The sequence below is a fragment of the Streptomyces sp. WMMB 322 genome (assembly GCF_900090145.1).
Classification (GTDB): domain Bacteria; phylum Actinomycetota; class Actinomycetes; order Streptomycetales; family Streptomycetaceae; genus Streptomyces.
Window position 1 is genome coordinate 138,924 of the sequence record NZ_FMHI01000003.1, and the last position, 115,343, is coordinate 254,266.

Sequence of the window (115,343 nt, forward strand, 5' to 3'; positions counted from 1 at the left end):
TACGGCACCCATCTTGCCGCACAAGGGCCCGCACCCCGAAACGGGGCGCAATGATGCACAGCCCTGCGGTTGCCGCCATACGCGAGTGCCGAGGCCGTCATGGGCGGTACCGGCTCACATCCGGTGAACGCCGCCGTCGTCCGGATTCTTCCTGCGGACCGCCAGCACGGCCATCGCGCCGAGCACCACGAGGCCGACCGCCGTGCCGGCCATCAGCACGGTGCCGCTCGCACCGGTCTCGGCGAGATCGCCTCCCGCGGCCCCGCCGGCCGCGGTCCCGCCGCCCACCGTGGCAGTCCGCAGCTGTGAGGCCCCCTCGGCGTCCGTTCCGGCCGCCGCGACGGGCACCGAGCTCTTGGTGGCGCAGTCCAGCACACCCGTGAAGTACCTCGTCGTGCCGTGCAGTCCCTTGAACGGAATCCGGTACGGCTGGTCCTCCCCCACCGGCACCCTGAACGTCCGGCTGCTCGCCTCCGCGACCGCGTGCTCGCGGCCGGCGAGCCGGAAGCGGAACGAGCGCTCACCGGCGTTGGTGACGGTGAAGTTCACGCCCTCCCGGGCACAGCTCTTCTCCGCCCGCACGGCGGGTATCGCTCCGCCCTTGGACCACTTGACCGTTGCGCTCGCGGAGACCGCCGACCGGCTGGACCCGGCGAGGATCTGTGCCTGGCTCGCGACATGACCGCCCACGCCCGTGAACGCACGCCCGACCGGCACCTTCGTAGCGGCCTGCACCGTCAGCGAGCCCTCACCGCTCCGCCGCTCCTCCGGCACTTCGAGGTACAGCTTTGCGCCGTCCCGCACCGAGGTCACCGGCTTGCCGTCGCGGCCCACGACCCGGGCGCCCGGCGAGCCGGAGCCGGGCGTCTGCGCGACCGTGACTCCGGGCGCTCCGGTACGCACCATGAAGGGACCGAGCCGGCTGCCGCTGCGCCGGGCCAGGCTCTCGGGGACGAGGGAGAGCGACGCCTCGGGCTCCGCCATCCGCCGGGCCGACCGCTCCAGGTGATCGGCCAGCTTCGCGGCGGCGGGATCGACCGCGTCGATGCGGACGCCGCCGCTCTTGCCGGAGCCATCCACCCGGCCGTCCGTGAAGCGCCATATCGCCACCTGTGTGCCCGCGGCCGCACTCTCCGGCGAAAGCTTCCCCGCGCGGGACTTCTTCGCGAGGGCCCCCAGGTCGTCCACCTGCGGGTAGGAGTGCCTGAGTATCCAGAGGATCTTTCCGGCGTCGGGGTTGTCGTGCAGCGACGTACGGCCCCAGTCCGTCTCGCCGTAACGCGCGTGCTGCTGCGTGGGGTTGTCCACGTCGAGGCCGTAGGTCTGCAGCCTGCCGCCTCCGTCGACGGCCATCTCGAAAAGGCCGGCACCGGTGGTCAGCTTCTCGCCGTCCTCGTGGACGACTGCCTGGCCGTAGGTCTTCAGCCCTTCCAGAGTCGCTGTGGCACCACCCTGCCGTGACGGCTCGTCGCCGGTCGCCGCGGCGGCCGGAGCAGCCGTGGCCGTCACTCCTGCAGCAAGCAGAGCGGCGGTCAGCAGCGCGACGGCTGAACCTCGCACCGCACGTGCGGCCTTGTGCCCGCCCACGACGGTCACGACTCCGCGCACGAACCTCATGAATTTCCCCTCCGGGCGGCACAGACACGACAGTTGAGCGGTCACCGCAGTGACCGGATGGTCGCGTCGTGCTGTCCCGCCACACGCACTGAAACCCCGTCAGCCACGCGGGGGATCGTAGGGAGCGGATGGCCCCCGGTCCCCGCGGATCCGGCCGTTCAAGCGTTCCGACTCGCAATCGTTATCTGAGAATCCGGCGGACCGGGACGATCAAGGCCCGGCCGACTGACCTGGAACATTGGGCTCCGCTACGCCCGCGGCAGGCTCCGGAACGCCGGGCAGGGACTCGTCGCCCGCGGCGCTCCCGCCGTTGCCGGTGAGCCCCCGCCGGGCCGGTGAGACCCGCACGAAGGCCGATGTGCCGCGCGAGAGATCGTGACCGACCGAGGAGGCGGAGAGCTCCGCGGAGACGTAGTGCTGCCCGTCGCGCGCGGACTCCTGGATGCGGAACTGGCCGGTCACGATGACCGGTTCACCGACCATCACCGAGGACGCCACGTTCTCGGCCAGTCCCCTGCGGGCCCAGACCGTGTAGAAGCTCGTACCGGCGTCGGACCAGACGCGCTCCTGCGGGTCGAATCGCCGGACCGTGCTGGCGAGCCTGAACCGGGCCAGCGGCACGCCCGACGCCGTCGTCCTGAACTCGACCCGCGTCGCGACGTTCCCCACGACCGTCACATGCGTCTCGTTCATACGCCCCCTCTTCAGAGCCTTCCGCGCCGGCATGACTGCGTTCCGGCAACTGGTCGCCCCCGGCGCTCGTCCCGCCGGGCTGGATCCAGCTTGCACCGATCATGGAAACCACGGAAAAAACAGCTCTGAGCTGGGGAATACCCCAGAGTTGTGGACAACAGGGTCACCCACACAAGGTGTCAACCGGCTCTGGAGGACGGTGCCGGAACTCGTGCGGCGACCCACCGGGCCCCGGCCCCGCCCCGCTACAGCGTCGCGCCGTCGCCCGCGGCGATGACGTACTGCTCGCGCACCTCCCGGTAGCGCAGCAGCTCCGCGGCGACGGGTTCCAGCACATGCACCTGACCGCACCCCGTCACCAGCCGCCTCAGCCGCCACTCCTCACGCCTGCCGTGCTCGGCCGCGGGACCGCGGGCGGCGAACCTGCATCCCCACGACAGGAGCGAACCGGCGAGCACGCCTCCGAGGAGGAGCGCGACGCCCACCCACTGTGCGACGAGATCCACTCCCAGCATGATGCCCGCCAGACACCCCGCGCCCGCCAACTGGGCCAGCAGCAGGATGAGTTGCGCCACGAGCGCGAGGTTCCACCAGAACGGGCGGCGGGGCGCCGCCGGGCCCGCCGCCTCCGGTGCCCCCGCCTCCGCGTACTCGGCCTTCCTGTTTCCGGACGCCCCGCCGTGGGACCTCCAGCCGTCCGGCTCCGTCCCCTCGCGCAGCATCTCGTCCAGCGCCTCGGGCAGTCCGGCGGCGCCACGCCAGGCGGCGTCCCGCACCGACCTCCGCCAGGTCTCGGGCAGCCCGGACGCTGCCTGGTCGACCACCGTGCGCACCGCGTGGGCGACGACGGGCCGCGCCACCCGGTGCGGGGCACCACCGCCCGCCGGCGCCCCGGGCACGGCCGAGGTGTCCTCGTCGACCCCGTACTGCTCGAGCACCTCGCCGGGCACGTCGAGGTGCTCGTCACCGTGCGGCTCACCGGCTGCGCCGCGGGAGTCGACGCCGGAGGCGCCGCCCGGAGCCTCAACGGAGACGTCGCCGCCCCCGGCCGCGGACTCCGCGGCGGGGCCGGTGCTCCCCGCCGCCGCGAGCTCCGCGGCCTTCTTGCGGGAGCGGCGCGCCTCGCAGCGGTACCGCAGCTGCGCCCACGGGGTTCCGCAGGCACGCTCGGCACGCCGCAGCCACGCCCGTTCAGCGGCCTGTCCTGCGACCACCGCACCTGCCGCGCGGGCGAGTTGGTCGGAGAAGACCTCCCGCACGTCCTCCGTGAGGCCCGCCGGGGAGTTCGCCGCAGTCACAGGTCCCGTCGTCTCGTACGACGGCCTCAGCCGCTGCACCACGACGTCCAGGTCGGCGCTCAGCCGCAGCGAGGCGGCCCTGCGCTCGGCCACGAAAGCGGCGAGTTCCTTGCGGAGTTCGTCGATCCCCTCCCCGGCCAGCGCCGATGCCGCCAGAACGCGCGCGCCCGGCTCGCCGTGCTCACCGAGGGCCATGCCGTCCTCGTCCAGAAGCCGCCGCAGATCGTTGAGGACGGCGCCCGTCGCGTCGCCGGGCAGCCGGTCGGTCTGGTTCAGGACGATGAACGTGACCTCGGCGTATCCGGCCAGGGGGCGCAGGTAGCGCTCGTGCAGCACGGCGTCCGCGTACTTCTCGGGGTCGACCACCCACACGACCGCGTCGACGAGCCGCAGCAGCCGCTCCACTTGTTCCCGGTGACCCTCCGCCGCCGAGTCGTGATCGGGGAGGTCGATGAGGACGAGCCCTTCGAGTTCGCTGCGCGCCCCCTCGTCGATCCGCCCTCTCCAGTCGGACTCCGGGCGCATCAGGCGGCGCGTGGACGGCGGGATGCCGAGACGGTCCAGGAGTCCGTCGGCGGGGCCCGCTCCGGGCACCTCCCAGGAACAGGCGACGGGGGTGGCCGTCGTCGGCCGGCGCATGCCGGCCTGCGACAGACGCGTTCCGGCGAGGGCGTTGAAGACGGACGACTTGCCGCTTCCCGTGGCCCCCGCGATCGCTACGGTGGTGTATCTGCGGGAGAGCCGCTCGCGTGCGTCGGCGGCGTCGAGTACGCGGTCGGCCTCTGCGAGCAGCTGCCTGGGAAGGCGCGTTCTCGACAGGTCGACAAGTCTCCGCAGTGCCGTCATACGGCGGCCCAGTTCGCTCTGCTCGCCCGACGCCCGGCTCTCGTACACCTCGCGGGGGTGCGTGTCCCTCATCGGCCAGCCCGTCACAGCCTGGTCCGGCACTTTCAGGGAAGACTCCCGGGCCCCGGCGGCAGCGCCCGTGTCCTCACCACCGCGTCCTGCGGAGCTCCGTCCGCCCGCCAGGTCCTCCTGCGTTTCCGGCTCGGGTTCCGCCCCCCACAGCGCGGCCCTCGACCGTCCCTGGCGCTCGCCGGGGGCCGCCGCCCCGCGGGCCCGGCGGGCGATCAGCCCGTCGTCCCAGGCCCGCTCCTCGCCCGCGCCCGCGGCCTCGTTGCCCTCGCCCGCTTCGCCGGAGCCGTGCGGCCCGGCGGCCGGGGCGGGTTCCGTGGCCTGTTCGGCGCCGTGTCCCGGACCGCGCTCCGGGGCGTGGGACGCGGGAGCGACCTGTTCCTCATCGCACGTGCCGTCGGCCCGGACATCCGCTGTGGACACTTCGGTCACCTCTCCGTCTGCGACTGCGAGAACTTCCGTGCTTCGGACCCCGACCGCGCCGCCGCCTCCGCCTTGCGCAGCACCGACAGCGCGGCGATGAGCTCGACCTGCGGTTCCGGCCCGGCCTCGAGCGCGTCCAGCGGTGCCAGACGCGTGTCGCGCTCCCCGTACAGCGCCCTCTCGACGTACGTCGCCAGCAGCCGGATGCCGCACTCGCGCAGACGCCGGGCGCTCGGCTCCCCGAACGCGCCCGCGAGGCTGCGGTACGCGCCGGCGGCCTGGCCTCCGCCCACGAGCGCCGTGGCAAGCATCGCCGCGGCCTCCTCCGCGTCGCGCCCGAATCCGTGGTCCACGGCGCGCGCTTCCTCCTCGCACAGTTCCTCCAGGCAGCGGCGCCAGCGCCGTACGAGCAGGTTCATCCGGCCCCGTCCGTCGGCGGCGTCCTGACCGGCCCCCCTGCCCCGTACCGCCTGTCCGGTGGCGATGGCCGTGATCTCGGCGCCGGGTGTGGCCGGGTCCTGGCGCCACGCGTCGGCCACGCGTTCGTCGGCCGCTGCGACGGAGGAGGCGAGGAGCGTGGTCAGCGCCGTCTCGAAGGCGTCCAGCACCTCCTCGGCGCGGCTGTCGACGGGAAATCCGCGCCAGATCGCGGCAGCGTCGCCGGCGAGGAGTTCACCGACCGCGATGTTCCGGCGCACCCGCACTCTGGCTTCCTCGTAGGCCTCGTCGATGTGCCCGGTCAGCCGCATCGCGGCGGCGTGCTGCGCGGCCGAGGCGTTCGCCAGCGACGCGACGCGCGAGCGCAGCGAAGCGAGTGCCCCCGCCGCGGTCCGGCGCCCCGCCACTGCGCGCGCCGCCGGGTCGAGGGCCCGCTGCGTCAGCCAGTTGCGCAGGCCGGCGACGGCGGTGGCCGGGAGCAGGCCCGAGCCCGCCGCGGATTCCGGCAGTTCGGGGACGGTGAAGCGCGGAACGTCCGCCAGGCCCTCGCGGATCAGCAGCGACCCGTACTGGCGTGCCACGTCGGAGGCGATCTGGTGCGGCACCCGGTCCAGGACGGTGACGAGCGTGACGTCGTACTCCCGCGCGGTGCGCAGCAGATGCCACGGCACCGCGTCCGCGTAGCGAGCGGCGGTCGTCACCAGCACCCAGATGTCGGCGGCGCAGAGAAGTTCGGCCGCGAGGTCGCGGTTGGAGGCGACGAGGGAGTCGATGTCGGGAGCGTCGAGCAGCGCGAGGCCGGGCGGGAGGGCGGTGTCGGTCTCGATGCGCAGGGGGCGCTCGGCCTCTTCCTCCGGGCCTTCGCCGGTGCCGAGCAACTCCTCGGCCGAGCAGCCCAGCACGTCGTCGTCGGGACCGGCCGCGGGCCCGTCCTGACGTGGCATCCAAACGCGGCTGAGGCGGGGCAGGACGCGCTGCCCCGCGAACCAGTGCTCGTCCTCGGGATGGCAGACGAGCACGGGCGTACGCGTCGTGGGACGCAGCACGCCCGCCTCGCTGACCCTGCGCCCCACGAGCGAGTTGACGAGTGTCGATTTTCCGGCGCCCGTGGAACCGCCGACCACCGCGAGCAGCGGCGCCTTCGGGGCACGCAGTCTGGGCATGAGGTAGTCGTCGAGCTGGGCGAGGAGTTCGTCCCGGCAGCGGCTCGCGCGGTCTGCCCCGGGGAGCGGCAACGGAAAGCGTGCGGCGGCGACGCCCTCGCGGAGCGCCGACAGTGCGTCGAGCAGTTCAGGCCGTACGTTCAAGATCGCCACATGGGCAGAATGCCCAAATTTGATTCCTTTTTGAAGCGTATCCACGGTTCTGCGCGGCAAAAACAATCGGTTTCGGGCGCGAAGGGAGCCATTCGCACCATGTGACCCACAGGTCGAGCCCGTCCCGACCGGCGCAGCCATAACGACTGAGCAACACCCGTGCGGCTCACAGCGAAAACCGCTGCACGAATCGCACCAGCCTGCGATTATCGGGAGCGCTTCACCGAACCTCCACAAGGTGTCGCGGACGTGAAGCACGCAGCGCCAGCCACGGGGGCCCCTATCCTTGACCGGGCCACGGTCGCCCTGAGGCACGCCCACCCTCCGCGACCGACAGACCGGCCCCCGTAGCTCAGTGGATAGAGCAGGCGCCTTCTAAGCGCTTGGCCGCAGGTTCGAGTCCTGCCGGGGGCGCACGCGAACGCCGTCCTCTACGCACGTAGAGGACGGCTTTTCACTGGTCATGTGCGGTGGCGGGCACCCGTCGACGGGCTCCGGCAGATCAGACCCGCCGCGGCCGGGGACCGGAGCGCGGGCACGGGTCGTCAGCGCGTGACCGCCTCGCCGCCCCGGTTTCCGGCCGGTGTGCTACTCGCGGGCCAGCCAGTCCAGCGCCACCGCGGCGGTCCAGGACTGGTTGGCGCTGCCCAACTGCTCACCGGTGAACGGCTCGTAGTACTCCCCGAAGGCCAGATCGCCCAGCTGGCGCAGCGACTCGGCGCGGAAGGACTCGGCCAGAGAGCCGGCGCCGTGCCGGGACAGCGCCCAGCACATCAGCCAGGTCATCACCGACCACTGCGGGCCGCGCCAGTAGGAGCGGGGTTTGAAGTCGGCGCTGTGAGGGGCGGTGGAGGGCGGGACGGCGTACCGCAGCCGGGGGTGACCGCACCACTGCTCACCTGTGATGAGGTCGAGTTGGCGGCGCGTCACCTCGTCGTCCCCGCCGCTGATCAGGGGGGCGAAGCCGGCGATGGTCCGGGCGTCCACCCACTCGTCCGTCGCGACGTTGTGGTCCCGGGCGAGCCCGGTGCCGGGGGAGACGGAAGACAGCACGCCCGTGCGGAACCTGGCGGCCAGCGACCGCAGTTCGGCCGCGTCGTCGCCGCGGCCGAGTCCGTCGCCGAGTTCGGCGAGGACGTCGCTGGCCACCGCCATGATGGCGGACATGAACACATCGGTCATGCGGAAGTCGGTGACCTCGCGCACCTTCTCGTCGTCGTAGTCGACCTCCCGCATCTGCCGTACCAGCCACAAATAGCGCTGGTACTCGGCGTCCGTCGGGCGTTGGCCGGCGTCGGCGATGTGTGCGAGGTCGTGACGGCGCAGCACCGGCGTCTCTCCCGTGGGCCGGATCGCGGAGTACGCGGCGTCCCAGCGGGGGGAGTTGTCCATGCCGGACTCCCAGCCGTGGTGGATCTCCAGCAGCCCGCGCTGCCCGGGGTCGCGCACCCGGGCGAGCCAGCGGTGCCAGGCAAGCCACTGGTCGAAGGTACGGGCCACGAACGCCTCGGCCTGCTCGCGGGCGGCTCCGCCGAGCCGCCGCCCGGCCTGGAGCACCCGCTGGACGGCGATGGCGTGCACCGGGGGCTGGCAGATGCCCGAGGTCTCGATATCCGTCGGTGCTGCGGCGGCCCTGCGGCTGTCCCAGACGTCCGGTCCGGGGAAGTAGTCGGTGCCGGGGGCGAACACGATGTGCGGGACCATGCCGGTGGACCACTGGGCGGCCAGCAACGTCTCGAGTTCGGCGACGGCCCGTGGGACGGAGACCGTGGCCAGGCCGATGGAGACGAACGCGGCGTCCCAGCTCCACTGATGGGGATAGAGCTTGGGGGCCGCTGTGGTGAGCGTCCCGGTGTCGTTGGCGCGCAGCACGTAGGCGGCGTGAGCGGCCAGGCGGGGTCCGGATTCGGTCGGGGCAGCCACGTCAGGCGTCCTCCAGCAGTAGTGAGCTCTCGGGGTCGTACGCGCGCAGGTGCGCGGGGGGCAGGGTCAGGAACACCCGCGAGCCCGGTTCGGCGCGGAAGGTGGCGGGGGCCTGGACCTTCACCTCGTGTCCGGCCAGCCGGACGGTGAGCAGGACTGCGGAGCCGGTCGGCTCGACGACCTCGACGTCGGCGGGAAGCGCACCGCCCGTCCCCGGGTCGGCGGTGATGCCGATGTTCTCGGCGCGCACGCCCATCAGCACCGGTCGGCCGGCGAAGGACGCGAGGTGGCCCGGGGCGGGCCAGCTCATCTCGCCGAGCGTCAGCCGGGACGTCGCGCCCGCGTCGGGCGGGCCGTCCGCCACCCGGACCGGGAGGAAGTTCATCGGGGGTGCGCCGAGGAACCCGCCCACGAAGCTGTCGGACGGCCGGTCGTAGACGTCGATGGGGCTGCCCAGCTGGGCGATGCGGCCCTCGCGCATCACCGCCACCCGGTCGCCGAGTGAGAGGGCCTCGGCCTGGTCGTGGGTGACGTAGACGGTGGTGGTGCCTATCTGCTGCACGATCCGCTTGAACTCGGACCGGAACTGGAGGCGGAGCAGGGCGTCGAGGTTGGAGAGCGGTTCGTCCATGAGCAGCACGTCGGCGTCGACGACGATGGCGCGGGCCACCGCGACTCGCTGGCGCTGCCCGCCGGAGAGCTGGGAGGGGTAGCGGTCCAGGTAGTCGCCGAGGTTCAGCAGTTCGGCGGCGCGGGCCACCCGCTTCGCGATCTCCGCCTTGGGCACCTTGGCGATCGCGAGGCCGAAGCCGATGTTCTGCCGGACCCGCATGTGCGGAAATATGGCGTAGGACTGGAAGACCATCGAGATGTTGCGCCGGCGGGCGGGCACCTGGGTCACGTCCCTGCCGCCGATGCTGATGGTGCCGGCGTCCGGGCTCTCCAGTCCGGCGATCATGCGCAGCAGGGTGGTCTTTCCACAACCGCTCGGACCGACCAGGACCAGCAGCTCGCCGTCGGCGACGTCGAGGGTGACGTCGTCGGTGGCCGGCCGGCTGGTGCCGGGGTAGGTCTTCCGGATGCCGCGCAGGTGTATGTCGGTCATGTCGTTCCTTAACGGAGGGTCGTGCCCCACATGTTCAGCAGGTACCGGCGCATCAGCGCGATGAACAGCAGCGCGGGGATGACGAGGGCGAAGCCGCCGGCGTACCGGTACGTGAGAGGTGAGTTGTTGAGCGCACTGAGCACCTGGGCGGGCAGTGTGCGGCGGTCGAGGGTGAGGATGGAGGCGCCGAGGACCTCGTTCCAGGAGGTGACGAACGTGAACAGCGCCGCCGCCGCGATGCCGGGCAGGGCCTGCGGCAGCACCACGCGGGAGAAGGCCGCGAGCGGTGAGGCCCCGAAGACGGTCGCCGCCTCTTCGTGGTCGCGGGGCACCGCCACGAAGACCGAGGTGGTGATCAGCACGGTGGTGGGCAGCGCCAGAGCGGTGTGCAGCAGCGTCACGGCATAAGTCGAGTCGTACAGCCCGGTGTTGAGGAACATCTGCGCCAGCGGGACGGAGAGCACGACGATCGGCAGCGCCCGGGTCAGCAGCATGAACAGCTGGTACGCGTCGCGCCCCCTGAAGGCGTAGCGGGCCAGGGCGTAGCCGGCCGGGACGCCCAGCACCAGGGACAGCACCAGCGAGGCCAGACCGACCTGGAGGGAGTTCGTCAGACCGGCCACCACGCCGGTGGAGTTGAGGAACGCCTCCATCGTGGTCGTCGACAGGTCGGTGGGCAGCAGCGAGAGCGGGAACGCGTCGAGCGTCTCGGGGGTCGAGAACGCGGCCAGCGTGATCAGGTAGAGCGGTGCCGTCATCGCCAGCGAGACGACGACGCAGGCGACGTGCAGGGCGACCCGGGGACGGCGCCGCGGCGGTCCCGGCCCGTCCGTGGTCGGCGGCCCGGCGGCGGACCGGGTGGCTTCGGCTTCGGAGTGCTGGAGTGTCATCGGGCGCTCCCCCCGGGAGTACGGTCGCGCAACGCCCGCAGGTAGACCACCGCAGTCACCATGGACATCGCCAGGACCACCAGGGCGATGGCCGCGGCCACGTCCGCGTTCTGGAGCGAGGTGTACCAGTGGTAGGTCTCGCCCACGAGCAGCGGGAAGTTGTCGCCGGTCAAGGCCTGCGCCACGGCGAAGGTCTGGAAGGCGAGGATGGTGCGCAGGATCAGGGCGACCTGGAGGCTGGGGCGCAGCTGCGGCAGCAGCACGTGGCGCAGCCGCTGCCAGTAGCTCGCACCGAACACCTCGGCGGCCTCCTCGTAGTCCCTCGGGATGCCCTGCATCCCGGCCACCACGATGACCAGTACCAGTGAGGTGGCGCGCCAGACCTCGGCGACCAGGATGCACAGGAAGACGGTCAGCGGGTGCTGGTAGGAGAGCCAGGAATAGGTCGGCAGCCCCAGGTCGTGCAGCACCGAGTTGAGGTAGCCGCGGTCGCTGAAGATCGACAGCCAGACCAGGCCGGCCGCCAGGTCGCTGATCGCCAGCGGGATGACCCATGTGTAGAACCACAGCTGGGAGAACCGGGGCCGGGCACGCAGCATCAGGGCCATGGAGATGGCGAAGGCGAACTGGAGCGGGATCACCACGGTGATCAGCAGCACGGTGTTGCGCACCGACGGCCAGAACTGCGAGTCGCCGGTCATCGTCCGCAGGTTGTCCAGGGTGAACCCGTCCGGCCCGTGCACCGCCTGGCCGATGCCGACGATGAGGGGCCAGACGAACAGCGCGAGCATGAACAGGGTGGAGGGGGCAAGCAGGGAGGCCACCGCTCCGCGTGGGCGTCCCGCGCCGCGGCGGCGCTTCAGGAGCGTCGTGGCCACCTCACGCCACCCGGCAGGTCTTGCCCTCGGCAGCCTCGTCCGGTGCCCAGCACTCCGCCTTCACCTCTGCGAGCAGGCTGTTGAGCTTCTTGGCCTGGGCGTCGAGGACCGGCTGGATCGGCTTGTCCTTCAAGCAGATCTGGGTGAAGCACTCCTTGAAGGCCTCGGATATCTCGCCGTCCTTCGCGCCCACGCCGACGGGCGGCAGGGCGGTGATGGCGTCCTCGGCGTCCTGCTGGCGGGAGAAGGCGTCGGCGCCCAGGGCGATGGCGGCCGGAAGACCGGTGGGCATCCTGCCGCCGACAGTGGGGGCGAATCCGTTCTTCTTCAGCACGTCGCCCTGCGCGCCGGGGGTGCACAGCGCTTTGATCACCTTGCGGGCGTCGTCCTGCCGCGGCGCGCCCTTCAGGATGCCGAGGCCGGCCACCACCAGCATGAAGCCCAGGCCCTTGGGTCCGCGCGGTGCCGGCACCATCTGCCACTCGTCCGGGTTCTTCGCCGGCGCGCCGAGCAGCCGTGCGAGGTGGTCCCAGGCGACCAGCACCTCACCGCGTGCCAACGGCTCCTGCATGTATGCGTAGTTGGTCGACGCCGGGGCCGAGACCGACCACAGGTCCTTCATGTACTTCCATGCCTGCACCGCGTCCGGGCTGCGGAACGGCACGACCTGGCCGCCGGTGAAGCTGGGCAGCAGGAAGCCCTGGAAGAACCGGTGGTACAGCCCGTTCGGCCCGGCCGGCATGCCGAAGATCGGCCGTCCGGCGCCGCGCTTGCCGGCGGTCATCCAGTCGAGGAACTGGTCGTAGGTGAGGTTCTGCACGTCGGCGCCCTCGGGCAGCCACTGCAGCGCCTTCTTGTTGACGGCGAGCACGTACGAGGTCTGCATCCACGGGACGTACTTCGGCTTGGAGCCGCCGAACGCCGCGATGTCGGTGAGCCGTTGCGGGATGCGGGCCCCCGACAGCTCGCCGAGCAGATCGTCGGTGTCGGTCAACTGGTCGGCGTACGGGGCGAGATCGCCGTGGAGCCCGCCGATCAGGCTGACGGACAGCTTCTTGGCCTTGAGCTGGGCGGTGAGGGTGGTCGCGAAGTCGCCCGCCTCGACCGCGGTGAAGGCGACCGGGGTGCCCTTGACCCGGTTCTTGAGGATCGCCTTGAAGCGCTGCTTCTCCTCGACCGGACTGAACTGGGTGGACAGGAAGCTCAGGGCCCCGTTGCCGGCCCCGGTGGTGGACGCCCCGCCGCAAGCCGAGAGCAGGGCGGCGGCAGCGCCGCCGAGACCGGCGCCGAGCACAGAGCGCCGGGAGGTGTGGACAGCCATCGTCGGCCTCCATGGTTGGCTGGGAAGGTGAGAAGCGCATAACGTAAAATGCACTTACGTAAATCGAGGTTGCGTTAGTAACACCTGCGGGCCACGGGCTCGTCAAGAGGGGGGACGAGATTGGATACTCCGCAAGAAGACGAAACGGGACAGAGTGCTCCATATCGAGCATCCGCTGCAACCTCCGGCAAGCTTCTGTCCGTTATCAGGCTGGGCGACGGCTGGACCCGTCAGCAGCTGCTCGAGACCACCGGCATGTCCCGGCCGACTCTGCTCGCGCGGCTCGCCCCCCTCGCTGCCGCCGGACTGATCTACGAGACCGGAGCCCGCGCCGCACCCCGCGGCCGCCCGGCCCAGCTCATCCGGTTCGACGACCGTCACCTGCGGATCCTCACCGTCGATGTCGGCCACACCCGGGCGCGGGTGAGCGTCACCGACGTCTACGGCGGTGAACTGCGGTCCCGGCAACTGCCGGTGGACATGTACGAGGCGGATGCCGACACAACTCTGGGACCGCTGCTCGACCTTGCCGCGGAGTTGCTGGACGCCGGCGCCCCGGAGGAACGGCTGGTCGGCGTCGGCATGGGCCTGCCCGCGCCGATCGACCCCGCCACCGGGCTGCCGAAGCGTGCCTGGATCATCCCGAAGTGGAGCGGTCACCCCGTCAGGGAGCGCATCCAGGAGCGGTGGAACGTCCCGGTGCTGCTGGAGAACGACGCACGGGCACTGGCCCTGGGCGAGTCGACCGTCCACGACGCGGGCACCCTGCTGGCGGTGAAGTGGTCCAACGGCATCGGCGCCGGCCTCGTGGTGGACGGCCGGCTGCACAGCGGCGAGGACGGGGCGGCCGGCGACATCGGGCACATCAGGATCCCCTCGTCACGGCAGCCGGACTGCCGCTGCGGGCTGCAGGGCTGCCTGGCCGCGTACGCCTCCGGGCACGCCCTGCTGCGCGAACTCGGCCTGCCCGGCCTGGACGAGATCGTGCGGCGGAACGAGGCCGGCGACGCCGGGGTGGGCAAGGCACTGGAGGCCGCCGGCGGTCATGTCGGTGACGTGCTGGCCATGTTGATCTCCATGCTCAACCCCAAGGTGCTGGTGCTCGGCGGCGTGATCGGCCGGATAGCCACCGTGGTCGACGCGGTCGGCCACCAGGTGCGCACCACCGCCCTGAGTCACAGCACCGCCGGCCTGACCGTCGTGCCCGGAACACTGGGCGAGCAGGCCGTCCCTGTCGGCCTGGCCCGCCTGGTCGCCGACCACGTGCTGGACCCGGCGCTGGTCGACGCCTCGCTCGAGGCAGGTGCGTGATCCGGCGCCGGGGCGGGCTCGTACGCAACGGGCCGACCGGGCCGGTGTGTCGCACCGCGGCGTGCCCCGAGCAGCGTCACACAGGGCGCCGGCCGCATGAGGGCTCCGTGCCGGCGCGGACCGAAGCCGTCTCTGTACGCATACCCTCGCGCACTCGCCGGGCCCGAGGCGGACCGGAACGCAAGCGGAGCACTCGTCAACGCACCGGAAGCGCCTCTACCACCACACGCTCACCCGGAATCGCCCATTCCCTGACCCGGTGCTCATGCGGGCCGGAAGACCATTCGCGGAAGCGGCGGAAGAGCATCGGCACGCCCCGGGCACCTGGCAGGTCCGAGCTGTCCATGGCCTGCATGTGCACATGCGGCTGTGTGGAGTTGCCGGAGTTGCCGCAGTTCGCGATGTGCTGGCCCTCCTGCACCTCGTCGCCCGCGGACACTCGGATCGAACCGGTCTGGAAGTGCGTCAGCGCGACGTAGGTGCCGGTCCCCCGCAGCGAGATGATCACGTAGTTCCCGGCGACCGCCCCTACGCCCCGGCGGAGCCGCGCCCCTTGGCCCAGCGCGTACGGCACCAGCGCCAGCTGCGAGCGCCGCCCCTCGTGATCGTGCTCGCCGTCGTGCACATGGACCACGGTGCCGTTCCCGGGAGCCAGGATCGGCTGCCCGAAGGCGAAGAAGAGCTCGGGCGGTTCGGTGGCGAGGAAGGTGCGCCAGCTGCGGCTGCCCGCCGAGCGGTGACGCTCGTCCACCCCGACGAAGTCGATGGCGTAGCGCCCGCCGAACATGTCGGTCCCATGGCTCGGAACCCGCCGGGCGGGGCTGTTCTCAACGCGCCACCTTCCCGTGAAGGGCAGCGAGACCTCGACTCCCCCGGCCCGCGGACCTTGTGACGGAGACTCATCGCCCATCGCATCATCATATGTGAGCGCCGCCGCGCCCGGAGCGGTCACGCCGATCGCGACGGTACGGGCGACGCAGGGCCTGCGGGAGGAGTCGCCGCCCCTCGCCCCCACGTCGTCACCGGCCGGCCCGCCTGCGCGCGGCCGGCCTCGTAACCGGAAGCCGGGCTACGCCCTTCCCGCGACCGTCCTCGTCGCCGGTTCCGCCACCCTTCCTACCGGAGCTCACCGGGGCCGGACCTCTTCGGCCCGCGAGTGCCGCACCCGTCCACTCCTCCCGCACGCCCCGGCGGGCGACACCCGCACAGATCAACCGGCCGGGCGCCGCCAGGACTTCTGTGCCTAGATGGAGACAGGACGTCTGCCGCAGGTCACCGGCCCCCGAGCGGGCGTGCGGCCACGGACCACGACGCAGGGCAGGACGGGATGGGTGCGCATGAGTGAGAGCACGAAAGCCGCCCTGGCGGCGGGCCTCGCCGCCGGCTACGTACTCGGACGCGGCCGCAAGGCGAAGCTCGCGATGGCTGTCGCCGCGTACCTGGCGAGCAAGAAGATGCACGCCAAGCCGCAGGAACTCCTCACGGCGGGAGCGGAACGGCTCGGCGACTCGGGTCAGCTCTCCCAGCTCGTCGAGCAACTGCGCGGTGAGGTGCTGACGGTGGGACGCGAGGCGCTCAGGTCGGTTGCCGACCGGCGGCTGGGCAGCTTCGCCGACGCGCTCGCCGACCGGACGAAGTCGCTGAACGAGGTGATGGAGGCCGCGCGGGGCGAAGAGGAGGGGCCGCAGGGCGAGGAAGAGGGGGGGAAGCGGGAGACGGGCGCCCAGGAGGAGGAAGGCAAGGAAGACAAGGAAGTAGAGGAAGGGGAGGCAGAGGAGGCGGCGCAGGCGGGCCGGCAGCGCCGCGCACCGCGTACGGGGGAAGGCCGCACGAGACCCCGCAGGCCACGTCGCGAACCCGAAGGGCAGCAGGCGCCGGCGAAGAAGACGACGAAGAAGAAGGCGCCCCCCAGGAAGGCGGCCGAGAAGTCCGCCCGGAGTAGTGCCGAGCCGTCCCGACGCCGGAGGTAGAAGCACATGCCTGTGAAAGACAAGCAGGACAGCGGCGGGCACTCCGACGGGTCGGGGATCGACCGGGTGCGCGAAGAGCTCTCCAAGTACCTGATGGCGAAGGCCAACAGCCTGGTCAGCTCGGCCGGCAAGAAGACCGGCGAGCTCGCGGAGAAGGCCGTCCCGGGAGGGGACGGCGGCGGCCTGGCCGAGCCGGTGGCGAAGGTGCTCAAGGGCGAGGAGTCACCGGCGAAGGCGCTCGGCGGGCAGGTCACCGAGGCAGCGAAGGAGAAGACCGCGGGCAAGGTGAAGGAGCTCTTCGGAGGCGGTGGCAAGGCCGGGGAGAAGAAGGTCACCAACATCATCGAGACCCTCGACGTGGGCCTGCCGCTGCGCCGTGTGTACGACCACTGGACCGAGTTCGAGGAGTTCAGCGGCTTCATGAAGGGCGTGGTCGAGGCGTCGCGTTCGGAGGACGAGGCCACCGTCTCCGACTGGACGCTCAAGGTGGGGCCGTCGAAACGCAGTTGGCAGGCCACGGTGCTGGAGCAGGTGCCCGACAAGCGCATCGTGTGGGAGACCAAGGGCGAGACGAAGACGCACGGGGCCGTCTCGTTCCACGAACTGGCTCCCAGCCTCACCCGCATCGTGGTCGTCGTCGAATACACCCCCGGCGGCTTCCTCGAGAAGACGGGCAACCTGTGGCGTGCCCAGGGCCGCAGGCTGCGCCTCGACCTCAAGCACTTCCAGCGGTACGTGACGCTGGGCGTCCAGGAGGTGCCCGAGGGCTGGCGCGGCGAGATCCGCGAGGGCGAACTCGTGCGCAGCCACGAGGACGCGCTCGCCGCGGAGGAGAAAGAGGAGGGGGAAGAGGGCGAGGCGGAGGACCGCGAAGAGGCGGAGGACCGCGAGGACGGGGAAGAAGAGGGGGACGAGGAAGAGGGCGAGTACGAGGACGAGGACTTCGAGGACGAAGACTTCGAGGACGAGGAGGACGAAGAGGGCCGGTAGCCGCCGCCCCGGAAACCCCTCCGGCCCCCCGACGCCCCGGCACGGGGGCGAAGGAGGGCCGGAGGCCGGACGGGCCGTTGCCCCGCGGCGGCACCGGCTTGGGGGGCCGCCCCTGCGGCTCCCCGGTGAAACGCACGGGGCCGGGGGCGGGGCCGGGCCGCTGCCGCGAGGTCAGGAGTTCACGGCCACGTCCGCACCGGGGTCCGTCGTGTCGGTGATCTCGTACACCGCGCTGAACTCGGAAGTGGTGGCGCTCGTCGGGCAGCCGAAGCCGCCCTCGACCTTCACGGGGACCTCGGCGGCGTCGAACGTGAGCGTCGACGGCGATCCGTTGGCCCACTCGCCGGTTGCGGTGGCCGCGCCGTCGGGTGCGGCGGTCACGGTGCACTCGGCCAGGCCGCTCGTCTTCAGCACGAACCCGCCTGCGGGCATGGTGAGTCCGGCGGTGCTGGGATCGCCGTGCTGCATGGAAACGGTCCAGTCGCCGCTCGTCGTCACGGACGCCTCGACGCCGGGCAGGCTCGCCGTGCAGGAGTCGTACGTCGGCGCACTCACGGCGGACTCGACCGGTCCGGCGTCGTTGTGGTTGCCGGGGGCCGCCGGGATCGTGCCCGACGCCTCGGAGACGGTGCAGGTCACGGTGACCGAGCCCGCGGTGAACGAGGCGTCGCCGGAGAGTCCGGCGGTGTACTCGTCACCGGCGGGCGTGACGGTGGTCGAACCTGCTGACGCCCTGTCACCGGCCTGCGCGGGTGTGTCCGGCAGGCCGGTGACGGCGGCGTTCGCGTTCGCCGAGCCGGCGAGCAGGAGCGCGGCGGCGGCCGTGGCGGCGGTGACCGCGATACGTAAGGACGGGCTGTGCAGGGAACGGGTGCTCATCCTGGGCTCCTTCACTGCATTCATGGGGGTGGTGCAGGGGGATGCGATGGCACTCGTGCGCTCAGTCCTGCCCCGGCCTCCGCGCCGTGCTGCCGCGGGGAGGCGGGAAGGGATCGTCGTCGACTCCGAAAGCCGCCGCGAGGGACGAGTCCCGGGAGTCTTCCTTGCCGGTTGTGCCGGTTGTGCCGGATGCGCCCGGGGCCCCGGGCCTGCCGGAGGTACCGGCCGTGCCCAGGGTTCCGGACGTGCCGACGGCTGTGGCGGTGGCCCCGGTGCTGGTGGTGCCATCCGTCTTTGGAAGTCCCGGACTGCCTGCCGCTGCACGGGATCCGGGCGCCTCGGAGCGGAAGGCCGCCGGCTCGGCGGGAGCCGGTGTCCGCGTCGCGCCGCCGTCCCCGTCCGCCGGTTCGCCGTCGGGTTCGGCCGGTGACGGCCGCCAGGCGAACATCAGGGCGCCCCCGACGACGCCCAGAAGCGTCCCGATCATGAACCCGCCGAGGTTCGACATCACCAGGGCGGCGGCCGCGAGCAGGACGGTGATGATGCCCGCGAGGCTCCGGTACTGGGGTGTGAACCAGCCGCTGAGCCCCAGCACGACCATGACGGCGGCCATGACGACCGAGGGGATGCCGGCCGTCCCTTCGTGGAGCATGACCTTCATCGGCGCCAGGGGGAGCACGCCGATCTCCACACCCGACAGGACGGTGAACAGGCCGCCCCAGAAGGGCCGTCCACGGCGCCAGCCGCGCCACTTGCGCCAGATCAGAAGCATTCCTTGGTGCCCTTGTTCACTTTCATGCTCAGGTTGTTGAGTGTGAACTTGCCTGCGTTGGTCGCCCAGGCAGTCTGCTGCAGCTTGGTGATGCGGACGTCGTCGGCCTGCTGTCCGAACAGGTCCTGAAGTCCCTGCCCGCCCTTGGGGCCCTTGTCGAGGGTGGAGGCGTCGCGTCCGATCTCGATCTTGTTGAAGGACGCGTTGCCGGAGAGCTGCGTGGCGTCGACGAAGAGGTCGCTGGCCTGGACCGGCTTGCTGCCCGTGCCCGCGGTGAGGTTCAGCGAAATGCTGCCTATGACGGGCAGGTCCGTGACGACCGACTGGCACAGGTCGTTCATCTTCGCCGTCTTGATGGCGGTGACCGCGACGGGTATCAGCTTGCCCCTCGCGTTGCGGTCCACGCTGCCGTACTGCGCGAAGCCTTCTCCGTCCAGGCTGGACGCGGACACCTTGAACTGCTGTCCCGAAACGGCGAACGACGCGGCGAGCGCCCCGTTGGCCAGTGCGATCGCGAGCGCGGCGGTAGCGGCGAAGCCCGGCACGCACAGGACGGCGAATCTCCGCCAGCTCGTGCGTCCCGTCAGCTTTCTGCCGTGCGCATCCTTCATGGTGTGTCCCCTTGTGAATGACTGGCGTGGTGACCTTTGCGTGGGGGATGTGAAGCACGTGCGTGGTGCGAGGGGGGATCGCACAGAAGGAGACCCTGCTGTGCGGAAGAGTTACTGGCGAGTCAGGTTATGGACACCCGGCGCGCACGGCAAGGTTTCGCGCAGTCAAGTTTCCGCCGAACCGTGGTTCTTGGGTGACCGCCGGGTTCCCCACGTCGCACGGCAGCCACGGATCCGGCCGTCCGCATGCCCTGAGCTGGACGGCACGAGCCGGGGTTACCGGGAGTAGGCACGCGCTTTCCGGCACGTGCACACCACGCCGCGGCACCGGACGTGCCCGGAGGGAGTCGGAGGAGTGCGCAACGGTGTCCGAAAACAGTCCCACCACAGGTAAGTTGGGGCGCAGGGAGAGCCCGGACGACACCTTCTTGCCGCGGCTTCCGCGGGCGACGTACGATGAATGCGCTTTCAATCCAGCGGCCCCACGGCCTGAACCAGGCAGGAGAGCACGGTCGCGTGAATGCCCCCACCGTGTACGACGTCGCCGGGCAAGCAGGCGTCTCGATCGCGACGGTCTCGCGAGTCTACCGGGCACCGGAGTCGGTGCGCGCCGGTACGCGGGAGAAGGTCCTCGCCGCAGCCCGGGAGCTCGGCTACGTACCGAGCGGCAACGCCCGGGGCCTGGCCAGCCGCAACACGCGCGTGCTCGGCCTGTGCTTCCCCGACTACGCGGACCCGGACGCCGAGGATCCGGACGCGGACCTGGGTGACGACGCCGAGCTGATGCTCTACTCCGACGAGATAATCCGCGGCATGGAGCGGGCGGCCCGGCGCCACGGCTACGCCCTGCTCATCGCGGCCTCCCTCGCCGAGGGCCCCAAGAGCCTGGTCGCCGACGTCGCGGGGCGCGTGGACGGCTTCGCGGTGCTGGCCCGGACCGTCCCGACGGAGGAACTCGAGGTCATCTCGCGGCGGCTGCCCGTCGTGATGCTCGCGGGTCCGCGCGAGGACGCACCGCTGGATCACCTGGACCATGTCGAAGTGGCCAACTTCGACGGCGAACTCGCCCTCACCAGGCACCTCATCGCCGATCACGGCCTCACCCGGATCGCCTTCGCCGGCAGCACGGAGTACTCCCCCGACGTCGAGGCCCGCTTCAGGGGCTTCCAGGCGGCACATCTCGAGGCCGGGCTGCCCGTCCCCGACGGCCCCGACGTACGGTCCGACCTGACGCAGGCGGAGGGCGAGCACGCCGCGGCGCAGCTGCTCGACCGCGGGGGCGAGCTGCCGCAGGCGGTGGTGTTCGCCAACGACCAGATGGCGGTCGGCGCGCTCTCGGAGCTGCGCCGCCGCGGCGTGCGCGTCCCGGAGGACCTGGCGGTGGCCGGCTTCGACGGGATTCCCCTCGGGCGCCTGGTGACGCCGGCGCTGACGACCGTGCGGCAGCCGATGCGGCGGATCGGCGAGGAAGCGGTGGAACTGCTGGTCGCGAGGCTCGAGGACCGCACGCGGGAGCCGGTGTCGCAGGTGCTGCCGGTCTCGGTGGTCCGCCGGTCGAGCTGTGGATGCCCGCCCCGGAAGACCTCTCCGGCCCCCGTCGGCACCCCGTGAACACTTCCGTTACACAGTCGTAATCTTCCCGGCCCTTGCACGGCCGGACCTTCACTCACAGAGTATGTATGCGCTTACAGCCGGGCTTCCGGGCCCGGCCGTCCGGCCCGTCACTTCAGGCCACGTCAAGGCGCCACCGCCGCTCCGTGAACGAGGAGGAGATCCTCCATGCAGCCTCTACCCCGCATCGCCGCCGCCACCGCGGCAACGACCGCCCTCGCGCTGCTGCTCTCCGCCTGCGGCAGCGGCGACGAGAAGCAGAGCTCCGCCAAGGACAAGCAGACCCTCACCGTCTGGGGCATGGGTGAGGAGGGCAAGCACCTTGCCGCGATCGGCAAGGAGTTCAACAAGAAGCACCCCAACATCACCGTCAAGGTCACCCCCGTCGGCTGGGACGTCGTGCACCAGAAGCTCAAGTCCGGCGTCGCCGCCGGGGAGCTCCCCGACATGTCCCAGATGGGCAGCACCATGCTGGGCGAGTTCATCGAGCTGGGCGCCCTGGACCCGGTGGACGAGAAGACGTTCAAGAAGGACGACTTCTTCCCCGCCGCCTGGAACGGCGGCGTGAAGGACGGCAAGACCTACGGAGTCCCCTGGTACGTCGACACCCGCGCGCTCTACTACCGCACGGACCTGGCCGACAAGGCAGGCATCGACGAGCCGCCGGCCACCTGGAAGGACCAGATGGCCCTCGCCCAGGCCTACAAGGACAAGGCCGGCACCAAGTGGGGCACGTACAACCAGCCCGCCAACACCGGCGCCTGGCAGACCTGGCTCCCGTTCCTCTACTCCGCCGGCGGCGACCTGCTCGACAGCTCCGGCAAGCCCGCCCTGGACTCCCCCGAGTCCGTGAAGGCGCTGGAGGAGTACGCCTCCTATTACGACAAGGGCCTGTCCCGCAAGAGCTCCCCGCCCGACTACGACGTGGTCAAGGACTTCGGCTCCGGGGACGCCCCGATGTTCATCTCCGGTCCCTGGATCGTGCAGGTCATCAAGGACCAGCAGCCGCAGCTGAAGGGCAAGTACGCCACCGCCCCGCTGCCGGCGGACGAGTCGAGCACCTCATGGGTGGGCGGCGCCAGCCTCGTGACCTTCAAGGACAGCAAGCACAAGGCTGCCGCGAAGGAGTTCACGAAGTACCTGACCGGCGCGAAGCAGCAGGCCGCCTGGTACGAGCGGGCCCAGTCGCTGCCCGCCAACACCGCTGCCTGGGACGAGCCGGCGCTGAAGAACGCACCCGAGCAGCTCGCCGCCTTCGAGAAGCAGCTCAAGACGGCGAAGACCGTCCCGCCGCTCGCTCAGTGGGAGGAGTTCGCCGCCAAGATCGACGAGGGCGTGGCGCGCGTCTCGCAGAAGGGCGAGTCCCCGAAGAAGGCAGCTGCCTGGATGCAGAAGGCCACCGAGGGCCTGGTGGGCTGACTCGATGACGACCACGACCCCATCCCGGCGGGGGGCCCCGGACCGCACCTCGAAGGTGCGGCCCGGGGCCGGGGCCGGAGTCCTCACGGGCCGGAAGCGGGGACCGGGTCCCCGCCGGGACCGGCTCAGCGTGCAGAACGGCCCGGCGTGGCTGTTCTCCACGCCCTTCCTCCTGCTGTTCCTGACGTTCATGGCCGTGCCGATCGTCGCGACGTTCGTCATGAGCTTCACCGAATTCGAACTGCGGAACGTCGCGGACCCCTTCTCCGCCGAGTTCATCGGCCTGGAGAACTACACGCGCCTCTTCGAGGACGAGAAGTTCCTGACGTCGCTGTTCAACACGTTCTACTTCGTTCTCCTGGGCGTGCCGCTCACCGTCGGCGCCGGGCTGTTCGCGGCGGTGCTGCTCAACCGTGGCGTCGGCCGCATACGGACCGTCTTCCGCGTCGGCTTCTACGCGCCCGTCGTCACCAGCATCGTCGCGGTGGCCGTCGTGTGGCGCTTCGTCCTGGACCCGGCGGACGGCCTCATCGCCGGGCTCGCCTCCGAAGTCGGCCTGCGCTCACCGGACTTCCTCGGCTCGAACGTGCTCGCCATGCCGTCCCTCATCGTGATGGCGGTCTGGCGCAACCTCGGCAACGCGATGGTCCTCTTCCTCGCCGGACTCCAGGGCATCCCCACTGAGGTGCGGGAGGCGGCGCGGCTGGACGGAGCCGGCGTGTGGCAGGAGTTCCGCAGCATCACGGTGCCGCTGCTGCGCCCCACGATGCTGTACGTCAGTGTCATGACGACCATCGGCTTCCTCAACGTCTTCGAGGAGCCGTTCGTGTTGACCGAGGGCGGCCCGGACAACTCGACGCTGACCGTCTCGCTGAACATGTACAAGGAGGGCTTCAGCTACTTCCACATGGGTTACGCGAGTTCCATGGCGTACGTGCTGTTCACCGTCATTCTCGCCGTCACCCTGCTCCAGCTCCGCCTGCTGAAGGACAAGACGAAATGACCGCGCCCGCCCTGCCGACCGAAAAGCCGGCGCCCCGCCTGCACAAGGGCGAGGCCCCGCGCCGCAGGCTCCTCCTGGCCGTGCTGTGGGCCGGGATGATCGTGATGGTCGCGCCGTTCCTGTGGATGGCGCTGTCCGCCTTCAAGTCGGAGAAGGACCTGGGCGCGACGCCCACGGTGTGGATCCCGGAGGACTGGACGCTGATCCACTTCGAGAAGCTGGTCAAGCTGCTCGACATCGGTTCCCACTTCTTCAACTCCACGCTGGTCGCCGTCCTCGTCACGGCCTGCAACCTGGTCTTCTGCTCGATGCTCGGCTACGCCCTGGCGAAGCTGAAGTTCGGGGGGAAGCGGCCCATGTTCGCGGTGGTGATGTGCGCGCTGATGGTGCCCGGCAACCTGATGCTGATGCCGATGTTCGTGATGGTCAGCAAGATGGGCCTGGTCGACTCCTACGCGGCGCTGATCCTGCCGTTCGCGGCCGGCGCCTTCGGCGTCTTCCTCATGCGCCAGTTCATGACGGCCATTCCGGACGAGCTGCTGGAAGCGGCCCGCATCGACGGCGCCGGCGAGTGGTTCATCTTCTGGCGGATCGCGATGCCGCTGGTCAAGCCCGCGCTGGCGACGCTCGCCATCTTCACGTTCCTCCAGTCCTGGAACAACTTCCTGTGGCCGCTGGTGGCCACCAACGACCCCGGGAAGTACACGCTTCCGGTGGCCCTGGCCACCTTCGCCATCGACCCCACGAAGACCAACGGCTCCAACGGGGTGCTCATGGCGGGCGCGTTCCTCGTCGTGCTGCCGGTGCTGCTGGTCTTCATCCTGTTGCAGCGCTACTTCACGCAGGGCATCGCCACCGCGGGCCTGAAGTAGGCCCGTACGACCGCAAGCAGGCCCGTACGACCGACCGTCGGAAGACAGCACCACAGCACGGCAGCACCACAGCACGGCAGCACCACAGCACCGCAGACCGCAGACCGCAGACCGCAGACCGCAGACCGCAGCACCGTCCGTCACACGCGAGCGAGCACCACGGCAGTGCACCGCTTCGGCGCACCCGTGTATGCGCATCCATCGAGAGGTGACCCCCGACATGACCGAGAAGAACGCCGCTCGCGTCGACTGGGAGCAGCGCATCGGCCTGCCCAGCGACAAGCCGCTGACCGGAACCGCCGGCCTCCCGGCGCCGTCGCGGCTGCGTTCCGAGGACGGCACCGGCCATGTGCTGCTCGACTGGCAGCCCGTGGAGGGCGCGCTGGGGTATCTCGTACACCGCGCGGACACCGTGGACGGCCCGTACGAACCGCTCGACCACCGCGGCGGCGACGTGCTGGCCGTGCCCGCGCCTCCGTACGCGGACTCGCTCGTCCAGCCCGGACAGGGCTACTGGTACAAGGTCGCCACCTGGACGGACGCCGGTGCCGGCCCGCTCACCGCCGAGCCCGTCCGCGGCTGCCCCAGGGCGCCCGGAACGAAGCCGCCCACCGTCACCGTGAGCGTCGACGCCGCCGCCGCGCCCGTGCCGCTGCCGCCCGTGTGGAACCGGATGATCGGCGCCGAGCACCTGTCGATGCTGCTGTGGGACGAGCCGGGCCCCGGCGGCGCGGACGTCGCGCGGGAGTACGCGGACGCGCTCGGCATCGTCCGGGACGAGCTGGGTGTGCGTACGGTGCGGGCGCACGGCACGTTCCTGCCCGAGTGCGTGAGCGTGCGCGAGGACGGGTCCTTCGACTTCTCCGGCCTCGACGAGGTCTACGACCGCTTCCTGGCGACCGGGCTCAAACCCGTCGTCGAACTCTCCTTCATGCCGGCGGAGCTGGCGCTCGACCCCGAGTACACGATCTTCGAGTACAAGGGCATCGCCTCCGTGCCGCGCAGCTGGGACCGGTGGGGCGGACTGTGCCGGGAGCTGACGGTGCACCTGCGGGAGCGCTACGGCGCGGACGAGGTCGCCACCTGGGAGTTCGAGGTCTGGAACGAGGCGAACCTGGAGGTGTTCTGGAACGGCACCCAGGCCCAGTACCACCTGCTGTACGAGACCGCCGCGCGCGCCGTGAAGAGCGTCGACCCGCGCATCAGGGTCGGGGGCCCGGGCTCGGCCGCCGCGAAGTGGGTGGGACCGCTCCTGGAGTACTGCCGCGAGCACGATGTGCCCATCGACTTCGTCTCGACACACACCTACGGCAACGCCCCGCTGGACTTCCGTCCCCGGACGCGCTCCTTCGCCGAGGCGACGGGACGGCCCGAGCCGGAGATCCTGTGGACGGAGTGGGGCGTGACCCCGACCCACTTCCACCGCGTCAGCGACTCCGTCTTCTCCGCACCGTTCGTGCTGCGCGGCATGAAGAGCGCTCTGGCCTCGACGGACGCACTGGCGTACTGGGTGGCCACCGACCACTTCGAGGAGCTGGGCCACCCGCCGAAGCTCTTCCACGGCGGCTTCGGGCTGCTGACCGTGGGCAATCTGCGCAAGCCGCGCTTCTGGGCGCTGCGCATGCTCTCGCAGCTCGAGGGCGGCCGCATCCCGGCGTCGGTCACCGGCGACGGCGCCGAGGCGCTGGTGGAATGCCTCGCGACGCGCACCGGCGACGCCGCGAGCGTCGACGTGCTCTGCTGGAACGGCACGCTGGACCAGACGAAGACCGACGGTGCCGCATCGCTGAACCGCAACGCACGCGTCGAGGTGAACGGACTCGCTCCCGGGGCGGGTTACGCGGTCACCGTGCGCCGCGTGGACGAGAAGCACTCCAACATCAAGGCCGTGTGGGACGCCGTCGACGGCGGCCACAGAAACTGGCCCGACGAGCGGCAGTGGGCCCAACTCCGCGCCGCCGACGAGCTGTTCGAGGAAAGCGGCGGCACCGTGACCGCCGACGGCGACGGCTCGCTCTCCCTCACCCTCGACCTCCCGATGCCCGGAATCCGGGCGCTGCGCCTCGTCAGGAGCTGAGCCCCGGCCCCCGTCCCGGCGTCCGCACGACTGCACGTCCACCGAAGACGAAGGAGTCCCACCACCATGAAACGACGGACGATCCTCACGGCAGGAGCGGGCGCCACGGCCGCGCTCGCCCTCGGCGGCGCCACGGCCACCCCGGCCTCGGCACGCAGCCGCACCACGACGGCCCTGCTGCACCGCTGGTTCCGCGACACCTACGCCTCCATCGAGGCCATGCACACGGACTTCGGCCTCGCCGCCGACAAGATCGACGTCAGTGGCGCCGAGCCGAAGCGCAGCGTGCAGACCTCGCCGACCAACATCGGCTGCGGGCTCTGGTCGACGGTCGCGGCGGCCGGCCTCGGCGTGATCAGCCGCCCCACCATGCGCAAGCGGCTGGCGGGCACCGTCTCGGCGGTGGAGAAGCTGGAGCGGGCCGAGGGCTTCTGGTTCAACTGGTACGACGCCGGTACCGGCGAGGTGCTCACCGAGTGGCCGGAGAGCGGCGACGTGGTGCGGCCGTTCCTCTCGTCCGTCGACAACGCCTGGCTCGTGACGGGACTGCGGATCGCCGCCGCGGCCGACCCCGCGCTGGCGGGGCGCGTCAAGGCGCTGCTCGCCGACGCCGACTGGTCCTTCTACTACACCCCGTACGACGAGAGCGACCCCGCACAGCACCCCGGCCAGCTCAAGGGCGGCTACTGGACGGACGACGACACCTTCACCGGTCACTGGTACGGCGCCCTCAACACCGAGCCCCGCATGGCCAGTTACCTCGGCATCGGCGACGGCAGCCTGCCGGGCGAGCACTACTGGCGCACGTTCCGCACGATGCTCCCGGAGTGGGAGCAGGAGCAGGTGCCCGAGGGCGAGTACGTCACGGTCGACGGCGTGCGCCTCTTCCGCGGGCACTACACCTACCGCGGCCGCAAGCTCATCCCCACCTGGGGCGGCTCGATGTTCGAGGCCCTGATGGTGCCGCTGTTCGTTCCCGAGGGCGACTGGGCGCCCAAGGCGTGGGGGGTGACGCACAAGCGCTTCATCCGCAGCCAGATCGAGCACGGCCTGGAGGAGGAGAAGTACGGGTACTGGGGCTTCTCCCCCGCCAACATCCCGTCGGGCGGCTACAGCGAGTACGGCGTCGACGCCATCGGCATGACGGTGGACGGCTACTTCTCCAAGGGCGTCGTCACGCCCCACGCGTCCGTCCTGGCAATGCAGTTCGAGCCGGAGGCGTCCGTGCGGAACCTGGTGAAGATCGCCCGCGACTTCGGCGCCTACCACGACGGGCTGGGCTTCCGTGACTCCGTCGACGTACGCGAGGGGACCGTCAGCGACTACATGCTGGCGCTGGACCAGGGCATGGTCGCCGCCGGCCTGGCGCAGGTGCTCAGCCCCGGTCTGCTCCAGCAGCCCTTCCGCTCGGGCGGCTTCGCCAGGAACGTCCGGCCGCTGCTGGCCAAGGAGGACTTCGGCATAGCCTGATCCCGCAGCAGCACACACGCGGCTGCCCGCCGCCCCGGAACGCCGGGGCAGCGCCGCCGGCTCATCCCCGGCGCTGTCCCGGCCCTCCCCTCCCCCGCCCGCAGCGGCGGAGCGGTCGTCCCGCTCGGCACCGCCGCGCCCGAACGTCCCAGGGAAGGATTCCGTTGACCCCGCCCCCGCATCCCCCTGAACAGCACGTGCGCCCCAACATCGTGCTGTTCATGACGGACGACCACGCCGTCCCCGCCATCGGCGCGTACGGCAGCGAGATCAACCGGACGCCCGCGGTGGACCGGCTGGCCGCCGAGGGCATGCGCTTCGACAACACCTTCTGCACCAACGCGATCTGCTCGCCGGCCCGGGCGACGCTGCTGACGGGCACCTACAGCCACGTCAACGGGATGACGTCCCTCGAGGGGCCGGACCACACCTTCGACGCGACGCAGCCGAGCTTTCCCGAGATGCTCCGCGAGGCCGGCTACCGGACAGCCATCGTCGGCAAGTGGCATCTGGGCCACGGCGGGCGCAGCGATCCCCGCGGCTTCGACCACTGGGAGATCCTTCCCGGGCACGGCGTCTACAACGATCCGACGTTCGTGACCGCCGACGGCGAGCGCACCTACCCGGGCTACGTCACCGACGTCATCACCGACCTTGCGCTGAACTGGCTCGACGGGCAGGAGCGGGACCGCCCCTTCGCGCTGCTCGTCCAGCACAAGGCGCCCCACCGTCACTTCGAGCCGGCCGAACGCCACAGGAACCTCTACGCCGGGGAGGACATCCCCGCTCCCGCGACCCTCCACGACGACCTGAGCGAGCGGGCCTCCGCGGCCGCCGAGGCCCGCCTGCGGATGGCCGACCTCGTGCCCGAGGACCTCAAGGAGGCGGTGCCGGAAGGACTTTCGGAGGCCGAGGAGCGCGAGTGGCGCTATCAGCGGTACATCAAGGACTACCTGCGGGTCGTCGCGGCGCTCGACGAGAACGTCGGCCGCGTCCTGCACTACCTGGCGGTCTCGGGCCTCGCCGGGAACACCGTGGTCGCCTACACCTCCGACCACGGCTTCTTCCTCGGTGAACACGGCTGGTTCGACAAGCGGTTCATGTACGACCCGTCGATGCGCATCCCGCTCGTGATGCGCTGGCCCGGCGTGGTCGCGCCGGGCTCCGTCAACGACGACCTCGTGGCGAACGTGGACTTCGCGCCGACGCTGCTGGACCTCGCGGGAGTCGAGCCCCCGGAGCGCATGCAGGGCCGCAGCCTCGTACCGCTGCTGCGCGGCGAGACGCCGGACGACTGGCGCAGCGGTGTCTACTACCGCTACTACATGCACCTCGACCACGACCACAACGTGCAGGCCTGCTACGGCATCCGGACCCGCACGCACAAGCTGATCCACTACCCGGGGCACGGTTCGGGCGCCTCGGGCGCCTCAGCGGAGCGGCGCGAGCCGGAGTGGGAACTCTTCGACCTCGTCCGCGACCCGGACGAACTGCACAACCGCTACGGCGACCCCGAATACGCGGCCGTCGCCGAGGAGTTGACCGAGCAGCTCGCGCGTCTTCAGCGCAGCTACGGTGACACGCCAGCGGGTGCGCTCCCGGCGCGGGAGTGAACTTTGGGCGCAGGGAGGGCACTTCGGTGACGGACACGACGGAAGCGGGAGCACCGGACACGGACGCTGCGGACAGAGGCACACCGCAAACGGACGCCACCAGTGCCGGCACCACGAGCGCCGGCACGACGGCGAAGCGGGCGCCGCGGGCCTGCTGCACGCCCTCCCGCCCGGCCTCCACACGCCGGCGTCCCACCCCGCTGCCGCGCGCCGGCGGCGTGCGGGACCCGCTGGGCGGCTGGCGTCCGCTGTCCGGCGGCACATTCCTGATGGGCTGCGAGAACGCCCCGTACCCCGCCGACGGCGAAGACCCCGTGCGTGAGGTGACGCTCCCTCCGCTGCTGATGGCGGCGACCGCTGTCACCGTCGCCGAGTTCGCGGACTTCACGGCGGAGACGGGCCACCGCACGGACGCCGAACGCTTCGGCTGGTCCTTCGTCTTCGGTGGCTTCCTGCCCGACGACTTCCCGCCCACGCGCGCCGCCGCCGCGGCGCCCTGGTGGCGGCAGGTGCACGGAGCCGACTGGCGGCACCCGGAGGGCCCGCAGTCGGACGTGGAGGGCCGCGAGGACCACCCCGTGGTGCACGTGTCGCACAACGACGCGCTCGCGTACTGCTCCTGGGCGGGCGCGCGCCTGCCCACCGAGGCGGAGTGGGAGTACGGAGCGCGCGGCGGGCTGAGCGGCATGCCGTACCCGTGGGGCGAGGAGCGCGACCCGGGCGGTGAGCACAGGATGAACATCTGGCGCGGCTCCTTCCCCGACCGCAACACGGCGGCGGACGGTTACGCCGGCACCTGTCCCGTCGACGCGTTCCCGCCCAACGGGTACGGGCTGTTCAACATGACGGGCAACGTCTGGGAGTGGTGCGCCGGCGCCTTCGCCCACGGCTCGGACGCCCGTGCCCTGCGCGGCGGTTCGCACCTGTGCCACGAGTCGTACTGCCTGCGCTACCGCACCTCCGCGCGCATGGGGAACACACCGGACTCCTCTTCCGGGAACACCGGCTTCCGTGTGGCGCTCTGACGGGCGTCGGTCCTGCGCTCCGCTCCGCCCGTGGGCGGACGGCGGTGAGCCGTCAGGTATCAGATGGGGTCGGGGGTCAGTTGTCAGCCGGCGGAATGTTGTGGTTGACGCGGAAGACGTTGTCCGGGTCGTACGCGGCCTTGACCGCCCTGAGCGTGGCGTAGTCCCCCGCCGTGTAGGCGCTGCGCAGAGCCTCCGGCGCGGTGTCCTCGACGCCGAGGAAGTTGGCGCACGAACCGCCGGTGCCCCATGGGGCCATCTTCCGGTGCAGGCAGTCGCGGGAGGCACGGTTCTCCGCCCCCGCGTCGACTCCGGTGAACAGGGAGAACGCGGCGTCGCGGCCGCCCACCGCGTTGGGTGCCGCCGGGCTGCGGGCGTACGCGCCACCGAAGTGCCGCACCTCCACGACGTACGGCGCGTCCGCGTCCGGGCCGGCCGTCGCCACGAGGGTCTCGACCGCGCCGACGTCCAGTTCGCGCAGCAGCAGGTTCCGGTCGTAGGCGACGTAGGGCGCGTCGGTGGGCTCGTGGTGGATCGACCCGACGTGCACATACGGCATGTCCCGGACGGTGTCCAGCAGTCGGGGCCCGAGGCCGCGCAGCGGGCGGACCAGCCGTTCGCCGTCCGCGGGAGCGCCCGAGTAGGCGATGCGGACATGGGTGACGAAGCGGCCACGCAGCGGCTCGGGCGCACCCGGCAGGTCCGGGTAGCGCATCAGCAGTACCGAGGAGGCCATTTCCTCGGGAGCCGTGCGCGTCCAGGCGGCGTACGCGTGCAGCACCTCGGCGGTCGCCTCTGCCGGGAAGTAGAGCCCGCCGCCGTACAGCCTCGCGACGGGGAAGAGACCGATCTCCATCGCGACGACGATCCCGAAGTTGTCCTTGCCGCCGCGCAGTGCCCAGAACAGGTCCGGGTCGCCGTCACCGGTCACCCGGCGCAGCCGGCCGTCGGCCGTGGCCACGTCGAGCCGGCGCACATGGTCGGCGGCGTACCCGTAGCGGCGGCCGAGCAGACCCGCCCCGCCACCCAGGGTGTATCCGACGGCACCGACTGAGGGGCTCGAACCGTTGAGCGGGGCAAGGCCGTGGCAGGTGCTCGCAGCGAGCACGTCGCGCCAGCGCGCCCCCGCCTCGATCCACGCGGTGCGGCCTACGGGGTCGACGCGTACGCCCGTCATACGCCGCGTGTTGACCAGCACGGCGTCCCCGTCCGCACCGGCCGAGGGACCGTGACCGGTCGCCAGTACGCCTACGGCCCCGCCCGGTGCCGACGTGGCCGCCCTGACCGCGGCCGCCGCGTCCTCCGCGCACACCGCGCCGACCACGCACGCGGGCCGGTGCTCAACGGCTCGGTTGAGCCCCGCCCGTTCGGCGTCGTAGCCCGCGTCGCCGGCCCTGAAGACCGGTCCCGTGAAGATGCTCATGCGGCCAACGTAGGAGCTGCCACCGGGAACTTCTTGAATGAATCGGACATCCTCGGGCCCTGCGTTCCCGGGCACGGCGCACCGGCGGGTCCCGCGCGGCACCTGCGCGGCACCCACGCGCGAAAAGAGCCCGAACCGCTTCGTGCACACGTCTTGTATGCGCTTCCTGTAAGCGCATACAGTCCCGGCGCACCGGACGCCGGAACGCCTCGGCCCCTCACGACCTCACGGAGGCCTCGTCATGACGTCGCACCTCTCGACTCCGCGCCGCCGCACCGTACTCGGCGGGGCCGGGGCGATCGCCGCCGGCAGCCTGAACGCCGCACCTGCCGCCGCTGCCGGCCCCGCGGCTGCCGGCGCACGGCAGGAGAAGCAGAAGGCGAAGGAGCCGTCCGTCACCTACGAGCGCAAGCAGCTGCTGATCGACGGCGAGCCCGTGCTCGTACTGGCAGGCGAGATCCACTACTTCCGCCTGGAGCGCTCCGACTGGCAGTCCCGCCTCGACCTCGCCAAGGAGGCCGGGCTCAACACCATCGCCACCTACATCCCCTGGATGTGGCACGAGACGGCGGACGGTTCGATCGACGTGACGGGCAGGACCCGCAAGGAGCGCGACCTGGGGGCCTTCCTGGACCTGTGCACCGACAACGGCTTCCACGTCATCGCCCGGCCCGGGCCGTTCACCATGGCGGAGCTCAAGGGCGAGGGCATTCCGCTGCGCGTACGCAAGGAGCACCCGGAGATCGTCCCCAAGGGCTGGGACGGCCAGAAGGACACCGCTCAGACCATCGACTACCTGGCGCCCGCCTATCTCAAGGAGGTGCGGCGCTGGTACGACGCGGTGATCCCGGTGATAGCCGAGCGCAGGCACCGCAAGGGCAAGAAGGGCGTCATCGCCTGCCAACTCGACAACGAGATCGGCATGCTGCCGTGGGTCAGCAACCATCCCGCCCTCACGGACGGCACGCTCAAGGCGTTCAACTCCTGGCTCGATGAGACCTACGGCTCGAAGCTCGGCGAGCGCTACCCCTTCGCGGACAAGCCCGCCGACGAGCGCGACAAGGCCATCCGCGCCCCCAAGGACGCCTACGCGCCCGCCCTCATGCACGACCTCGGCGCCTTCACACGCGGCCGGTTCGCGCGCTACGTCCGCGCACTGCGCAAGGCCGCCGAGGACAACGGGCTCAAGGGCATCCCGTTCCTCATCAACATCCACGGCACGTCGGACGGCGGCGCGAAGAAGTTCCCCATCGGCATCAGCCAGTTGATGGAGACCTGGTCGGGCGAGCCGGGGATCTTCGCCGGGTCGGACTTCTACCTCGGCGGGCTCACCGTCAAGAACGTCACCGACCTCTACCTCATCAACGCACTCACCGAGTCGGTCCAGGACGCCGACCAGCCGCTGAGCGCCCTGGAGTTCGACGCGGGCCACGCCGACTACGGCAACAACCTGGACAACCAGGAGGACGCCGAGAGCGGCGACCTGAAGACGCGGCTCTGCGTGGCGCAGGGCGTAAAGATGATCAACTACTACCTGTTCGCGGGCGGGTTCAACCCGAAGCTGGACAAGCCCGCCGGGGACGGCAACGACCGCATCGGCATCACCGGCGAGCGCCACGGATTCTCGGCGCCCGTCGATCCGGAGGGCCGGCGCAACCTCAGCTACGAACCGCTGAAGAAGACCGTCCACGCGGTCGGCGGTCTCGCCGGCGTCCTCGCCGGCATGGTGCCCGAGTACGACGACGTGGCCCTGGGCTTCGTCCCCGACCACTACCTGACGGAGTACCACCCTCCGGGGCGTGCGAGCGTCGACGCGATCCTCTCCGACATCGAGGAGATCCGCGGCTTCGGCCCGCGCGGCGCCCTCTCCCGGGCCATGCTGCTCGGCGGCTTCCGCTACCGGGCCCTCGACCTCCAGTCGGGGCGGCTCGATCCGGAACGTACGCCCGTACTGGCGCTCGCGACCGGCAGGAACCTCGCGACGAAGGTGCAGCGCGAACTCGTCCGGTATCTCCGGGCGGGCGGGAAGCTGCTGCTGTCCGGCCGGGTGCCGGAGGAGGACATGGCAGGCAGGGCCAGTACGGAACTGCGCGATGCGCTGGGCCTGAAGGCCGGCAGGACGCTCACCGACGCCGACCGGTTCTGGCTGTCGGTCACATCGCACGGGTGGGCCGCACCGCGTGCCGAAATCCGCGTGGGCAAGGCCCAGTTGTGCACCCCGAGCAAGGGCGCGACGGTGCTGCGCGAGGTCTCCACGGGCAAGGGCTGCGGCTTCGACGTCCCCGTCGGCAAGGGACGGGCCGTCGTGATCACGACGGATTACCGCTGCGATCTGGACTTCTGGCGCCGTGCCCTCAAGGCGCTGGGGGCGAGCCCGGCCATCACCCACAGCGCAGTCGACCCGGGTCTCTTCCTGCTGACCACGCGCACCGTCGACGGCGGGGACGGCGCAGCCGGGCGCCTTCTGCACGCGCTGAACGTCACGTCGGGGCTGGACCAGGAGTTCACGGTCTCCGAGAAGGGCAGGGCTCTCTTCGGGGGCGAGAGGCTGCGCGTCCGGGGGCGCAGCGGCGCCATGCTGCCGCTCGGGATGAAGGCGGGCGGCGGGCGGATCGCATACGCCACGGCCGAGATCACCGGTGTGGAGAGGGGGAGGCTGACCTTCCGCGCGGTGAGCGGTGCGGACTCCGTCGTCGCCGTCGACGGCAGCGCCAGGTGCGAGGGCGCGAAGTCCTCCCGTGAGGGCGGGCACACGGTTCTGCGCGTCCAGCGGCCGGAGTTCACCGTGCACCTCGGCTGAGTACCCGTCACCCGGCCCGGCGTCCGGGTGACCCCGCCCCGCCCACCGGCGTGGCAGCCCGGCCCGCCCGCGCCCGGTCCCCATGGTTCCACCATGGATCGCACCTCTTCGGGCGCTCGGCGCCGCGGACGTTGGGCGGGGAGGCCGACCGGTGAGCACAGCAGCTGACGACCGGAAGGTACGGAGTCCGGGCACCGAGCCGCCGGCGACCAGCCGGCGGCTCAGCTTCGGCAAGAGGCTGCTGAACTATCTGAGCACCACCGATCACAAGGTGATCGGGAACATGTATCTGGCCACGTCCTTCGCGTTCTTCCTCGTGGCCGGCCTGATGGCGATGATGATGCGGGCCGAACTGGCCGGGCCCGGCCTGCAGATCTTCTCGGCCCAGCAGTACAACGAGCTGTTCACCACGCACGGCACGATCATGATGCTGCTCTTCGCGACGCCCACGTTCACCGGGTTCGCCAACGTCATCATGCCGTTGCAGATCGGCGCGCCGGATGTGGCCTTCCCCCGGCTGAACGCCTTCACGTACTGGGTGTTCCTCTTCGGCGGGCTGATGGTCCTCAGCGGATTCCTCACACCTGATGGTTCCGCGGCCTTCGGCTGGTTCGCCTACGCGCCGCTCAACAGCTCGACGTTCTCACCCGGTTCGGGCGGCGACCTGTGGACGATGGGGCTCGTGGTGGCGGGGCTGAGCACGATCCTCGGCTCGGTCAACTTCATCACCACCGTCATCTGCCTGCGCGCCCCGGGCATGACCATCTTCCGGATGCCGCTGTTCACCTGGAACGTGCTGTTCACCTCGATCCTGGCGCTGCTGGCCTTCCCGGTGCTCACCGCGGCGCTGCTCGCCCTGGAGGCGGACCGCAAGTTCGGGTCGCACATCTTCGACGCGGCCAACGGCGGGGCGATCCTGTGGCAGCACCTGTTCTGGTTCTTCGGGCATCCCGAGGTCTACATCGTGGCGCTGCCGTTCTTCGGCGTCGTCACGGAGATCATTCCCGTCTTCAGCCGCAAGCCGGTGTTCGGGTACATCGGTCTGATCGCGGCGACGTGCGCCATCACCGGTCTGTCGGCCACGGTCTGGGCGCACCACATGTTCGCGACGGGCGCGGTGCTGCTGCCGTTCTTCTCGCTGATGTCGTTCCTGATCGCGGTGCCCACGGGCGTGAAGTTCTTCAACTGGATCGGCACGATGTGGCGCGGGTCGCTGTCGTTCGAGACGCCGATGCTGTGGTCCGTCGGCTTCCTCGTGACGTTCCTGCTGGGCGGGATGACGGGGGTCCTCATCGCCTCGCCGCCGCTGGACTTCCACCTCACCGACAGCTATTTCATCGTCGCGCACCTGCACTACGTGCTCTTCGGCACGATCGTCTTCGCCACGTTCGCCGGCTTCTACTTCTGGTGGCCGAAGATGACCGGGAAGATGCTGGACGAACGCCTGGGGAAGATCCACTTCTGGACTCTCTTCATCGGCTTCCAGGGCACGTTCCTCGTCCAGCACTGGCTGGGCGAGGAGGGGATGCCCCGCCGGTACGCCGACTACCTGGCGGCCGACGGCTTCACGACGCTCAACACCGTCTCGTCCGCCAGTTCCTTCCTCCTCGGCCTCTCCACGCTCTTCTTCCTCTACAACGTGTGGCACACCTCCAGATACGGCGCGCGCGTCACCGAGGACGACCCATGGGGCTGGGGGCGCTCCCTGGAGTGGGCGACGTCGTGCCCGCCGCCCCGGCACAACTTCGAGGCGCTGCCGCGCATCCGCTCCGAGTCGCCGGCCTTCGATCTCCACCATCCGGGGACGGCACGGCCGCTGTCCGGACCGCGGGCGTCGCAGGAGGCCCCGCGATGAAGGTCGAGGCGCTGATCTTCACAGGCGTGGCCGCGTTCTTCGCCGTCGTCTCGGCCTGCTACATCCCCTTCTCCGAGGACGCCGCCGGGAACACGGCTCTGCTGGTCTCCTTCCTGATGTCCGCACTGATCGCCGTCTTCCTGTGGGTGCAGTACGCCCGGAACGTCGGAGGCCCGCAAGGACGCAAGGACGCGGACGTCCACGAGGGCGCCGGGCCGCTCGCGTTCTTCTCGCCGCGCAGCTACTACCCGGTCTTCACGGCCCTGGGCACGGCGGTGGCCGGGCTCGGGGTGATCTTCGGCCTGTGGCTCTTCCTCATCGGGATCGGGATCACCGCCCCCGGCGTCGCCGGATTCGTCTTCCAGCACAACGACCGCTGACCCGCCCGTACCAGGAGAGAGGAGGACGGCGGATGCTCCCGCAGCGCAGGAAGGTGGAACCCGGCGCCAGGGCGGGCCGTGCCGCGAGGAGCGGCTTCAAGTACCTCGACGACCGGCTGCCGGCCGGCGAGGGCGGCTCGCTCGTGCGCAAGGCGTTCCCCGACCACTGGTCGTTCCTGCTGGGCGAACTCGCGCTCTACAGCCTGATCCTGCTCCTGCTGACGGGCGTCTTCCTCACCTTCTTCTTCCACCCCGGTGAGATGGAGATCCGCTACACCGGCTCGTACGCGCCGCTGCGGGGGCAGTTGGTCTCCGAGGCGTACGACTCGACGCTGCGGCTCAGCTTCGACGTGCGCGGCGGTCTGCTGATCCGTCAGGTGCACCACTGGGCGGCGCTGGTGTTCGTCGCCGCCATCGGCGTCCACATGTTGCGGGTGTTCTTCACCGGTGCCTTCCGCAAGCCGCGTGAGATCAACTGGGTCGTCGGGGTCACCCTGTTCGTGCTGGCGGTGGCGGAGGGCTTCTGCGGCTACTCCCTCCCCGACGACCTGCTCTCCGGCACGGGGCTGCGGGTCGTGCAGAGCCTGCTGCTGTCGATCCCCGTCGTCGGCACGTACCTGAGCTTCTTCCTCTTCGGCGGCGAGTACCCGGGCACGGAGATCATCCCGCGGCTGTACACGGTGCACATCCTGCTGATCCCGGCCCTCATCGTCGCCCTGGTCGTGCTCCACCTGATCCTGGTCGTCTACCTCAAGCACACGCACTGGGGCGGGCCGGGCAGGACGGACAAGAACGTCGTGGGGCAGCCGATGTTCCCCCAGTTCGCCGCCAAGTCCACCGGCCTTCAGCTGATCGTCTTCGGCGTGATGTTCGTGCTGGGAGGCGTCGTCCAGATCAACCCGGTCTGGAACTACGGCCCTTACCGCACCGACCAGGTCAGCACCGGCTCCCAGCCCGACTGGTACGTGGGCTTCCTCGAAGGCTCGCTGCGTCTGATGCCGCCGTTCGAGACGACCGTGTGGGGTCACACCTTCATGTGGAACATCCTCGTCCCCACGGTGATCCTCCCCGCGCTGATCTTCCTGGGCATCTACCTCTATCCCTTCCTGGAGAGGTGGCTGACCGGGGACGACAGGGAACACCACGTGTGCGACCGGCCGCGGGAGCGCCCCGCCCGCACCGCGCTCGGCGTCGCCGGCATCACCTTCTACGCCGTACTGCTGCTGGCCGGGGGCAACGACGTGATCGCCGCGGTCTTCCCCCTCTCCCTGAACGGTCTGACCTGGACCTTCCGCACAGCACTCGTGGTGGCCCCGGTGATCGCCTTCATGGTCACCAGGCGGCTGTGCCTGGCGCTGCGCGCACACGACCTCGAACGCGTGCGGGAGGGCGTCGAGACGGGCGAGGTGCGGCAGACCGTCGAGGGCGGGATGCAGCCGGAGCACCGTCCGCTCCCCGCCGCCGAGCGCTACACGCTGCTGATGCGGGAGGTGCCCCGTCCCCTCGAGCGTGCACCGGGACGCGCGGACGGGCACGGGGCCGACGGACACGGGGCCGACGGGCACGGGGCCGACGGGCACGGGGCGGACGGGCGCGATGCCGGACGGGTCGAGCGGCTGCGCGTCGCGCTGAGCCGCTGGTACCTCGGGGACCGCGTCGAATGACGGACCGCCACGGGCACCGGCCCGGCGGGGCGGCCTGCGCGCCGGCCGTCCGCGGCGCGGCACGCAGCTCTCAGACCAGCCCTTCGCGGACCGCCGTCGAGTAGGGGCCGCGGCCGACGTCGTCGGGGCGCCCCAGCACGTGCAGCGTGAAGTCCGGGTCGCGGCAGTCTGTCAGCAGCGTCAGGCCGGGGACCGCGCTGAGGACGGGGGCGAGGGAGCGGCCGGTGCGGTGGTGTTCGGGCGCGGGGTGGTTCCAGTGCACGGTGACGAGGGTGCCGCCGGGTTCGAGGGCCTCGACGGTGCGGTTGAGCACGTCGCGCAGCGTCCGGTCGTCGAAGTAGTAGAGGAGCTCGGAGAGCACTATGAGCTCGAATCTTCCATCGGGCCACTCGTCGGGCACGGCCAGCCGCCGCACCTGCACGTGCGGCAGGTGCCGGGTCCGGGCGGCGGTGCGCTCGGCCGCCGCGGCCACACGGTCGGTGGCCAGGAGGCTGTCGCAGCGTTCGGCGAGTGCCGTGGTGAGGAGGCCGACCGAGCAGCCGGGCTCGAAGGCGCTGCGGTAGCGGCGCTGCGGCAGCGCGGCGAGCGTGTGGTCGTACTTCCGCTGCACGTACCACTGCCCGGAGAGGCTCCAGGGGTCGGCCGAGTCGCTGTAGAGCTGCTCGAAGTACGCGGCGGGAGTGTTCATCGCGGGACCACCTCGCGTGCTCGGCCGGAACTGTCCGTCCCCCCGGCAGACGCACGGCGGGTTCTCCCCAGAGCTTCGCATCGCGTGATTAAAGGTGCATCTCGGACCGGTACGGGCAGTGGACCGTCCGGGTCAGGAGGCCGCCTTCCCGGTCCGCGTCCCGCCGAGGGCACGGATGAGCTCCTGCCGGTTCATCCGGGAGCGCCCCCGGAGGCCCCGGTCGGTGGCGCGCTCGTACAGGTCCCGCCTGCTCAGCTCGGACAGCCGCCGCGCGCCGCCGCTCCCGCCGCCGGCGGCGGACCGCCCCTTCCGCGGGGCCTTCCCCGCGTCCTTCCGCGCGCCGTGTCCCGAGCGTGTCCGCGCCCCCTTCCCCGGGCGCTCCCGCGGACCCTTCCGCGAACCGGCCCGGTCGACGCTGCGACGCAGGGCGTCCTCCAGGTCGACCACGTTGGTGGCCTCGGGCGGTTCCTCCCCGGCGGCGACCTCCTTGCCGTCGCGCTTGGCCTCGACGAGCCGGCGCACCCTCTTCTCGTAGGTGTCCTCGTAGTCCTCGGGACTCCAGTCGACCGACATCGCGTCGATGAGCTGCTTCGCGCTCTGCAGCTCCCGGCTTCCGGCCTGCTTCCGTGCGGGCAGCCGGGGAAGCTCACGCTCCGGGTCGCGCACCTCGTCCGCCCAGTGCAGGGTGTGCAGTTCGAGCACGTCGTCGCCGGCGCGCAGCGCGACGAGGTACTCCCTGGCGTGCATCACGAAGGTCGCGACGCCGGCCTTGCCGGATTCGGCGAGGGCGGTGCGCAGCAGCCGGTAGACGTTGGAGTACTCGTCGCTCCTCGGCGCCAGGTAGTACGTGCGGCTGAAGAAGGCCGGCTCCACCTCGTCCAGGTCGACGAATCCGCTGACCTCGATCACCTGCGACCTGCCCGGCGCGATCTCGTCGAGCTCCTCCGGCTCGACGACGACGTACTCCCCGTCCCCGAGGTCGTAGCCCTTGACGATGTCGTCGTAGTCGACGCGCTTGCCCGTGCGTTCGTTCACGCGCCGGTTGCGCACCCGGTCGCCCGTGCCGCGCTCGAGCTGACGGAAGTGGACCGTGTGGTCCTCCACGGCGGCGAACAGCTGCACGGGAACGGTCACCAGACCGAAGGTGATCACTCCGCTCCAAATCGGGCGGGCCATGTCGCGGCCCTCCTTCCGTACGTACGCGACCCCGTCTTCCCGGTCACTCGCCGGGGCGGGTACCCCGTGGGCACGGTTCACGCCGTCGCGGCCCGAGCCGTCCTGCCTCGCACCGTGTGCCCGTGCCGCACCGCGTGCCCGTACCGCACCGCGTGCCCGTGCCGCACCGTGTGCCCGTGCCGCACCGTGTGCCCGTGCCGCGCCGTGTGCCCGTGCCGCGCCGCGCCACGATCCGCGCCCCGGCTCTGGTGCCCGGGGCCGCCTCCGTACGGTCTCCGCCCGGGTTCCCGCTGCCCCGCGCTCAGTGGTGGAAGGCCGTCGCCTCCGAGACGGGGCGCCCCAGCGGGCCGCTCTGGTTCCGCAGTTCCGGCAGCAGCGACGTCAGGTCGTCCAGGAACTGGTCGGAGAGGTCCGCGGTGAAGCCGTTGCGGCACACGATCCGCAGTACGGACAGGTCCTCCCGGTTCGGCGGGAAGTTGTAGGCGGGCACCAGCCAGCCCCGCTCGCGCAGCCGCCGCGAGACGTCGAAGACGTCGAAGTTCGTCACGCCGGGCGCCGTGGTGAAGGCGAAGACCGGAAGCTCGCCGCCGTCGGTCAGCAGCCGGAAGTCTCCCGTCTCCCCGATGCGGGCGGCCAGCGACCGTGCCACGTCACGGGCCGTCTGCTGTACGGCGGTGAAGCCCCCGTGTCCCAGCCGCAGGAACGTGTAGTACTGCGCGGCGACCTGAGCGCCGGGCCGGGAGAAGTTGAGCGCGAAGGTGGGCATGTCGCCGCCGAGGTAGTTCACGCGGAAGACCAGGTCCTCCGGCAGCGCTTCCTGCGAGCGCCACAGGGCCCAGCCGACACCGGGGTAGACCAGCCCGTACTTGTGCCCCGAGGTGTTGACAGAGGCGACCCGCGGCAGCCGGAAGTCCCACAGCAGCTCCGGGTCGAGGAAGGGCGCGATCATCGCGCCGGACGCTCCGTCCACGTGCACCGGTACGTCGGTGCCCGTGCGCTCCTGGAGTTCGTCGAGCGCCCGGCACAGCTCCGCGACCGGCTCGTACGACCCGTCGAAGGTGGAACCGAGGACGGCCACGACGCCGATGGTGTTCTCGTCGCACAGCTGCGCCGCGGCCTGCGGGTCGAGGTGGAACCGCTCGCCCTCCATGGGGACCTGACGGGCCTCCACTTCCCAGAAGTTGCAGAACTTCTCCCAGCACACCTGCACGTTGGAGCCCATCACCAGATTCGGCCTGGCCGCGCCGGGATAGCGGTCGCCCACGCGCCGGGTCCAGCGGCGCTTGAGCGCCAGGCCGGTGAGCATGCACGCCTCGCTGGAGCCGGTCGTGGAGCATCCGACGGCCGCGGCCGGGTCGGGGGCGTTCCACAGGTCGGCGAGGATCGCCACGCAGCGCCGCTCCAGCTCGGCCGTGCGCGGGTACTCGTCCTTGTCGACCATGTTCTTGTCGCGGCACAGGGCCATCAGCGCGCCTGCCTGCGGCTCCATCCACGTCGTCACGAAAGTCGCCAGATTCAGACGGGAGTTGCCGTCCAGCATCAGCTCGTCGTGCACGAGCTGACGGGCCGCCTCGGGTGCCATGGGTCCGTCGGGCAGCCGGTGGCGGGGCGGTTCCGTCGCCATTCCGCTGACGGGGTCGGCCTCGCCGTAGAAGGGGTTGACGGAGACCGCGCGGGGTTCCGCGGGCGACCGTCCCCCGCCGCCGGTGCCGCGACCGGAGTCGGCTGGGCGGTTGCCGTTACGGCCCTTGTGCAGCGACATCTCTCAGCGCCTCCCGGGCGGCCGTCGCGGATGGCCTCTGCCGCGAACCTACGGGCACCGGGCGCCCGGGGCGCGCCGGGCTGGGCCGGCCGGGGCTGCGGGTGCGTGTACGGACTCGGCCCCGCTCAGGGCTTGAGCGCCAGCCCCGCCCAGAGCCCGACCTCCGCGTCCGCGACGTCCTGCTCGCCGCCGATGCACGCGCCCGGGTGCCGGTACGGGCGCCAGCGGTGCGGCACCACGATGCCGGGCTCGACGAGTTCGAGACCGTCGAAGAAGCGGGCGAACTCCTCCCGGCTGCGCGTCCGCGCCCGCGCCACGCGGTCCGTGTAGACCTGCCCGGCCGCGCCTGCCTCGGGTGCGAGGTCGCTGGTGCCGTGGGTGAGCACGAGAGCGGAACCGGCGGGCAGAGCGGCGGCGAAGCGCCGCACGGCGCCGTAGGCGACCCGGTCGTCGGGCACGAAGTGCAGCAGCGCCAGCACGCTCAGCGCGACCGGACGCGTCAGGTCCAGGACCCGTCCCAGCTCCGGCGACCCGAGGACGGAGTCGGGATCGGTGAGATCGCCCTCCAGACAGGCGGTGCGCCCCTCCGGCGAACTGCTCATCAGTGCGCGGGCGTGTGCCAGCACGAGCGGGTCGTTGTCGACGTACACGACGCGGGCACACGGATCGTCCTCCTGGACGATCTGATGGAGGTTCGGCTCGGCCGGTATGCCCGCCCCGATGTCGAGGAACTGTGCGAACCCCAGCTCCTCCGAGAGCACGCGGGCCACGCGGTGCATGAACGCCCTGTTGGTGCGGGCGGCGGTGCGCACGCCGGGCCAGGCCGCGAGCACCTGGTCGCCGGCCTCGCGGTCCGCCTCGTAGTTGGTCTTGCCGCCCAGGTAGTAGTCGTAGACGCGGGCCATGTGCGGCCGGTCCATCATCAGGTCCCCGGGAACCCCGGAACCGGGCGTGCTCTCGTCCCCCATGCACGGGCCTCCCGTCGGCGCCAGCGGGATCTCCCGCGTCCGGGGGTTCTCCCCACCACGCCTCTGCGTCACACCCGGTCACGCACCGCAGCCGGCAACGGACGGCCGGCCGGGCCGTTCGGCTTTCCGTTCCCGGCGTCACCCGCTTCCTCCGACGCCACCGGGGCAGTCCGCGCCGGGGTACCCCACAGGCCACAACGCAGCCCCATTCGATCGGCATTGACCTAATATGTGCCCTTCGCGCCGAAATTGATCAGAGCCCTCCCGGAGGTGCACATGTCCGTACGCGGCCCCTCGATCACCGAGCGCGGTCCCGGTCTCGGAGAACGCGGCCCCGGACCGGTGCATGTGACGCTGTCCGTCAACGGGGCCGAGCGTCCGATGGAGATCGAACCGCGGGTCAGCCTGCTCGACGCACTGCGCGAGCACCTCGGCCTGACCGGCTCCAAGAAGGGCTGCGACCAGGGCGCCTGCGGCGCCTGCACGGTCTGGGTGGACGGGCGCCGCGTGCTGGCGTGCCTCACCCTCGCGCTCACCTGCGAAGGACGCGAGGTCACCACCATCGAGGGACTGGCCGGACCGGACGGCCGACTGCACCCCATGCAGCGGGCGTTCATCGCCGAGGACGCCTTCCAGTGCGGCTACTGCACCCCCGGCCAGATCATGTCCGCCGTGGCACTGACGGCCGAGGGCCACACAGGAGACGACGAGATCGGGGAATGGATGAGCGGCAACCTCTGCCGCTGCGCCGCCTACCCCCACATCCGGGCCGCGGTCCGCGCCGTCCGCGACGGCAACTGAGCACCACAGAAACGGAGTACGTCCCGTGCGGCTCATCACCTACTCCCGCGCCGCCGACGCCGCCGCCGCGATCGCGGCCGTCAGCGCCGACCCCACCAGCGACTTCCTCGCCGGCGGCACCACCGAGGTCGACCTCCTCCGGCAGAACGTGCTCACACCCCGCCGGCTCGTCGACATCAACGGCCTGCCGCTCACCGGCATCGACGAGGCGCCGGACGGCGGGCTGCGCATCGGCGCCCTCGCCCGCATGAGCGAGGTGGCGGCCTCCCCGCTCGTACGGGAGCGGTACCCCGTCGTCGCCCAGGCGCTGGAGGCGGGAGCGTCGCCGCAGCTGCGCAACATGGCCTCCATGGGCGGCAACCTCCTCCAGCGGGTGCGCTGCCCCTATTACCGCGACGCCGTCTCGCCCTGCAACAGGCGCGAGCCCGGCTCCGGATGCTCCGCGGTCGAGGGCTTCAGCCGCGGCCACGCGGTGCTCGGCACGAGCGAACAGTGCATCGCCGCCCACCCCTCCGACGTGGCCGTGGCGCTCGCCGCCCTGGACGCACGCGTGCACACGCTGGGCAGACGCGGCGAACTGGCATACGGCATCGACGACTTCTTCCTGACGCCGGGACACACCCCGCACCGCGAGCACCCGCTGGAGCACGGCGAGCTGATCACCGCGATCGAGTTGCCGTCCGCGCCGATCGGCCGGCGCTCGGTGTATCTGAAGGTCCGCGACCGGGCGAGCTACGAGTTCGCGCTGGTCTCCGCCGCCTGCGCACTGTCCCTTGTGGACGGCACGATCGCCGACGTCCGCCTCGCGCTGGGCGGCGTGGCGACCAAGCCGTGGCGTGCCCACCGCGCCGAAGGCGTGCTGCTCGGGGCGCCCGCCCACAGGGACAGCTTCGCCGAGGCGGCACGCATGGAGCTGTCCGACGCCCGCACCACCGCCGACAACGCCTTCAAGACCGAACTCGCGCAGCGCGTGATCGTACGCGCCCTGGAAACGCTCACGGTGAACGGGAGGACCTCATGACCACGGCGATCGGGCAGCCGCTCGAACGCGTCGACGGCCGCCCCAAGGTCACCGGCTCGGCGCGCTACCCCACCGAGATCCCCGCGCCCGGCACGGCACACGCCTGCGTCGTCGGAGCAGGCGTGGCCGCCGGCCGCGTCAGGTCCATCGACACCTCGGCCGCGCTGGAGGAGCCCGGTGTGCTCGCGGTGCTCACGCACGAGAACCTGCCGAGGATCGCCACCCAGCCGCCGCTCGTCCCGTCCCTCTTCGGCGGTCCCGCTCCCGGCGAGACCTTCTTCCCCATGCAGGACGATGTCGTGCACTACCGCGGCCAGCACATCGCCCTCGTCGTCGCCGACACCCATGAGCGCGCCCAGCACGCGGCCGCGCTGCTGCGCGTCGAGTACGACGAGTCCGAGCCCCTCACCACCATCGCGCAGGGCCGCGATCAGGCGTACGAGGCAGAGTCGGTCTTCGCGGGCTTCCTTCCCGGCCGGACGTCGCGCGGCGACATCGGGGCGGGGCTGGAGAAGGCAGACATCGTGGTGGAGGGGACGTTCACCTGCGCCGCCAACAACCACAATCCGCTGGAGACCTCGGGCACCACCGCGGTGTGGGACGGCGACGAGCTGCTCCTCCACGACGGCACCCAGGGCGTCAACTCCACCCAGCTCACCGTGGGCGCACTGCTGGGCGTCCCGCTGTCGAAGATCCGCGTGATCAGCCACTACGTCGGCGGGAGCTTCGGCTCGAAAGCCATGGTCTGGCACCACCCCACGCTCGCGGCGATGGCGGCGCGGGCGGTCGGACGCCCCGTCAAGCTGTCCCTCACCCGCGAGCAGATGTTCACCTCCTGCGGCCACCGCGAGGAGCAGGAGCAGCACATCACCCTCGGCGCCACCGACGACGGCCGGCTCACCGCACTGCGCCACCACAAGCTCTCCCCCACCTCGCATTTCGACGACTGGGCGGAGCCGTCCCTCAACTCGGCAGCGCAGATGTACGCCTGCCCCAACCACGAGGGCGTCTACCGGCTCATCCGCGCCAACACCATGACGCCCACCTTCATGCGGGGCCCCGGCGACACCTCCGGCATGTTCGCCCTCGAATGCGCCATGGACGAACTCGCGGAGAGGACCGGCCTCGATCCGATCGAGCTGCGGCTGCGCAACTTCGCCGACGTGGACCCGGCCTCCGGGAACCCCTGGTCCAGCAACGGCCTCAAGAAGTGCTACGAGCGGGGAGCCCACAGCTTCGGCTGGTACGACCGTGACCCCGGCACCCCCCGGCGCGAGGGCGACTGGCTCATCGGCACGGGCATGGCGGCCGCCGGCTACCCGGCGCCGCCTCCCGGTTCGCCGCAGCGCGCCAGGGCCCGCATCTACGCCGACGGCAGCGTCGTCGTGCAGGCCGCGACACCCGAGTTCGGCACCGGCGTCGCGACCGTGATGGCGCAGGTCGCCGCCGACGCCCTCGGCGTCCCCGTGGAGCGCTGCCGGTTCGAGACGGGCGACACCGACTACCCCGGGATCGCCGCGGCGGTCGGCTCGGCGGGCGCCGGCATGATCAGCGCCGCCGTCCACGCCGCCGCGACGGCGCTGCGCGACCAGCTCATCGGGGAGGCCGTCGCGGACAGGGGCTCACCGCTGCACGGGGCCGACCCCGCCGGCGTCGTCGTCGCCGACGGAACCATGAGCGCGGGCACGTCCCGCGAGCAGTACACGGAGATGCTGCTGCGCAACCACCGCCCCGACGCCGAGGCTTCGGGCACGTGGAACCCACCGGGCATGGACACCCCCTACGGGATGCTCACCTTCGGCGCGCAGTTCGCGGAGGTCGCCGTGGACCCCGAGCTGGGGCTGGTGCGCGTGAGGCGCATGACCGGTGCCTTCGCGCCGGGCCGGGTGCTCAACTCCCGTACGGTGCGCAGCCAGCTGATGGGCGGAATGCTCTGGGGGCTGGGGCAGGCGCTTCTGGAGTCCAACCGGATGGACCCCCGTACGGGCCGCTGGGAGAACAACAGCCTCGGCGAGTATCTGGTCGCGGTGAACGCCGACGCTCCCGAGGTCACTGTCGAACTGGTCGACGTCGAGGACCGGATCGTCAATCCGCTCGGCGTGAAGGGCGTCGGCGAGATCGGGCAGGTCGGGGCGAACGCCGCCATCGCCAACGCGGTTCACCACGCGACGGGCCGCCGCATCCGCAAGATGCCGATCACGATCGAGGACATCATCCGTTGAATCCGCCGGACTCCGCTGACCCGGCCGGCCCACCGCGGCGCCGCCGGCGCGGCGTCGTGACCATCAGCACCGCCGTGGCGACGACGGCCACGGCCTGGGAGACCAGCGCGACCAACTTGTCCCGGCTCCACGACGGTTCGTACATGTCGGGGAACGGGCCCAGCTCCCCCACGTCGGCGTACCGGTAGATCAGCAGCAGGGCGAGCCCCCCGGCGGCGACGGCGAAGGCGAAGAAGTCCGCGGGAAGCCGCCGCCACGCCAGCAGCAGCAGTGCCGCCAGCGCCCCCAGCGCGGCCTCGAGCCGGAAGAGGTCACCCTGGCTGACGGCCGCGACGACCGCGTCGTAGGCGGGTGCGAGATCCGCGTGCACATAGGCGTTGAGGGCGAGCCCGGCCGCGGCCAGCACCCTGGCGAGGGCCCGGAGGAAGCGGTGCGAGGCGCGCGGCGGGCGCCTGTGGTCAGTGGCCACCACCACCGCCCTCCCTGGACTTCCCGGCCGGGACGGTGGCCGCTCGTTCGGGCGCGGGCCCGGCGCCGCCGAGGAGGAGCAGCGAGGCGGCGGCCCCGGCGGCCGCCGCCCTCCTGACGCCGTTTCTCATCTCGGGCCTCCTCTGCGCGGACCGTCCTCCTCACTAGAGCCCAGGCGTTCCGGGGCCGCCATTCCGCGCGGTCCGTTCTATGTACGCCCCCGCCCGCTCCCTCGCACGGCCCGCTGCCATCTTCTGCACTTAGGTAAGCCTTGCTTAAGCAGATCGGCGCACACCGCCACCGTCGTCCGCACATCCGCCCGTCAGCCCACCGGGAGTCCACATGTCCGCTCTCGCCCGAAACCGAACTCTCATAGCGGGTGCGGCAGTGCCTTTGCTGGCCGCCGCCGCACTGACCGGCTGCGCGGAGAAGTCGAAGGCAGGCGGGCACGGCGGGGTACGGGTCACCGCCGACGACTCGGCGTGCAAGGTCTCGGACGACACCTTCCCCGCGGGGCACCTGAAGCTCCACGTGGAGAACAAGGGCAGCAAGGTCACCGAGGTCTACGTCTACGCACCCGGCGACCGCATCGTCACCGAGCGGGAGAACATCGGCCCCGGCACCAAGGCCGAGATCACCACCGAGGTCGAGCCCGGCAAGTACGAGATCGCCTGCAAGCCCGGTATGAAGGGCGACGGCATCCGCCAGAAGGTGACGGCCGGCGGGAAGGGAGCGAAGGCCGAGCGCAACCCGAAGCTCGACTCCGCCGTCTCCGAGTACCGCAGGTACGTGCAGAAGCAGGCCGACGAAACGATCCCCGCCGCGCAGAAGTTCGCGGACGCGGTCGAGGACGGAGACGTCGAGGGCGCCAAGAAGGAGTATGCGGTCTCCCGCATCGGCTGGGAGCGCACCGAGCCGGTGGCGGAGTCCTTCGGCGACATCGACCCGAAGGTCGACGTGCGCGAGGACGGCCTCGAGGAGGGCCAGAAGTGGACGGGCTGGCACAGGCTCGAGAAGTCCCCCTGGGAGAAGAAGAAGATCTCGGCGGAGGACAAGAAGCTCGCCGGCCGCCTGATGAAGGACCTGAAGGACTGGCGGAAGCGCGTCGGCAAGGCCGAGATCACCCCCACGAGCATGGCCAACGGCGCCAAGGAACTCCTCGACGAGGTGGCCACCGGAAAGGTCACCGGCGAGGAGGAGCGCTACAGCCACACGGACCTGGTCGACTTCCAGGCGAACGTCGAGGGCGCCGAGAAAGCGTACGAACTGCTCAGGCCGGTGACCGCCAAGAAGGACGCGCAACTGGCGAAGGACCTGGACAAGCAGTTCGAGGCGATCGGGAAGCTGCTGGACGAGCACCGCGAGGGCGACGGGTTCGTCTCGTACGACAAGGTCGGCAAGAGCGAACGCAAGAAGCTCTCGGACGGTGTGAACGCGCTGGCCGAACCGCTTTCGCGGCTCGCCGCCACCGTCGTGGCGTGAGGGGCGGACAGTGACAGCTGAAGCGGAACACTCCGGCGACGCGAAGTCCCGCCGTGACACCGGGGACCGGCACGGCGGACAGAGCCTGGAACAGAACGGGGAACAGGCCCGCGAACAGGCCGGGGAGCAGACCCGCGAGCAGTCCGGGGAACGGCCGGGCTCCGGCGGTGCTGAGCGGCGCAGGGCGCACCCGGGGCGCCGCGCGCTGCTCGGCTGGGGCGGCGCCGGCCTGGCCGTCGGCGCGGCCACGGCGGGAGGCACGGCTGCGGCGCTGGGCTACGGGAGCGGCGCCGAGTCCGTCGCCGCGGACTCCGCCGGTGCCGTGCCCTTCCACGGTGAGCACCAGGCGGGCATCGCCACCCCGGTGCAGGACCGGCTGCACTTCGCCGCCTTCGACGTCGTCACCGACGACCGCGCCGCGCTGATCGACCTGCTCCAGAAGTGGACGCGGGCGGCGGCCCGGATGACGGCGGGCGAGACGGTCGGCACGGGTGCGGTCGGCGGGCCGGCCCAGGCACCGCCCGACGACACGGGCGAGGCGCTGGGCCTCAAGCCCTCACGGCTCACGCTCACATTCGGCGTCGGCCCGTCCCCCTTCGAGAACGACAAGGGCGAGGACCGCTTCGGCATCAAGAAGAAGCGGCCGGCCGCCCTGCCGGACCTGCCCCACTTCCCCGGCGACGCCCTGGACGAGAAGCGCAGCGGCGGCGACCTGTGCGTGCAGGCCTGCGCGGACGACCCGCAGGTCGCGGTCCACGCCATCCGCAATCTGGCACGCATCGGCTTCGGCAAGGTGTCGGTGCGCTGGTCGCAGCTCGGCTTCGGCAAGACCTCCTCCACGACACCGTCCGCGCAGACGCCGCGCAACCTCTTCGGCTTCAAGGACGGCACCCGCAACATCTCCGGCGACGACACGGCGGCGCTGAAGCGTCATGTGTGGGCGGGGAAGAAGGACGGCGCCGAGTGGATGGCGGGCGGCTCCTACCTCGTGGCGCGCCGTATCCGCATGAACATCGAGATCTGGGACCGTACTCCGCTGGCCGAGCAGGAGATGATCATCGGCCGCAGCAAGGGGGAGGGCGCCCCGGCGGGCCGCCGCCACGAGCGCGACCCGGTGAAGCTGTCGGCCATGCCTCCCGCGTCGCACGTGAAGCTGGCGCACCCGGAGTCCAACGACGGCATCCGTATCCTGCGCCGCGGCTACAACTTCACCGACGGCACGGACGGGCTGGGCCGGCTGGAGGCGGGGCTGTTCTTCATCGCCTACCAGCGGGACGTACGGCAGAGCTTCATTCCCTTGCAGCTCCAGCTCGCGCGGAAGGACATCGACCTCAACGAGTACATCCAGCACGTGGGTTCAGCGGTGTTCGCGGTACCGCCCGGTGTCCGTGACTCCGGCGACTGGTGGGCCCGGCAGCTCTTCTCCTGACCCCGCACCCGGAAGGATGACGGCGTGTTCGGCAATTACTTGATCGGCCTGCGCGAGGGGCTCGAAGCCAGCCTCGTCGTGTGCATCCTCGTCGCGTACCTCGTCAAGACCGACAACCGTGCGAAGCTGCCGCCCGTCTGGGCCGGGGTGGGCATCGCCGTCGCGGTCAGCCTGGCCTTCGGCGCGGGTCTCCAATTCGGCACGCAGGAACTGACGTTCACCGCTCAGGAAGCGATCGGCGGCTCGCTCTCCATCGCCGCGGTGGCCCTGGTGACGTGGATGGTCTTCTGGATGCGGCGGACCGCCCGGCATCTGAAGGCGGAGCTGGAGGGCAAGCTCGACGCGGCTCTCGCCATGGGCAGGGGCGCCCTGGTGGCGACGGCGTTCCTCGCCGTCGGGCGCGAGGGCATCGAGACGTCCCTGTTCGTGTGGAGGTCGGTGGACGCCGCCGGTGACGGCGTCCGTCCGCTGGTGGGCGCACTGCTGGGCATCGTCACCGCGATCGTGATGGGCTGGCTGTTCTACCGGGGAGCCCTTCGGATCAACCTGGCCCGGTTCTTCACATGGACGGGCGGCCTGCTGATCGTCGTGGCGGCGGGCGTCCTCGCCTACGGGGTGCACGACCTTCAGGAGGCGCGGTTCCTCGGCGGCCTGGAGAACAAGGCGTTCGACGTCAGCTCCGCGGTGCCCGTCGACAGTTGGTACGGCATCCTGCTCAAGGGCACGGTCAACTTCCAGCCGGACCCGACCGTCGTCCAGGCATGGGTGTGGGTGCTCTACACGGTTCCCGTCCTCTTCCTGTTCCTGCGCCGCCCCAAGCCGCCGCGGCAACAGGGGTCCGGAGGCTCCGGGGAACGCGCCACGGAAGAATCCGGCCAACAGACGCCGGTGCGCTGACTGTTCGCGGCACCTCCGGGGCCGACCGTTCACGAGGCCGTGCGACCGCCGGCACCCGCAGCGCCCACGTGCCCTCACTGCAGGGGGACTTGCACCGGCGCGGCTCCCCGCCTTCGCAGTCCGCGCGGGGAGCCCGTACACACGGGCCCCCGCGCCGCACCCGAACCTGAACCCCCCGCCCGCCTTGCCTGCCCCGCCCGGCCCGGCCCGCATGCCGAAGCCTCGTCCGAGGGCGCCGGTTCGCCACCGGTGCCGCCCCCTCCCCGGCGGCGAACCGCGGGCCGCCGCATACCCGGCGGTCCGATCCGGATTGCCGACGCCTTCCCGGGGAATGACGTCACCGCCACGACCGATTCTTCGATCTTCACAAATGCGGAACGAGGCGGCTTTGGCGGGTTTCAGTGGTATTGACAAGTGAAACCTCAAGGCCACCTCAAAATGTCTTCTCCAAATCGGTCATAAGTACAGAAGCACGCCCCACTCGGGCGGTTGAACGGCTCGTGGACCATTGACCACGGCCGTTGCGGCATGGAACTCTACGGCCGTCGGGCGACAACCGTGAAGCCGAAGCGGGGGCTTTGTCGAAATGCACACTCGAATTGTGATCGGCGACGAAAGACGTCTTTACTCGGAAGCCATCGCGGCGACACTCAATCTTGTCCAGGATTTCGAAGTGGTCGCGACCGTGAACAGCCGCGACGAAATAGTTCCCACTGTTCTGCGCAAGCTTCCCATGGTGACCGTGCTGGGCACCAACACCACCGCACGTAATGGTCGTTGCCTGACCGACGAGTTGCGGGCGGCCATCCCCCGGTGCCGGATCGCCGTCATAGGCACCACTCCCGGCTCCCCCGCCAAAAGGCAGGAGGCAGCCGCACCGGGATTACTGAGTGTCGTGCCCGACAACGCGGCCCTGCCGCAACTGGTGAATGCCATACGTGGACTCGTGGTGAACAACACGGGTGTTCCCGCGGGCGCTCCCGCCAATTCCGGCGGAACACCTCAGCATGCCGGAAGCCCGATGGACGCGGCTCTTATCCGCCAGCCCGGGTGCAGCGGCAGATCACTCAGCACCAGGGAAAAGGAAGTCCTCCGGCTCACCGCGGGCGGAGCCCCCGTACGGGAAATCGCCGCGGAACTCTTCCTCTCCCCCGGCACGGTACGGAACGTCACTTCCAGCGCCATCAAGAAGCTGGGCGGCAGGAACCGTTTCGACGCCGCGTGCATCGCGAGCAAGCGCGGCTGGCTCTGAACTTCCGGGCGGCCGGGCCGTGCAGCTTTCCGGCCGGGCCGTCCGGATTCCAACCGTCAACCGTCAACCAGGCATCAACCGTGACCAAGCGCACCCTTGACATCACCGTGCGCACCGACATTACTGGTTCTCTGCGCCATCAGTGGACAACGATGTCAAGTATTCCCGGGGAGCGGCCTCGTGCGCCAGAGTCAGGCACGCAGCGGACGAAGCGGCCGCGGCAGACGGACCAGACCCGGCAGACCCCGCCGCAGACCCCGCAGACCCGGCGGTCCCGGCAGAGCCTGCGCGGCGCTGATGGTGACGGCGCTGCTGATGGTGACCGGACAGGGGGCTGCGTCGGCCGCCCCACCCCGGCAGCCGCACGCACCGGGCGGCCCGGCGGAGGTGTTCCGCTCCTCCTTCGAGCCGGAGGACCCCGCGCCCGACTGGAACGACAGCGTCGAGACGACGCCCGACGGCGAGCAGAAGACCCGCGGCGTCCACAACGACTCCGCTCCCGGCACGCCCGGCATGAGCAGCCACCCGGGCACCGGACCCGACGACACCCCGACCTCGAAGAACGGCGCGGGCTTCAGCGGCGGGCACTCCCTTCGCTACGCGGGCGACCACTCCGGGAACGGCCGCGGCTACTCCTACAACCGCGTCTTCGACGTCGACGTCCCTGTCCGGGCCCGCACTTCGCTCTCGTACAAGATCTTCCCGGAACTTCCGGAGACCGACCTCGCCTATCCCGCCACGCACGCGTCCCTCGACCTCGCCTTCACCGACGGCACCTATCTGAGCGACCTGGGTGCCAGGGACCAGCACGGCAACCCGCTGACTCCGCAGGGCCAGGCGTCCGCGAAGACGATGTCCGCGAACCAGTGGAACAACCGGGAGTCGCGGATCGGCGCCGTCGCGGCGGGCAAGACCGTCGACCGGATCCTCGTCGCCTACGACTCCCCCAAGGGCGGCAGCGGCTTCCGCGGCTGGGTGGACGACGTCTCGATCGCGCCGAAGGCACCTGACAAGCGCCTCGCGCACCCCTCCGACTACGCCGAGACCACTCGCGGCACCAACTCCAGCGGCAGCTTCTCCCGCGGCAACACCTTCCCCGCCACGGCGCTCCCCGGCGGCTTCAACTTCTGGACCCCGGTGACCGATGCGGGCTCCACGGACTGGCTCTACGAGTACGCGCGCAAGAACAACGAGGACAACCTGCCCACCCTTCAGGCCTTCAGCGCCAGTCACGAACCCAGCCCGTGGATGGGCGACCGGCAGACCTTCCAGGTCATGCCGTCCGCGGCGAAGGGCAAGCCCGACGCGTCCCGCAAGGCCCGTGCGCTGCCCTTCCGCCATGCAGAGGAGACGGCCAGACCGCACTACTACGGCGTCACATCCGAGAGCGGGCTGCGTACGCAGATCACCCCCACCGACCACGCCGCGATGATGCGCTTCACCTTCCCCGGTGACGACGCGAACCTCATCTTCGACAACGTCGACAACCGCGGCGGTCTCACACTCGACACGGCCTCCGGGAAAGACGCCACCGTCACCGGATTCTCCGACGTCAAGAGCAAGTTGTCGGCCGGCGCGACCCGCATGTTCGTCTACGCACGCTTCGACTCCCCCGTGACGGACGGCGGGAAGCTGGAGGGCGGCGGCGGCAAGGACGTCACGGGCTATCTGCGCTTCGGCGCCGGCCCGGACCGTACCGTCACGATGCGCATCGCCACGTCCCTCATCAGCGTCGCCCAGGCGAAGGCCAGCCTGGAACGCGAGATCCCGGCGGACGCGTCCTTCGGCGAGGTGCGGCGGCGTGCGCAGGCCGAGTGGGACGATCTGCTCGGCCGCATCGAGGTGGAGGGCGCGAGCCGCGACCGGCTCACCACGCTCTACTCCAGCCTGTACCGCCTCTACCTGTATCCCAACTCGGGTGCGGAGCAGATCGGTTCGCGCAAGCGCTACGCCAGCCCCTTCTCGGAGCCCACGGGCGAGGACACCCCGACGCACACGGGCTCGAAGATCGTCGACCTCGGGGACTCCCCGGGGAACCGAGGGGATGTCTACGTCAACAACGGCTTCTGGGACACCTACCGGACGACCTGGCCCGCCTACTCCTTCCTCACGCCGGAGCGCGCGGGACGGATGGTCGACGGGTTCGTGCAGCAGTACAAGGACGGCGGCTGGATATCGCGCTGGTCCTCGCCGGGTTACGCGGACCTGATGACCGGCACCAGCTCGGACGTCGCCTTCGCCGACGCCTACGGCAAGGGCGTGAAGTTCGACGCGGAGGCCGCGTACGAGGCGGCGGTCAAGAACGCCACGGTCGCGCCGCCGCGTTCGGGCGTGGGACGCAAGGGCATGGCCACCTCCCCCTTCACCGGCTACACCAGCACCGCGACCGGCGAGGGCATGTCCTGGGCGCTGGAGGGATACCTCAACGACTTCGGCATCGCGCGCATGGGCGAGGCGCTGTACCGCAAGACCCACAAGGCGCGCTACAAGGCCGAGTCGGAATACTTCCTCGGCCGGGCCCGCAACTACGTCAAGCACTTCGACGACCGGGTCGGCTTCTTCCAGGGCAAGGACGCAGACGGCGACTGGCGCCTGCCGCCCGGGGAGTTCGACCCGCGCGTGTGGGGCCACGACTACACCGAGACCAACGCGTGGAGCTTCGCGTTCACCGCTCCCCAGGACACCAGGGGCCTGGCCAACCTGTACGGCGGGCGAGCGGGCCTGGCGAAGAAGCTCGACAAGTACTTCGCCACGCCCGAGACCGCGTCGAAGGAGTTCGCAGGCTCCTACGGCGACGTCATCCACGAGATGACGGAGGCCCGCGACGTACGCATGGGGATGTACGGGCACAGCAACCAGCCCTCCCACCACATCGCCTACACCTACGACGCCGCCGGGCAGCCCTGGAAGACCCAGGAGAAGGTCCGGGACGTGCTCTCACGCCTCTACCTGGGCAGCGAGATCGGCCAGGGCTACCCCGGCGACGAGGACAACGGCGAGATGTCGGCGTGGTACGTCTTCAGCGCACTCGGCTTCTACCCGCTGGTGATGGGATCGCCCGAATACGCGGTCGGCTCGCCGCTGTTCACCAAGGCCACCGTCCACCTCGAGAACGGGCGTGAACTGGTGGTGAAGGCGCCCCGCAACAGCGAGCGCAACATCTACGTGCAGGGGCTGCGCGTCAACGGCAAGGCGTGGCACTCCACTTCGCTGCCGCACAAGCTGCTGGCCCGGGGCGGCACCCTCGAATTCGACATGGGCCCGAAGCCCTCCAGGTGGGGCACCGGCGAGAAGAACGCACCGTCCTCCATCACCGAGGACGGCAAGGTGCCCTCGCCGCCCGCTGACGTGACCGTGCCCGCGAAGGACAAGCCGCTGCTGGACGACACCTCCGCCACCAGGGCCGTCTTCTCCGGTGCCGCGATGGAGGTCAAGCCGGGCTCCCGTGACAAGCCGGTGAGGTCCTACACGCTGACCTCGGCGGACAGCGCCGACGCCCCGGAGGGGTGGGTTCTGCAGGGCTCCGGGGACGGCAGGAAGTGGAAGGCGGTGGACCGCCGCCGTGGCGAGTCCTTCGCCTGGGACAGACAGACCCGCGTCTTCGAGATCGCCCGTCCCGGCGCGTACCGGCACTACAGGCTCGTGCCCGCCGGGGGCCCGGCGGCGCTGTCGGAGATCGAACTGCTCGGCTGAACCGTCCCGGGTCCGGGGCGCCGTCTGCCCGGGCGACGTCTGCCCGCGCCGGTGCCCGCACCCCGCCGGGCGGAAGAGGCATGGCGGGCCCGCATCGGGGGACCCGGCGCCGATGATGTGCCTGGGCCTGCCGCAGTCCGTGCGCGCCTGCCTCTTCGACCTGGACGGCGTGCTGACCAGGACGGCCGTTGTGCACGCGGCCGCCTGGAAGGAGATGTTCGACGACTTCCTGCGCGGCCGCGAGGGGGAGGGCTTCCGGCCCTTCAGTGCCGGCGACTACGACACATACGTCGACGGCCGGCCGCGCGCCGACGGCGTGCGCACCTTTCTCGCCTCCCGCGGCATCGAACTTCCCGAGGGCGGAAGCGACGACCCGCCGGGCCGGGAGAGCGTGCAGGGCCTGGGCCGCCGCAAGAACGACCTGCTGCTGGAGAAGATCCGCGAGCAGGGCGTCGAGGTGTACCCCGGCTCGGTCCGCTACGTGGAGGAGGTACGGAAGGCGGGACTGCACACCGCCGTCGTCTCGTCCAGCAAGAACTGCCGCGACGTCCTCGTCTCCGCCGGCATCGAGGACCTGTTCGGCGTACGGATCGACGGGCTCGTCGCCGAGAAGCGGGGGCTGCCCGGCAAGCCCGCCCCCGACACCTTCCTCGCGGCGGCCCGCGACCTCGGCGTGCCTGCGGCGGGATGCGCCGTCTTCGAGGACGCCCTGGCCGGGATGGAGGCCGGACGGGCGGGGAACTTCGGGTACGTCGTCGGCGTCGACCGCGTCGGCCAGGCGGCGGAGCTGCGCCGGCACGGTGCGGACGTCGTCGTGCAGGACCTCGCCGACCTCACCGCCCAAGACCGCCAGGAGGACTCCGCGTGATCACACAGCGTGCGTACGCCTGCGAACCCTGGACTCTGCGCGAGACGGGGCTGAACCTGGACCTTCTGCCGCAGAGCGAATCGGTCTTCGCGCTGTCCAACGGGCACGTCGGCTGGCGCGGCAACCTCGACGAGGGCGAACCGCACGGCCTGCCCGGCTCGTATCTCAACGGCGTCCACGAGCTTCGCCCGCTCCCGTACGCCGAGGCCGGCTACGGGTACCCGGAGTCGGGCCAGACCGTCATCAACGTCACCAACGGCAAGATCGTCCGGCTGCTCGTCGACGACGAACCCTTCGACCTGCGCTACGGGCGGCTGCGCTCCCACGAGCGGGAACTCGACCTGCGCAGCGGGCTGCTGCACCGCAGCTGCGAGTGGACCTCACCGGCCGGCAGCACCGTGCGGGTGCGCTCCACGCGGCTCGTCTCCTTCACGCAGCGCGCCATCGCCGCCGTCGCCTTCGAGGTGGAGCCGCTGGACGACGAGGTCCGGGTCGTCATCCAGTCGGAACTCGTCGCCAACGAGCAACTCCCCCACCGCCCCGGCGATCCGCGCGCCGCGGCCGCGCTCGAGTCGCCGCTGGAGCCCGAGGAGCACCTGGCCTCCGGGCACCGGCTGCGCCTGGTGCACAGCACGCGCCGCAGCGGGCTGCGCGTGGCAGCCGCGGCCGATCACGTCGTGAACGGCCCCGATTCCACACGTACTTCGAGTGAGAGCGGCCCGAACGTCAGCCGTCTCACGGTCACTTCGCTGCTTCAGCCGGGCATTCCGCTGCGGCTGGAGAAGATGGTCTCCTACGGCTGGTCGAGCGTGCGGTCGCTGCCCGCGGTGCGCGACCAGGTCGACGCGGCCCTCGCCGGGGCGCGCAGCACCGGCTGGGACGGGCTCGTCGAACAGCAGGCCTCCTACCTCGACGACTTCTGGGCACGCTCCGACGTCGAGGTCGACGGCGACGCGGAGATCCAGCAGGCCGTGCGGTTCGGCCTCTTCCACGTCCTGCAGGCCGGCGCCCGCGCCGAGCAGCGCGCCATCCCCGCGAAGGGCCTCACCGGCTCCGGCTACGACGGCCATTCCTTCTGGGACACCGAGATGTTCGTGCTGGCGCTGCTGACGTACACCTCGCCGCAGTCCGTCGCCGAGGCGCTGCGCTGGCGGTACGACACGCTGCCCGCCGCGCGGGCGCGGGCGCAGCAACTGGGCCTGCGCGGCGCCGCGTTCCCCTGGCGGACGATCGACGGATCGGAGTGCTCGGCGTACTGGCCGGCTGGCACCGCGGGCTTCCACGTGAACGCAGACATCGCCGACGCGGTGGTGCGGTACGTGACGGCCACCGGCGACGACGAGTTCGAGCGGGAGACGGGAGTGCCGATCCTGGTGGAGACCGCCCGGCTGTGGCACTCCCTCGGCCACCACGACCACCAGGGCGGCTTCCACTTCGACGGGGTCACCGGCCCCGACGAGTACAGCGCCGTCGCGGACGACAACATCTACACGAACCTGATGGCGCGGGCGAACCTGCGGGAGGCCGCGAACGCCATCGACCGGCACCCCGACCAGGCGCACGCGTTCGGCGTCGACGACGAGGAGACGGCCGCCTGGAGGGACGCCGCCGACGCCATCGTCCTCCCGTACAACCAGGACCTCGGTGTGCACGAGCAGTCGGCGGACTTCACCGGGCACCAGATGTGGGACTTCGCGAACACGCGGCCCGACCAGTACCCGCTGATGCTGCACTTCCCGTATTTCGACCTGTACCGCAAGCAGGTCGTGAAGCAGGCCGACCTGGTGCTCGCCATGTGCCGTCACGGCGAGGAGTTCGACGACGAGCACAAGGCCCGCAACTTCGAGTACTACGAGCAGCTGACGGTGCGGGACTCCTCGCTCTCCGCGTGCTGGCAGGCCGTCATGGCGGCCGAGGTGGGCCATCTGCGCCTGGCCTACGACTACTTGGGCGAGGCCGCCCTGATGGACCTGTTCGACCTGGAGAACAACACCCGGGACGGACTGCACATCGCCTCCCTCGCCGGTACCTGGACGGCGCTCGTCGCGGGGTTCGGAGGCATGCGGCACGTCGGCTGCACCCTGGAGTTCGCACCGAAGCTGCCGGAGCGCCTGACCCGTCTCGCCTTCACCGTGCAGATGCTGGGGCGGCGGCTGCGAGTCGAGATGAGCGATTCGACGGCCACGTACACGCTCGCCGAGGGTCTGCCGATGGAGATCTGCCACTACGGCGAACGCTTCACGGTGCGCAGCGGGGAGCCCCGCACGCGCGAGGTGGCGCGGGTGCCGCAGCGCCCCGAGCCGAAGCAGCCCCCGGGGCGCCGGCCCGCGAGCCGGCACTGAGCGCGCCGAGGGCCCAGGCCGTCTGCGCGTGAAGACGCCCGCCTGTGCTCGCCGTTGCCCGTCGCTGCTCACCGATGACGGGGAGCTTCGCAGGTCAGGGTCGCCGGGCTGCGGGCCGTGCCGCGATTGCGCGGACATGTCCCGCGGCAAGTTCCAGGCTGCGCGCATCTCGTGCCCCTCACGCATGTGACGGAGAACGCGGCCGATTCGGTACGCGTGAGTAGGAAAAGTCTGCGCGGAGGCTGCGAATCGGGCACCATTCGTACGCCCGCACCCGCAAGGGCCGCCTCCCGGACGGAGTCCGGGACAAGGCACCCCCCTCACAACCCTCATCGCTCAGCAGGGAGATGCACCATGCGTATCCGACTCCGGAGATGGGCGGCGGCCTGTGTCCCCCTGACTCTGTTCGCGGCGACCGCCTGCGCGGGTGCGGAGGGTTCCGAAGCGGCGTCACGAGTGGACGAGGCAGAGGTCTCCGCCACCAACGACGCATCCCGGGAGTCGGCGGGCCGGGGCTCCGGCGAGATCCCCTCGCGGGGGGACTCCGGCCCGCGCGGGGAGGCCGAGGTCGGCGAGTCGGCCGGGCCGGGCGGCCGGGGGCCGGAGGAGGGGCCCGTCGCCCCGGAGTGGCCGGAGAACGACGTGACGGGCCTGATACCTCAGGCCGGACCGCGCGCGGGCGGCGAGGGCCCCGTACTCCTGACCTACGACGCGGGCGCCGCGGACGGTTTCGCAGGAGCGGTCCGCGCGGCGGCCCGTTCATGGAACGACAGCGTGCCCGAGGTGGATCTCCGGCCCGCCGCCGCGGGCACCGAGGCGGACATCCGCATCGTCGTCTCGAAGGGCTGGCCGGGCGCCGCCCCCGAGGGGCCCCGTCTCGGCAAGGGCACCGTCACCATCGGCCGCAGGGCGCTGGCCCAGGGACACGATGCGATACGCGTCGTCTCCCACGAGTTCGGCCACATGCTCGGCCTCGAGGACAGCCAGCCCGGCCCGTGCTCCAGCCTGATGTCGGGCAAGTCGGCCGGACCGGCCTGCACCAACTCGGTTCCGGACACCGCCGAGATCCGCGAGGTGCGCCGCAACTTCAGCGCCACCGCCACCGTCGGCTGAGGGACGTGACCCCGGCTCCAGTCTTCTGAGTCGGGTCCGCGGTCACGGACTCCAGACCATCGCCTGCTGATGGACGCGCCGCCCCTCGTGGCGGATGCCGGGAACCAGCGGCGTGGCACCGTACTTGGTGAAACCCATGCGTTCGAAGAACCGCACCGCCCGGGTGTTCTCCGCCAGGGTCAGCAGGTGACACCCGGGTGAACCGCCGGCCCGCAGCCGCCGGAACCATGCGTTCATCAACCCGTCCGAAGCGCCCGTCCCACGCGCCTCCGGCACGACGTTGATGTGCAGATGCGCCGGCCAGCGCTCGTCGCTGAAGTCCGACGCGGTCAGCTCACCCCGGAGGGCGGCCCGGCCCAGGTCGAGGACGCTGCGCGCCAGGAACGCCGCCGGTCGCGGCCGAAGGGCGAGCCGGTGCTTCTTGATGGCCCTCGCGATGCGCTCGCTCTCACTGGGGAACCGCGAGGGGTCCAGGCTCCCCGCCAGATATCCGGCCGGGGCTCCGTCCACCACGGCGACGAACAGCGATTCCGGTTCCAGGTCCATGTAGGCGCGCAGGTAGATCTCCGCTTCCGACTCCTCGTGGCCCCACAGCGAAGCCGTCGCCGCGCCTGCCCCGGCTCTGCGGAACAGCTGCCGCAGTTCGGTGCGGTCGGCCTCGGCGAAGAGGCGGATCTCCGTCTCCGTCACTTCGGACGCACCCCCCTCGCACTCCTGTCGTCATCAGTGGCTCCCAGGATGCCCCGGCCGCCCGGGGAGGCGCCCCTTCCGCCGGACTCTCGTCGGCGGGGGCTTCTCCTCGGTCCCGGAAGGGCGTACTGTGGCAAGCGAGCTTGGTCGTACGCCCAAGCCGAACGACCAAGCCGTACGCCCAAGCCGCACGCCCAATCGATAACAAGCCGTTCGCCCAATGCTTAGTGGAGACCGAATGACCCCGACGTCCGCGGCACGCGGTCACGAGACACGGCAGCGGCTGCTCGACGCGGCGGCACAGCTGATCGTCGAGGACGGCTGGGGCGCGGTGACCACGCGGCGGGTGGCGGACCGCGCGGGGCTGCGGCCCGGGCTGGTGCACTACCACTTCTCCACCGTGACCGATCTGCTGATCGAAGCCGCACTGGCATCGGCGAGACGCGAGATGGCGCAGGCGACCGAGGCGATCCTGCAAGCGGACGACCCCGCGCAGGGCATGACCCGGGTGCTGGAGGCGGTGGCGGAGTACTCCTGGAACGATCCGGCGACGGTGCTGTTCAGCGAGATGCTGCTGGCCTCGACACGGCTGGAGCGGCTGCGCACTCAGCTGGCGGAGCTGATGGCCGAGTGGCGCACGAGTGTCGCCGAGTGGCTGCGCGCCTGCGGCACCACGTCGCCGGAGGGCCCTTCGGGCGAGGCGGCGGAACGCCCCGAAGACGACGCGGAGGCAACCGCGATGCTGCTGGGCGCCGCGATCGACGGACTCGTACTGCACCGGCTCATCGACCCGTCCGTCGCGCGGATTCCCGTGTCGGGTCCGCTGGCACGCCTGGCCGGGGTCGCACGCACAACCGGTTGAGGCGGTCGGCACCCACGGCGGGGTCCGCGGAAGCGGCCGGCCCGGACTCGGGGCGGCCGGGAACGCAGCGGCCGGGAACGCGGCGGCCGGCCCGGCACGAACGACAACGCCCGGCTCCATCAGCGGGCCGGGCCCGGCGAGAGGGAGGAATCAGTGGCGCACACCGGCACAGCCCGCACGGGAACCGGAGCCACGCTCCGGGGCGGGGCGCGGCTGCGAGGCCTGTCGAAGACGTACGGGGCGGGGGACACGGCCGTCGCCGCGCTCGACGGAGTCGATCTGGACCTGGACGCGGGAGAGTTGGTGGTCGTACTCGGCCCCAGCGGCTCGGGCAAGACGACGCTGCTGAACGTGCTCGGCGGCATCGAACCCGCCGACGCCGGCTCGGCGCAGGTCGCCGGAGTCGACCTGACGGGACGGCGCCCGCGCGAACTGGCCGCGTTCCGCAGGGATCACATCGGCTTCGTCTTCCAGTTCTTCAATCTGGTGCCCACCCTCACGGCCCGCGAGAACGTCGAGGTGATGGTCGAGCTGACGGGGCGGGGCGAGCGGCGCGAGGTACCCGGGCTGCTGGAGTCCGTCGGCCTCGGGGACAGGCTGGACAACTTTCCCGCGCAGCTCTCCGGTGGGCAGCAGCAGCGTGTGGCGCTCGCCCGTGCCCTCGCCACCGACCCGGATCTCCTGCTCGCGGACGAGCCCACGGGCGCCCTCGACGTGGCGACGGGCAAGTCCGTGCTGAGACTGCTCCAGCGCACCAACCGCGAGGGCCGGGGCGTGCTCATGGTGACGCACAACGCCGCCGTGGCGCGGATGGCCCACCGGGTGGTGACGATGCGCGACGGACGCGTGGAGTCGGTCGAGCGCAACTTTGACCCGGCCGACGTCGCCGACGTGGACTGGTGAGCGGCATGAACCGGATTCTTCTCGCCAAAACCCGGCGCGATCTGCGGCGCCGCCTCCCGCAGTTCGCGGCGGTCGGGGTGACCGTGATGGTCGGCGTGCTCCTCTTCGTCGCCAGCTACGACGCCTACCGCAACCTGGGTTCCAGCTACGAACACACCTATTCGCAGATGCGGTTCGCGGATCTGACGGCCTCCGGCGGTGACGCCGAGAAGGTCGCCTCGGCGGCCCGGGCCGCGGACGGCGTCGAGGCGGTGGCCACCCGCACCCAGGGCCGGCTGCCGGTGAACCTCGGCGGCGACGAACTCCTCGGCAGGGTCACGGGATTGCCCGCCGGGAAGCAGCCGCAGGTCAACAAGGTCGACGTCGTCTCGGGCCACTACCCGCGAAGCGGCGACCGCGACGGCGTGCTCGTCGAACGGCACACCGCGAAGACCTTCGGCCTCTCCCCCGGCGACACCGCCAGGGTCCACGACGGTTCACGCTGGCGGACGCTGACCGTGCGCGGTGTGGCCGACTCGCCCGAGTATCTGTGGCCGGCGCTCACGCGGCAGGAAGTCCTCAGCGATCCGCACAACTTCGCCGTGCTCTTCGCGCCCGAGGCGACCGTGCGGAAACTCACGCACGAGGCGGCCACCGCGCAGACCCTCGTGCGGATGAGCGGCGATGCCCGCGGGGACGGCACCGCCGCACGCGTCGCCGACCGGCTGCGTGCCGCGGGAGCCGCGGAGGTCCAGCCGCGAGCGGAGCAGCCGTCCGACGCCACTTTGAACGAGGACCTGAAGGGCTTCTCACAACTCTCCGTCGCCTTCCCGGTGCTGTTCCTCTCGGCGGCGGCGGTGGCCGCGTACGTCCTGATCACGCGGCTGGTGCTGGCGGAGCGCAAGGTGATCGCCACCTTCCTGGCCGCCGGAGCCCCGCGCGGCACGGTCGCACGGCACTACCTCGGTCACGGCGTGCTCGCCGGCGCGGCCGGTGCGGTACTGGGCGTGGCGCTGGGCGCGGTGGCGACGACGGCGATGACCCACGCGTACACCGCCGAACTCGGCATCCCGTACACGCTCGTCGAACGCCGCCCCGCGGTCATGCTGACGGGACTGCTCTTCGGTGTCCTGGTGGGGCTGGTGGGCGGGGCCGCGCCAGCGTGGGCGACGACGCGCACCGCACCGGCCGAGTCCATGCGTGGCGACGGCGGCACCCTGCGCCCGCCGGGCCGCTGGAGCGCGGTTCTCGTACGGGCCCGGCGACTCCCGCTGATCCTGCGGCTGGCTCTGCGCGAGCTGACACGCAGCCGGCGCCGCACGCTGGCCACGATGCTCGGCAGCGTGCTGGCCCTGGTACTGGTGCTCTCCTCGGCCGGGATGGCGACGAGCATGAAGGCCGCGCTGGACGTGCAGTTCGACACGGTGCAGCGGGAGGACGCCACCGTCATCGCCGACGCGCGGGCACCCGGCACCCGCAAGGCCCTGAGCGCCGTCCACGGGGTGAGCGCCGTCGAGCGGGTGACGACGGCGCAGGTCACAGCCGCCGCCAACGGCGAGTCCTACAGCACATCGCTCACCGGTTACCGGCCGGAGACGACGATGCACGGGTTCCGCACGCCCGGCGGAGGGGAGCGCCGGCTGCCCGCCGACGGCGGCGTACTGGCAGACAAGGCACTGGCCGCCCGCCTGCACATCGCCCCCGGCGACCGCTTCACCCTGCGTACCCCGGGCAGCGCGGGAGCCCAGGAGCGTCAGGTGCGGCTGGCCGGGCTGGTCGACGAGCCGATGGGTTCGGCGCTGTACGGCACACGGGAGACCGTCGAGGCGGCGACGGGCGCAGGACCGGGCGGTTATGCGCTGAAGTTCGACTCCGGAGCGGCGGCGCCCTCGCACGACCGCATACGCCAGGACGTCACGGCCCTCGAAGGCGTCGTCGCCTACACCGACTCACGGGCCGTCGAGCGGCAGGTCGACCGCTACATGACGCTGTTCCGGGTGTTCGTCGGGGTGATGCTGCTGCTCGGAGGGGTGCTGGCACTGACCGTCGTGTACGTGACGATGACGGTCAACATCGCCGAGCGCACCGGCGAGTTGGCGACTCTGCGCGCTGCCGGAGTGCCGTTGCGCCGCATCGCGGGGCTGCTGGCGGCGGAGAATCTCACTGCGACGGCGCTCGCCCTCCCGGTAGGGCTCGCGGCGGGCCTCGCCGCGGCGCAAGCGTCTCTCGGCTCCTTCTCGAGCGACATGTTCTCCGTGCGGCTGGAGATCGGCTGGCCCGTCACCGTGGGGGCGGCGGTCGCCGTGCTGGGCGCTTCGCTGCTCTCCCAGGTCCCCGCGCTGCGTGCGGTGCGGCGGCTGGACATCGCGCGCGTCGTCCGGGAGCGCGCCAACTGAGGGCGGCTGCGGGGCTGTCGGTGACGAAAGGCTGACAAGGGGCCACGGGGTGGAGGGGAGGCTGGGCCGTCAGGGTGTGACCCTTCTCTCCGCACATGGCCCTGAAGGTCCGGTTGTCCGGTTCGCGCCTCTCGGCATGACCTGCGGTGATAGTGGCTCCTGGCGGCTTCCTTGCTCTACGTGACCACTCGTGTCGGTTTTTGCCCACCCGGGGCAGTGTGCTTACGGTCGCCACCGCTCGACACGTTCGCCGCAGATCATGTGGCGAACTCCGCGATCGTTAGGAAACATTCGCCATGCTGTTTTCCGGTAACGGCCGTAACCGCGGGCCCGTGAAGGCCACCCGTCTCGCCGTGCTCAGCGGCGTCGCGGGGGCCGCCGTCGCCCTTCCGATGGTGACTGCGCCAAGCGCTCAGGCCGCCTCCGTCCGTACGTGGGAGAAGGTCGCCGAGTGCGAGTCCAGCGGCAACTGGCAGGCCAACACCGGCAACGGTCACTACGGCGGTCTCCAGTTCTCCAACTCCAGCTGGAAGGCGGCCGGCGGCACGAAGTACGCGCCGCGCGCCGACCAGGCCACCAAGGCGCAGCAGATCGCCACCGCCGAGAAGCTGCTGGACCGTCAGGGGCCCGGAGCCTGGGCCTGCGCCGGCGAGGCGGGGCTGACCGCGGACGGCCCCCCTGCCAAGGTCGGCAAGGGCGGCTCCGGCGGCAAGGGCTCGCAGGGCAGCGAGTCGCAGCGCCCGGCGAAGGGCAAGCCGCAGGCGGGGGGCAAGGGCAACTACACCGTGAAGGCCGGTGACACGCTCTCCTCCATCGCCGCCGCGCACGGCGTCAGCTGGAAGAAGCTGCACGAGAACAACAAGTCCGTCGTCAAGGACGTCGATGTGATCGTGCCGGGCCAGAAGCTCAAGGTCGGCTGAGTCAGCCGCCACCTGCCCCGGCAGCCGCAGCCCGCGCCCCTTCCCCCCGGGGGCGCGGGCTGCGGTGCGTCTCCCCCCTGCCGACCGGGCGCCTGCGGGCCGTTCCCGTGCCGGCGGCTCCCGTCGGCACGGGAACCGCCGAGTCCGCCGAGTCCGTCCATGTGCCGACATCCGGCAGTCGGGACGGTACCCGGCGGCCTCCCCGAAAGGCATCGAGCCGATGCCCTCACCCCCGTCGAGGGCATCGACTCGTGCCTGCACGCCTTGCGGCGCACGCTCATCGTGACACCGGAGGCCGCTGGCACACATTGCCAGAACCCGGCAATCATTACGCGCTTTTGACGTCCTGTGAGCAACCAGGTCACCCACCCGCCCCACGCGCCGGAACACGTCATCACGGGGGTCTGACATTCCACGGGCCGGAACCGCCACGCCGGTAACCGCCCGCGGACTCTTCGCCGCGGGCCAGCCCGCCTCAGAGGTCCTTGTCGGGCCAGCCCAGCAGCCGGGCGCCCATGACAGCCGCCTCCAGCGTGAACCGCTGCAAGGGCTCGCCCGGCGAATAACCGGTGAGCGTGCGGATGCGTTCCAGCCGGTACGACAGGGTGCGCACGCTCAGACCGAGCCGCCGGGCCGCCTCCGCGTTGACGTAGCCGGCCGCGGCACACTCCATCAGGGTCTCCAGCAGCGGCCGCGCTCCGCCGCGTGCCTTCGTCAGCGGCCCCAGCACGGTGCGGACGAGATCCGCCATGGCCCCGCGGTCACGCAGCAGCACCGGGAAGACGAGCAGTTCCGAGGCGTTCAACCGCACGCCTTCCAGGCCCAGTCGCTCGGCGAGTTCGAGTGCGCCCAGCGCCTCCTCGTAGCTGCTCACCACTCCCCGCGCGCCCGAGTGCTCACGCCCGACTGCGATGCGCCGCGCGGCGGGACAGCCCGTGCCCGGCTTCTCCGCCAGGCGCACGAAGTGATCCAGCACTTCGCGGTCGCCGCTCGCGGCGATGCAGACCAGCCGCCCTTCCTTCGTGGACAGCAGCACGTCCCGCGGCCCGAACCGCCCGATCAGCTCCCGCTCGATGAACCGCACCGTGCGGTGCACGTCGTCGTACTTCTCCGGGCCCACCGCCACGGCGACCGTGTGCAGCCCCGCCAGACGCAGCCCGAAGCGCTGTGCGCGCTCCGCGAGCCGGCCCATGTCGCTGCGCCCGTAGAGGAGGTCGTCGACGAACTCGCGCCGCTCGCCCTCCTCCTGGCGCACAGCGAGCCGCTGCGCACGCTCGTGACCCTCCCCCATCGCCGACACGGCGACCTCGACGGCGGCCAGCAGGGCGTCACCGGTGCGGGCACGCTCGCTCGCGCTCGCGGCGCGGGCGACTCCCGGCAGGGTGCCCCACAGATCCCGTGTCCGCCCCAGGTAGAGGCCGACCAGGTCGCGCAACGACCACCCGTCCTCGGCCGCGCGTTCGCCCAGGGCGCGGAAGGAGTCCAGTTCGTGCCGGAGCGGCCGGCGGCCGGTCTCCGAGACTTCGGCCAGCAGCTGCGGGTAGCAGCCGAGGAAGTCGCCGGTACCGTCGTCCTCGTCGCCGGCCTGCGGTCTGTTCTCGTCCACAGCTCCGCGCCTCCCCCTCGCTCCTCGTGGCACGCTCCGCCCCGCGGGCACAGCGTATGGGAGTGCAGACCCGGGGCACGGGGCGGTCCCGCCATCCCGTGCCTTCAGCCCTCCGCCGACGTTCCCGCGCAGGCAGCCGGGGCGGGGCCTGCGGTGCCGTGCCCGGGGGCCCGCGGGCCTGCCGTGGGGTGCCCGGGGCCCGCGGCGGTCCGGCTCATGAGGGTGCGGGGGCCTCCGCCCGCTCGTGGTGCAGCAGGACGACGCCGTTGCCGAACGTCCTCGTCCCGGCCAGACGCAGCGGCGTTCTGCCGCCCGCCGGGGGGAACAGCGGTCTGCCCGCGCCGAGCAGGACGGGATGGACGAAGGTGCGGTACTCGTCGATGAGGTCGTGCTGCCGGAAGGCTGCGGCAAGCTCGGCGCCGCCGACGAACATGTCGCCGCCCGGCTGGGCCTTGAGCTCCCGGATCTCCTCGGGGTCCACCTCCCGTCTGACGGTGGCGTTCGCGCCGGCCCGCTCCAGGGTTCTGGAGAAGACGACCTTGGGTGTGTCGCGCCAGATCCCGGCGAACTCCAGCATCGGGCCGGCGATTGCCGGGTCGGACTCCGCGTCCGGCCAGACCGACTCCATGAGCTCGTAGTCGACGCGACCGAGCAGGAAGACGCTCACGTCCTCGAACTGCCGGTTGATGTACTCGTGCACTTCGTCGTCGACCAGGTGCCAGTCGATCGTGTGGTCCGGCCCCTCGAAGAAGCCGTCCAGCGAGACCGACATGGACAGGATGATCCTTCTCATGGGCCTGAACTCTTCCTGGTCGTCCGGGATCAGTTCTTGTGCGGGAACGAGTGGTGCTCGTGCGAGACGGTCCAGCGTCCGTCTTCCTTGCGGAGCCCGACCGTCAGACGCAGGCGGCTGCCCGGGTCGGCCCGCAGTTCCTCTGCGGTGCCGCAGCGCAGCAGGGCGTGGGCGAAGGCCACGTCGGCGCCCGCCGTGACGTCCAGCGAGACGATCTCGAAGCAGGCGCCCCGGCGCTGCCATTCGAAGAACGGCGGCCACGTCTCGCGGTAGCGCCCGATGCCGCGTACACCGTCCTCGGGCGGCGGTACGTCGAACATCACGATGTCGTCGGCGTGACGGTCCAGCACGGCGTCCATGTCGCCCTCGTGCACCGCTTTCGCCCAGCGTCCGATCAGCTCGCGGATCTGCGTCTCGTCGTCGGCCACACCGGCTCCCCTCGACTCCCTCGCGTACGGATGCCGCTCATCGCGGTACCGGTACCGACCCGGGCGGCGCCCGTAACTCATCGGCACGCACCCGCTCCGCCACAGCGGTGGCGTGCTCGCGCGGCTGCGGCGTGGCCGCCCGGCCGCCACCGGGGCGCGGCAAGAGGGTGGGCGCTGTGGATTCCGGTGCGAACGGCGGGCTCGTTGTGCGGCTGCCGGTGGAGCTCGTACGTCCGAAGCCTGCGGAGTCGGTCCCCGACGGGCCGGGCTGGCAGCACTCCATCAAGCTCGACGGCTGGCGCGTGGCCCTCGCCGTCACCGCCGAGGGTGTACGGATCCACTCGCGAAGCAAACGCGAGGTGACCCGCCAGTTCCCCGAACTCGTCGATGCGGGCGCGCAGTTGGGGACCGGGACCGTCATCGACGGCGAGGTGGTGGTCTGGAACGAGCAGCAGCGCGCCTTCGACTTCGAGGCCCTCCAGTCGCGGGGCCTGGCGAGGCGGCCCGCTTCCTCGGCGCCCGGTGCGGTCCTCGTCGCCTTCGACCTGCTCGCCGTGCCGCACACGGATCTGCGCGCCGAGCCTCTGCGTACGCGCTGGGAGCGGCTGCGCGACGTGGTCGACGAGGCGGGCCCCGAGATCCAGCTGATCCTCGCCACGGACGACGCCGAGGAGGCCCGCGCCTGGATGCGCGACATGAGAGCCCAGGGCGTCGAGGGAGTCGTCTCCAAGCGCTGGGACTGCGCCTACCGGCCCGGAGATCCGCGGTCCGCCTGGCGGAAGGTGAGGTCGGCGGACACGGTCGACGCACGGCTCGTCGGCATCACGGGCCCGGAGCGGCGCCCTTGGGGGGCCGTCGTCGAACTGCCCGGCGGGCGCCGGGCGGTGACCACGCCGCGGCTTGCCCCGGTGACCGCGGCACAGCTGGGGCGGGCCGTCGCCGGCCGACTCGGAGCGGCGGTCGCGGACACCGAACTGGACGTGCGCTGGCGGCCGTTGACCGAACCGCTCACGGCGGAGGTGCGCGTGAGAACGGGCCGGGTCCCGCTGGTGCGGTACGTGCGGCTGCGTGCGGACGTGTGAGGGGTGCTGGCCGGCCGGCCCGTCCGGCCGCGGGCTGCGGACATCGCGGTCGGGCTCCGCTCACTTCGGCTTCGGGGCCACCGCGTCCGCGAGATCCTCGAGGGCGTCGGCGAGCAGGTCCGCGCTGCGCAGGGCCACCGACGGGGAGGGCCGGCCGGCCTCCCGCTCCCACCACCGCGAGAGCGCGTCGTGCACGGGCCCGAAGTCCGGGAGTCCCCTCTCGCGGACGGCCTTCGCCGCCTCGGGCACCGTGCTCTCCAGGGCGGAGGCGAACTCCCGTGCGCCCGGGTCGGGTTCGGCGTCCGGTCCCGGCAGGTGGGCCTCCAGCAGCATCGTGACGCGCCCCGTCGTGATCAGCGCGTCCTGCGCGTCGGCGGCGGCGCGCCGCGAGAGCCCGCCGCTGTGGCGTACGGGCTCGGCTCCCGCACGCGAGACCGTCTGCTCCCACTCCTGGCGTGCGGCCCGCGTGTCGAGCAGCGCTTCGCGGATCCTGCGGTCGGGATGTCCCGGGAGCGGCGTGCCCGTGGGACCAGAGGCGGTCACGTTCGGACGGGCGAAGCGGTCGAGCACCGCGACCGTGTAACCGCCCGTCGCCGTGAGCCAGTCGGCGAGCCGGTCCTGCAGCCTCGGTGTCTCCCACGCCGGGAAGACCGCGTAGCCCACCATGGCCACCGCGCCGCCCAGCGCCGTCAGCCAGATCCTCTCCAGCACGGTCTGCGACCACTGCGACCCGGCGATGCTCAGCAGGAAGACGACGTACGCGCCGATGCACGCGGAGGTGATGGCGTAGCCGGTGCGCATCAGCAGATACATCAGGGCGATGCTCGCGACCGCCAGCGCGGCGCTGCCCCAGGGCGGGGGATGCGCCAGCGCCGTCACCGCCCCGGCGACGGCCACTCCGACAAGCGTCCCCGCGAGCCGCGCGAAGCCCCTCTCGTACGTGCGGGAGAAGTCGGGCCGCATCACCATCACCACGGTCAGCGGCGCCCAGTAGCCGTGCTCGGGCGGCAGCGCCCTGCCCAGCAGATAGGTCGCGGCGACGGCGGAGGCGACGCGCACCCCGTGCCTGCACACCGGCGAGGACCAGCGCAGCTCGCGGCGCACCGTGCGCAGGGCGACCGGTACGAGACCGGTCAGGGTCGGCCGGCTCAAGTGCCGTGGCGCACGCGCCCGTTCGGGTGTCGCTTCGGGGTCGGCGTAGACGTCCTCGTCCTCGGAGCGGTCCGCCCGTGCCGGCATCCGCCACGTCGCGCGCGGAATCAACGGCAGGGAGCGGGTGACCTCGACGGGTTCCTGCGCGGCGTCGACGGCTTCCTCCGTGAGGGCTATGAGACGCATGGCGGCCTTGCGTGCCGGTCCGTGCAGCACCGGTCCCGCCTCGGGGACCTGGAGCACGTCGAGCGCGTCCTGCGGGATGCGCACGCGTTCGCCGCGGCGGATCGCACGGGCCGTGGCGTCCAGCACGGTCGCGGCGGCCGAGAGCAACTCCCGTACGCGCTCCCGCTCCTGCCCCACCATGGGCGCGCCCACCTCGGGATCGGCGAGGGAGGCGAGCACCGGCCTGAACCGTTCGGCAAGCCCCCGGTATCCGCCCAGTTGCCGCGGCCGGCGGCGTGCCTGGCGCGGCGTGACGGCGGCGGCGCTGCGGGCCGTCATCAGGGGCTCGGGATCGAAGGGGGCGCTGGGGTCGTGGCGCAGGCGGCGGGCGTAGTCGGCGACGGCGGCCAGCGCGTCGGCGAGCGCGTCACGCCGTTCGCCCCAACGCCGTACGGGGAGCAGCACGATCAGGGCGGCCTGCACACACCCGCCGGCCGCGATGAGCGCCGCGTGCGTGAGCGCGCCGAGGAGCGTCGTGGGGAGTGTGACGGTGACGAGCATGACGGCGACGGTCGAAGCGGCCACCACTCCGGCGGTGGGCCCCACTCCCCACGCCATGCCCGACAGGAACGCCCATACGGCGAGCAGCAGCACGAACGCCAGGGGCTCACCCACCGCGAGGAAGCCGACGAAGGTCGACAGGGCCAGGCCCGCCGCCGCCGACAACGCCAGCACGGGACGCGGCCGCCAGCTGCGCTGGAACGTGGCCACGCCGGAGGAGAACGCGCCGAACGCGGAGGAGACGGCGAGTTCGGGCGAGCCGGCCCACAGCGTGAGCCCGATGACGATCGCGACACCGAGCGCTCCCCGGAGAGCCACGAGCGGATGGAGCGCCGCCGGCTCCACCGAGAGTCCGGACCTCGCCGTCGCGCCTATCGCTCGGAGCCAGGGCAGGACCTTCATGTCGTCGAGCTTACGGGGACGCTTCCGGACCGACGCCCGAGGTCAGGGGTGTGCGCGGCACCACACGGCGGCACCGCGTCGCCGGAGGCGATGAATTCAGCCCGGCGGGCCGGTCGGCTCAGGTACACGCACCCGCGCACGCATGCCCGCGTGCGCAAACCGTCTGGGGAGGATCATGAACAGCGACGCATCACGGCCCGGAACCGGAGCAGGGTCCGCAGGGCCCGAACTCGTGGCGTTCGGCGGGGCGCTGACCGCGGTCGTCCGCGGTGTGGTGCCGCTCGCCGGGCTGCGGGACTTCTTCGACGCCTCGTTCCGGGCGCTGGGCGAGACCCTCGCCCGTCAGCAAGTCACCGTGACGGGACCGGCGTTCGGCTTCTACCGCGAGCCGCCGAAGGAGAGCGCCGACCTCGAGGTCGGGTTCGCCACGGACCGTCCCGTGCGGCCCGAGGGGGGCGTCGTCGCCGGCTCGCTCCCCGCGGCGCGGGTCGCCCGGCTCGTCCACCACGGCTCGTTCGACGATCTGGGCGCCTCGTGGGAGCGGCTCCACTCCTGGACGCACGGGCAGGGGCTGAAGCCCGGCCCGGGAATGTGGGAGGTCTACCTCACCGAGCCCTCCCCCGACATGGACCCGAGGGATCTGCGTACGGAACTCAACCTTCCCGTCACGGAGTGACCGGAAGGCGCCGCAAGCGCCGGGCCGGGCCACCATGGGCGGGTGAAGGACATCGACATCCGTCCGGTACGGCCCGGCGAGCTGGAGGCCGTCGCCCTGCTCAGGTGGCGGTGGTCCGGAGAGACGAGGCGTTCACCCGTCGCATCCCGGGACGAGTTCGTCCGGCAGTTCATGACGTGGGCGGTGCACAACGCCTCGTCGCACAGGTGCCTGGTCCTGGTCCGTGACGGGAGGATCAGCGGCATGGCCTGGCTGGCCGTCACGCAGCGGGTGCCGCACCCCGGCGCTCCGGTACGGGCGTCGGGGGACGTGCAGTGCGTGTACGTGACGCCGGAGGAGCGTGCCGGCGGGCTGGGCGGCCGGCTGCTCGACGCGGTGCTGGAGCTGGCACGCGAGTCCGGGCTGGAGCGGGTCACGGTCCACTCCAGCGACCGCGCGGTCTCCGTTTATCTTCGCGCCGGCTTCGGACAGTCCCCCAACCTGCTCCAGTCCGCCCCGGGCCTGGAACGGAGCTGAGGGCGCGAGGGCCCTCCGCGCAACACCGCGACTATCGATCGGGCCGAACGGGACGATGCCCCGGGAGCGGCGTGGGATCAATGGACAGCAGCCTTATGGACGATTGTGCGAGCGGACCGATGGCCAGGGCGAAGAGAAGCGTCCCCGCACCCACTGCACCGCCGAGCAGCCATCCGGTGGCGAGCACGGCCACCTCGATTCCGGTCCGGACGGACCGCACCGAGTGCCCGCGAGCGGCGATTCCGGTCATCAGGCCGTCACGCGGTCCCGGACCGAGGCCCGCTCCTATGCAGCAGCCGGTGCCTGTGGCGGTCGCCGCAATCGCCGCGATGAGATACCCCGAGCGGGAGGCCACTCCGTCCGGATCCGGCAGGAGATGAAGGAAGAGGTCGGCGAACGGCCCCAGCGTGACGGCGTTCGTGACGGTACCGATTCCGGGTCGTTGGCGCAGCGGTATCCACAGCAGCAACGCAAGGACGGCAGTGCCGACAACGCATGTGCCGATCGTCAGCCCGGTGCGCCGGGCAAGACCGTGGTGCAGAACGTCCCAAGGGGCATTGCCCAGGCCCGAGTCGACCTGGAGTGCGATGCCGAGCCCGTACATGCCGCACCCGGCGAACAATTGACTGAGGCGCCGCAGGGTGAGCGTCACCGGGCTCGTTTTGCCTGGGGGAGTTGCACGATGACTCCCTCGTGGGCGGCAAGCCGCAACGGGTCCAGCACGATGGAGGTCTTCGGACCAGGCAGGGTGCTCAGCAGGCGCCGGCCCGCGGCGGGCAGCCCGGGTATCCGGACGGTGGCAGGCGTCGCTGCGAAGTTGAGCGCGATGAGCAGTCGCTCTGCGCGGGTTCGGCGCTGGAATGCGAAGACCCCGTCGCTTCCGGTTTCCATTGCCTCATAGGTACCGCGGGTGAGGGGCCGGTGCCGATGGCGGATCGCCAGCAAGTCGCGGTAGAGGCTCAGCAGTGAACGCGGATCGCCGCGTTGGGCCGCTACGTTGACACCACCGGAGCCCGCGGGGGTGGGCAGCCATGGTCGGCCCGTGGTGAAACCGCAGTGCTCCGAGTCGTCCCACTGCATGGGGCTGCGCTGCGAGTCGCGGCCGTCAGGATCGGATTTGACGGTTGCGGGAACGAACGCGTCCGTCATTCCGATCTCTTCGCCGTAGTACAGAAATGGAGTGCCTCGCAGGGCAAGCAGCATCATCGCCGCCAACCGCATGCGTGCCGGGCCGTGTCCGGCGTGGTTGTAGCGGGTGGCTGCCCGCGGCAGGTCGTGGTTGGACAGCGCATAGGTGGGCCAGGCATGGGAGGGCGTTGTCGACTCCGCGACGGCGACCGTCTGCCGAAACCTGTCCGCGGACCAGGGCTGGGACCAGAACGCGAAGTTGAAGGCAAGGTGGAGTTCGTCCCCGTCGCCTGAATACGTCGCCAGTTGCCGTGGGTCGGTGATTCCAACCTCGCCGACCATCATCCGGTCGGGGCAGGCGTCGAGAACACGTCGCAGACCACGCATCACGTCATGTATCCCGGGATGGTCGAGATTGCGGGGCCGGGTGCCGGCGGGGGCCTGCGCGGCCCGGCGCATACCTGCCAGTTCGGGAGGGTTGTCACGAAGATCCGGGTCCTTCAGGATTCGATGCGGTACGTCGACACGGAACCCGTCCACACCGCGGTTCAGCCAGAACCGCATCACTTCGGCGAATGCGCTGCGAACCTGCGGGTTCCACCAGTTGAGGTCGGGCTGGTGGCGGGTGAAGGAGTGCAGGTAGTACTGCCCGGTCTGCTCGTCGAGCGTCCACGCAGACCCGGTCGCGGGAAAACAGCTCAGCCAGTTGTTCGGCGGCCCCCCGTCAGCAGAGGGCTCTGCCCAGATGTACCAGTCCCGGCGCTTCGAACCACGGCCCGATCGGGAGTCGAGAAACCAACTGTGCTGGTCGGAGGTGTGGTTGGGAACAAGGTCGGTGACGATTCGCAGGCCCCGGCGGTGTGCGGCGGCGAGAAGTTCGTCGAAGTCGGCGAGAGTTCCGAACACCGGATCGACAGCGCAGTGATCGCTTATGTCGTAGCCGAAGTCGACTCCCGGCGAGGGATAGAACGGCGACAGCCAGAGGGCGTCCACGCCCAGGCCCCAGGTTGCGTCGCTGAAGTGATCCAGATTCGCGGTGATCCCTGGCAGATCACCCACCCCGTCCCCGTCGGAGTCGGCGAAGCTGCGGGGATAGATCTGATAGAAGACCGCGTCCTGCCACCAGTACCGGTTGTCCATTACGTCGCCTCCCGTTCTGGCCGTGTGGCCGGTCCGGCGCCGGGGCCCCTCGCAAGGCGCGCCGGCACCGTCGCAGACGCTAGGAGACGGGAACGATCGGAACCAGAAGAAACCACCTCTGCTTGTATCGGCATTACCTATGGATTGCTGGTATGGAACTCCATAGATTGCTCGTATGGAGCTTCGCCAGATGCGCTACTTCCTCGCCGTTGCGGAATGCCTGCACTTCAGCCGGGCCGCCCAGCTGCTCGGCGTCTCACAAGCCACAGTGAGTGAGCAGATACGCCGCTTGGAGGACGAGTTGGGCTTTGCTCTCCTGACTCGCACAAGCCGTCATGTCGGCCTCACGCCGGCGGGTCAGGCCTTTCAGCAGGGCTGCGAGCGTGCTCTGGAACAGCTCGACAACGCCGCACTGGCAGCCGCCGACGTCGCAGCCGGACTGCTCGGCCGCCTCAGACTGGGAGCCGGGGGCGCCCCCCTCACCCGCATCGTTCCGGCGATCCTCCGCTCACTGCGCAGCCAGGCACCCGGTTTGACGGTGACGGTCTCTCAACTCAGCATCACCGCTCAGCTGGCGGCCCTGAGCCACGGCGACCTGGACGTCGGCTTTCTCCGTGCCACGGAAGCAGGCGCAGCCTTGCGAGTGGAACCGCTGATGTCCGAGAAGCTCACCGTCGTGCTCCCCGCCGACCACCGACTGGCTGAGGCCGAAGCGGTACGCCTGGACCAGCTCGCCGAGGAAACCCTGGTGATGTGGCCCCGCCTCGACGGGCACGGCTTCTACGACCAGATCATCAACCTGTGCGCCCAGCGAGGCCTCCAGCCGCGCACCGTGCTCCAGGCACCGGACACGACCACTCAGGTCGCGCTCGTGGCCGCCGGCCAGGGGATCACGATCCAACCCAGCTCCTTCAACACCCTTGGCGCAGACGTCACGATGGTCCCCATCGCACCGCCCACGCCGACGACGACTCTGCAGATCGCCTGGCGCGCATCCACCGACAGCCCCGGTCTCAGCCGCCTGGTGGAGACCGCACACCGGGTCGCACGCGAGCAGTTCGACTCCTGAGCCTGCGATCGAGCCGCCGGTGATTGGCACGACAGACCGCGGGGCCGCTTCAGACCGACGCCGCGTAGCGCCAGAAGGCCCGCATCCGCTCGGGCCGGCACGGTCCGGACAGCCGGAGCTGGGTGAGCAGGATGCTCACGGCGCCCGTGGACGGGACGATATGGGCCGCTGTTCCGCTGCCGCCGACCCAGCCGTAGCGTCCCGGCACGTTCCACGGGTCGAGATCCTCGACGTCGACCGAGGCCCCGAAGCCCCATCCCTGGCCCTCCATGAAGTGCCCGCCGGCCCGGCGTTGGGCCTCCGTCAGCCAGTTCGCGGTCATCTGCCGCACCGATCCCGGCGACAGCAGCCGGCGGCCGCCACCGCCTTGCCCGGCGCTCCCTCCGGCGGTGCCTTGGGCGGTGCCTTCGGCGAGCAGCATGCGGGCGAAGGAGTACCAGTCGTCGAGGGTCGATACGAGCCCGCCGCCGCCCGACGCGAACGCGGGCACGCTTCCCCACTGACCGTCGGGGCCGTCCACCGGCTCGACCTCGCCGGTCTGCCGTGCGGGAAGGTGGAGGGTGGTGAACCGGTCGCGGCTGCCCTCCGGTACCGCGAACCCGGTGTCCGCCATGCCGAGCGGTTCGAACAGCCGCTCCGCGAAGAACTCCGGCAGCGGTGTCCCCGACGCTCGGGCGATCAGCACGCCCAGGATGTCCGAGCAGGTGTGATACAGCCATCCCTCGCCCGGCTGGTGCAGCAGCGGAATGCGCCCCAGCGCCGCCATCCACTCATCCGGCGCGGGCACGGGCTGGGGACGCACGGGGTCGACTTTGAGATCGCGGAAGAGCCGCTTGACCACCGGCAGGGAGAAGTCGGGCGCGTAGCCGTACCCCGCGCGGAAGGTGAGCAGGTCGAGCACCGTAATGGGACGCGAGGCCGGAACCACGTCCTCCACCGGACCGGACGGGCTGCGCACCACCACCGGTGACGCCAGCTCCGGCAACCACTCGCCGACGGGGTCCTCCAGTGCGAAGCGGCCTTCCTCGACGAGCATCATGACGGCCGCCGCCGTGACCTGTTTGGTCAGCGAAGCGATCCGGAAGACGGACCTCCCTGGTGACCGGAGAGCCGCCGCGCACATCCGCATGACCGACGGCCTCCACCTCGACGCGGTCCCCGCGGACCACCATCCCCACCGCCCCCGGCGCCGAGCCCCGGCCCACGTGCTGTTCCAGGACCTCACGCAAACCCGTCATCGATTCCCTCCGCGGTCGGCAGACGACGCGAGACCCCGCCTTGTCGCGGAATCATCATCCACGACCGCGCTCCCCGAAGGGCTCCGGCCCTGCTCAAGAACGACGGCGCTACGACGACGTGGGGAAGCCCAGGTTGATCCCGCCGCTCTCGGCAGGGTCGGGCCAGCGGGTGGTGATGACCTTGCCACGGGTGTAGAAGGCGACACCGTCGTTGCCGTAGATGTGCAGGTCCCCGAAGAGGGAGTCCTTCCAGCCGCCGAAGGAATGGTGGCCGACCGGTACCGGGATGGGCACGTTGACGCCCACCATGCCCGCCTCGACCTCCAGTTGGAACCGGCGGGCCGCACCGCCGTCGCGCGTGAAGATGGCTGTGCCGTTGCCCCACCGGCTGCTGTTGATGAGGGCGATCGCCTCGTCGTAGGTCCCGGCCCGCACCACGCAGAGCACCGGCCCGAAGATCTCGTCACGGTAGGCGTCCATCTCCGGGGAGACCTTGTCGAGGAGGGAGACGCCGAGGAAGAAGCCGTTCTCGTGGCCCTCGACGGTGTGGCCGGTGCCGTCCACGACGACGTCCGCGCCCTGTTCACGCGCGCCGCCCACATAGGACGCGACCTTGTCGCGGTGCTCGCGGGTGATGAGGGGGCCCATCTCGGAGGACGGGTCGTCGCCGGGGCCGATGCGCAGCTTCCGTGCCCGGTCGGCGATCTTCGCCACGAGCTCGTCCCCGGTGTCGCCGACGGCGACGACGACGGAGACGGCCATGCAGCGCTCGCCGGCCGATCCGTAGGCCGCGTTGATGGCGTTGTCGGCGGCGAAGTCCAGGTCGGCGTCCGGCAGTACGAGCATGTGGTTCTTCGCGCCGCCCAGTGCCTGGACCCGCTTTCCGTGCGCGACGGCCTCCGACTGGATGTACTTGGCGATCGGCGTCGACCCGACGAAGCTGACAGCGGCCACGTCCGGGTGGGACAGCAGCCGGTCGACCGCGGTCTTGTCGCCGTTGACGACGTTGAGCACCCCGTCGGGCAGGCCCGCCTCGGCGGCGAGTTCGGCGAGCCGGTACGGCGCGGACGGGTCCTTCTCGCTCGGCTTCAGCACGAACGCGTTACCGCAGGCGATGGCGAGCGGGAACATCCACATCGGCACCATCGCGGGGAAGTTGAACGGCGTGATGCCCGCGACGACTCCGAGCGGCTGCCGGATGGAGGAGACGTCGACCCGCGAGGAGACCTGTGTGGACAGCTCTCCCTTCAGCTTCTCCGGGATGCCGCAGGCCAGTTCGAGGATCTCCATGCCGCGGGCCACCTCTCCGAGCGCGTCGGAGTGGACCTTGCCGTGCTCGGAGGAGATCAGTGCGGCGATCTCGTCGCGGTGGGCGTCGAGGAGTTCGCGGTACTTGAAGAGAAAGGCCGTGCGCTTGGCGAGCGAGCTCTGCGACCACTCCTCGTACGCGCGCCGTGCGGCGTCGACGGCCGAGTCCACCTCCTCGACGGAGGCGAGCGCCACCTGTGTGGGCTGCGTACCGGTGGCGGGGTCGTAGACGGGCCCGAGGTTTCCCGAGACGGACTCGACCGCCTTGCCGCCGATCCAGTGTCCGAGAGTCTTCATGTGGTGGCCTTTCTGCGGGAGTTGAGCGAAAGGGGCTTGCTCGAAGTCAGAGGTTCTGATGCCGGGAAGTTGCGTATGCCGGAGGGTTGCTTGCGAAGTCCGGTCGTGTGCGGGGCTGTTCGGCCCCGGCCCCGCCGGGGGGGCGGGCCGGGGCCGGCCGGGGCGTCACAAGTGCCGCCGCCTGGCCGCCGCGTGGCGCTCGTACTCCTCACGTGCCCGGCGCGCGGCCGGACGGTCCGAGGTCTCCGCGACGACCACGTCCCACCAGGCCGCCGCCCCCGGCGGTGCCGGTGCGGAAGGGCTGGTGTCGGTCTCGACGTACACGCAGGTCGGACGGTCGGAGGTGCGTGCCTGTGCGAGCGCGGCGCGCAGTTCGCCGACGGTCTCCGCACGGATGACGTCCATGCCGAGCGACGCGGCGTTGGCGGCCAGGTCCACGGGCAGCGGATCGCCCGTGTAGGTGCCGTCGGGTGCGCGGTACCGGTAGGCGGTGCCGAAGCGTTCGGCGCCGGTCTGCTCGGACAGGCCGCCGATGGAGGCGTATCCGTGGTTCTGCACCAGAACCACGTTGATGTTGACGCGCTCCTGCACCGCGGTGACGATCTCGCCGGGCAGCATCAGATAGGTGCCGTCGCCGACGAGCGCCCACACCGGCCTGTCCGGGGCGGCGAGACGGACGCCGATGGCGGCGGGGATCTCGTAACCCATGCAGGAGTAGCCGTACTCCAGGTGGTACTGGCGCGGTGAGCGGGCCCGCCACAGCTTGTGCAGATCGCCGGGGAGTGAGCCGGCGGCGTTGATGACGACGTCGTCGTCGCCGACGGCTGCGTCCAGGGCGCCCAGCACCTGCGTCTGCGTGGGGCGGACGCCCTCGTCCTTCGTCGCGTACGCGGACTCGACGATCCGCTCCCAACTCGCCTTGCCCTGCCCGTACTCCTCCTCGTACGCCGCCGGGACCCGGTGCCCGAGCAGCGCCCCCGTGAGCGCCTCCAGTCCGGCGCGGGCGTCGGCGACGAGCGTCGTCGCGCCCATCTTGTGCGAGTCGAAGGGGGTGATGTTGAGGTTGAGGAAGCGCACGTTGGGCTCGGCGAAGAGCGTGTTCGACGCGGTGGTGAAGTCGCTGTAGCGGGTGCCGACGCCGATCACGAGGTCCGCCGCGCGCGCCAGGTCGTCGGCGACCGCCGTTCCCGTGTGGCCCACGGCGCCCACGTCGCAGGGGTGGTCGTGGCGCAGCGAACCCTTTCCGGCCTGGGTGCTCGCGACGGGGATGCCGGTGGCGTCGGCCAGTGCGCGCAGCGCGTCCTCGGCCTCGCTGTGGTGGACGCCTCCGCCCGCGATGATCAGGGGCCGGCGGGCGGCCAGTACGGCGGTGGCGGCGGCCGCGACCTCGGCGGCCTCGGGGCCGGGCCGCCGCACGTGCCACACGCGTTCGGCGAAGAACTCCTCCGGCCAGTCGTACGCCTCGGCCTGCACGTCCTGCGGCAGCGCCAGCGTGACGGCACCGGTCTCGGCGGGGTCCGCGAGGACGCGCATGGCCTGGAGCGCCGCCGGGATCAGCGCCTCCGGCCGGTGCACGCGGTCGAAGTAGCGGGAGACGGGCCGCAGCGCGTCGTTGACGGAGACGTCGCCGGCGCTGGGCACCTCCAGTTGCTGAAGCACCGGGTCGGCGGTGCGGGTGGCGAAGATGTCGCCGGGGAGCAGCAGGACCGGCAGCCGGTTGATGGTGGCGAGTGCCGCGCCGGTCACGAGGTTGGTGGCGCCGGGGCCGATGGAGGTGGTGACGGCGTGGGCGGAGAGTCGGTTGTTCTGCCGGGCGTAGCCGACGGCCGCGTGCACCATGGCCTGTTCGTTGCGTCCCTGGAGGTAGCGCAGTGGCGCGTCGTCGCCCTGGCCGCTCTCCACGAGGGCCTGGCCGAGGCCGGCGACGTTGCCGTGGCCGAGGATGCCCCAGCAGGCGTCGATGAGCCGGTGGCGGCGCCCGTCGCGCTCGGTGTACTGGACGGCGAGGAAACGCACCAGCGCCTGCGCAACCGTCAGGCGCACTGTGCGCGGGTCCTCCGCGGCGCCGCGGGCACGGCTGTGGTCCGGGCTTGCGGCGCGCACGGCGGACCGGCCGTCCGTGCGGCGGTCCGTTTCCGGTACGGAGCTCACTTGGCCGTCCCTCCTTCCACAGTCGGTGCGTGGTAGAGCGGCAGCCTTGGATCGACAGGCTGCTCATCCCAGCTGCCTCGGATCCAGGCGTGATCTGGATGGTCGCAGATAAGCCACGCCCGCTCCAGACCCGGTCCGGCCATCACGTTCAGGTAGTACATGTCGTGACCGGGCGCGGCGATGGACGGACCGTGCCAGCCGTCCGGGATCAGCACGGCGTCGCCGTCGCGCACCTCGGCGAGCACGTCGGTGCCGCTGCGGGGGCCGGAGGGCGAGACACGCTGGTAGCCCATGCCGGGCACGGTGCCGGAGTCCGTGCGGTGGGGGGCGATCTCGAAGTAGTAGATCTCCTCCAGTTCGCTCTCCACGCCGGGCCGGTCCTCGTCGTGCTTGTGCGGCGGGTACGAGGACCAGTTGCCGCCCGGCGTCAGCACCTCCACGGCGATGAGCTGGTCGGCCTCGAAGACGCCGGCGGCGCCGAAGTTGTTGACCTGCCGCGAGCAGTTGCCCCTGCCGCGCAGCTCGACGGGGACCGACGAGGCGGCGCCGTACCGTGCCGGCAGGCGCCGGCTGCACCGGGCGCCGGTCAGTGCGAAGCGCCCGCCTGCGCTGCTGGTGATGCTCACCTCGGCGTCGCGCGGAACGTAGGCGAAGTCGCTCACGCCGTCGAAGACGCTTGTGCGGCCGTGCAGTTCGAACGTCTCGCCCTCGGCGGTGACGGTGCAGCCACCGCGGAGCGGGAGGACGATCCACTCGCTGTCCCCCGCGCCGAAGTCGTGGGCGGCGCCGGGCTCCAGCTCCAGGACGCGCAGCGAGGAGTAGCCCCAGCCGGCCCGGTGCGGATCGATGTCGAGGGTGTACGCGCGTGAGCCGGCGCTGCCCGCCGGGAGATGGAATCCCGTGCCGGAGCCGGCCGGGGCCGCCGCCGGCCGTGCCGTTCCGTCCGTTCCTGTGGTGCCTGTCGTGCTCGTCATGTCCGCCGTCCTCGACCGTGTCGCCGCTGCGGCCCGCGCGCCGTGCCCGGGCCCTCGTCGTTCCTGCTTCCGCTCCCGGGGTTGCCGCCCGGGCGGCTTCGTCCGTCGGCGGGCGGGCCGTTCACAGCAGCCCGACCGCGGTGTCCACGGCGCCTGCGACGTCGCCGTCCGCCGGGTAGAGCAGGGAGCGTCCCACCACCAGCCCGTGGACGGCCGGCAGGCGCAGCGCCGTCCGCCACTTCTCATAGGCGCCTTCCTGGTCGCCGTTCGTCTCCCCGCCGAGCAGCACCACCGGCAGGGTCGAGGTCTCGCACACCCAGGTCATGTCGCCGGGGTCCTCGGCGACCGGCAGTTTGAGCCAGGTGTAGGCGGAGGTCCCGCCGAGCCCGGAGGCGATCGCTATGGAGCGGGTGACGGCCTCGGCCGTGAGGTCGTTGCGGACCTGGCCGTGCACACGGCGGGAGATGAACGGCTCGACGAAGAGCGGCAGCCGGCGGGCCGCCATGTCGTCCACGGCGCGTGCGGTGGAGTGCATGGTGGCCAGCGAGCCGGGGTCGTCGTAGTCGATGCGCAGCAGTGCCTTGCCTGCGTCGAAGCGCAGCCGTTCGATGTCCTGGGCGCGGTATCCGGTGAAGCGGTCGTCGAGTTCCCAGGAGGCGCCGGCCAGTCCCCCGCGGTTCATCGACCCCATGACGATCTTGTTCTCCAGGGCTCCCAGGAGCAGCAGGTCCTCCAGGATGTCGGCGGTCGCCAGTACGCCGTCGACTCCCGGACGGGACAGCGCCAGCACCAGCCGCTCCAGCAGTCCGGCGCGGTTGGCCATGGCCAGTTCGCTGCCGCCGGTGCCCAGGGCCCCGCGGGCGGGGTGGTCGGCGGCGACGATCATCAGCCGGCCGCTCCCGCCGAGCAGAGGGCGGCGGGCGCGTCTGGCGGCGGCCTCCGCGATCGCCTCCGGGTGCCGGGCCCGTACGGCGACGAGGTCACCGATGCTGATGCTGCTCAAGTGGTCTGCTCGCTTTCGTGGCTGGACGCGCGCGGGGCCGGGCGCGGGCGGGTGCGGGCGGTCGGCGGACACGGACGCGGCCGGAAGGCGGGGCCGCTTCCCGGGGCGTGACCGTCATCCCCGCAGCAGTTCCTCGACCTCACCCGCCGTGGGCATCGCTGCGGAGCATGCGAGCCGGGAGGCGACCAGCGCGCCCGCGGCGTTCGCGTACCGCATCAGGTACTCCAGGTCCCAGCCGGCGAGCAGTCCGTGGCAGAGCGAACCGCCGAAGGCGTCGCCGGCTCCGAGGCCGTTGACCACCTCGACGGGGTGCGGCGGAACCTCCGCGCGGGTGCCGTCGCGATGCGCGGCGAGCACTCCCTTGGGCCCCTGCTTGACGACGGCGAGTTCGACACCCGCCTCCAGGAGCGCGTCGGCGCAGGCCTGGGGCTCGCGCGTGCCGGTGGCGACCTGGCACTCGTCGAGGTTGCCGACGGCGACGGTGGCGTTCGCGAGGGCCCGGCGGTAGTGCGGGCGTGCTTCGGCCATGACGTCCTCTTCGGCGGTCCCGCCGCCCTCGCCCCAGAACATGGGCCGCCAGTCCATGTCGAAGACGGTGGCGGCCGGGGCGCGGTCCGTCCCTCCCGTGTGCCGGCGCCGGCTCTCCGCGCGGGCCTCCAGCGCGGTGAGTGTCGTGGTGCGGCTGGGCTCGGCGCACAGGCCCGTGCCCGTCACCCAGAAGACGGGCGCGGACCCGATCGCGGCGAAGTCCAGGTCTTCGGGTACGAGTTCGAGGTCGGGGGCCTTGGGCTCGCGGTAGAAGTACAGCGGGAAGTCGTCGGGCGGGAAGATCTCGCAGAAGGTGACCGGCGTGGGGTACTTCGTCACGGGTGTCACCCAGCGGTCGTCCACGCCGAAGTCCCGCAGCGCCTGGTGGCAGTACTCGCCGAACGGGTCGTCACCGGTGCGGCTGATGACGGCCGCGGAGCGGCCCAGGCGGGAGGCGGCGACGGCGACGTTGGTGGCGGACCCGCCGAGGAACTTGCCGAACGTCTCCACCTGCGGCAGCGGAACGCCCGTCTGCAGCGGGTAGATGTCGACGCCGATGCGGCCCATCGTGACGACGTCGTGCGGCTCTTCCGTGACTGCCATGGATGCCCTCTCCTGGGTCGTTCCCGCGGTCGGCCTCCTCATCGTCGGCGCTGACGGCGAAGGCTGTCAATAATTTGTCCTTACATACTGACGTGCCAGTGACATGGCGGCGCGGCGCCGCGGTGACGGCACTGCGGTCTCCCCGGTCCACGTCCGTATGAAACATTGTCCTTACATACACTTGACAGTGGCGCCGCCCACGGAGTTGGCTCGCCCCGTCGCACCGACGCGACACATCCGCGGCCCGTGACTACGTACGCACAGCACAGCGAGGAGCCCTTCGTGACTTCTGCGACCCCTTCCCTAGACCGCATCCGGGTCGGCTCGGCTCCCGACTCCTGGGGCGTCTGGTTCCCCGAGGACCCGGAGCAGGTGCCGTGGCGGCGCTTCCTCGACGAGGTCTCACAGGCCGGCTACGAGTGGATCGAACTGGGCCCCTACGGCTACCTGCCCACCGACCCCGCACGGCTCACGGCGGAGGTCGGCGCCCGCGGCCTCAAGGTCTCCGCGGGCACCGTCTTCACCTCGCTCCACCGCGGCCCGGACGTGTGGGACGCGACATGGGAGCACGTCGGCCAGGTCGCCGCCCTCACAAGGGCGATGGGCGCGGAGAACCTCGTGGTCATCCCGTCCTTCTGGCGGGACGACAAGACGGCCGAGGAGATCGAACCGCGCGAGCTGACCGCCGGGCAGTGGCGTCACCTCGCGAGCGGCACCGAACGCCTGGCCCGTGAGGTGCGGGACGAGTACGGCTTGCAGATCATGGTGCATCCGCACGCGGACACCCACATCGACACCGAGGAGCACGTCGAGCGCTTCCTCGACGCGACCGACTCCGACCTGGTCAACCTCTGCCTGGACACCGGGCATTACGCGTACTGCGGCGGAGACAGCGTCAAGCTCATCGAGACCTACGGCGAGCGGATCGGCTACCTGCATCTCAAGCAGGTCGACCCCGCAATCCTCGCCGACGTGGTGGAGAAGGGGACGCCGTTCGGGCCCGCGGTCCGGCAGGGCGTGATGTGCGAACCACCGCTGGGCGTACCGGCGATGGAGCCCGTGCTCACCGCCGCACAGGGCCTGGGCGTCGATCTCTTCGCCATCGTCGAGCAGGACATGTACCCCTGCCCGCCCGACCAGCCGCTCCCGATCGCCCAGCGCACACGGCGATTTCTGCGCGGATGCGGCGCATGAGCCCTGCTTGAGCGCCGTGTTCGGGGTGTTGGCGCCCTGTCACGAGCGTCACCATTACCTTGTCGCCGCGTCACAGACCCTCAACAGGCCCTCCCCCTTGGTCACTCAGCGTCGTTCACCGGGCACAGGCTGATGATCAACAACCACTTCTGTGGTCCCTGTGGGAGGTGCCGAGTTGGCCGATCGACGACTGTGGTCGTACAAGGACATCGCCGCGCACATCGGAGTCCGGACGGACACTGTGCGCTCGTACCGCAAGCACGGCCTGCTGCCGCCACCCGACCTCGTGGAGGGCGGCAAGCCCTTCTGGTACGCGGACACCGTAAGGACCTGGGTCACCCGCCGCCCCGGCCACCGTGGAGGGCGGTGACGCACGACTGACGGACCCGCCCGTCCGGTGACGCAGGCCAGAGGCCCGGCGCCCGGTCCCCGAGGATCCTCGGGGACCGGGCGCCGGGCCTCTGGCATATTCGGAGCCGCCGCAGAGGACGGTGGGAATACCTAGGGGGGGTATAGTGGTTCTCATTCGCGCAGGCACCGGAGCACCAGAATCCAGGGAGCGGACATGAGCACAGTCACCACCACCTACAAGGTCAGCGGCATGAGCTGCGGGCACTGTGAGGGCGCCGTCTCCGGCGAGATCTCCGGGATCGAGGGCGTGACCTCCGTGAAGGCCGTCGCCTCAGCCGGCGAGGTCACCGTCACCTCGACGACGGAGCCGGACTACGAAGCGGTGCGTGCCGCCGTCGACGAGGCCGGCTTCGAACTGACCGGCCGCGCGTAGCCCGCGTACGCCGCGTAGACCGCGTAGACCGCGGCCACCGACACAGACCGCCGACCCCCCGCGACAACCCCATCGCTTCCGGGAGCACCACGATGACCAGCACCACGGAACAGAAGGCACCCACCGCGGACGAGCGCCGTGTCGAACTGTCCATCGGCGGGATGACCTGCGCCTCGTGCGCGGCCCGGGTCGAGAAGAAGCTCAACCGGATGGACGGTGTCTCCGCCGGCGTCAACTACGCGACGGAGAAGGCGAGGATCTCGTACGCGGACTCGGTGTCCGTCGACGACCTCATCGCCACGGTGGAGCGCACCGGCTACTCGGCACAACTCCCGCCGCCACCCGCAGCGCCCGGACCGGAGGCACCGGCCGCCGCTCCGGCCGACGAACGGGGCGCCGGGGCCGCTGAAGCCACCGTGACCGACGCGCACGGGTCCGCTGCGGACTCCGGGTCCGAGGGGACGGGTGAACTGGCCGCGATGCGGCAGCGCTTCCTCGTCGCCCTCGTGCTGTCCGTGCCCGTGGTGCTGCTGTCGATGGTGCCGTTCCTCCAGTTCGACAACTGGCAGTGGCTCTCACTCGTCCTCGCCTCACCCGTCGTGGTGTGGGCCGGCCTGCCCTTCCACCGCGCCACGTGGAAGAACCTGCGGCACGGCGCCGCCACCATGGACACCCTCATCTCGGTGGGCACGCTGGCGGCCTTCGGCTGGTCCCTGTGGGCGCTGTTCTTCGGTGACGCCGGGATGCCGGGCATGCGCCACGGCTTCGAGTTCACCCTCTCCCCCGGCTACGGCGGCGGTACGTCCGCGCTGTATCTCGAAGTCGCGGCCGGCGTGACGACGTTCCTCCTGCTGGGGCGCTATCTGGAGGCGCGCGCAAAGCGCAGGGCGGGCTCCGCCCTGCGTGCCCTGATGCAGCTGGGCGCCAAGGACGTTGCGGTGCTGCGGGACGGCGCCGAGCACCGGATTCCCGTCTCGCGCCTGGCGGTCGGCGACCGCTTCGTCGTACGTCCCGGGGAGACGATCGCCACGGACGGCACCGTCGACGAGGGCTCCTCGGCCCTCGACACCTCGATGCTGACGGGTGAGTCGGTGCCGGTCGACGTAAGCGAGGGCGACGCGGTCACGGGCGCCACCGTCAATGTCTCGGGCCGTCTGGTGGTCACGGCCACGCGCGTCGGTTCGGACACCCAACTCGCCCGTATGGCACGGATGGTGGAGGACGCGCAGAGCGGCAAGGCCGAGGTGCAGCGGCTCGCCGACCGGGTCTCCGCGGTGTTCGTTCCCGTGGTGCTGGTGCTGGCGGCCGCCACCCTCGTGGGCTGGCTCCTTGCCACCGGCGCCGCCGCCGCCGCGTTCACGGCGGCCGTGGCGGTACTGATCATCGCCTGCCCGTGCGCTCTGGGGCTCGCGACACCGACCGCCCTCATGGTGGGCACGGGCCGCGGCGCCCAGCTCGGCATCCTGATCAAGGGGCCGGAGGTGCTGGAGTCGACGCGCCGGGTCGACACCGTCGTGCTCGACAAGACCGGCACCGTCACCACCGGCCGCATGGAGCTTCACGACGTCGTCCCTGCCGAGGGCGTCACCGAGGACGAACTGCTGCGCCTCGCCGGCGCGTTGGAGGACGCCTCCGAGCACCCCATCGCCCGCGCCATCGCGCGGGGCGCGCGAGAGCGCCGCGGGGCGGACGCACCGCCGCTGCCCACCCCGCAAGACTTCGGCAACCTCGCGGGCCTCGGTGTGCGCGGCACGGTCGAGGGCCGGGCCGTGGAGGTCGGACGGACACCCCCGGGCGGACTGCCGCAGGCTCTGGCAGGGGCGGCCGCCGCCGCGGAGGCCCAGGGCCGCACGGCGGTCACGGTCAGCTGGGACGGCTCCGCGAGGGGCGTGCTGACCGTCGCGGACACGGTGAAGGACACCAGCGCCGAGGCGGTACGGGAACTGCGCGCGCTGGGGCTCACGCCGGTGCTGCTGACGGGCGACAACAGGACCGTCGCGGAAGCGGTGGCCCGCAGCGTCGGCATCCTGCGGGACGGAGCCGCCGCCGAAGACACGGTCATCGCCGGGGTGTTGCCCGAGGACAAGGCCGGCGAGGTGCGGCGCCTCCAGGCCGAAGGACGCACGGTCGCCATGGTCGGCGACGGCATCAACGACGCGGCAGCCCTCGCGAGCGCCGATCTCGGCCTGGCGATGGGTACCGGAACGGACGCGGCGATCGAGGCCGGCGACCTGACCCTCGTGCGGGGAGACCTGCGGGTGGCCGCGGACGCGATCCGCCTGTCCCGCAGGACGCTCTCCACCATCAAGGGCAATCTCTGGTGGGCCTTCGGCTACAACGTGGCCGCCCTTCCGCTGGCGGCCGCCGGGCTGCTCAACCCGATGATCGCGGGTGCGGCGATGGCCTTCTCCTCGGTCTTCGTGGTCACGAACAGCCTGCGGCTGCGCCGCTTCAGGTAACCGGCCCCCTGCGGGTACCCGTTTCGGACATCCGTCTTCGGACGCCCGCCTCCGGACGCCCGGCACCCGGCCCCGGCACCTTCGCACGGCGCCCCGAGGACGACTGGTTCGGACCCACGCCGGAGCGGAACCGACGCCGCGGAACCGGCACAAGTGAGGGAAAAGTGAAAGTGACGTGACGGTCACCCGGCAGGTTTCCCTGCGCGTCACCCTTGGTGCAAGAAATCCGGAATGACGAACTCCGCCGTTTCGCACGCCCTTTGGGGCCACCGGCAGCCCGTCAGGGCAACGAAAAGCGCCCCGTCGAACAGGTCCCCCCACGGGCCTGTCGACGGGGCGCTCCCGTTTCCCGGTCACGGATTCCCCCCACGGGATCCTGGCCGGGTGCTCACTGGCTGCACGTACGGACGGGAGGGCCGCTCAAAGCTCCCCGCGCACGCTCGCCGATTCTGCTCACCGGGTCCGTCCCCCAAAGACGTACTCGGTGGTGACTGCGGCCCCGCCGGGGTGCCGCTGCCACCCGGTTAGACGCCCGACCCCGGACAATGGTTACCCCCCAATTTCTGTGACCTACGTCTCTCCGGGAGCCTACGCATGCGGAAGGCCCCGATCCGCTTGGATGGGGCCTTCCGTGGACGCCTCTCAAGGGAGCGTCACGCACTGTACAGCAAACGTCACCCGGCGGTCAGCGGGATTCGATGGGGACGTAGTCACGCTCGACGACCCCGGTGTAGATCTGCCGCGGACGCCCGATGCGGGAGCCGGGCTCCTTGATCATCTCGTGCCACTGGGCGATCCAGCCGGGCAGCCGGCCGAGGGCGAACAGCACGGTGAACATGCTGGTCGGGAAGCCCATCGCCCGGTAGATCAGACCGGTGTAGAAGTCCACGTTGGGGTAGAGCTTGCGCTCGACGAAGTAGTCGTCGCTGAGGGCGTGTTCCTCCAGCCGCAGGGCGATGTCGAGCAGCTCGTCACTCTTGCCGAGGGCCGAGAGGACATCGTGCGCAGCCGCCTTGATGATCTTCGCCCGGGGGTCGAAGTTCTTGTAGACGCGGTGGCCGAAGCCCATCAGCTTTACGCCGTCCTCCTTGTCCTTCACCTTGCGGATGAAGGTGTCGACGTCGGAGCCCGACGCCTGAATGCCCTGGAGCATCTCCAGCACGCTCTGGTTGGCGCCGCCGTGGAGCGGGCCCCAGAGTGCGTTGATACCCGCGGAGATCGACGCGAACATGTTCGCCTGCGAGGAGCCGACGAGCCTCACCGTCGAGGTGGAGCAGTTCTGCTCGTGGTCGGCGTGGAGGATCAGCAGCTTCTCGAGGGCGTTGACGACGACGGGGTTGAGCTCGTACTCCGCAGCCGGGACCGAGAAGGTCATCCGCAGGAAGTTCTCGACGTAGCCGAGGTCGTTGCGCGGGTAGACGACCGGGTGGCCGATCGCCTTCTTGTAGGCGTAAGCGGCGATCGTCGGCAGCTTCGCCAGCAGCCTTATGGTCGACAGGTGCCGCTGCTTCTCGTCGAACGGGTTGTGGCTGTCCTGGTAGAAGGTCGACAGCGCACTGACCACGGACGAGAGCATGGCCATCGGGTGGGCGTCACGCGGGAAGCCGTCGTAGAAACGCTTCACGTCCTCGTGCAGCAGGGTGTGACGGGTGATCTCGTCCTTGAAGGAGGCCTGCTGGTCGACGGTGGGAAGTTCGCCGTGGATCAGAAGGTAGGCCGTCTCCAGGAAGGTGCCCCGCTCCGCCACCTGCTCGATCGGGTAACCGCGGTAACGCAGGACACCGCCCTCACCGTCGAGGTAGGTGATGGCGGATTTGTACGCGGCGGTGTTGCCGTAGCCCGAATCCAGGGTCACCAGACCGGTCTCGGCGCGCAGCTTGCCGATGTCGAACCCACGGTCGCCCACCGTGCTGTCGACCACGGGGTAGCTGTACTCATCGTCCCCGTACCGAAGTACTACAGAGTTGTCGCTCACGTCTTCCCTCACCGACGTAGTGCCTCTTCTTCGAGGTGCCCTGACCCTTTCCACTGTCTCCCACCGAGCGCGGTGCGGTGCACTCGGGGTCGGCCAAAGGGCTATTTGGTGGCACGCAGTGCCGTCCTATTTCGTTCAACATCCTGCACCCTCCACGCGGCGGCGGTCACCCCCCGGAACAGCGGTCACTGCCGGGGAGCGCGGCGCCGCCACGCAGCCGGTGATCCAGGGCCGTGCACCTGCGGCCCGCCGATACCGTGCGGACTGCCTGGCCGATCGCCCTCCGCGACCCCACGAGCACCACCAGACGCTTTGCCCGGGTGACGGCGGTATAAAGCAGATTGCGCTGAAGCATCATCCAGGCACTCGTGGTGACGGGAATCACGACCGCCGGGTATTCGCTGCCCTGCGACCGGTGGATGGTGACGGCGTAGGCGTGGGCCAGCTCGTCCAGTTCGTCGAAGTCGTACTCCACCTCCTCGTCCTCGTCCGTACGGACCGTCAGACGCTGGTCCTCCGCGTGGAGAGCCGTGACCACGCCGACGGTGCCGTTGAAGACGCCGCAGGCGCCCTTCTCGTAGTTGTTGCGGATCTGGGTGACCTTGTCCCCCACCCGGAAAACCCGTCCGCCGAAACGCTTCTCGGGAACGTCCGGCCGGGCCGGCGACACCGCCTGCTGGAGCAGACCGTTGAGCGTGCCCGCACCCGCCGGGCCGCGGTGCATCGGCGTGAGCACCTGGACGTCGCGGCGCGGATCGAGGCCGAACTTCGCCGGGATGCGCCGCGCCACGACGTCGACGGTGAGCTTCCCGGCCTCCTCCGCGTCGTCCTCCGCGAAGAGGAAGAAGTCCCTCAGCCCGTGGGTGACGGGCTGGGCACCTGAGTTGATGCGGTGGGCGTTGGTCACCACCCCGGACTGCTGCGCCTGCCGGAAGATCCGCTTCAGCCGCACGGACGGGACGGGACCACCCTCCGCGAGCAGGTCCCGCAGCACCTCGCCCGCCCCGACGGACGGCAGCTGGTCCACGTCCCCCACCAGCAGCAGATGGGCCCCCGGAGGCACCGCCTTGATCAGCTTGTTCGCGAGCAGCAGGTCGAGCATCGACGCCTCGTCGACGACGATCAGATCCGCCTCCAGGGGGCGGTCGCGGTCGTAGGCGGCGTCACCGCCCGGTTTCAGCTCCAGCAGCCGGTGCACCGTGGAGGCGTCCGCCCCGGTCAGCTCCGACAGCCGCTTGGCCGCACGCCCGGTGGGCGCCGCGAGGACCACCCGCGCCTTCTTGGCCCGCGCCAGCTCCACCACGGACCGGACGGTGAAGGACTTGCCGCAGCCGGGACCGCCCGTCAGCACGGCCACCTTCTCGCTGAGCGCCAGCTGGACCGCCTGCCGCTGCTCCGGGGCCAGCTGGGCGCCGGTGCGCTCCGCGAGCCACCCCAGGGCCGCCTCCCAGTCGACGTCCTGGAACGCGGCCATCCGGTCCTCCGGGGCGTGCAGCAGCCGGCGCAGCTGAGCGGCGAGGGACAGCTCGGCACGGTGGAAGGGCACGAGATAGACGGCCGTGAGCGGCTGCCCGTCCTCCCCCGGAACGGTCTCCTTCACCACTCCCTCCTCCTCGGCGGCGAGCCGGCCCAGGCAGTCGATGACGAGACCCGTGTCGACCTGGAGCAGCTTGACCGCGTCGGAGATCAGCCGTTCCTCGGGGAGGTAGCAGTGCCCCTGGTCGGTGGACTGCGAAAGGGCGTACTGGAGACCGGCCTTGACGCGCTCCGGACTGTCGTGCGGGATGCCGACGGACTGCGCGATGCGGTCGGCGGTGAGGAAGCCGATGCCCCACACGTCCGCCGCGAGCCTGTACGGCTGGTTCTTCACCACGGAGATCGAGGCGTCGCCGTACTTCTTGTAGATCCGCACGGCGATGGAGGTGGAGACCCCCACGCCCTGGAGGAAGACCATCACCTCCTTGATGGCCTTCTGCTCGTCCCAGGCGGCGGCGATCTTCTCCGTGCGCTTCGGACCCAGGCCCGGGACCTCGATCAGCTTGCGGGGGTCGGCCTCGATCACGTCGAGCGTGGACGTGCCGAAGTGGTCGACGATGCGCTCGGCGATGCGCGGGCCGATGCCCTTGATGAGGCCGGAGCCGAGGTAGCGGCGGATGCCCTGCACGGTCGCGGGCAGGACGGTCGTGTAGTTCTCCACGGTGAACTGGCGGCCGTACTGCGGGTGTGAGCCCCAGCGGCCCTCCATCCGCAGCGACTCGCCGACCTGAGCGCCCAGCAACGAGCCGACGACCGTGAGCAGTTCGCCGCCGCCCCGCCCGGAGTCGACCCTGGCCACGGTGTAGCCGTTGTCCTCGTTGGCATAGGTGATGCGCTCGAGGACCCCTTCGAGCACCGCGTTCTGGAAGGACATGTGACAGACGGTAGCGCCCGGCGCCGACAAGACGGCAGGCCTGTGGACAACCCGGTCACGCACTCGCCGGCGCACTTCCGCCGCGGTGTCACGATCGGGTGTCGGCCCCTTGTGCAGCCCCGGTGCAGTCCCTTCTCATGTCGGATGTAATCGTTACCACGAAGCCGGGGTCCAACCGGCTCCTGAGCCGGACTCAGAGAACGGGCAAGGCAGTTGACCAGCATCAAGGACGTCGCGTTCCACGCCGGGGTGTCGGTCGCCACGGTCTCCCGGGTGCTCAACGACCACCCGGCCGTACGCCCGGACACACGCTCGCGCGTGCTGACGTCCGTCACCGAACTCGGCTACCGCCCCAACGGCGTGGCCCGTTCGCTGAGGACGCATCAGACACACACCCTCGGCCTCGTCATCAGCGACGTCCTCAACCCGTTCTTCACCGAGCTGGCCCGCGCCGTCGAGGACGCCGCCCGTGAACGCGGCTACAGCGTCATCATCGGAAACGCCGACGAGCGCCCCGCACTTCAGGAACACCACGTGCGCACGCTCCTGGAGCGCCGCATCGACGGACTGCTGGTCTCCCCCACCGACGGCGGCAACGCCACGATCCGCGACGCCGCCGCCGCGGGCACCCCCATGGTCTTCGTCGACCGGTGGATACGCGGCCTCGACGTGCCCGTCGTGCACGCGGACGGACGCTCCGCCGTCCACGACCTCGTGGCGCATCTGCACGCGCTCGGCCACCGGCGCCTCGCCATCATCGGCGGTCCCAGTGAGACCACCACCGGCGACGAACGGGTGGCCGCCTTCCGTGCGGCACTCGACGCGCACGGACTGCCGCTGCCCCAGGAGTACACGGGCCAGGGCGACTTCCAGACCGAGAGCGGCAGACGGGCGACCGCGGCCTTCCTCGACCTGCCCGAGCCGCCCGAGGTCGTCTTCGCCGCCGACAACCTCATGGCGCTCGGCGCGATGGACGAGCTGCGCCGCCGCGGCCTGCGCGTGCCGGACGACATCGCCCTCGCCGCGTTCGACGACATCCCCTGGTTCCTGCACACCGATCCGCCGATCACCGCAATCGCCCAACCGACCGGCGAACTGGGGCACAAGGCCGTGGAGGCCCTGATCAGTCTCGTCGAGGGGCGCGCCGCCGCGTCCGTGACCCTCCAAGCCCGCCTTGTCACGCGCCGCTCCTGCGGCGAGAGCGAAGGGAAGAGCCGTTGACAACGCCCAGCCCCCCACGGCTGCGTGAGCTGCTGCGCACCGAAGGAATCCGGAAAGCCTTCCCCGGCGTGGTCGCACTCGACGGCGTCGACTTCGACCTGCACGAGGGCGAAGTCCACGTCCTGCTGGGCGAGAACGGCGCCGGCAAGAGCACCCTGATCAAGATCCTCTCCGGAGTCCACCGCGCGGACTCCGGGCGGGTGCTGCGCGACGGCAGGCCCGTGCGCATCCACGGCGCCGGCGACGCGGAGAAGCTCGGAATCGCCACCATGCACCAGGAGTTCAACCTGGTGCCCCACCTGAGCGTCGCCGAGAACATCTTCCTCGGCCGGCAGCCCCGCCGCTTCGGCCTGCTCGACCGCGCCCGCATGGAGGCGGACGCCGCCGAAGTGCTCGCCCGCGTCGGGGTGGACATCGCGCCGGACACCCCGCTGCGCGAACTCGGCGTCGCGCGCTCGCAGATGGTGGAGATCGCCAAGGCGCTCAGCCTGGACGCCCGCGTACTGATCATGGACGAGCCGACGGCCGCGCTCACCGCCGACGAGGTGGAGAAGCTGTTCGGCCTCGTGCGGAGGCTGCGTGCGGACGGCGTCGGCATCGTCTTCATCACGCACCACCTGGAGGAGATCGCCGCGCTCGGCGACCGGGTCACGGTGCTGCGCGACGGGCGCAGCGTCGGGCAGACCGCCGCGTCCACGCCGCGCGACGACCTCGTACGGATGATGGTGGGGCGCAGCATCGAGCAGCAGTACCCGCGGGAGACGGGAGCCGCCAACGGCACGTCCGCCGAGGCGGGCGGCCCGCCGCTGCTGCGCGTGAGCGGCCTGACACGCGCCGGCGGCTTCTCCGACGTCGGCTTCGAGCTGCGCGCGGGCGAAGTCGTGGGCCTGGCAGGACTGGTGGGGGCGGGCCGTACGGAGGTGGCCCGTGCCGTCTTCGGCGCCGACCCCTACGACTCGGGCACCGTAGAGGTGCAGGGCAAGCGGCTGCGCCGGCACGACATCACCGCCGCCCTCGCCGCGGGCATCGGCCTCGTCCCCGAGGACCGCAAGGGCCAGGGCCTGCTGCCGGACTCGTCCGTGCGGGACAACCTCGGCCTGGTGACCCTGCGCAGGGCCAGCCGCGCCGGCTTCGTGAGCTTCTCGGGCCAGGAGGAGTCCGCGGACCGCATCGCGAAACGGCTCGGCGTGCGCATGTCCGGGCTCGGGCAGCGCATGGGCACTCTCTCGGGCGGCAACCAGCAGAAGGTCGTCATCGGCAAGTGGCTGCTCGCACAGAGCAGGGTGCTGATCCTCGACGAGCCGACGCGCGGCATCGACGTCGGCGCGAAGGTCGAGATCTACGAACTCATCAACGAACTCACCGCGTCGGGGCACGCCGTCCTGATGATCTCCAGCGATCTCCCCGAGGTGCTGGGCATGAGCGACCGCATCCTCGTCATGGCCCAGGGCCGCATCGCGGGCGAACTGGCAGCGCGGGAGGCGGACCAGGACGCCGTGATGCGCCTCGCCGTCGGCGCCGCCCACGGGCAGGGCGCGTATGCGCAGGGCCGACAGCCGTCCCAGCGGGCCGCGTCGACCAAGAACAGCAGTGGCACGAGTACCGGCGTGACGAAGACCGGCGGCACGAAGACCGACAGCAAGGAGGGCCCCCGTGGCCACTGACATCCACAGCAGCAGCGGACAGGGTCAGCGGGGGCAGTCCCTGGGCAAGGGTCCGGCGGCCGGCCGCGGCGGCGGCGAACGCGGCGCCGGTGAGGTGCTGCGCAAGGTCCTCAAGAACAACGGCGCGCTGAGCGGACTCGTCGTCCTGGTCGTCGCGTTGACGGTCATGTCGCCCGACTTCCTCAGCACCCAGAACCTGCTGAACGTCGGCGTGCAGGCCGCTGTGACGGCGATCCTCGCCTTCGGCGTCACCTTCGTCGTCGTCTCCGGAGGCATCGACCTGTCGGTCGGTTCGGTCGCCGCCGTCTCAGCGATCATGCTCGGCTGGACGTCGACGAAGGAAGGGCTGCCGGTCTGGCTGTCCGTACTGCTCGCGGTCGGCACGGGCGTCGCCTGCGGCCTCGTCAGCGGCGGCCTCATCGCCTACGGCAAACTGCCGCCGTTCATCGCGACGCTGGCGATGCTCTCCGTGGGGCGCGGCCTGTCGCTGGTCCTATCCGAAGGCACGCCGATCGCGCTTCCCTCCTCCGTCGCCACGGTCGGTGAGACGCTCGGCGGCTGGTTCCCCGTGCCGCTGCTGGTGCTGCTCGTCATGGGCGGCATCACCGCGCTGATCCTCGCCCGCACCTACAGCGGCCGCGCGATGTACGCGATCGGCGGCAACGAGGAGGCCGCACGGCTCTCCGGAATCCGCGTGCGCCGCCAGAAGCTCGTCATCTACGCGCTCTCCGGGGCGTTCGCCGCGGTGGCCGGGATCGTGCTGGCGTCGCGGCTGGCCTCCGCGCAGCCGCAGGCCGCCACGGGTTACGAACTGGACGCCATCGCAGCCGTTGTGATCGGCGGGGCGAGCCTCGCGGGCGGCGTCGGCAAAGCGTCCGGAACACTTGTCGGCGCACTCATCCTCGCGGTCCTCCGCAATGGTCTCAATCTGCTTGAAGTTTCCATCTTCTGGCAGCAAGTCGTCATTGGGGCGGTGATTGCCCTCGCTGTCCTGCTCGATACACTCCGTCGTCGCGCATGATCTCTGTGCGTCGGGGGGACAGCACGACGTTCGTTTCACTGTCGTCGACTGCAAGGAATGCAGCCATGAGCACGCGAAAGAGCACGGTTGCCGTAGTGACAGCTGCGGCGTTGATATGCGCAGCGGCCACCGGATGTGGCAGCGGCTCGGGGAAGTCCGGGGAGAAGAAGGACATCAAGCTGGGCCTGGCCCTCTCGACCCTGGACAACCCTTTCTTCGTGGAGATGAAGAAGGGGGCGGAGGCGGAGGCCAAGGCCCAGGGCGTCAAGCTGAACGTGCAGGACGCACAGAACGACGCCTCCCAGCAGGCGAACCAGCTGCAGAACTTCACCAGCCAGAACGTGAAGTCCATCATCATCAACCCCGTCGACTCCGACGCGGCCGCACCCTCCGTCAAGGCGGCGGACAACGCCGGCATCCCCGTTGTCGCCGTCGACCGCGCGGTCAACAAGGCGAAGGTCGCCACGACGGTCGCCTCCGACAACGTCTCCGGCGGCCAGAAGGCGGCCAAGGAGCTGGCGGAGCAGCTCGGTGAGCAGGGCAGCGTCCTCGTCCTGCGCGGTCAGCCGGGCACCTCCGCGTCGCGTGAGCGCGGCAAGGGCTTCATGTCCGCGATCAAGAAGTACCCGAACATCAAGATCGTCGGTAAGCAGGCCGCCAACTTCGACCGCGCCAAGGGCCTCGACGTCACCACCAACCTGCTTCAGTCCCACCCCGACGCGACCGGCATCTTCGCCGAGAACGACGAGATGGCGCTCGGCGCCGTCAAGGCGCTCGGCAGCAGGGCCGGCAAGGAGATCAAGGTCGTCGGCTTCGACGGCACCCCCGACGGCTTCAAGGCCATCAAGAAGGGCACGCTCAACTCCTCGATCGCCCAACAGCCAGCCGAGCTGGGCAAGATGGCGGTGCGCAACGCGATCCGCAAGGTCGAGGGCAGCGACCCCGACAAGGAGATCATGGTTCCGGTCGTCACCGTGGACAAGTCGAACGTCGACCGGTACTCCTGACCGGCCGCCCGCTCCCTCTGTCCCGGGCGTCGGTGCCCGGGACGGGGACAGGGGCGGGGCGGGGACAGGAGCGGGGCGGCGGGGGAGATGGTCGGCGGAGGAGACGGTCGGCGGGGGCAACAGACCCGGGGGTAACAGGCCGGAGGCAACCAGCCGGGGGTAACAAGCGACCGGGAGCAACAGGCCGTCGCCGAAAAGGCGTTCGCCGTCACCCACCCGTCGCAGGCACGAGTCGCAGCGGGAGTGGCCGCCACCGGTCGTCGCCGGTCGTCGCCGACACCGGTCATCACCACTCGTCATCACCGGGGCCCGATAGGGGCCCGCAGGAAGTCGGACACGAAGAAGGAGCTGGCCGTCCGCATGAAGAAGTCGGGCATCCTCAACCGTCATCTCGCGGGCGCACTGGCCTCGTTGGGCCACACCGACCGCGTCGTCGTCTGCGACGCGGGGCTTCCGGTGCCCTACGGCCCGTTCCTCGTCGACCTGGCGTTCCGCGCGGGCGTCCCGACCTTCGACGAGGTGCTCTCCGGACTGATGGACGAGCTCGAGATCGAAGGCGCCACCGCCGCCTCCGAGGTGAAGGAAGGCAACCCGGAGGCAGCCGAGCTGCTGCACGGCCGCTTTCCCGACCTGCAACTCGTCCCGCACGAAGAGTTCAAGGCCCGCACCCGCCAGGCACGCCTCATCGTCCGCACCGGCGAGGTCCGTCCGTACGCGAACGTGATGCTGCACTGCGGGGTGCCGTTCTAGACACGGCGTTCCGGCCACGTCGGGACGGCACGGGTCCCGTTCCGGCCGTCCCGCCGTTGCCTTCCGGCCCTTCCGCCGGGGGCACGCCGAAACCCGATGGTGCCGCGTGCCGCGCGGCGGCAGGATCGCCGGATGCCTCACCTCGGACTGGTGACCGTCGTCGTTCCCGACTACGACGAGGCGATCGCCTTCTACGTGGACGCCCTCGGCTTCGAACTCGCCGAGGACACACCCCTCGACGACGGGAAGCGCTGGGTGGTGGTCGCACCGCGGGGAGCCCGGGAGACCGGTGTGCTGCTCGCCAGGGCCGGCACCGTCGAACAGCGGGCCCGCATCGGGGACCAGACCGGGGGACGCGTCGGCTGGTTCCTCAACACCGAGGATTTCGCACGGGATCACGCACGGATGCTGGCCGCGGGCGTCGCCTTCGAGGAACCGCCCCGGCACGAGCCTTACGGAACGGTCGCGGTCTTCCGCGACCCGTACGGGAACCGCTGGGACCTCATCCAGCCGCGCCGCGTTCCCGTGGAGGGTGCCGGGCCGGAGAGCGGGAGCCCGGGAAGTACGGGACGTACAGCAAGTACGGGAAGCACGGCAAGAACGGGCAGTACAGGAACCACGGCAAGTACGGGCAGTACGGGAAGCACGAAGAGCACGGGCGAGAGCGGCAAGGACGCGTCGCAGGAGCCCGGCACGGCTGACGGAGAAGACGGCGTGCCGGGTGCCCGGGACCGTCCTTCCGCCCACGGCACGGAAGACTGGCCCGCCGCCGGGCCGATGACCACGGCCCGGCTTCTGCTGGAGCCCCTGCGCGCCGATCACGCGCCGGAGGCCTTCCCGGTCTTCGACGACGAGCGGCTGCACGCGTGGATCGGCGGATCGCCCTACTCCGCCGAGGAGTTGCAGGCCCGGTACCGGCGGCACTCCGCCGGGCGCTCGCCCGACGGCAGCCAGGGGTGGCTGAACTGGATGCTCCGCCGTAGCTCGGACGGGCAGCTGGTGGGCACGGTCCAGGCAACGCTGCACCGTCCGGCCGAGGGAAGCCTGACGGCAGAACTCGCCTGGGTCGTCGGCTCGGACCACCAGGGCAACGGTTACGCGCGGGAGGCGGCAGCGGCCGTGCGGACGTGGTTGCGGGAGCGGGACGTGGGCACCTTCGTCGCCCACATCCACCCGGAGCACGAAACGTCCGCCGCCGTCGCGCGCGCCCTCGGTCTGACGCCCACGGACACCGTCGTCGACGGAGAGATCCGCTGGAGCGGCCCGGGGCGGTGACACGTCGACGCTGCCCCGCACCCTGCCGGGCGGTCGTTGTCTTCCTGCCTCAGGACTCGCCACCGGGGTCGGGGAATTCCGCGTACGAGGTCGCGTGGGGACGTTCGCGGACCCATTCGTGGAGCTCGGGCCCGAGAGGGCCGTACAGCTCGACGCTGATCGACTCCGTGCACTTCCGCACACGGTCCAGCAGCTCCGTGGCGCTTTCGTTGTGCGCCAGCGCCGCCGCCGTGTCGGCGTACTCCTCCAGCAGTGCGTATCTGCCGGAGCCGGAGGAGAAGAACCGGTAGGTCAGAATCCCGGGGCCGCCCTCGGCGTGCTCACAAAGCGCAAGCGCCAACTGCTCGAATTCCGCTCGCTGTTCGTCACTGACGTCGAACCGGACGCGCACGAAGATGCTCATACCGCATTCCAGCAGAACCGGCCCGGCCGGCGAGCCGGTGACTCACCCTCCGGCGCAAACAGGTGAGGCTTCACACGTCCGAACTACTCCGTGTACAGGTCTTGTTGACGCTCATTAGACTGTTCGGCGCTTCGAACCGGCTGTCGCCGGATCGGTGTTGGGCGCCGTTGCGCGCCGCGAGACGTGGGGGGTACGGGGGATGGGTTACGTTCTGCCGGGCTGGCTGGATGAGATTCTGGACTTCATCGGGATCAACTGGCCCAACGTGGACGAGGACGACTACCGCGAGATGGCCGACGCCATGCGGGAGTTCGCCGAGAAGTTCGAGGGCCACGGCGGGGAGGCCCACGCGGCGGTCAACCGCATCCTGGCCTCCAGCGAGGGCTACGCCGTCGACGCCCTGAAGGGACACTGGGGCAAGGTCAAGGGCTCCCATCTGGACAAGGTCCCGGAGATCGCGCGGACGTTCGCCAAGGCGTGCGACGTGGTCGCGGACGTCATCTACGGGATGAAGGTCAAGGCCGAGATCGAACTGGGGGCGATGGCGGCCTCGGCAGGCATCGCGATCGGCGCCGCCGTCGTCACCGGCGGGCTGTCGGCGCTGATCGGTGCGGCGCAGGTGACGGCGATGCGGGAGCTGATCCGCCGCCTCATCAAGGAGGCGCAGGAAGAGATCGTCGAGCGGCTGCTGGCGGAGGTGACCGAGCCGGTCACGGCCAAGCTGGAGAAGATGACCGAGGACATGATCCTCGATCTGGCCGACGACGCCATCAGCCTCCCCCCAGGACAGAGCGGTGGCGACGGCGGGGGGGACGCCGGCGGTGGCGGCGGCGACGGCAAGCCCGGGGGCATGAACCTCAACTCCGCCGGCGGCGGGGGTGGTTCAGGCGCCGGTGGCGGTGGCGGCCGGATGCGGATCGACCTGAACGAGTTCGACAACGGCGCGGAGAAACTCTCCCGCCACGGCTCCGACCTGCAAACCAACGCCCTTGCGCCACTTGGCCGCGCCAAGGGTGCCTTCGGCCGCACCAAGGGACGCGACCCGTTCACCCAGGCCTTCGACAGCGTCCTCGACGGCGCGCTCAACGGCTCGGAGAAGGCACTCAAGAAGGTCGCCAAACACGTCGGCGAAGGCGTCCCCGGCGGCGTGCGCTCCATGGCGAAGAAGCACCGCGACAACGAGAACTCCGTCGCCGACTCGATGAAGGCGATCACGTCACGCGGCGACGGCAAGGGGCCGGGCGGGCTGCCCGGCGGACCCAACCCGGCCGGCAAGAACGCGCCGGGCAAGCACAAGCCCCCGTCGCCGGAGCTGTCGGCCAAGGGCCGCAACGCGGCCGACAAGTGCCTGGGCGGCGACCCCATCGACATGGCCACCGGCGAGGTCTTCCAGCATCAGACCGACCTCACCCTGCCCGGCGTGCTGCCCCTGGTCATCGAGCGCACCCACATATCCGGCTACCGCAACGGCCGCTTCTACGGCCCCTCATGGGCCTCCACCCTCGACGAACGCCTCGAAGTCGCCGAGGACGGCAAGGAGTTGTGGTGGCACCGGCTGGACGGTTCCTCCCTGCGGTACGGCCACGCCCCGGACATGATCGGTGAACAGGTCCACCCCTACGAGGGCCACCGCATCCCGCTGACCTGCGTGCAGGGCTCCAGCGGATGGGACCTGGCCGTCACCGACCCCCGCACCGGGCTGACCCGACGCTTCCTGCCACCCGAGGACGGCGCGCAGGGCCTGTGGTGGCTCACCGAGGTCGAGGACCGCAACGGCAACGGCATCAGCATCGACCGCGAAGCCGACGGCACCCCCACCGCCGTGCGCCACGACGGCGGCTACCACGTCGAGGTCACCGCCGACGACGGCCTCATATCCGGCATCGCCGTACGAACGCCCGACGGACCCGTCCAGGTCAAGTCGTACTCGTACGACGACGCCCGGAACCTGACGCACATCGTCAACTCATCCGGCCTGCCACTCGTGTTCGGCTACGACGACCAGCACCGCATCACCTCCTGGACCGACCGGAACGACTCGACCTACCAGTTCATCTACGACGAACGCGGCCGTGTCACCCGCACCGTCGGCCCCGAGGGCTACCTCTCCTCGCAGCTGGAGTACGACACCGCGCAGCGCATCACGCGCTACACCGACTCCCTCGGCGCGGTGACCACCTACCACCTCAACCACCTCGGCCAGGTCATCGCCGAGACCGACCCCCTCGGCAACACCGTCCACAGTGAATGGGACCGCCACGACAACCTGCTGTCGCGGACCGACGCGCTCGGCCACACCACCCGCTTCGAATGGGCCGACAACCACGTCGACCTCGTCGCCGTCCACCGCCCGGACGGCACCTCGACGACCACCGCCTACAACGCCATGCATCTCCCCGTGGAGATCACCCTCCCCGACGGCGCCGTGTGGCAGCAGGAATTCGACAGGCGGGGGAACTGCACCGCTGCGGTCGCACCTGATGGCACCACCACCTACTACGCCCATGACCCCGCCGGCGCCGTCGCGTCCGTCACTGATGCCGCCGGGGCCCGGACATGCGTGACCAACAACGCAGCCGGGCTTGCGATCACTGTCACAGACCCGGGCGGCTCCCGGACGGAATGCGCACGGGACGCCTTCGGAAGACCGGTGGCGATCACCGATCCCCTCGGAGCCACCAGCCAGTTGCAGTGGACCGTCGAAGGCAAGCCCGCCCGTCGTGTGGCCCCAGACGGTACTGAGCAGGCGTGGACTTGGGACGGAGAAGGAAACCGCCTCTCGCACACGGGCCCCAGCGGGGAAGAGACTCACTGCCGGTACACGCACTTCGACCGACTGGTCTCACGGACCACACCGGACGGGGCAACCTACACCTTCGACTACGACACGGAACTCCGCCTGACCCAAGTCACCGATCCACACGGTTTCACCTGGAACTACACGTACGACCGCGCGGGCCACCTCGTGGCCGAGTCCGACTTCGACAACCGCGAAGTCACCTACGAGCACGACGGTGCAGGACGCCTGGCCTCTCGCACGACGCCTCTCGGGGAGAGGATCCGCTTTGAGCGCGACGCCCTGGGCCGCACCATCGCAAAGGATGCGGCGGGGGCGATAACCCACTACTCCTACGACCCTTTGGGCCGGCTTCTTCGCGCGACTTCCCCGAAAGTCACACTCGACTTCGAGTTTGACGTCGCCGGACGGCTGCTTGCTGAGAACGTCGACGGGCGCAGTATTCGAATCGAGTACGACGAACTCGGCCGTCGCACCTCCCGAACTACGCCTACAGGCGCTGTGACCACGTTCACCTACGACGAGGTCGGAAATCGCACATCGCTGGCGACTGACGGGCACCGCATCAATTTCGTCCACGATGCGGTTGGACGTGAGATCGAGCGTGCCTTCGGTGAAACCGTCGCTCTCAATTCAGTCTGGGATCCGCTGGGTCGCTTGACGGACCAAGAGTTGGTGACCAATGCCAGTACCCAGCGGGCTCGCTCCTACAGCTACCGGGCGGACAGTCATCTCGCGGCCATCACCGACCATGTGACCGGCGCCGCCCAACACATGGACCTGGACGCCGTCGGTCGTCCGATCACGGTCTCCGCGGACGGTTGGGTGGAGTCCTACGCCTACGACCAGGCGGGAAATCAGACACAGGCGACCTGGCCGGACGAAGCAGGAAGCCCAAGCGCCCGCGGCGAACGGACGTACCAGGGTACCCAGATCCTTACGGCCGGCTCTGTGCGCTACGAACACGACGCTGCAGGCCGTATGACGCTGCGCCAGAAAGCCCGCCTCTCCCGCAAGCCGGACACTTGGCGCTACGAATGGGACGCCGAAGACCGTCTCATCGCCTGCACTACACCCGACGGCGCCCGCTGGAGCTACGCCTACGATCCTCTCGGGCGCCGCGCCGCCAAGTACCGCCTCGATGAAGGCGGCTCACCCATCGAAGCCGTCTACTTCACCTGGGACGGAACCCGACTCGCGGAACAGTCCGACACCACCACCGGTGTCACCCTGACCTGGGACCACGAGGGCGACCGCCCTCTCACTCAGTACGAGCGCAAGCCCCTGAGCCAGGGCCAGGTCGACTCCCGGTTCTTCGCCATCGTCACCGACTTGGTCGGCACCCCTACCGAACTCGTCGACGAACACGGGAACATCTCCTGGCACACCCGCACGACACTCTGGGGCGCAACCACCTGGAATCGCGACGCCACGGCCTACACCCCCCTCCGGTTCCCCGGTCAGTACGCCGATCCTGAGACCGCCCTCCACTACAACCTCCATCGCCACTACGACCCGGACACCGCCCGATACACGTCACCCGACCCCCTCGGTCTCGTTCCCGCTCCGAACCCGGCCGCCTACGTCCTCAATCCATACAGTTGGACGGACCCGCTCGGTCTGGCCCCGTGTGACACGGTGACGGTGTACCGCAAGCAGACCAATCACCCGCTGAGTCAACGGGTGCACATCGGAGACAACGGCGAGGTCGTGATCAGCGGAAATGGGAAGCTGTACCTCAACATGAGTGGTGATATCAGACACACAACAGAATTCCGAGGTGACGGCGGACAGATCGTTGCTTTCGACGTGAGTCGTGAGTACCGAGACTCTGTGAGAGACGCAGCACTGCCACAGAACCGCGCGGATCACCCCGACGGGGACTCGTTCACGAAGGCGGAATGGAGACAGCTCCTGCAAGAGTACCCGGAGATTTCCGACCCGACCAAAGGGCCGGACCTCTACGGGATCTCCGACAAGCTTCTCGGGGAATTGCGAGGAAACGTCATTCCCGGCTCAGGCAGAGTAATTCAAGAAGGTTGAGTAAAAGAGCAAATGATTCATGACGTGGCCAGTCTTGAAGCGGAGATCCAGCGCCTCCGCGAGGGAGTCGACGCGAGCCTGGTTCCACCGGTTCTCTCTCGTTTCGTCGTCGAACTTGAGAGAGAGGCAGGAGAATACAGCGACGAATTGAAAAAGGTTCTCGATGCCGCACTGAACTTGGGCATCACCGAGGACTTCGAGGGGGAAGATGTCCCCGTTGATACTTTGTCGCCATGGTTCGTGGAGGTCAGCTCGGAGGCACCGACAAAGGCCCCCCCGCCTGCTCTGCGCGGGCGCAGCCAATACTTGTCCCACATCACCAGCGGGCCGTGGCAGCTCCAGGACTGGCTGTACCGTTTCTGCCCCGAGGAGGAATCCAGAGGGTGGGCCTGGTGGGATTTGACTAGCCCCGCAGCCGGAGTTGTTCACATCTGGGTGGACAGCTGGGGTGAGGACTTCTTCGGCTGCGACGACCTGCGCTGGCTGGCATACACCGCCGGGGCGAGTCGGCTGTCCGGTCCCGAACTCCATAATGCCGAACGTTGGCTTCAGGAGCACCGAGCGGACGAGAACGGCGATGCTCGCTGAGACATCTACGGGTAATCCGCCACGCACGCTGAAGGGTCGTTACAACGACTCCACCATCACGGTCTACCAGGCATATCCAGAGGCGATCGCGGGGCGGGCCGTCTCCGCAGGCACCTTCGTCCCCCCTTTCAAGAGGGACAGAATGACCTGGATCAAGCCTTCGTACCTGTGGATGATGTATCGGTCGGGGTGGGCCCAGAAGTCCGGCCAAGAGCGCGTGCTGGCAATTGAAATCACTCGCCAAGGTCTGGAATGGGCACTCTCACACTCGGCTCTCAGCCACTTCTCCCCAGAGGTACACAGCAGCAGAGAGGATTGGCGAGCAGAGCTCAGCGAAATGCCAGTGCGTGTCCAATGGGATCCCGAGCGATCTCTCGACCTGACTCCATTGCCCGGGCGAGCGATTCAAGTGGGTCTCTCAGGAGAAGCAGTCGAGCGCTATGTGGACAGTTGGATCGTTTCTATGACCGACATCACGGCCCTGGTCCACGAGGTACATTCCGCTGTGCGAGCAGGGCAGGTGGCGAAGGCGAACTCGATGCTGCCGGTTGAATCGGTCTACCCTCTTCCGGAATCAATCCGTCGCCGGATCGGGGCTGACTCGGCCGATTGACCTGCAGCAAGGACCACGATCCCCGGGTCCACCCGGCGTCGATGTGCCGACTTCGACCATGCCCGCCTGTGAAGCCGGACCGCGGCAATGAATATCCGCCGCCGCCGAAGTCGGCATGGGCGACCTCATCCACCCCACATGGAGGACGGCATGGCCCGGGAACTCTTCGCAGGTGTCCCCGTCACCGACTACGCCTCGGCTCTGCCCTGGTACGAGCGGTTCTTCGGCAAGGAGCCGGCGTTTCTGCCGAACGACATCGAGGCGGTGTGGGAGGTGGCCGAGCAGCGCTACGTCTACATCGTGGAGGACCGGGACCGGGCGGGAAACGCCCTGGTGCTGTCGTTCGTCGACGACCTCGACGAGCGGGTCGCCCAGATCGCCGGTCGGGGCATCGAACCCGCGAAGCGCGAAACGTACGAGGGCGGCGTGACCAAGGTGAGCTACCGGGACGCGGACGGCAACGAGATCAGCCTCGGCGGCGGCCCGGGCTGACGGCGCCTCCGACGCCGAGAACCGCTGATCCTCCTGCGCGAGCAGGTCAGTTGTCGGTACGAACGCCCTCCGGTGGTGTCAACCGTGCCTCACGCCGAGACCGACGTCCCCGCCTGCTGTCAGCGGCAGACCAGGTCACGCAGCCCGACCCGCCCGCCGCACTCTTGTACCGCTGCCGCCCCCCTTCCGTACCGCTCGTCCGCCGTAACCCGCAGGACACCGACTCCCGTTGAACCGCGCAGGGACACCGGACGGACGCACAGGGACACCGGACAGAGGGGTACAGGGGTACGGGCCATGGACGGGGACAAGGGCCGCGGCGCTGCGGGGGCCGCCGGGCGAAGGGACTACACGACCGACGGGGCCGACAGGACCGGGTGGGACCCGGGACTGGAGGACGACTCCGGCGCGGTCGTGAAGGCCGTCGGGCGGCAGATCAAGCTGTGGCGGGAGGCGGCGGGGCTGACGCAGGCGGAGCTGGGGGCAGCCATCGGGTACGGGGAGGATCTGGTCTCCTCCGTGGAGCGCGGAAGACGCGTGCCCAGGCCGGAGTTTCTGACGGCGGTGGACGAAGTGCTCGGTGCCGGCGGCAAGTTGGCGGCGATGAAGGGCGACGTGGCGGAGGCCCGCTATCCCAAGAAGGTGCGGGATCTGGCCAGGATCGAGGCCGAGGCGGTGGAGCTCGGGGCGTACGGCAATCACAACGTCCACGGTCTGCTCCAGACGGAGGAGTACGCGCGGGCGCTGTTCCGGATGCGTCGCCCCGCCTACGGCGAGGACGACCTGGAGCGGTTTCTGGCCGCCCGCATGGCCCGGCAGGAGATCTTCCACAGGACTCCCCCGCCGACGCTGACGTTCGTGCAGGAGGAGGTCACGCTGCGGCGTCCGGTCGGCGGCAGGCCGGTGCTGCGGCGGCAGCTCGAACACCTCCTCCACGTGGGCAAGTTGCGGCATGTGGAGATCCAGGTCATGCCTACGGACCGGGAGGATCACGCGGGCATGGGAGGCCAGCTCCAGGTGCTCAAGCTGAGGGACGGCGCGACGGTCGGATACGCGGCCGCACAGCTGACGACCCACCTCATGTCCGACCCGAAAGAGGCTCAGGTGCTGGAGCTGCGGTATGGAATCATCCGGTCTCAGGCTCTCAGCCCACGGGAGTCCCTGGCCTTCATCGCGAAAGTGCTTGGAGAGACATGACTTTGCAGCCCACTGCCCCGGACACCGCCAACCTGGCCTGGATCAAGAGCAGTTACAGCGGCAGCGACGACAACGACTGCGTCGAGGCCGCCGCCGCGACGGCAAGCGTCCACGTCCGCGACTCGAAGAACGCGCACGGCCCGCGGCTCACCTTCCCCGCCGGGGCCTGGAGCGAGTTCGTCTCGTTCGCCGCGCCCCGTTGATCCGGACGGGCGGCCGGGCGTCGTCCGGTGCCCGGCCTTCAGCCCGGAGCCGAACCGTCAGGTGAGCCCCGCCCCAGGGCGGTGCGTCCGTCATCGTCCCGGGGCCGCGGGCGCCGAACGCTCAGCGACGGTTCCAGTGCCTCTCGCCCAGGCCCTCACCCGTCCACTGCCTCTTCACCTCGTCGGCGAACTCCAGCGCACGCTGAGCGTCCCGGATGCCTTCGAAGGGGTCCCGGTACGTCCGCGACGGGGACGGCGCGGCCGAGGGCGTCCTCGTGGGCTGTGTCGTGGCGGGTGCCGGCTTCGGCGGGGCCTTCGTCTTCGTGGGCTCGGGGGAGGAAGTCGGAGGCGGCGGCGACGGAGTGGGCTCACGGGGGACGGCCGAAGCGGGGGGCCTGTTCTTGGAGATCGGCTCCGGGTCGTTGCCGCCCGCCAGCAGAACGCCCGCGGCCACGCCCGCGCCGACGAGGGCAAGGGCGACGCTCACCGTGAGCCGCGCGGGCACGCGGTTCCGGAAGGTCAGCCGCAGAGCGGCGGACGGGGTGGGATAGGCGACGCGGTAGAGATCATGGCCGCAGTCGCCGCAGGACTCGGACGTCGCAGATGATCGCGTCCCGCATCGGGGGCATGTGGTCAGCATGCGCACACTCCAGGGCAGTCCTCGGGGTCACACCACTATCCGCTTGCACTCGTGTACCTGCGGACAGTAACGGCGCAACCGCCGGTAACGAGACCCCCAGGCTGCACGAATCGGCCGGCGCCGTCGACGCGATTGTCATCAACGGACATATGGCGGCGTGGTGTTGAACCGTCGCGGGGTGCCGTCGGCGCGGGCCGCCGGGCGACGAGGCGCGAACGAACCCCGATCGGTACGGTCAGAGCGGTCGTGGCGGCTGCTCTCGGTTCGCCTTCGCGGATCAGGCCTTCCGGCACAGGCCTTCGCGCACCAGCGGGCCGTCTTCACGACCGGCGCGGCCGTTGACCACCGCTGCCCCGGGAATTTCCAGGGGCCCGGCTGCCGTGCTCCAACCGCCGGGCCCCACTTGCCCCCCTTCGGCCTCCTGCATCCCCCCAAGAGGCCCAAGTACCTGGTAAGACCCCCAACACCCCGGAAGGGTTGCACGCGCTCCGGAATTTCCTCTTCAGGATCTTCCGGACGCCTTCCGGACCCCCTTCCACGGACCCTTCCGGACCCCTTCGGGACCCGTCGGCGCTCAAGCCGGTGAGCGTGCCGCCGTCAGGGAGCACCCACCCACGGGAGCAGTCACGCACCGTGCGAGCGCCCCGCGCTCACGACACCCCTGTCACGACGTCACCGCCACGGCCTCACTGTCACGACGTCACCGTCACGACCCCGCGCACAACCTCACGCCTCACGACCCCGGCTCACGACCCCCGGCTCACGACCCCACGCCGACGACGTGCCGCACGTACCGCTCCGCCGTCTCGGCCAGGACCTCGGCGCCGTCGCGGGCCCACAGGCCCGGATTGAAGATCTCCACCTCGATCGGCCCGTCGTAGCCCGTCGCGTCGACGAGTTCGCGGAAGCCGCGCAGGTCGACGGCGCCGTCGCCGAGTTGGCCGCGGCCGAGCAGCACGCCCTCGGGCAGCGGCGTGACCCAGTCCGCCAGCTGGAAGGACGCCAGCCTGCCGCCCGCTCCGGCGCGTTCGATGTGTGCCGGAGCCAGGTCGTCCCACCACACGTGGTACGTGTCGACGACGACGCCCACCTGCTCCGCCGGGAACCGTTCGGCCAGGTCGAGGGCCTGCCCGAGCGTGGAGACGACGCAGCGGTCGGAGGCGAACATCGGGTGCAGCGGCTCGATCGCCAGCCGCACGCCGCGCTCCCCCGCGTACGGGGCGAGTTCGGCGAGCGCGTCCGCGATCCGCTCCCGCGCACCCGCCAGGTCCCTACTTCCCTCGGGGAGACCGCCGGAGACCAGCACCAGCGTGGACGTCCCCAGGGTCGCGGCCTCGTCGATCGCGGCGCGGTTGTCCGCGACGGCGCGGCGGCGCTCCGCCGGGTCGAGGGCGGTGAAGAAGCCACCGCGGCACAGGGAGGTCACGCTCAGCCCCGTGTCCCGCATCAGTTTCGCGGACGCTTCCGGGCCGTACTCCTGGACGGGTTCGCGCCACAGTCCCACCTGGGTGATGCCGAGCTTGCCGCAGGCGTCGGCGAGTCCGGGAAGCGGGAGCTGCTTGACGGTCTGCTGGTTGACGGAGAAGCGGGCGAGCCCCGCGGCGGCGTTCACGCCTCCACCCCGTGCACTCCGAATAGCCGGCGCATGCGGTCCTGGGCGAGGCCCGGGTCGGGGAACAGGCCGAGGGCGTCGGCGAGTTCGTATGCCCGCGCGAGGTGCGGCAGCGACCTCGCAGACTGCATGCCGCCGACCATCACGAAGTGGTCCTGGTGGCCCGCGAGCCAGGCGAGGAGGACGACTCCGGTCTTGTAGAAGCGAGTCGGTGCCTGGAAGAGGTGCCGTGACAGCGCGACGGTCGGGTCGAGCGCCGCGCGGAACCCGTCGGTGTCGCCGGCGTCGAGCAGTCGGACGGCCTCGGCGGCGAGCGGCGCGAGCGGGTCGAAGATGCCCAGCAGGGCGTGGCTGAAGTCCCTCTCCGCTACCGGGTGTTCGTCGGCCTCCCCGATCGCGTGCCCGTGCCCCGCGATGAGTTCCGGGTAGTTGAAGTCGTCGCCGGTGTAGCAGCGGACCCCGTCGGGGAGGCGGCGCCGCAGGTCCACTTCGCGGTCCGCGTCGAGGAGGGAGACCTTCACGCCGTCGACCTTCGCGGGGTGTTCGGCGATGATCTCCAGGAACGTGCCGGTGGCGGCGTCCAGGTCCGCGCTGCCCCAGTAGCCCTCCAGCGCAGGGTCGAACATGGGCCCGAGCCAGTGCAGGATGACGGGTTCGGCGGCCTGGCGCAGCAGGTGCCCGTAGACGTCCCGGTAGTCCTCCGGGCCGCGGGCGGTCGCGGCCAGCGCACGCGAGGCCATGATGATCACCTGTGCCCCGGCCTTCTCCACCACCTCGGACTGCTCCTCGTAGGCGGCGCGCACCCGGGCCATATCCGTGCCGCCCGGGGGGAGTTGGTCGGTTCCCACGCCGCAGGCGATGCGTCCTCCCACGGCCCTGGCCTCCGCGGCGGAGCGTGCCGTCAGCTCGGCCGCGACGGACCAGTCCAGGCCCATGCCGCGCTGCGCGGTGTCCATGGCCTCGGCGACGCACAGGCCGTGCGACCACAGGTGGCGGCGGAAGGCGAGCGTGGCGTCCCAGTCGAGCGCGGCGGGCGACTCCGGCCCGGCGCTTGCCCGGTACCGGTCGGCGACCACGTGCGCCGCCGCGAAGACGGTGCGTGCGGCGGGCGCGGCTCCGGCCGGCGGTCCGGCGACCGCGGCCGCGGGCTCGGCTCTGGGCCGGTACGTGCGCAACGCCCCGTTCTCGTCGGGCAGTCGGATCACGGATGTTCTCCCTCGAAGCCTGAATCGGGACTGTGGAACGGGACTTGGGGACCGGACCCCGCCGGCCCCCGCCCGGGAGCCGGTCCCGGGGCCGGACCGGGTCTCAGAGCGACAGCTCCGGAACGGACATGCGGCGGCCCCCCGCCGACGAGCGCAGGCCGAGTTCGGCGAGCTGGACGCCGCGGGCTCCGGCGAGCAGGTCCCAGTCGTACGGCGTGCCGAGCACGACGTGCCGCAGGAAGAGTTCCCACTGGGCCTTGAAGCCGTTGTCGAACTCCCCGTTGTCCGGGACCTCCTGCCACTGCTCGCGGAAGACCTCCGTGGCCGGCAGGTCCGGGTTCCACACGGGCTTGGGCGTGCCCGACCGGTGCTGTGCGCGGCAGCGGCGCAGCCCGGCGACGGCCGAGCCCTCCGTGCCGTCGACCTGGAACTCGACGAGTTCGTCGCGGTTGACGCGCACCGCCCACGAGGAGTTGATCTGCGCGACGACGCCGCCGTCGAGTTCGAAGACGCCGTACGCGGAGTCGTCCGCCGTCGCGTCGTAGGCCCGCCCCTGTTCGTCCCAGCGGCGCGGGATGTGTGTCACCGCGAGCGCCTGTACGGAGGTGACCCGGCCGAAGAGCCCGTGGAGCACGTACTCCCAGTGCGGGAACATGTCGACGACGATGCCGCCGCCGTCCTCGGACCGGTAGTTCCAGGAGGGGCGCTGCGCCTCCTGCCAGTCGCCCTCGAAGACCCAGTAGCCGAATTCGCCGCGCACGGAGAGGATGCGCCCGAAGAAGCCGCCGTCGACGAGGCGCTTGAGCTTCAGCAGACCCGGCAGGAAGAGCTTGTCCTGGACGACGCCGTGCTTGATGCCCGCCTCGTGCGCGAGCCTGGCGAGGGAGAGGGCTGCGTCGAGACCGGTGGCGGTGGGCTTCTCGGTGTAGATGTGCTTCCCGGCGCCGATCGCTTTGCGCAGTGCGTCCTCGCGGGCACTCGTGACCTGGGAGTCGAAGTAGACGTCGATGCTGGCGTCTGTGAGGACGGCGTCGAGGTCGGTGCTCCACTCGTCCAGTCCGTGCCGCTCGGCGATCGCCTTGAGGGCGAGGTCGCGGCGGCCGACGAGCACCGGCTCGGGCCACAGCATGCTGCCGTCGCCGAGGTCGATGCCGCCCTGCTCGCGGATGGCCAGGATGGAGCGCACCAGATGCTGGCGGTACCCCATGCGTCCGGTCACGCCGTTCATGGCGATGCGCACTGTCCTGCGTGTCACGTGGGTGGTCTCCTTCGGCTTCGCGCCAGGGATTGGCAAGATCGACAGCAAGCGCTTTCTACACGGGAAAGCTAGCCGCATGGCTCCCGGGGCCACAAGTCCCCGGCCGGCCGGGCCGGCGCGTACGGGTAACCGGGACGGCACGCGCCCGGCGGCGGCCCTGCTCACCGTCCGCTCCCCTGCCGCAGTTCGACGGCGGTCAGGGCCAGGGCCAGCGGCCCGGGAAGCAGCAGGACGACGGGCAGCAGCGCCCACGCGCACACGGCCGCCGTCAGCACGGCCAGCAGCACCAGGCCGCTGCCCGGCAGATCCTTCACCGTACGGACGGCGCCCGCCTGCACGGCGGGAAGCCAGCCCGGCAACTGCTCGTGGGACCGCTGGGCGCTCGCGCGCAGCCCCACGACCGCGGCCGCGGTGGCGACCACCGCCAGGGCCAGCGCGAAGGGCCCCGCGCCCGGCAGGCCCGCCGAGGCGAGCCCGGCGTCGGCGGCGACCAGCGCGCCGAACGCGAGCGCGACAGCTCCCGCGGCCCATTCGCCGCGCCGGGCCAGCCGCCGGCGCAGCACGGTGAAGTAGCGTCCCGCCGTGCAGGGTTCGGCGAACAGGCGCCGGCGCCGAAGCAGCGTGCACGCGGTGGACAGCGCCGCCGGGAACGTGACCAGCGGCAGGGAGGCGACGGCCGCGGCGAGGCCCAGCGCCAGTACGTCGGCGAAGAGTTCGAAGCGCGCCCCGAAGAGGTCGCCGCGGTCACGGGGTATCCGCGAAGTGCTCACGGAAGTTCAGCCTTTCAGCCCGGAGTTGGCCATGCCCTCGACGAGCAGCCGCTGGAAGGCCAGGAAGAACAGCACGATCGGCAGCAGCGCGAACACCGACATCGCGAACATCGGCCCGTAGGCGGACTGGCTGGAGGTGTCGACGAAGGTGCGCAGCGCCAGTGTGAGTGTGTACTTGGCCGGCTCGAAGAGGTAGATCAACTGCGTGAAGAAGTCGTTCCACGTCCAGATGAAGGTGAAGATCGCCGTGGTGATCAGCGCGGGCCTCGTGAGCGGAAGCACGACCCGGGCGAAGATGCGGAACGGTCCGCATCCGTCGATCTTCGCCGCCTCGTCCAGTTCGCGAGGAAGCCCGCGCATGAACTGCACGATGAGGAAGACGAAGAAGGCGTCCGTGGCGAGGAACTTCGGCAGCACCATCGGCCAGAACGTGTTCACCATGCCGAGC

At 70.8% G+C, this 115,343-nt stretch carries 89 protein-coding genes, 1 tRNA gene and 3 pseudogenes (1 of these 93 only partly in view); 51 read left to right on the forward strand and 42 right to left on the reverse strand.

Annotated features, from left to right (window positions below; translation table 11 throughout):
• Nucleotides 1–114: 114 nt before the first annotated feature.
• The 4 genes from H180DRAFT_RS06515 to H180DRAFT_RS06530 all read right to left on the reverse strand — a co-directional run bounded on the left by H180DRAFT_RS06515 (nucleotide 115) and on the right by H180DRAFT_RS06530 (nucleotide 6,700).
• On the reverse strand, nucleotides 115–1,617 hold the full coding sequence (locus H180DRAFT_RS06515) for a thioester domain-containing protein (RefSeq protein ID WP_079099897.1): 1,503 nt from the start codon (nucleotides 1,615–1,617) through the stop codon (nucleotides 115–117).
• A 210-nt stretch (nucleotides 1,618–1,827) separates the two neighbouring features.
• Complete coding sequence (locus H180DRAFT_RS06520; protein ID WP_055485032.1) at nucleotides 1,828–2,310, reverse strand: single-stranded DNA-binding protein; 483 nt, start codon at nucleotides 2,308–2,310, stop codon at nucleotides 1,828–1,830.
• A 245-nt stretch (nucleotides 2,311–2,555) separates the two neighbouring features.
• Nucleotides 2,556–4,454 carry a GTPase gene (locus H180DRAFT_RS06525; protein ID WP_254665921.1) on the reverse strand — a complete coding sequence of 633 codons (1,899 nt, stop codon included), beginning with the start codon at nucleotides 4,452–4,454 and terminating at the stop codon, nucleotides 2,556–2,558.
• Nucleotides 4,455–4,951: 497 nt separating this feature from the next.
• Nucleotides 4,952–6,700: a dynamin family protein gene (locus H180DRAFT_RS06530; protein ID WP_074466662.1), complete on the reverse strand. Its 1,749-nt coding sequence runs from the start codon at nucleotides 6,698–6,700 to the stop codon at nucleotides 4,952–4,954.
• A gap of 341 nt (nucleotides 6,701–7,041) precedes the next feature.
• On the opposite strand from H180DRAFT_RS06530, the gene H180DRAFT_RS06535 reads away from it, so the two are divergent.
• A tRNA-Arg gene (locus H180DRAFT_RS06535) sits at nucleotides 7,042–7,114 on the forward strand.
• 174 nt (nucleotides 7,115–7,288) lie between these two features.
• Here the strand turns inward: H180DRAFT_RS06535 and H180DRAFT_RS06540 are convergent.
• Genes H180DRAFT_RS06540 through H180DRAFT_RS06560 form a run of 5 tightly spaced genes read right to left on the reverse strand, consistent with a single transcriptional unit; the run spans nucleotide 7,289 to nucleotide 12,817 of the window.
• Nucleotides 7,289–8,623 carry a glucosylglycerate hydrolase gene (locus H180DRAFT_RS06540; RefSeq protein WP_055485033.1) on the reverse strand — a complete coding sequence of 445 codons (1,335 nt, stop codon included), beginning with the start codon at nucleotides 8,621–8,623 and terminating at the stop codon, nucleotides 7,289–7,291.
• A gap of 1 nt (nucleotide 8,624) precedes the next feature.
• Nucleotides 8,625–9,728, reverse strand: a complete 1,104-nt coding sequence (locus H180DRAFT_RS06545; protein WP_055485034.1) for an ABC transporter ATP-binding protein — start codon at nucleotides 9,726–9,728, stop codon at nucleotides 8,625–8,627.
• An 8-nt stretch (nucleotides 9,729–9,736) separates the two neighbouring features.
• Nucleotides 9,737–10,618, reverse strand: a complete 882-nt coding sequence (locus tag H180DRAFT_RS06550; RefSeq protein WP_055485035.1) for a carbohydrate ABC transporter permease — start codon at nucleotides 10,616–10,618, stop codon at nucleotides 9,737–9,739.
• A complete protein-coding gene (locus H180DRAFT_RS06555) occupies nucleotides 10,615–11,496 on the reverse strand; it encodes a carbohydrate ABC transporter permease (RefSeq protein ID WP_199822473.1) in 882 nt (293 codons plus the stop codon). Before H180DRAFT_RS06555 ends, H180DRAFT_RS06550 begins: the two co-directional genes overlap by 4 nt.
• Before the next feature lies 1 nt (nucleotide 11,497).
• A complete protein-coding gene (locus H180DRAFT_RS06560; RefSeq protein WP_055485036.1) occupies nucleotides 11,498–12,817 on the reverse strand; it encodes an ABC transporter substrate-binding protein in 1,320 nt (439 codons plus the stop codon).
• Between the two features lie 255 nt (nucleotides 12,818–13,072).
• On the opposite strand from H180DRAFT_RS06560, the gene H180DRAFT_RS06565 reads away from it, so the two are divergent.
• Nucleotides 13,073–14,128, forward strand: a complete 1,056-nt coding sequence (locus H180DRAFT_RS06565; RefSeq protein WP_055485037.1) for an ROK family protein — start codon at nucleotides 13,073–13,075, stop codon at nucleotides 14,126–14,128.
• Nucleotides 14,129–14,324: 196 nt separating this feature from the next.
• On the opposite strand, the gene H180DRAFT_RS06570 is transcribed toward H180DRAFT_RS06565, so the two are convergent.
• Nucleotides 14,325–15,038 carry a M23 family metallopeptidase gene (locus tag H180DRAFT_RS06570; RefSeq protein ID WP_055485038.1) on the reverse strand — a complete coding sequence of 238 codons (714 nt, stop codon included), beginning with the start codon at nucleotides 15,036–15,038 and terminating at the stop codon, nucleotides 14,325–14,327.
• Nucleotides 15,039–15,465: 427 nt separating this feature from the next.
• On the opposite strand from H180DRAFT_RS06570, the gene H180DRAFT_RS06575 reads away from it, so the two are divergent.
• Both H180DRAFT_RS06575 and H180DRAFT_RS06580 read left to right on the forward strand, forming a co-directional pair.
• Nucleotides 15,466–16,098, forward strand: coding sequence for a hypothetical protein (locus tag H180DRAFT_RS06575; protein ID WP_055485039.1), 633 nt, complete (start codon nucleotides 15,466–15,468; stop codon nucleotides 16,096–16,098).
• Nucleotides 16,099–16,104: 6 nt separating this feature from the next.
• Nucleotides 16,105–17,088: an SRPBCC family protein gene (locus H180DRAFT_RS06580; protein ID WP_055485040.1), complete on the forward strand. Its 984-nt coding sequence runs from the start codon at nucleotides 16,105–16,107 to the stop codon at nucleotides 17,086–17,088.
• Nucleotides 17,089–17,259: 171 nt separating this feature from the next.
• Here the strand turns inward: H180DRAFT_RS06580 and H180DRAFT_RS06585 are convergent, their stop codons facing one another.
• The 3 genes from H180DRAFT_RS06585 to H180DRAFT_RS06595 all read right to left on the reverse strand — a co-directional run bounded on the left by H180DRAFT_RS06585 (nucleotide 17,260) and on the right by H180DRAFT_RS06595 (nucleotide 19,350).
• The gene (locus tag H180DRAFT_RS06585) at nucleotides 17,260–17,967 is read right to left on the reverse strand and encodes a hypothetical protein (RefSeq protein WP_055485041.1); all 708 of its coding nucleotides are present in this window, start codon (nucleotides 17,965–17,967) and stop codon (nucleotides 17,260–17,262) included.
• Nucleotides 17,968–18,028: 61 nt separating this feature from the next.
• Nucleotides 18,029–18,739: a DUF6114 domain-containing protein gene (locus tag H180DRAFT_RS29730; RefSeq protein ID WP_175437726.1), complete on the reverse strand. Its 711-nt coding sequence runs from the start codon at nucleotides 18,737–18,739 to the stop codon at nucleotides 18,029–18,031.
• Nucleotides 18,730–19,350 (reverse strand): DUF6230 family protein, encoded by a 621-nt coding sequence (locus tag H180DRAFT_RS06595; RefSeq protein WP_055485042.1) that lies wholly within the window; start codon nucleotides 19,348–19,350, stop codon nucleotides 18,730–18,732. Before H180DRAFT_RS06595 ends, H180DRAFT_RS29730 begins: the two co-directional genes overlap by 10 nt.
• 516 nt (nucleotides 19,351–19,866) lie before the next feature.
• On the opposite strand from H180DRAFT_RS06595, the gene H180DRAFT_RS06600 reads away from it, so the two are divergent.
• The 8 genes from H180DRAFT_RS06600 (at nucleotide 19,867) to H180DRAFT_RS06635 (ending at nucleotide 30,440) form a co-directional block, all read left to right on the forward strand.
• Complete coding sequence (locus H180DRAFT_RS06600) at nucleotides 19,867–20,961, forward strand: LacI family DNA-binding transcriptional regulator (RefSeq protein ID WP_055485043.1); 1,095 nt, start codon at nucleotides 19,867–19,869, stop codon at nucleotides 20,959–20,961.
• 168 nt (nucleotides 20,962–21,129) lie between these two features.
• The gene (locus H180DRAFT_RS06605; RefSeq protein WP_055485044.1) at nucleotides 21,130–22,380 is read left to right on the forward strand and encodes a sugar ABC transporter substrate-binding protein; all 1,251 of its coding nucleotides are present in this window, start codon (nucleotides 21,130–21,132) and stop codon (nucleotides 22,378–22,380) included.
• A 4-nt stretch (nucleotides 22,381–22,384) separates the two neighbouring features.
• Nucleotides 22,385–23,383 carry a carbohydrate ABC transporter permease gene (locus H180DRAFT_RS06610; RefSeq protein ID WP_055485045.1) on the forward strand — a complete coding sequence of 333 codons (999 nt, stop codon included), beginning with the start codon at nucleotides 22,385–22,387 and terminating at the stop codon, nucleotides 23,381–23,383.
• Between the two features lie 95 nt (nucleotides 23,384–23,478).
• Entirely contained in the window at nucleotides 23,479–24,255 is a 777-nt protein-coding gene (locus H180DRAFT_RS06615) for a carbohydrate ABC transporter permease (protein ID WP_254665922.1), read from the forward strand.
• Nucleotides 24,256–24,475: 220 nt separating this feature from the next.
• On the forward strand, nucleotides 24,476–26,332 hold the full coding sequence (locus H180DRAFT_RS06620) for a GH39 family glycosyl hydrolase (RefSeq protein WP_079099899.1): 1,857 nt from the start codon (nucleotides 24,476–24,478) through the stop codon (nucleotides 26,330–26,332).
• Nucleotides 26,333–26,398: 66 nt separating this feature from the next.
• Nucleotides 26,399–27,802 carry a glucoamylase family protein gene (locus H180DRAFT_RS06625; RefSeq protein WP_055485048.1) on the forward strand — a complete coding sequence of 468 codons (1,404 nt, stop codon included), beginning with the start codon at nucleotides 26,399–26,401 and terminating at the stop codon, nucleotides 27,800–27,802.
• Between the two features lie 197 nt (nucleotides 27,803–27,999).
• Nucleotides 28,000–29,415, forward strand: a complete 1,416-nt coding sequence (locus H180DRAFT_RS06630; RefSeq protein ID WP_302622432.1) for a sulfatase family protein — start codon at nucleotides 28,000–28,002, stop codon at nucleotides 29,413–29,415.
• A gap of 200 nt (nucleotides 29,416–29,615) precedes the next feature.
• Nucleotides 29,616–30,440: a formylglycine-generating enzyme family protein gene (locus H180DRAFT_RS06635; protein ID WP_055485268.1), complete on the forward strand. Its 825-nt coding sequence runs from the start codon at nucleotides 29,616–29,618 to the stop codon at nucleotides 30,438–30,440.
• A gap of 76 nt (nucleotides 30,441–30,516) precedes the next feature.
• On the opposite strand, the gene H180DRAFT_RS06640 is transcribed toward H180DRAFT_RS06635, so the two are convergent.
• Complete coding sequence (locus H180DRAFT_RS06640; RefSeq protein ID WP_055485049.1) at nucleotides 30,517–31,863, reverse strand: FAD-binding oxidoreductase; 1,347 nt, start codon at nucleotides 31,861–31,863, stop codon at nucleotides 30,517–30,519.
• 241 nt (nucleotides 31,864–32,104) lie between these two features.
• Between H180DRAFT_RS06640 and H180DRAFT_RS06645 the strand changes: the two genes are divergently transcribed.
• The 4 genes from H180DRAFT_RS06645 (at nucleotide 32,105) to H180DRAFT_RS06660 (ending at nucleotide 38,562) form a co-directional block, all read left to right on the forward strand.
• The gene (locus H180DRAFT_RS06645; protein WP_055485050.1) at nucleotides 32,105–34,663 is read left to right on the forward strand and encodes a beta-galactosidase; all 2,559 of its coding nucleotides are present in this window, start codon (nucleotides 32,105–32,107) and stop codon (nucleotides 34,661–34,663) included.
• Between the two features lie 82 nt (nucleotides 34,664–34,745).
• Complete coding sequence (ctaD, locus tag H180DRAFT_RS06650) at nucleotides 34,746–36,518, forward strand: aa3-type cytochrome oxidase subunit I (RefSeq protein WP_079099900.1); 1,773 nt, start codon at nucleotides 34,746–34,748, stop codon at nucleotides 36,516–36,518.
• Entirely contained in the window at nucleotides 36,515–36,898 is a 384-nt protein-coding gene (locus H180DRAFT_RS06655) for an aa3-type cytochrome oxidase subunit IV (protein WP_055485052.1), read from the forward strand. Before ctaD ends, H180DRAFT_RS06655 begins: the two co-directional genes overlap by 4 nt.
• Before the next feature lie 32 nt (nucleotides 36,899–36,930).
• Nucleotides 36,931–38,562 (forward strand): cytochrome bc1 complex cytochrome b subunit, encoded by a 1,632-nt coding sequence (locus tag H180DRAFT_RS06660; RefSeq protein WP_055485053.1) that lies wholly within the window; start codon nucleotides 36,931–36,933, stop codon nucleotides 38,560–38,562.
• A gap of 70 nt (nucleotides 38,563–38,632) precedes the next feature.
• Here the strand turns inward: H180DRAFT_RS06660 and H180DRAFT_RS06665 are convergent, their stop codons facing one another.
• The 4 genes from H180DRAFT_RS06665 to H180DRAFT_RS06680 all read right to left on the reverse strand — a co-directional run bounded on the left by H180DRAFT_RS06665 (nucleotide 38,633) and on the right by H180DRAFT_RS06680 (nucleotide 43,156).
• Nucleotides 38,633–39,250, reverse strand: a complete 618-nt coding sequence (locus H180DRAFT_RS06665; protein ID WP_055485054.1) for an SAM-dependent methyltransferase — start codon at nucleotides 39,248–39,250, stop codon at nucleotides 38,633–38,635.
• A 132-nt stretch (nucleotides 39,251–39,382) separates the two neighbouring features.
• A complete protein-coding gene (locus tag H180DRAFT_RS06670; RefSeq protein WP_055485055.1) occupies nucleotides 39,383–40,426 on the reverse strand; it encodes a non-homologous end joining protein Ku in 1,044 nt (347 codons plus the stop codon).
• Nucleotides 40,427–40,727: 301 nt separating this feature from the next.
• Complete coding sequence (locus H180DRAFT_RS06675) at nucleotides 40,728–42,188, reverse strand: glutamate decarboxylase (protein WP_055485056.1); 1,461 nt, start codon at nucleotides 42,186–42,188, stop codon at nucleotides 40,728–40,730.
• Between the two features lie 125 nt (nucleotides 42,189–42,313).
• Complete coding sequence (locus H180DRAFT_RS06680) at nucleotides 42,314–43,156, reverse strand: SAM-dependent methyltransferase (protein ID WP_055485057.1); 843 nt, start codon at nucleotides 43,154–43,156, stop codon at nucleotides 42,314–42,316.
• A gap of 276 nt (nucleotides 43,157–43,432) precedes the next feature.
• On the opposite strand from H180DRAFT_RS06680, the gene H180DRAFT_RS06685 reads away from it, so the two are divergent.
• Genes H180DRAFT_RS06685 through H180DRAFT_RS06695 form a run of 3 tightly spaced genes read left to right on the forward strand, consistent with a single transcriptional unit; the run spans nucleotide 43,433 to nucleotide 47,200 of the window.
• The gene (locus H180DRAFT_RS06685; protein ID WP_055485058.1) at nucleotides 43,433–43,957 is read left to right on the forward strand and encodes a (2Fe-2S)-binding protein; all 525 of its coding nucleotides are present in this window, start codon (nucleotides 43,433–43,435) and stop codon (nucleotides 43,955–43,957) included.
• Between the two features lie 25 nt (nucleotides 43,958–43,982).
• Nucleotides 43,983–44,978 (forward strand): FAD binding domain-containing protein, encoded by a 996-nt coding sequence (locus H180DRAFT_RS06690; protein WP_055485059.1) that lies wholly within the window; start codon nucleotides 43,983–43,985, stop codon nucleotides 44,976–44,978.
• On the forward strand, nucleotides 44,975–47,200 hold the full coding sequence (locus tag H180DRAFT_RS06695) for a xanthine dehydrogenase family protein molybdopterin-binding subunit (protein ID WP_055485060.1): 2,226 nt from the start codon (nucleotides 44,975–44,977) through the stop codon (nucleotides 47,198–47,200). The genes H180DRAFT_RS06690 and H180DRAFT_RS06695 overlap by 4 nt, the downstream gene beginning before the upstream one ends.
• Here the strand turns inward: H180DRAFT_RS06695 and H180DRAFT_RS06700 are convergent.
• Both H180DRAFT_RS06700 and H180DRAFT_RS29735 read right to left on the reverse strand, forming a co-directional pair.
• Complete coding sequence (locus tag H180DRAFT_RS06700; protein ID WP_055485269.1) at nucleotides 47,190–47,669, reverse strand: hypothetical protein; 480 nt, start codon at nucleotides 47,667–47,669, stop codon at nucleotides 47,190–47,192. The two genes, H180DRAFT_RS06695 and H180DRAFT_RS06700, sit on opposite strands and share 11 nt — an antisense overlap.
• Nucleotides 47,659–47,799, reverse strand: coding sequence for a hypothetical protein (locus tag H180DRAFT_RS29735; protein ID WP_159033562.1), 141 nt, complete (start codon nucleotides 47,797–47,799; stop codon nucleotides 47,659–47,661). The genes H180DRAFT_RS06700 and H180DRAFT_RS29735 overlap by 11 nt, the downstream gene beginning before the upstream one ends.
• A gap of 211 nt (nucleotides 47,800–48,010) precedes the next feature.
• Here H180DRAFT_RS29735 and efeO point away from each other — a divergent pair, with 211 nt between their 5' ends.
• The 8 genes from efeO (at nucleotide 48,011) to H180DRAFT_RS06740 (ending at nucleotide 60,744) form a co-directional block, all read left to right on the forward strand.
• Nucleotides 48,011–49,150 (forward strand): iron uptake system protein EfeO, encoded by a 1,140-nt coding sequence (gene efeO, locus H180DRAFT_RS06705; RefSeq protein WP_079099901.1) that lies wholly within the window; start codon nucleotides 48,011–48,013, stop codon nucleotides 49,148–49,150.
• A gap of 205 nt (nucleotides 49,151–49,355) precedes the next feature.
• Nucleotides 49,356–50,579 (forward strand): iron uptake transporter deferrochelatase/peroxidase subunit, encoded by a 1,224-nt coding sequence (gene efeB, locus H180DRAFT_RS06710; RefSeq protein WP_254665923.1) that lies wholly within the window; start codon nucleotides 49,356–49,358, stop codon nucleotides 50,577–50,579.
• A gap of 24 nt (nucleotides 50,580–50,603) precedes the next feature.
• The gene (gene efeU / locus H180DRAFT_RS06715) at nucleotides 50,604–51,476 is read left to right on the forward strand and encodes an iron uptake transporter permease EfeU (protein WP_055485061.1); all 873 of its coding nucleotides are present in this window, start codon (nucleotides 50,604–50,606) and stop codon (nucleotides 51,474–51,476) included.
• A 601-nt stretch (nucleotides 51,477–52,077) separates the two neighbouring features.
• Entirely contained in the window at nucleotides 52,078–52,728 is a 651-nt protein-coding gene (locus H180DRAFT_RS06720) for a response regulator transcription factor (RefSeq protein WP_254665910.1), read from the forward strand.
• A gap of 297 nt (nucleotides 52,729–53,025) precedes the next feature.
• The gene (locus tag H180DRAFT_RS06725; protein ID WP_055485063.1) at nucleotides 53,026–56,421 is read left to right on the forward strand and encodes a GH92 family glycosyl hydrolase; all 3,396 of its coding nucleotides are present in this window, start codon (nucleotides 53,026–53,028) and stop codon (nucleotides 56,419–56,421) included.
• Nucleotides 56,422–56,533: 112 nt separating this feature from the next.
• Nucleotides 56,534–57,289, forward strand: a complete 756-nt coding sequence (locus H180DRAFT_RS06730) for an HAD family hydrolase (RefSeq protein WP_055485064.1) — start codon at nucleotides 56,534–56,536, stop codon at nucleotides 57,287–57,289.
• Entirely contained in the window at nucleotides 57,286–59,631 is a 2,346-nt protein-coding gene (locus tag H180DRAFT_RS06735; RefSeq protein ID WP_055485065.1) for a glycoside hydrolase family 65 protein, read from the forward strand. Before H180DRAFT_RS06730 ends, H180DRAFT_RS06735 begins: the two co-directional genes overlap by 4 nt.
• A gap of 354 nt (nucleotides 59,632–59,985) precedes the next feature.
• Nucleotides 59,986–60,744 (forward strand): snapalysin family zinc-dependent metalloprotease, encoded by a 759-nt coding sequence (locus H180DRAFT_RS06740; protein WP_107097588.1) that lies wholly within the window; start codon nucleotides 59,986–59,988, stop codon nucleotides 60,742–60,744.
• A gap of 42 nt (nucleotides 60,745–60,786) precedes the next feature.
• Here H180DRAFT_RS06740 and H180DRAFT_RS06745 read toward each other — a convergent pair whose 3' ends face one another.
• Nucleotides 60,787–61,434 (reverse strand): GNAT family N-acetyltransferase, encoded by a 648-nt coding sequence (locus tag H180DRAFT_RS06745; protein WP_055485067.1) that lies wholly within the window; start codon nucleotides 61,432–61,434, stop codon nucleotides 60,787–60,789.
• Between the two features lie 238 nt (nucleotides 61,435–61,672).
• Between H180DRAFT_RS06745 and H180DRAFT_RS06750 the strand changes: the two genes are divergently transcribed.
• From H180DRAFT_RS06750 to H180DRAFT_RS06765, 4 genes are all read left to right on the forward strand, one after another.
• Nucleotides 61,673–62,296 carry a TetR/AcrR family transcriptional regulator gene (locus tag H180DRAFT_RS06750; protein WP_055485068.1) on the forward strand — a complete coding sequence of 208 codons (624 nt, stop codon included), beginning with the start codon at nucleotides 61,673–61,675 and terminating at the stop codon, nucleotides 62,294–62,296.
• A gap of 153 nt (nucleotides 62,297–62,449) precedes the next feature.
• A complete protein-coding gene (locus H180DRAFT_RS06755; RefSeq protein ID WP_079099902.1) occupies nucleotides 62,450–63,199 on the forward strand; it encodes an ABC transporter ATP-binding protein in 750 nt (249 codons plus the stop codon).
• A gap of 5 nt (nucleotides 63,200–63,204) precedes the next feature.
• Nucleotides 63,205–65,574: an ABC transporter permease gene (locus H180DRAFT_RS06760; RefSeq protein ID WP_055485069.1), complete on the forward strand. Its 2,370-nt coding sequence runs from the start codon at nucleotides 63,205–63,207 to the stop codon at nucleotides 65,572–65,574.
• A gap of 296 nt (nucleotides 65,575–65,870) precedes the next feature.
• Complete coding sequence (locus tag H180DRAFT_RS06765) at nucleotides 65,871–66,494, forward strand: LysM peptidoglycan-binding domain-containing protein (RefSeq protein ID WP_055485070.1); 624 nt, start codon at nucleotides 65,871–65,873, stop codon at nucleotides 66,492–66,494.
• A 475-nt stretch (nucleotides 66,495–66,969) separates the two neighbouring features.
• Here the strand turns inward: H180DRAFT_RS06765 and H180DRAFT_RS06770 are convergent, their stop codons facing one another.
• The 3 genes from H180DRAFT_RS06770 to H180DRAFT_RS06780 form a co-directional block, all read right to left on the reverse strand.
• Nucleotides 66,970–68,100: a PucR family transcriptional regulator gene (locus H180DRAFT_RS06770; RefSeq protein WP_055485071.1), complete on the reverse strand. Its 1,131-nt coding sequence runs from the start codon at nucleotides 68,098–68,100 to the stop codon at nucleotides 66,970–66,972.
• Between the two features lie 214 nt (nucleotides 68,101–68,314).
• Nucleotides 68,315–68,893: a dihydrofolate reductase family protein gene (locus H180DRAFT_RS06775; protein ID WP_055485072.1), complete on the reverse strand. Its 579-nt coding sequence runs from the start codon at nucleotides 68,891–68,893 to the stop codon at nucleotides 68,315–68,317.
• A 29-nt stretch (nucleotides 68,894–68,922) separates the two neighbouring features.
• Complete coding sequence (locus H180DRAFT_RS06780) at nucleotides 68,923–69,321, reverse strand: YybH family protein (RefSeq protein ID WP_055485073.1); 399 nt, start codon at nucleotides 69,319–69,321, stop codon at nucleotides 68,923–68,925.
• Between the two features lie 176 nt (nucleotides 69,322–69,497).
• Here H180DRAFT_RS06780 and H180DRAFT_RS06785 point away from each other — a divergent pair, with 176 nt between their 5' ends.
• A complete protein-coding gene (locus H180DRAFT_RS06785; protein ID WP_055485074.1) occupies nucleotides 69,498–70,403 on the forward strand; it encodes an ATP-dependent DNA ligase in 906 nt (301 codons plus the stop codon).
• Between the two features lie 60 nt (nucleotides 70,404–70,463).
• Here the strand turns inward: H180DRAFT_RS06785 and H180DRAFT_RS06790 are convergent, their stop codons facing one another.
• A complete protein-coding gene (locus H180DRAFT_RS06790; RefSeq protein ID WP_074466665.1) occupies nucleotides 70,464–72,683 on the reverse strand; it encodes an FUSC family protein in 2,220 nt (739 codons plus the stop codon).
• Between the two features lie 175 nt (nucleotides 72,684–72,858).
• Between H180DRAFT_RS06790 and H180DRAFT_RS06795 the strand changes: the two genes are divergently transcribed.
• Both H180DRAFT_RS06795 and H180DRAFT_RS06800 read left to right on the forward strand, forming a co-directional pair.
• The gene (locus tag H180DRAFT_RS06795; RefSeq protein WP_055485075.1) at nucleotides 72,859–73,359 is read left to right on the forward strand and encodes a GyrI-like domain-containing protein; all 501 of its coding nucleotides are present in this window, start codon (nucleotides 72,859–72,861) and stop codon (nucleotides 73,357–73,359) included.
• A 42-nt stretch (nucleotides 73,360–73,401) separates the two neighbouring features.
• On the forward strand, nucleotides 73,402–73,875 hold the full coding sequence (locus H180DRAFT_RS06800) for a GNAT family N-acetyltransferase (RefSeq protein ID WP_055485076.1): 474 nt from the start codon (nucleotides 73,402–73,404) through the stop codon (nucleotides 73,873–73,875).
• A gap of 31 nt (nucleotides 73,876–73,906) precedes the next feature.
• Here H180DRAFT_RS06800 and H180DRAFT_RS06805 read toward each other — a convergent pair whose 3' ends face one another.
• Both H180DRAFT_RS06805 and H180DRAFT_RS06810 read right to left on the reverse strand, forming a co-directional pair.
• Nucleotides 73,907–74,527: a membrane protein YczE gene (locus tag H180DRAFT_RS06805; protein ID WP_175437728.1), complete on the reverse strand. Its 621-nt coding sequence runs from the start codon at nucleotides 74,525–74,527 to the stop codon at nucleotides 73,907–73,909.
• Complete coding sequence (locus H180DRAFT_RS06810; RefSeq protein WP_055485077.1) at nucleotides 74,524–76,143, reverse strand: alpha-amylase family glycosyl hydrolase; 1,620 nt, start codon at nucleotides 76,141–76,143, stop codon at nucleotides 74,524–74,526. Before H180DRAFT_RS06810 ends, H180DRAFT_RS06805 begins: the two co-directional genes overlap by 4 nt.
• A gap of 175 nt (nucleotides 76,144–76,318) precedes the next feature.
• Here H180DRAFT_RS06810 and H180DRAFT_RS06815 point away from each other — a divergent pair, with 175 nt between their 5' ends.
• The gene (locus H180DRAFT_RS06815) at nucleotides 76,319–77,212 is read left to right on the forward strand and encodes a LysR family transcriptional regulator (RefSeq protein WP_055485078.1); all 894 of its coding nucleotides are present in this window, start codon (nucleotides 76,319–76,321) and stop codon (nucleotides 77,210–77,212) included.
• Nucleotides 77,213–77,261: 49 nt separating this feature from the next.
• On the opposite strand, the pseudogene H180DRAFT_RS06820 reads toward H180DRAFT_RS06815, so the two are convergent.
• The 6 genes and pseudogenes from H180DRAFT_RS06820 to iolC all read right to left on the reverse strand — a co-directional run bounded on the left by H180DRAFT_RS06820 (nucleotide 77,262) and on the right by iolC (nucleotide 85,314).
• Nucleotides 77,262–78,450: pseudogene (locus tag H180DRAFT_RS06820) on the reverse strand (serine hydrolase domain-containing protein).
• Nucleotides 78,451–78,558: 108 nt separating this feature from the next.
• Entirely contained in the window at nucleotides 78,559–80,055 is a 1,497-nt protein-coding gene (locus H180DRAFT_RS06825; protein ID WP_055485079.1) for a CoA-acylating methylmalonate-semialdehyde dehydrogenase, read from the reverse strand.
• A gap of 165 nt (nucleotides 80,056–80,220) precedes the next feature.
• Complete coding sequence (iolD, locus tag H180DRAFT_RS06830; protein ID WP_055485275.1) at nucleotides 80,221–82,098, reverse strand: 3D-(3,5/4)-trihydroxycyclohexane-1,2-dione acylhydrolase (decyclizing); 1,878 nt, start codon at nucleotides 82,096–82,098, stop codon at nucleotides 80,221–80,223.
• A gap of 104 nt (nucleotides 82,099–82,202) precedes the next feature.
• A complete protein-coding gene (gene iolB / locus H180DRAFT_RS06835) occupies nucleotides 82,203–83,180 on the reverse strand; it encodes a 5-deoxy-glucuronate isomerase (protein ID WP_074466666.1) in 978 nt (325 codons plus the stop codon).
• 121 nt (nucleotides 83,181–83,301) lie between these two features.
• A complete protein-coding gene (locus H180DRAFT_RS06840; protein WP_055485080.1) occupies nucleotides 83,302–84,183 on the reverse strand; it encodes a Cgl0159 family (beta/alpha)8-fold protein in 882 nt (293 codons plus the stop codon).
• 114 nt (nucleotides 84,184–84,297) lie between these two features.
• Nucleotides 84,298–85,314, reverse strand: a complete 1,017-nt coding sequence (gene iolC, locus H180DRAFT_RS06845) for a 5-dehydro-2-deoxygluconokinase (RefSeq protein WP_055485081.1) — start codon at nucleotides 85,312–85,314, stop codon at nucleotides 84,298–84,300.
• Between the two features lie 282 nt (nucleotides 85,315–85,596).
• Between iolC and H180DRAFT_RS06850 the strand changes: the two genes are divergently transcribed.
• The 4 genes from H180DRAFT_RS06850 (at nucleotide 85,597) to H180DRAFT_RS06865 (ending at nucleotide 89,751) form a co-directional block, all read left to right on the forward strand.
• On the forward strand, nucleotides 85,597–86,508 hold the full coding sequence (locus H180DRAFT_RS06850) for a sugar phosphate isomerase/epimerase family protein (RefSeq protein WP_055485082.1): 912 nt from the start codon (nucleotides 85,597–85,599) through the stop codon (nucleotides 86,506–86,508).
• Between the two features lie 175 nt (nucleotides 86,509–86,683).
• Nucleotides 86,684–86,878 carry a helix-turn-helix transcriptional regulator gene (locus H180DRAFT_RS06855; protein ID WP_055485277.1) on the forward strand — a complete coding sequence of 65 codons (195 nt, stop codon included), beginning with the start codon at nucleotides 86,684–86,686 and terminating at the stop codon, nucleotides 86,876–86,878.
• A 195-nt stretch (nucleotides 86,879–87,073) separates the two neighbouring features.
• A complete protein-coding gene (locus H180DRAFT_RS06860; RefSeq protein WP_055485083.1) occupies nucleotides 87,074–87,292 on the forward strand; it encodes a heavy-metal-associated domain-containing protein in 219 nt (72 codons plus the stop codon).
• A 92-nt stretch (nucleotides 87,293–87,384) separates the two neighbouring features.
• Nucleotides 87,385–89,751, forward strand: a complete 2,367-nt coding sequence (locus tag H180DRAFT_RS06865) for a heavy metal translocating P-type ATPase (RefSeq protein ID WP_055485084.1) — start codon at nucleotides 87,385–87,387, stop codon at nucleotides 89,749–89,751.
• 685 nt (nucleotides 89,752–90,436) lie between these two features.
• Here the strand turns inward: H180DRAFT_RS06865 and H180DRAFT_RS06870 are convergent.
• A complete protein-coding gene (locus tag H180DRAFT_RS06870; protein WP_055485085.1) occupies nucleotides 90,437–91,726 on the reverse strand; it encodes a citrate synthase in 1,290 nt (429 codons plus the stop codon).
• A 166-nt stretch (nucleotides 91,727–91,892) separates the two neighbouring features.
• Entirely contained in the window at nucleotides 91,893–94,136 is a 2,244-nt protein-coding gene (locus H180DRAFT_RS06875) for an SF1B family DNA helicase RecD2 (protein ID WP_055485086.1), read from the reverse strand.
• Between the two features lie 213 nt (nucleotides 94,137–94,349).
• Here H180DRAFT_RS06875 and H180DRAFT_RS06880 point away from each other — a divergent pair, with 213 nt between their 5' ends.
• The 6 genes and pseudogenes from H180DRAFT_RS06880 to H180DRAFT_RS30925 all read left to right on the forward strand — a co-directional run bounded on the left by H180DRAFT_RS06880 (nucleotide 94,350) and on the right by H180DRAFT_RS30925 (nucleotide 101,074).
• On the forward strand, nucleotides 94,350–95,357 hold the full coding sequence (locus H180DRAFT_RS06880; protein ID WP_055485087.1) for a LacI family DNA-binding transcriptional regulator: 1,008 nt from the start codon (nucleotides 94,350–94,352) through the stop codon (nucleotides 95,355–95,357).
• Nucleotides 95,354–97,021, forward strand: coding sequence for a sugar ABC transporter ATP-binding protein (locus tag H180DRAFT_RS06885; RefSeq protein ID WP_055485088.1), 1,668 nt, complete (start codon nucleotides 95,354–95,356; stop codon nucleotides 97,019–97,021). The genes H180DRAFT_RS06880 and H180DRAFT_RS06885 overlap by 4 nt, the downstream gene beginning before the upstream one ends.
• 40 nt (nucleotides 97,022–97,061) lie before the next feature.
• Nucleotides 97,062–99,049 (forward strand): annotated as a pseudogene (locus H180DRAFT_RS30315) (substrate-binding domain-containing protein).
• Nucleotides 99,050–99,409: 360 nt separating this feature from the next.
• Nucleotides 99,410–99,799: a D-ribose pyranase gene (rbsD, locus tag H180DRAFT_RS06900; protein ID WP_055485090.1), complete on the forward strand. Its 390-nt coding sequence runs from the start codon at nucleotides 99,410–99,412 to the stop codon at nucleotides 99,797–99,799.
• A gap of 132 nt (nucleotides 99,800–99,931) precedes the next feature.
• A pseudogene (locus H180DRAFT_RS06905) lies at nucleotides 99,932–100,312 on the forward strand (VOC family protein); the annotation flags it as partial.
• Nucleotides 100,304–101,074 carry a GNAT family N-acetyltransferase gene (locus H180DRAFT_RS30925; protein ID WP_368073115.1) on the forward strand — a complete coding sequence of 257 codons (771 nt, stop codon included), beginning with the start codon at nucleotides 100,304–100,306 and terminating at the stop codon, nucleotides 101,072–101,074. The pseudogene H180DRAFT_RS06905 and the gene H180DRAFT_RS30925, both read left to right, overlap by 9 nt.
• 49 nt (nucleotides 101,075–101,123) lie before the next feature.
• Here the strand turns inward: H180DRAFT_RS30925 and H180DRAFT_RS06915 are convergent, their stop codons facing one another.
• Nucleotides 101,124–101,477 carry a putative quinol monooxygenase gene (locus tag H180DRAFT_RS06915; protein WP_055485091.1) on the reverse strand — a complete coding sequence of 118 codons (354 nt, stop codon included), beginning with the start codon at nucleotides 101,475–101,477 and terminating at the stop codon, nucleotides 101,124–101,126.
• Between the two features lie 199 nt (nucleotides 101,478–101,676).
• On the opposite strand from H180DRAFT_RS06915, the gene H180DRAFT_RS06920 reads away from it, so the two are divergent.
• From H180DRAFT_RS06920 to H180DRAFT_RS06945, 6 genes are all read left to right on the forward strand, one after another.
• Nucleotides 101,677–106,317 (forward strand): DUF6531 domain-containing protein, encoded by a 4,641-nt coding sequence (locus tag H180DRAFT_RS06920; protein WP_055485092.1) that lies wholly within the window; start codon nucleotides 101,677–101,679, stop codon nucleotides 106,315–106,317.
• Nucleotides 106,318–106,341: 24 nt separating this feature from the next.
• The gene (locus H180DRAFT_RS06925; protein WP_254665911.1) at nucleotides 106,342–106,905 is read left to right on the forward strand and encodes a hypothetical protein; all 564 of its coding nucleotides are present in this window, start codon (nucleotides 106,342–106,344) and stop codon (nucleotides 106,903–106,905) included.
• Nucleotides 106,895–107,518 carry a DUF4291 domain-containing protein gene (locus H180DRAFT_RS06930; RefSeq protein ID WP_074466668.1) on the forward strand — a complete coding sequence of 208 codons (624 nt, stop codon included), beginning with the start codon at nucleotides 106,895–106,897 and terminating at the stop codon, nucleotides 107,516–107,518. Before H180DRAFT_RS06925 ends, H180DRAFT_RS06930 begins: the two co-directional genes overlap by 11 nt.
• A 150-nt stretch (nucleotides 107,519–107,668) precedes the next feature.
• Nucleotides 107,669–108,010 carry a VOC family protein gene (locus tag H180DRAFT_RS06935; RefSeq protein ID WP_055485094.1) on the forward strand — a complete coding sequence of 114 codons (342 nt, stop codon included), beginning with the start codon at nucleotides 107,669–107,671 and terminating at the stop codon, nucleotides 108,008–108,010.
• A 297-nt stretch (nucleotides 108,011–108,307) separates the two neighbouring features.
• Entirely contained in the window at nucleotides 108,308–109,207 is a 900-nt protein-coding gene (locus H180DRAFT_RS06940) for a helix-turn-helix domain-containing protein (protein WP_079099904.1), read from the forward strand.
• Nucleotides 109,204–109,410 carry a DUF397 domain-containing protein gene (locus tag H180DRAFT_RS06945; RefSeq protein WP_055485095.1) on the forward strand — a complete coding sequence of 69 codons (207 nt, stop codon included), beginning with the start codon at nucleotides 109,204–109,206 and terminating at the stop codon, nucleotides 109,408–109,410. Before H180DRAFT_RS06940 ends, H180DRAFT_RS06945 begins: the two co-directional genes overlap by 4 nt.
• A 121-nt stretch (nucleotides 109,411–109,531) precedes the next feature.
• Here H180DRAFT_RS06945 and H180DRAFT_RS06950 read toward each other — a convergent pair whose 3' ends face one another.
• The 6 genes from H180DRAFT_RS06950 to H180DRAFT_RS06975 form a co-directional block, all read right to left on the reverse strand.
• Nucleotides 109,532–110,050: a hypothetical protein gene (locus H180DRAFT_RS06950; RefSeq protein ID WP_139151366.1), complete on the reverse strand. Its 519-nt coding sequence runs from the start codon at nucleotides 110,048–110,050 to the stop codon at nucleotides 109,532–109,534.
• Nucleotides 110,051–110,810: 760 nt separating this feature from the next.
• Nucleotides 110,811–111,662 (reverse strand): sugar phosphate isomerase/epimerase family protein, encoded by an 852-nt coding sequence (locus tag H180DRAFT_RS06955; RefSeq protein WP_055485097.1) that lies wholly within the window; start codon nucleotides 111,660–111,662, stop codon nucleotides 110,811–110,813.
• Entirely contained in the window at nucleotides 111,659–112,867 is a 1,209-nt protein-coding gene (locus H180DRAFT_RS06960; RefSeq protein ID WP_055485098.1) for a dihydrodipicolinate synthase family protein, read from the reverse strand. The genes H180DRAFT_RS06955 and H180DRAFT_RS06960 overlap by 4 nt, the downstream gene beginning before the upstream one ends.
• 103 nt (nucleotides 112,868–112,970) lie before the next feature.
• Nucleotides 112,971–114,122 (reverse strand): Gfo/Idh/MocA family protein, encoded by a 1,152-nt coding sequence (locus tag H180DRAFT_RS06965; protein ID WP_055485099.1) that lies wholly within the window; start codon nucleotides 114,120–114,122, stop codon nucleotides 112,971–112,973.
• A gap of 164 nt (nucleotides 114,123–114,286) precedes the next feature.
• Nucleotides 114,287–114,895 (reverse strand): hypothetical protein, encoded by a 609-nt coding sequence (locus H180DRAFT_RS06970; RefSeq protein WP_055485100.1) that lies wholly within the window; start codon nucleotides 114,893–114,895, stop codon nucleotides 114,287–114,289.
• 6 nt (nucleotides 114,896–114,901) lie between these two features.
• Nucleotides 114,902–115,343, reverse strand: the 3' portion of a protein-coding gene (locus tag H180DRAFT_RS06975; protein WP_055485101.1) for a carbohydrate ABC transporter permease. It continues 425 nt past the right edge of the window; only the last 442 of its 867 coding nucleotides appear in the window; its start codon lies off the right edge, out of view; its stop codon occupies nucleotides 114,902–114,904.

Bases quoted from the DNA above. Each gene is read 5' to 3' on its own strand.
- H180DRAFT_RS06550 (WP_055485035.1), bottom strand. From the start codon at position 10,618: ATGACACTCCAGCACTCCGAAGCCGAAGCCACCCGGTCCGCCGCCGGG.
- H180DRAFT_RS06950 (WP_139151366.1), bottom strand. From the start codon at position 110,050: ATGCTGACCACATGCCCCCGATGCGGGACGCGATCATCTGCGACGTCC.
- H180DRAFT_RS06625 (WP_055485048.1), top strand. From the start codon at position 26,399: ATGAAACGACGGACGATCCTCACGGCAGGAGCGGGCGCCACGGCCGCG.
- H180DRAFT_RS06815 (WP_055485078.1), top strand. From the start codon at position 76,319: ATGGAGCTTCGCCAGATGCGCTACTTCCTCGCCGTTGCGGAATGCCTG.
- H180DRAFT_RS06920 (WP_055485092.1), top strand. From the start codon at position 101,677: ATGGGTTACGTTCTGCCGGGCTGGCTGGATGAGATTCTGGACTTCATC.
- H180DRAFT_RS06750 (WP_055485068.1), top strand. From the start codon at position 61,673: ATGACCCCGACGTCCGCGGCACGCGGTCACGAGACACGGCAGCGGCTG.
- H180DRAFT_RS06645 (WP_055485050.1), top strand. From the start codon at position 32,105: ATGACGTCGCACCTCTCGACTCCGCGCCGCCGCACCGTACTCGGCGGG.
- H180DRAFT_RS06875 (WP_055485086.1), bottom strand. From the start codon at position 94,136: ATGTCCTTCCAGAACGCGGTGCTCGAAGGGGTCCTCGAGCGCATCACC.
- H180DRAFT_RS06775 (WP_055485072.1), bottom strand. From the start codon at position 68,893: ATGAGAAGGATCATCCTGTCCATGTCGGTCTCGCTGGACGGCTTCTTC.
- H180DRAFT_RS06915 (WP_055485091.1), bottom strand. From the start codon at position 101,477: ATGAGCATCTTCGTGCGCGTCCGGTTCGACGTCAGTGACGAACAGCGA.
- H180DRAFT_RS06865 (WP_055485084.1), top strand. From the start codon at position 87,385: ATGACCAGCACCACGGAACAGAAGGCACCCACCGCGGACGAGCGCCGT.
- H180DRAFT_RS06765 (WP_055485070.1), top strand. From the start codon at position 65,871: ATGCTGTTTTCCGGTAACGGCCGTAACCGCGGGCCCGTGAAGGCCACC.
- H180DRAFT_RS06930 (WP_074466668.1), top strand. From the start codon at position 106,895: ATGCTCGCTGAGACATCTACGGGTAATCCGCCACGCACGCTGAAGGGT.
- H180DRAFT_RS06585 (WP_055485041.1), bottom strand. From the start codon at position 17,967: ATGAGCACCCGTTCCCTGCACAGCCCGTCCTTACGTATCGCGGTCACC.
- H180DRAFT_RS06695 (WP_055485060.1), top strand. From the start codon at position 44,975: ATGACCACGGCGATCGGGCAGCCGCTCGAACGCGTCGACGGCCGCCCC.
- H180DRAFT_RS06680 (WP_055485057.1), bottom strand. From the start codon at position 43,156: ATGGGGGACGAGAGCACGCCCGGTTCCGGGGTTCCCGGGGACCTGATG.
- H180DRAFT_RS06860 (WP_055485083.1), top strand. From the start codon at position 87,074: ATGAGCACAGTCACCACCACCTACAAGGTCAGCGGCATGAGCTGCGGG.
- H180DRAFT_RS06565 (WP_055485037.1), top strand. From the start codon at position 13,073: ATGTCCCGGCCGACTCTGCTCGCGCGGCTCGCCCCCCTCGCTGCCGCC.
- H180DRAFT_RS06515 (WP_079099897.1), bottom strand. From the start codon at position 1,617: ATGAGGTTCGTGCGCGGAGTCGTGACCGTCGTGGGCGGGCACAAGGCC.
- H180DRAFT_RS06940 (WP_079099904.1), top strand. From the start codon at position 108,308: ATGGACGGGGACAAGGGCCGCGGCGCTGCGGGGGCCGCCGGGCGAAGG.
- H180DRAFT_RS06620 (WP_079099899.1), top strand. From the start codon at position 24,476: ATGACCGAGAAGAACGCCGCTCGCGTCGACTGGGAGCAGCGCATCGGC.
- H180DRAFT_RS06570 (WP_055485038.1), bottom strand. From the start codon at position 15,038: ATGGGCGATGAGTCTCCGTCACAAGGTCCGCGGGCCGGGGGAGTCGAG.
- H180DRAFT_RS06935 (WP_055485094.1), top strand. From the start codon at position 107,669: ATGGCCCGGGAACTCTTCGCAGGTGTCCCCGTCACCGACTACGCCTCG.
- H180DRAFT_RS06810 (WP_055485077.1), bottom strand. From the start codon at position 76,143: ATGGACAACCGGTACTGGTGGCAGGACGCGGTCTTCTATCAGATCTAT.
- H180DRAFT_RS06795 (WP_055485075.1), top strand. From the start codon at position 72,859: ATGAACAGCGACGCATCACGGCCCGGAACCGGAGCAGGGTCCGCAGGG.
- iolC (WP_055485081.1), bottom strand. From the start codon at position 85,314: ATGGCAGTCACGGAAGAGCCGCACGACGTCGTCACGATGGGCCGCATC.
- ctaD (WP_079099900.1), top strand. From the start codon at position 34,746: ATGGTTCCACCATGGATCGCACCTCTTCGGGCGCTCGGCGCCGCGGAC.
- H180DRAFT_RS06605 (WP_055485044.1), top strand. From the start codon at position 21,130: ATGCAGCCTCTACCCCGCATCGCCGCCGCCACCGCGGCAACGACCGCC.
- H180DRAFT_RS06575 (WP_055485039.1), top strand. From the start codon at position 15,466: ATGAGTGAGAGCACGAAAGCCGCCCTGGCGGCGGGCCTCGCCGCCGGC.
- H180DRAFT_RS29730 (WP_175437726.1), bottom strand. From the start codon at position 18,739: ATGCTTCTGATCTGGCGCAAGTGGCGCGGCTGGCGCCGTGGACGGCCC.
- rbsD (WP_055485090.1), top strand. From the start codon at position 99,410: ATGAAGAAGTCGGGCATCCTCAACCGTCATCTCGCGGGCGCACTGGCC.
- H180DRAFT_RS06660 (WP_055485053.1), top strand. From the start codon at position 36,931: ATGCTCCCGCAGCGCAGGAAGGTGGAACCCGGCGCCAGGGCGGGCCGT.
- H180DRAFT_RS06730 (WP_055485064.1), top strand. From the start codon at position 56,534: ATGATGTGCCTGGGCCTGCCGCAGTCCGTGCGCGCCTGCCTCTTCGAC.
- H180DRAFT_RS06640 (WP_055485049.1), bottom strand. From the start codon at position 31,863: ATGAGCATCTTCACGGGACCGGTCTTCAGGGCCGGCGACGCGGGCTAC.
- H180DRAFT_RS06760 (WP_055485069.1), top strand. From the start codon at position 63,205: ATGAACCGGATTCTTCTCGCCAAAACCCGGCGCGATCTGCGGCGCCGC.
- H180DRAFT_RS06655 (WP_055485052.1), top strand. From the start codon at position 36,515: ATGAAGGTCGAGGCGCTGATCTTCACAGGCGTGGCCGCGTTCTTCGCC.
- H180DRAFT_RS06685 (WP_055485058.1), top strand. From the start codon at position 43,433: ATGTCCGTACGCGGCCCCTCGATCACCGAGCGCGGTCCCGGTCTCGGA.
- H180DRAFT_RS06520 (WP_055485032.1), bottom strand. From the start codon at position 2,310: ATGAACGAGACGCATGTGACGGTCGTGGGGAACGTCGCGACGCGGGTC.
- H180DRAFT_RS06595 (WP_055485042.1), bottom strand. From the start codon at position 19,350: ATGAAGGATGCGCACGGCAGAAAGCTGACGGGACGCACGAGCTGGCGG.
- H180DRAFT_RS06545 (WP_055485034.1), bottom strand. From the start codon at position 9,728: ATGACCGACATACACCTGCGCGGCATCCGGAAGACCTACCCCGGCACC.
- H180DRAFT_RS06615 (WP_254665922.1), top strand. From the start codon at position 23,479: ATGATCGTGATGGTCGCGCCGTTCCTGTGGATGGCGCTGTCCGCCTTC.
- efeO (WP_079099901.1), top strand. From the start codon at position 48,011: ATGTCCGCTCTCGCCCGAAACCGAACTCTCATAGCGGGTGCGGCAGTG.
- H180DRAFT_RS29735 (WP_159033562.1), bottom strand. From the start codon at position 47,799: ATGAGAAACGGCGTCAGGAGGGCGGCGGCCGCCGGGGCCGCCGCCTCG.
- H180DRAFT_RS06825 (WP_055485079.1), bottom strand. From the start codon at position 80,055: ATGAAGACTCTCGGACACTGGATCGGCGGCAAGGCGGTCGAGTCCGTC.
- H180DRAFT_RS06670 (WP_055485055.1), bottom strand. From the start codon at position 40,426: ATGGCCCGCCCGATTTGGAGCGGAGTGATCACCTTCGGTCTGGTGACC.
- iolB (WP_074466666.1), bottom strand. From the start codon at position 83,180: ATGACGAGCACGACAGGCACCACAGGAACGGACGGAACGGCACGGCCG.
- H180DRAFT_RS06665 (WP_055485054.1), bottom strand. From the start codon at position 39,250: ATGAACACTCCCGCCGCGTACTTCGAGCAGCTCTACAGCGACTCGGCC.
- H180DRAFT_RS06725 (WP_055485063.1), top strand. From the start codon at position 53,026: ATGGTGACGGCGCTGCTGATGGTGACCGGACAGGGGGCTGCGTCGGCC.
- H180DRAFT_RS06525 (WP_254665921.1), bottom strand. From the start codon at position 4,454: ATGACGGCACTGCGGAGACTTGTCGACCTGTCGAGAACGCGCCTTCCC.
- H180DRAFT_RS06740 (WP_107097588.1), top strand. From the start codon at position 59,986: ATGCGTATCCGACTCCGGAGATGGGCGGCGGCCTGTGTCCCCCTGACT.
- H180DRAFT_RS06945 (WP_055485095.1), top strand. From the start codon at position 109,204: ATGACTTTGCAGCCCACTGCCCCGGACACCGCCAACCTGGCCTGGATC.
- H180DRAFT_RS06580 (WP_055485040.1), top strand. From the start codon at position 16,105: ATGCCTGTGAAAGACAAGCAGGACAGCGGCGGGCACTCCGACGGGTCG.
- H180DRAFT_RS06610 (WP_055485045.1), top strand. From the start codon at position 22,385: ATGACGACCACGACCCCATCCCGGCGGGGGGCCCCGGACCGCACCTCG.
- H180DRAFT_RS06560 (WP_055485036.1), bottom strand. From the start codon at position 12,817: ATGGCTGTCCACACCTCCCGGCGCTCTGTGCTCGGCGCCGGTCTCGGC.
- H180DRAFT_RS06675 (WP_055485056.1), bottom strand. From the start codon at position 42,188: ATGTCGCTGCACAAGGGCCGTAACGGCAACCGCCCAGCCGACTCCGGT.
- H180DRAFT_RS06790 (WP_074466665.1), bottom strand. From the start codon at position 72,683: ATGAAGGTCCTGCCCTGGCTCCGAGCGATAGGCGCGACGGCGAGGTCC.